Source organism: Labrenzia sp. 5N, assembly GCF_012395805.1.
GTDB classification, from domain to species: Bacteria; Pseudomonadota; Alphaproteobacteria; order Rhizobiales; family Stappiaceae; genus Roseibium; species Roseibium algicola.
Map to the genome: position 1 here is coordinate 1 of NZ_JAAZTM010000011.1, position 115,343 is coordinate 115,343.

Genomic DNA, 115,343 nt, shown 5'->3' on the forward strand with positions numbered 1-115,343 from the left:
GCCCGGTAGCTCGTCAGGCTCATAACCTGAAGGTCGCAGGTTCAAATCCTGCTCCCGCAACCAACAAATAACCCGGCCTCGCGCCGGGTTTTTTGTTGGTAACGGATACAGATTTTAAACTGACCAGCGCCCCCACAAAAAGCGCTATGCCCGACGCCCAAGGCCACAAAACGCTCAAAGCCACATACCGAAACAAACAAATAACCCCGGCAGATATCCTGACCGGGGTTTTTTGTTGGATCACGGCGGGGGCAGGGCGGAAGACCCACGCAGCGGGGTAGAAAACTCTCAAATCCGGCGACGAGCCCAAACAAAAAGCCTGTTCACACAGACACCAACCTGACGGACCACTGAAACAAGAGCCACGACCGGTTAACCCAAAGGCCTTCCAAAGATTTTAGGCCGTTTCCTCCATCGCCAGAAGGATGGTGGCCGGTTGGTTTGTTCTGTTTTCGAGAGCTCTTGGTTCATTTGGAGCCAGGACGCAGGAATCCAGTGGTCCAAGGGTCACCACTTCATTTCCATTGGTGATCGTGACCTGGCCGGAAATGACCACATAGATCTTTTCTTGTGGGGACGCCTTGAGAGACGTGTGGCCACCAGGAAGAAGATGGGACAGGCCTACCCACATAGAGTGCGTTGACGTTGCCTCCTTTCCCTGAAGACGAAGGCACGCCATCGCGTCGTGTTCCGGCGCCTCATATTGCTGCGCGCTGTCAATGCGGGTTACCTGCATGTGTGTTTCCTACTAAGGCTTGAGGATAACCCGCTCAGGCGTTGCCCGCAGAACTGAAGCGTAGGCCTTGGCGGCGTCGTCAAATCCGTAGACGGTTTCCGGATTGATCGGGAAGGGCTTCAGAACACCGGCCTCGAACTTCGGCTTTAGCACGTCGAAGATCTTCGCGCCGTACACACTGTCGAGCGCCAATGTATCGATACCGATGAACTTGTGACGCCCGCGGAAAAACGTGAAGATGTCGAAGTCTACCGCCCTGTCGAACGTGGAGATGAAGACCTGACGCCCCTGTTTTGCAAGCGCCTTGTTGGCCATTTCGAAATAGGGGCTTCCGACGGTGTTGAAGACGATATCAGCGCCCCGCCCCCCGGTCTTTTCGCGAACCAGTTCAGCGACGTCCTGAGAAGAGCTGTCGAACATTTCGATGGGTTGCGCACTATGGCCAAGAAATTCCATGGGCTTGTATTCGACACCGAACACTGTTGCACCAGCCATCGTCGCAAGCTGGATTGCAGCCTGCCCAACCTTGCCGTTGGCCCCACAAACCAGGACATTGTCCCATGGCTGGACGCCGCCAGCTTCCCGCAGACCTTCAAAGGCAGTTATGAAGGGAACGCCGATCGAACCGGCTTCTTCCATGGTAAAATTGACCGGTTTTTCGCGGACGGCGGCCTGTGGCAAGGCCATATACTTGGCGTGAGAACCGTTTTGAGTGATGCCGAGTTCTCCACCTCCTCCCCAGATTTCCTTGCCGATCAGATGTGCTGGTCCATCAACAACAATGCCTGCAAAATCGCGACCGGGAACTCTTGGCCAAACCGCATGCGGCATATGGCCGAGAGACGCCTTCACGTCTGAAGGATTTACACCAGCTGCCCTGATTTCAACCAGGACCTGACCCGGCCCGTGCTGAGGTATTGCCGGTTCGATCACGTCGATCAGAAGATTGTCCAGATCCGGCGACTTTTCCGTCACCCAAAGGGCCTTGCCGGTGACTGTCTTGCTTTGAACGTTCATGGCTCTTGTCCCCGTCCTTTTCACTTTGTTGCGGCGCGCTTACTGCTGGAGGCCAAGCATTTGCCTGGCTTCGCCTGCAGTGGCGATTTCGCCTCCCAGTTTCTCAATGAAGTCACGGGCTCTGGCTGTCAGTTCGCCATTGCCCTTTGTCCGTTTGCCCTTGCCGATATAGACGGTGTCCTCCATGCCAATGCGCACGTGGCCACCCAGCAGCCAGGCTTGCACCAGCATCGGAAAAGCCCATCGGCCGACACCGAAGCCGGTCCACACCGTGCCCGGCTGCAACATTCGGGAAGCCATGGACATGGCATCCGGAGTTGAAGGCAGGCCGTATTTCACGCCCGTTACAAGCGAACACATGGCGGGACCTTCGATATGTCCGGCCTTCAGAAAATCGTTGGCCATGACGATGTCGCCGGTGTCGAACAGTTCCAGTTCCGGTTTCACACCGCTGTCGCGGATGACTTCAGCCATCACGCGCACATTCCGAGGTGTGTTGATCACCACCTGCGCACCTGAGTTCATGGTATTGAAATCCAGTGTGCAGATGTCCGGACGGATCCTTGCGATATGTTCCACCCGTTTTTCAGGGGGCAGGATCGTCGTTCCCGGGCCGGCGACCGAAGGATCGTCATCGGAGGGGACGAAACGGCCGCCTGGACCTGTCGTCAGGTTGAGGATCAGATCAGTGTTCTTCTGCCGGATCAGCCTGACAACGTCTTCATACAGGCCGATCTCCATCGATGGCTTGGCCGTCTCCGGATCCCGCACGTGAATGTGGGCAATTGCGGCGCCGGCTTCGGCAGCCTCAAGGCATGCATCGGCAATCTCCTGAGGCGTTGCCGGCAGGTCAGGGTGCTGGTCGCGGGTGGTCAGGTTTCCTGTCACGGCGCAGGTGATGATGGTTTTGTGCACCATGGTTCAAAGCCCCCGCCCGGCATCGACAACGATGCGCGTGCCCGTGGAGTGGGTGAGGTAGGCAACGGACGCAAAGATCGCCTTGCCGACATCCTCGGCTTCGACAACCTTTTGCAATGGGGTCGCTGCACCTGCCTTTTCGACCTGTTCCCGTGTTCTGCCTGGAACAAAATCCGTCGCAACCATTCCTGGAGACACTGAGAGGATCCGGACTTCCGGTCCAAGTGCCAGGCCAAGCGTATGGGTCATCGAATCGAGTGCCGCCTTTGCGCCGCAGTAGGCGATGGAAGAACCGAAGCCCTTGAAGGCCGCGATCGAGGACACGTTGATGACGGCACCATCGCCGCTCGCCTTGAGCAGGGAGGCAAAGGCGCGAATGGACGCGAACACCCCCCGGAAATTGGAGGCGAAAACCTCATCGATGATGGTGTCCGTCAGTCCATCCAGATCCTTGTGAGCGACCGGCGTCGTGGTACCCGCCGAATTCACGAGAATGTCGACCCGCCCAAGTCTGCTCGCGATTTCCTCCTTGAAGGCCTCAATGCTTGGCGTGTCGATGACATCGACTTTCAGCGCAAGATGGCCGTCGCCTTCGAGTGCCGTGACGACTGCCTGCGCCTTGTCTTCGCTGGAGCGATATCCGACGACGACACGCGCGCCCGCCTCTGCGAACAGTTTGGCAGATGCCGCGCCTATTCCGCCGGAGCCGCCAATGACAACGGCGACTTTCCCTTTCAATGACTGGCTCAAGACACTTTCCCCTTGATCGGCGGTTCGGGGAAACGGGGTTCGCCTGGCTTCAGGATGAAGTCGTAGGTGCAGGTGTAGAAGGGGACGGCAACGTCGGGATACTCGGCTGAAGGTGTTTCCCGGAGTTCCAGATCACCCGCGATCTGTTCCTTCGCACCGAACACAACGTCGTTCACCATCGCTTCGTCCGTATCGGCGAAAATCTGGGTGATGAGTGTCTTGTGTTCAGGGGCGGACACTATGAAATGGACATGCGCCGGACGCATGGGTGTCCGTTTCTGTGCCCTCAACAGGTCTCCCGTAGTGGTGTGAACGGGGACCGGGTAACCGGCCGGTTTCACCGTGCGGATGAGGTAGTTGCCGTTTTCGTCCGAAATAAATTTGCCACGCAGATTGAAGTCGGCCTGGTCCTTGTCCTGGTTCTCGTAGAGTCCATCCGGGGATGCCTGCCAAACATCAAGCGTTGCCCCGGCAATGGGTTCACCATTCACGTCCAGTACACGGCCCTTCAGAACCAGCGGGTCTCCCGACGTGGTGGACCGTGCGATGGTGTCGCCAAACTCGCAGTCAGGTGCAGATCCCCGATAGAAGGGGCCAAGCAAGGCTGACATCGTCTCGCCCTGCATGCCGTCATTGTTGATGAGATCGATGAGTGTCGAGGCGCCGAGAACGTCGCAGATGAGAACCGCCTCGTTGTGAGCGTTGTCGGTCTGCTGGCCTATGGCATTGAGGATCTGCAGGCCTTTTTCATATTCGGCTTCGGTCGGGCGAACCTCCCGCAGGAAGGCATGCAGGTGTCGGACGAGAGAAGTGATGATTTCCTTGAAACGCGGATCCGTTGTCGCCTCCATGGCCGCCAGGACGGCAGGGGTGACATCCTCTTCCTTGCTGATCAGTCTTGTGGTCGTAACGTAGCTGTCCATGACGTTCCCTCAGGCGGACGCCGCTGTCGCATGTAAGGCCTGGTCGACCCTGGCTGCTTTCAGGTGCGGGTATTTTTCGGTGAGCAAGGAGCCATGGTAATAGGTGGCCCTGAAGGCGGGCTCCTTGCGAATGTTATCCAGCCATGCCGCGACCATGGGCTTGTCTGCCCAGGCATCGCCCAGGTTGATGTCGTCCATGCGCACAATGACCGGCATGATGGCGATATCGGCATAGGTGAGGGTCTGTCCCATGATCCAGGGGCCACCTCCTTCCAGAAGCCACTGGTTCATCCGGTCCACGCCCCTGTCCAGGCGTCCCAGCGCCTCGTCCATGTCAGCCTTCGGAAAACCGGTGCGGCCCATTTTCATGAGAAACTCACGGCGCAAGGGCTTGCTGTCGCAAAGCGCCTGAAATTCTTCTGCGCTCATGGCCTGAAAATGCGGCAGGAAGGCAAGATTATAGGATGGTACGCGGATCGCCGGTGTCGGCACTTCATCGATGAAGCGCAACATCGCCCGCATCCTTGCACTGTCATGAGGAGCAGACGGCCGCATCGGGGAGGTGTCCGGCAATATGTCTTCCAGATACTCCATGATGACGGCGCTGTCGGTCACGGGGACCCCGTCATGCACGAGGGTCGGAACTACGCCATTGGGGTTGATCGCCAGATAATCCGGCTTGAGCTGATCGCCACTGAAGAGGTCCAGCTTTCTTTCTTCAAATGCCTGTCCCTTTGCGTGAAGGGAGAAGCGCACACGCTGCGAGCAGGTGGATTGAGGCGCGTTGTAAAGTACGAAACCCATCGGTTGAGCCCTTTCTCTCAGTCCCAGTTCAGGAAGCGGGGCAGGCGGTGTTTCGCTGCCAGGGTTCCAACGATGCCAAGGGGAAAGAATATCAGCGCCAGCGCCATGATCAGGCCGGTTGCCAGGATGTTGAATTCCGAAGAGCCAAGAGTTGCGACGAAGATCTCGTTGAAGGCGACAATCAGGATTGCGCCGATGACCGGGCCCGCGATCGTGCCCTTGCCGCCGAGAATGCACATCAGAACCATGTTCACGCTGACAAGAATGATCAGGAAGATGTTCGGACGGATGTAGGTGAGATATTCACCCCAGATAGCGCCTGCCATGCCGACAAAGGCTGCCGAGATGGCGAAGGCGAGCGTCTTGTAGGTGCGAGTATCGATCCCTGCGCTCTCGGCCTTGATCTCGTCCTTCGAAATGGCGCGCAGCCCGAGCCCGAATTTCGAATGCTTGATCTTGTAGCTGATGAAGACGGTCAGCGCCGCCAGGACGACGAAGGCGTAATAATACGGCAGCTTGGCCCATTCCACACTGAGGTCGTTGGCAGGTAGGGCGACGCCATTGGCCCCACCGACAAAGTGCCAGTTGTCAAACAGGATGCGGGCAATCATCACCAGCGCCAGCGAGGAAATGATGAAGCTCGGGCCGCGCGTTTTGAGCGTGATACGACCGATCAGATAGCCGACAGCAGCGCAAACGAGGCCTGCCAGAGGTGCCGTCAAAAGCGTCGAAATGCCGAAGCGTGCCAGCAGCATTCCGGCAAAGTAGCCGCCAATGCAGAAGAAGACGTTGTGTCCCAGCGAGATGTAACCCGTGAAACCGCCAAGAATGTTCCAGCCAGATGCCATGACCGCATAGCAGGCCGTGAACAGGATGAGGTGGATCACATAGTTGAAGTTGCCGACAAATTGCAGTGCCGGAACCGCCAGCAAGAGGGCCAGAAGGACGATCGGAAACCAGGTGGCCCGTGTCCTGTCGGCGCGCCGTGCAAGCTTTTCGTTGTGCTCGGCCCGGGCCTGCAGAACGTTGGACGTCTCGTTGAAAGCAAGGGACATTATGCAAGCTCCGGTTTTTCACCGAACAGCCCCTGGGGCCGAACGAGAAGGATGAGAAACAGGGCGAGAAAGAAGGTCATGGTCGACCATGTCGCTCCGACATAGGTGCCGACGAAGGCGGCAATCACGCTCAACAGGAAGGATGCGACGACCGTGCCGAGCAGCGAGCCCATGCCGCCGAGAACCACCAGGGACATGAGGACCGCGATCCACTCCCAGTGTTTTGCCGGAAAGAACGAGAAGACGAAGGAGACAAGGCAGCCAGCAGCCCCGGCGAGACCAATGCCGATTGCGAAGCTGACAAGGGCAACGCGGTTGACATTCACCCCCAGCAGTTCAGCCGCTTCGCGGTTCTGGGTGGTTGCGCGGATGGCGTAGCCGAAACTGGAATACTTCAGGAAAAGCGCCAGCACGGAAATGATGATCAGCGACAGAATGCCCGCATAAAGCTGGCCGGTCGGAATGAAGACATCACCGATAAAGATCGCATCGGTCGCGTAATCCGGAGACGTCACACGCTGGGTGTTCGAGAAGAACCCTCCCAGTGCCCCTTCGACAACCATCGCGATTGCGAAGGTGAGCAGGACCGTCATTTCCGAATATTTGGCCGAGCGTGCTTCCCGTTCGAAAACCAGCTTGTAAAGCACCACACCTATGGCGGCCAGAATGACGATCGCCACGGGCAGCATCATCAAGGGGTCGATGCCGTACAGCCGGAAACCCCAGTAGGCGACGTAAGCGCCGGCGATGATCAGCACCGGATGCGCCAGGTTTACGATGCGCATGACACCGAATACGAGACTGAGCCCGGATCCCATGAGGGCGAACACACCACCAAGAGCAAGGCCCAGAATGAGAGTTTGAATAATATCAGCCATGGTTGCCCTCCTCAGGCTGCCTTCTTGCCGCCGAGATAAAGGTCCTGTATCCGCGGGTCGCGCAGGACGTCGTCCGCAGGACCGGAAAACAGGGTGCGTCCCAGATCCAGAACGACGCCCTGGTCGGAATTCTTCAATCCCATCAAGGCGTTCTGTTCAACAAGAAGGATCGTGATGCCTTCTGCGGCCATCATCTTCATGATTGAAAACATTTCCTGGACGATCTTTGGCGCCAGTCCGAGCGACGGTTCATCCAGCATGACAATGTCCGGCTTCAGGATCATGGTGCGGGCCATGGCCAGGGTCTGTTGCTGACCTCCAGACATCGTGCCTGCGTGCTGGTCGCGGCGCTCCTTCAGGATCGGGAAGAGCTCCTCGATCTCGTCGATGCGTTTTTCCAGACCGGATTTGTCGCTCATGGAAAAGCCGCCCATGCGCATGTTTTCCCGCACGGTCATTTTCGGGAACAGCGCGCGCTCCTGGGGAACGAAACAAATTCCCTTTCGAAGCACCTGGTCCGGGCGAAGGCCCTTCAGGCTTTCGCCCTTATAGAGAACGTCGCCGTTGCGCACCTTGAGCATGCCGCAGATGGCCTTCAGCAAGGTGGACTTGCCGGCGCCGTTCGGACCGATGATGCAGTGGACCTTGCCGGGTTCGACACGAAGCTCGGCTCCGTCCAGAATTGCCGGGCCGTCGCCGTAACCGGCGGTCACATTGGAAACGTGGAGAAGTTCGCTCATCACGCAGCCTCCTCCAGGACGCCACCAAGATAGGCGTCGAGAACAGCAGGATTTTCGCGGACTTCTTCGGGCTTGCCATCAGCAATGACCTTACCCTGTGCCATCACCACGATCTTGTGGGACAAGCGCATGATGAGGTCCATGTTGTGCTCCACGATGAGCACCGTCAGGCCCTGTTCGTTCAGCTTTTGTATGTGGCCGATGATTTCCTCAAGCAGCGTCGGATTAACCCCGCCAGCAGGTTCATCGAGCAGAATGATCTTGGGGTCGCTCATCAGGAGCGCTGCCAGATCCATCAGTTTCTTCTGGCCGTAGGACAGGTTGGAGCCGTCCTCGTAGGCGATCCGCGTAATGCCGAGGAAGTCGAGGATTTCCATCGCCTTTTCGACTTCTTCCGCACCAAGGGCGGGTTTGAAAAGATCCCGCCAGCCGCCGATCCTGGATTGGCAGATGACGTTTTCCAGAACCGTCATGTCCGCCAGGTTTCGGCTGATCTGGAACGTGCGGCTCAGGCCCATGCGGGTGATCTTGTGCGGCCGCAGATGTTCGATGCGTTGGCCCTCAAGAAGAACCTTGCCGGCCGAGGGTTCGGTTGTCCGGCTTATGCAGTTGAAGGCGGTGGTCTTGCCTGCGCCATTCGGGCCGATCAGGGCCGTGATGCTGCCTTTGGGAACGGTGAACGAACAGCCGTCGACTGCGCGGATCCCGCCAAAATGCTTGGACAGGTTATCTATTTCGAGCATGGGAACTCGCTTTGCGCTTGGAATGTCAGGAGAGCTACCCGGGCGCCACGCGCCCGGGACCGGTTCGATCCGTCAGAACGAACCCTTCGGGTAGGTGAGGGCGCTGACGCCTTCAAACTCGTCCGTCGGATAGACAAACTGCAGTTCGCCATCGTTCCACTGGGTCATCAGGAACGGCTTGTCTGCAGGCAGCCCCAGTTCATCCCAGTTGAACCGACCGAGGATCGTGCGAACCGGCTCGTCCCTGGTGCGTTCCGACAACCATTTGCCCATGGCTTCATTGTCGGTTGAACCGGCACCGAGAATTGCTTGCTCGATGCCTTGGCAGACAGCGAAGGGAATGGCAGCGTCCTCATCGGGAACCGCCCCGAATTTTTCCTGATAGGAGGCGACGAAGTCGCTGTTGGAAAACGGTTCGCCGGCCAGTGTCGACTGAAACGGCGCATCTTTGTGCCAGGAGGTGTGAACCAGGACGCCTTCTGCACTTGAACCGGTGCCTTCCAGGTATTCAGCCTGTGTTCCCTGGCTGAAATAGACGAGTTTCGGCTCCGCCCGGACTGTCTTGAGTGCGCGTGTCAGCTGGACCGCCTCTTCCGCGGAAGCTGTCAGTCCGATGATCAGTTCCGCTCCGGAGCGTTTCACCTGATTGGCAAGGTTGAGCCAGTCGCTGAAACCTTCTTCAGGCCAACGCTCGGAAAAGACGACTTCGATGTTGTTTTCAGCAAGGTATCCCGGTGCGAGGTCGCGCACGAGTGAACCGTCCGCCGGGTCCATGACCTTCTCGCCCATCAGACCGGACCAGACACCGTTTGCGAAGAAGTCGTCCGCGGATATCACGGCCGCAGTCTTGGGCGTTTCACCCTCGGGGATCAGGTCCTTGATGATGCCTGCGAGGGAAGCGCCGACATATTCGGCGGCATTCGGCTGGAAATAGAAGATGTTCTTGTGACCCTGCGTATAGATGCGCAGGGCGCCACCGGCCGGCAACGGGTGAACCATGTTGTTCTTTGCCAGAATGCTGGCGACAGGGAAGGACAGACGCGAGGAGAAGGTTCCGTACACCGCCTCCACGCCGTCGACATTGATGAAGCGTTCGTACTGGTTGATGGCGGTTGCCGGGTCGGATCTGTTATCGGAAACAAGCAGCTCGACCTGGCGACCCATGATGCCGCCGCGCTCGTTAATGAGATCGACACACAGTTCATAGCCTTGCTGGTGTTTTTGTCCGGCAATCGAAAAACCACCGGTCAAGGGCAGGCTGGCGCCGATCTTGAGCGGATCAGCCGCCTGAGCCATTCCGGTATAGCCAGATGCAAGCATGCTGGCAGACACAAGAGCTGCCACCGTCCAATTAATGCGTTTCATCTTTTTCCTCCCTGAAGATGAGATCAGATCCTTTTCGGTAGATCTGCGGTGGAGCCCTCCCAAGCCCTTGCACCATACCGTAGCCATTCGTCGTGCCCCTTGCTCACGTTCGAGATCGGGGCGGCATTCACATCACCTCATGCATTTCAGCAATCGAACGTAATCGTGCAATCGATTGCACAGATATTCGCAATAATATGCGCGACGAAAATCGTCACGCTCTGATCCGGATGTGCCGGACAGGAAAAGTCTGACTCCCTCCCAAATCATCGATAGCGCCCGAAACACGTGTCGTGTTTCAGAGCGTTGGGCCGACGCCTCTCCCAAGGCTGACAGTCCCAAATCGAAGCACAGATCTTTCGCTCGTCCAACCCGCTTTGGGTTTGCCCTCGCCACAATGAACGAACCGCACGTACCGGTGCGGTGCCCATTTCAGGCAAGTCGCAGAACGCGAAATCCAAATCTCTGCAATCGATTGCATAATCGGTAACACGATCACAAACGAGGTGTCAACAGTTTTATGCAATCGATTGCGAAGAGGGCTCCATCCGGCTATATGGAGGGTGGGAGGACGCAAAGATGAGCCGACGGCCGACACTGAAGGATATAGCCCGGGAAACAGGTGTTCATGTTTCCACGGTTTCCCGTGCGCTTGATCCGCAAAAGCGCAGTTCGCTGACCGAAGAAATTGTCGTGAAGATCCGCCAAGCGGCCGACAGGCTGGGGTATCGGCCCAACCGGATTGCCTTCAGCTTGCGCAAGCAGAAGTCGATGACGGTCGGGGTGATGATCCCGGATATCACCAACATGATTTTCCCGCCGATCGTTCGCGGCATCGAAAGTGTGATGGAGCCGCTGGGTTATGCTTCCATCATCGTCAACACTGATGGTGACAGTGACCGGGAGCGCCGATTAACGGAGACGCTTCAGGAGCGCGGCGTGGATGGCATAATCCATACGGCTGTGTTGCGCAGCGATCCCAATATCGTGGAAGCGGCGCGCCAGGGTCTTCCGGTTGTCACGCTGAACCGAAAGGTCGAAGAAGCCGAGATCCCATATGTGATCAACGACGAGGAAGCCGGAATCCGCATGATTTTTGATCATCTTCATGATCATGGTCACCGGCGAATTGCGCATCTTGCCGGACCTCGGGACTTGTCGACCGGGCTGCTGCGCCGTGAAGCGTTCTGCTCGGTTGCCCGGGACTACGGACTTTCAGCCGATGCACTTGTCATCGAGGAAGCCTGCCGTTTCGAGGAGGAGGAAGGCCGCCGTTGTGCGAAAGAGATATTGAGCCGGTCACCAGAGACAACCGCAATTCTGTGCGCCAATGACAGGCTGGCCCTCGGGGCCATGGATTATTGCGCCAGAAACGGGCATCCGTGCCCCGACAAGATTTCCATCACCGGCTTCAACGACATGCCGTTCCTGGATCTCATTCCGCCTGGCCTCACAACAGTGCGCATAGAACAGTTTGATGCAGGGGCCACCGCTGCCCGGCTGCTGGTTCAGATGATTGACGGCTGTGACGGCAAGGTTCCAAGGGAAACAGTTCTTCCGGTCAGCCTGAAATGCCGAAACAGCGTCCTTCGGATAGAAACCGACCATTAGAGAGCGCCTGACCTCTGCTGGCCGGGCGATTTTTGCGCAGCAGCCTCGAGTGCGCCGTCATCCGGCCCTGGGGTGAAGAACAGTCACCCCAAAAGACTACCGACCAGGCACATCGTTCCCCTGGGACGACACTCGTGACAACGCCTGTCAGCTTCAGTTTGGACGATCGGGGTGCCTTGATCGCGAGCCTGGTTTGCTTGAGCCCGCATTTCACTGTTGGCTCCTTCCATTTGGTGAGCCCGATCGACGAGTTCAGAATGTGGTCGGTGAGCCAGATCGTTGATGTTCTTTCGGTTCTTTCGCCTTCGTTGCCGGACCGTACAGCCGCGTAAACGTTCAGTGCCCGGCTAGTGGCACTCATTCATTCGTCTTTTCAGATACTTACGAAAGTGACCGATCCGGCAAGCTGATGGTTGCTGGGTCGTCCTGCTTCTTTCAAACGCTCGGTTCGAGCCGCGGTTGGGCAGCCGCAGCTTCTGCTCTCGGCGACAAGGCTTCCCAAAAACACTGTAGTCAAGCGTCCCTTGAACAAATTAGTTCATAATGTGATTGTGATTATTGGATTTGTTGAATATATATCCACAATATGAACTTTTTGAATTGGGTGTCTGAGCAGGGGGAGATGCATCAGTGTTAAAAGACAGGAGCCTTCTCTGCGAAAGCGTCCGTATTGGTGAAGGCAACTACGAAGCGGGTATTGAGGGCCTTACCGTCACGAACCCGGCGACCAGCGCGTGCCTCGGCAATGTTCCCAACCTTGGGGGCGCCGAGACAGAGTTGGCCATCAGACATGCCAGAGAGGCACAGGCCGATTGGGCCGCACAGCCTGCGAAGGCACGGGCCGAGGTGCTTCAGCGCTGGTTTGCGTTGATTGTCGAGAATGCTGACGATCTGGCGCGCATCATCACCCTGGAACAGGGCAAGCCTTTGAAAGAGGCGAAAGGGGAAGTCCTCTACGGTGCCTCCTATGTCGAATGGTTTGCCCAGGAAGCGCGCCGCATATACGGCGAGACGATACCTGCGACGTCCCGGGACAAGCGCCTCCTGGTGATCAGGCAGCCTGTTGGTGTGGTTGCGGCGATCACCCCCTGGAACTTTCCGAATGCGATGATCACAAGAAAGGTTGCACCGGCATTGGCTGCCGGGTGCGCAATCATCGTCAAGCCCGCCGAGCAAACGCCTTTTTCAGCCCTTGCGCTGGCGACGCTCGCCGAGCGTGCAGGTGTTCCGCCTGGTCTCTGCACGGTTATCACGGGGGACGCGCGCAGGATTGGCGCAGCGATGACCTCCAGTCCCTTCGTGCGCAAGCTGTCCTTTACCGGCTCAACGGACGTCGGCAAGTTGCTGATGCGGCAGTGCGCAGACACCGTCAAGAAGATCTCGCTGGAACTCGGCGGCAATGCGCCTTTCATCGTCTTCGATGATGCCGATGTGGAAGCCGCCGTCGAAGGGGCTGTGGCCGCCAAATTCCGCAACAGCGGCCAGACCTGCGTTTGCGCCAATCGCATCTATGTGCAGTCCGGTGTTCACGACGCATTCGTTGCCGCCCTGGTGAAGCGGATGCGGACCATCAAGGTCGGCGATGGGCAGGCTGGTGATACGGACCTTGGTCCGCTGATTGACGTTTCAGCCATAGACAAGGTCCAGGCGCATATCTCGGATGCCATTGCCAATGGTGCCAGGATTGAACTGGGTGGAACGCATCATTCCCTTGGTGGCACCTTCTTTCAGCCGACCGTTCTGACGGGTGTGCGCCATGAGATGCGCATCGCACGTGAAGAGACCTTCGGGCCTGTGGCGCCAGTCTTCCGTTTCGACACGGAAGAAGAAGTGATCGCGCTTGCCAACGACAGCGAATACGGGCTCGCAGCCTACTTCTTTACACGCGACCTCGCGCGCAGTTGGCGGGTCGGCGAGCGTCTCGAGTACGGCATGGTCGGCATAAACACGGGCCTGATCTCCACTGCCGAAGCACCGTTCGGCGGCATCAAGCAATCCGGCCTGGGACGGGAGGGATCCCGCCTCGGCCTGGATGAATACCTGGAAGCCAAATACCTGTGTGTTGGCGGAATCGATGAAGGAAATTGACATGACGGCATATGAGCCAGCCATTGCAGCGTTTCGGGCAGAAGGCGCCCTGCGTTATGGCGTCCTGACAGGCGATGATCTGGTGGACGTGACCGACAATCTGGAAGCCCGGTTCAGCAATCTTCTGGACGTTGTTGCCGCCGGCGCCCTGCCGGAACTGGTCAAGGCCGGCGAGGGGCGTCCGGTGAGCTATCGGGCGTCAGATGTCGCCTTCCAGATTCCGATCGCCGCACCCCAGAAGATCATCTGTGTCGGGGTGAACTACCCGGACAGGAACGCAGAGTACAAGGACGGCCAGGCACAACAGATGCGGCCGTCTCTTTTTCCGCGGTTTGCAAGCGGGTTCACCGGTCATGGCCAGCCACTGATCCGGCCACTGGAAAGCGATCAGCTTGATTATGAAGGCGAGATTGCGATCGTCATCGGAAAAGCCGGCCGTCGCATTCCGCGCGAGACGGCATTCGATCATATTGCCGCGATTACCCTTTGCAACGAGGGAACGATCCGCGACTGGACGCGCCATGCGAAATTCAACGTGACGCAGGGCAAGAACTGGGAAAGGACCGGCAGCATCGGCCCGGCTCTCGTCCCGCTGCATTCCCCGGCCCAATTGCAGGATGTTGCTCTTGTAACCCGCGTCAACGGTGAAGTTCGCCAGCAGGACCGGACGTCGAGAATGATTTTCGACTTCCCCTATATCGTCAATTACGTCTCGACATTTGCACAGCTGATGCCTGGCGACATTCTGGTCTGTGGCACTCCGACAGGTGCCGGCGCAAGGATGGAGCCCCCTTGCTGGTTGAAGCCGGGTGATATTGTGGAAGTCGAAGCCGAAGGCATCGGTATCCTGCGCAACGGCATCGAGGACGAAAAATGCTGAGTGCCGCGCAGGTGCAGTACGTGGCGGCCGAACTTCTGGAAGCGGAAGCGACCCGGCAACAGACTGGCCTTCTCAGTGTGCGTTACCCGGACATCTCGCTGGATGATGCCTATGCCATACAGGGGGCGCAACTTGCGACCAAACTGGCTGCCGGGCGGCGCATTCTGGGGTGGAAAATCGGCCTGACATCCAAGGTCATGCAGAACGCACTCGGTATCGATACGCCGGATTCGGGCGTGCTTTATGACGACATGCTGTTCCCTGATGGCGGGCAGGTGCCACGCGGCCGATTTATCGAACCGCGCGTGGAAGCCGAGATAGCGTTTGTGATGAAGGCGCCAATCGATGGCAACGTGTCCCGTGAAGATGTGATCGCGGCGACGGATTATGTCAGCCCCGCGCTTGAAATCCTGGACACCCGCATCTTGCGTGCTGATCCGGAGACGGGAACGCGCCGGCGCATCTTCGACACCGTGGCGGACAATGCCGCCAATGCGGGCGTGGTTCTGGGAGCCCAGCGGCATGACCCCGGCGACGTGGATCTTCGCTGGGTTGGGGCTATCGTCGAACAGGATGGTGAGGTCATGGCCACCGGTCTTGGTGCGGCTGTCTTGAACGACCCCGTGATGGGGCTCGTCTGGCTTGCCCGGCGGATGGCCAGCTACGGCCACCGCATCGAACCCGGCCAGATCGTCCTGACGGGATCGTTTATCGGCCCCATCGAATGTCCACCCGGCACGGCGATCCGGGCCGACTTCGGACCGTTCGGTGCGGTCTCCACCAGATTTGCGTGATCGTCATGACCTTAGCGAAAAACCTCTTCAAGGCGCGGCTTGCAAAGCCGGAGACCCAGATTGGCCTATGGATGGCGCTGGCACATCCCGGCGCCGCGGAAATTTGCGCAGGAGCCGGGTTCGACTGGCTCGTCATCGATGCCGAACACGGACCGAACGGGCTTGCCGAAATCATGGCGCAGCTGCGGGTTCTCTCCGGCAGCAGCCATCCGGTGGTTCGCGTCCGTGAGAATGACCGTGCCCTGATCAAGCAGATGCTGGATATCGGGGCGCAGACAATTCTGGTGCCGATGATCGAAACGGCAGCGGAGGCGCAGGAAGCCGTGGGCTCGGTCCGTTATCCGCCGGAGGGCGCGCGCGGTGTCGGCGCGGCCCTGGCAAGGGCGTCGGACTATGGTCGCATCACCGACTATCTGCACACGGCAAACAAGCAGGTGTGTCTGCTTGTGCAGGTCGAAAGCTGCAAGGGCATCGATGCGCTGGACGAGATACTGGCGGTAGAAGGTGTCGATGGCGTCTTCGTCGGGCCAGCGGATCTGGCCGCGGACATGGGCTATGTCGGCCAGCCCGAAGCGGCTCCTGTACAGGCGGTCGTGGTTGAGGCCCTTTCGCGGATCAGGGCCGCGGGAAAGCCTGCCGGTATCCTGACGTCCAATCGTGAACTTGCGAAACGTTATGCGCTCATGGGTGTCGAGTTTCTGGCCGTTGGGGCTGATGTTGGTGTCTTTGCCCGTGGTCTTGCGGAGTTGAGGCAGGCGTTTCCCTGATCATTTCCCGGTTACGGTCGGGGTGACCATATTATGAACAGGCAGGCCCGTTGCGCGAAAGCGCAGCGGGCCTTTGTTTTTGGCTGTTTTCTGCGGCCGAGGTGGCTCGAAATCATCGGGAAATAACTTATTGACTTTGAAAAAAGCCATAATATGATCTTTATCAAATAGAGAGTTCAAAAAATGATCATATTATGATCAGTCAAAAATGAGAGGTTCATAATGACGACACTTTCGGCAGGCGCACGGTTCCGGCAGGCCTTGAAGGAAGAAAATCCGCTTCAGGTCATGGGGTCGATCAACGCCTACACGGCGATGATGGCAGAGCGCGTGGGCTACAAGGCTCTTTATCTTGCCGGTGCAGGCGTCGCGAACGCATCCTACGGGCTTCCCGATCTCGGCATCACGAACCTGAGTGACGTGCTGACGGATCTCCGCCGCGTTACGGATGCAAGCAGTCTGCCGGTCCTGGTTGATGTCGATACCGGCTTCGGCGGTGCCTTCACCATCGCGCGCCTTGTGCGCGGCCTGATCAAGGACGGCGCCGGTGCCATGCACATGGAAGATCAGGTCCAGCTCAAGCGGTGCGGTCACCGTCCGGGCAAGGAGATCGTTTCCAAGCAGGAGATGGTTGACCGCGTCAAGGCAGCCGTGGATGCAAAGACCGACGATCAGTTCTTCATTGTTGCCCGCACGGATGCGCTGGCCATCGAGGGCCTGAACGGTGCGATCGACCGGGCCTGTGCCTACGTCGAGGCTGGAGCTGACATGATCTTCGCAGAAGCCTGCACGGAGTTGTCGCAGTACAAGGCTTTCGTCGATGCGCTCGACACGCCGTATCCGGTTCTCGCCAACATTACCGAGTTTTCCAAGACGCCGAACTTCACTCTGGACGAGCTGCGCAGCGTCGGTGTTTCAGCGGCGCTCTACCCCTTGTCTGCGAATCGCGCAATGAACGCGGCAGCCCTGAAGGTTTACAAGCACATTCGTGAGGTCGGATCGGCGACCGGTGTACTGGATATCATGCAGAAGCGCGAGGAACTCTACGACTTCCTGAACTACCACGACTACGAAAGGAAGATCGACGAGTTGTTCCAAAGTCGGAAATAATTGAGCAAAGGGAGGAAAGAATGCTCACCAAGAGAACTTTGTTGTCAATCGCAGCGGGCGCCTTGGCGCTCACAGTGGCGGCTCCGGTTATCGCGCAGGACGCGTTTCCGGAGAAGCCGGTCCGCCTGATTGTGCCGTATTCGCCTGGAGGGGGGACAGACACTACGGCCCGGATTGTTGCCGACAACATGAAGGAGTACCTGGGGCAGCCTGTCGTCGTCGAAAACCGTCCGGGTGCGTCCGGAACGGTCGGCACGCTTCTGGCGAAACAGGCAGAAGCTGACGGGTATACCATTCTGTTCGGTATCCAGGCGACGCTTGCGCTGAACCCGTCGCTTTTCAAGTCGGCGACCTACAACTCGAAAGAAGACTTCTCGGGGATCGCGGTGATCTCCGAGTCGCCCTATGTGGTCACGGTGCCGGGGGATTCCGAAATCTCCGACTATGAAGGCTTTGCCGCGGCCGCCACGGAAAACCTGACCATGGCAAACGGAGGCAGCGCGGCGCTTCTGGCGGCGCGCTTGCTGGCCCGGCAGGCAGATCTCAGCTTCACCAATATTCCCTATTCAGGTTCCGGAGATGCAATTTCCGATATCCTGGCCGGCCGTGTGAATGCGATGATCAGCAGTCCTGTTTCGGTCCTGCCGCATGTTGAGAGCGGTGCCCTGAAACCGATCCTCGTCACGAGCACGGACCGTTACGCCGCGCTGCCCGACACGCCGACGGCAGACGAACTCGGCTTCGACGGTTTCAACGTGGTTGGGTGGTACAGTGTCGTTGCTCCGGCTGGTGTCCCCCAGGAGCGTCTGGACGTTCTGAGCGATGCCTTCAACAAGACCATTGCCAATCCGGACGTGCAGGCGAAACTCGAAAGCATCGGTGTAACGCCGTCCCGGCGTGGCCTGAACTCTGCGGCGACGACAGAATTCATCGCCTCCGAGGTCGACCTGTGGGGCCAGGAAATCAAGGACGCCGGCATCGAGCCGAAGTGACCTTTCCCTGAACTTCCATTTCGCAACAATTGAACCTACCGGGCGAGCTTCGGCTCGCCCTTTCAAGGATGGAACCATGCCGCACGCCTGGATCGAATTTTCCGGTAATATTGCAGATCAGACCGAGGTCGAAACTTTTGGCCGCTGTGTCCACGCCGCCATGACGGAAGCCGGTATCTTCCCGATCGCGGGTATCCGCATCCGCATCACCCGCATTGACGATTGCCTGGTCGGTGACATGAACCCGGACAACGGGTTTGTCCACTTGTCACTTCGCATCGGTGAAGGCAGGGATGCGCAGACCAAACAGGAGGCGGCAGACTTGATCTTTGATCGGACTTCGTCGCATCTGAAGCCTCTCGCTGACCGTGCCCGGCTTGCATACGCAATGGAAATGCAAGAGATCCCGAGTGCTTACAGTTACAAGATGAACAACCTGCACAAACACTTGAAAGCCAGCTGACGGTTTTCTGGAGGATGGGATGAAGGCTCTCTTCAAGGCACAGGACGGGCTGCTGGTCGCGCTCGTAGGCGCAATTTTCCTCTACGCTTCCCGCGATCTCGACATGGGCGTGCCGCGCAACATGGGGCCGGGAATGTTCCCGGTCGTCTTGAGTGCCTTGACGATTGTCTTCGGATTGCTGATCGCGGTCGTCAACGTCGTTCGTGACGTCACCCTTCCAAGGCAATTCCCCTGGCTCGGCCTCTGCGGGGTCGTTGCCTCCATCGCACTCTACGCTCTGCTGATCGAACGGCTCGGCATCGCACTCACCACCTTGTGTGCGATTTCGGTGCTGGCGCTCGTCATTCCGCGCATGAAATGGCTGGAAACGGTGCTGCTCTCCATCGGCGTTTCTGCCTTCCTGTGGCTCACATTCGTTCTGGGCCTCGGCATGCCTCTCAGGCTTTTCCCCGGGTTCTGATCATGATGGATTTCCTCTCAGGGTTTACGGTCGCACTGCATCCGGTAAATCTCTTTTATTGTTTCGCAGGTGTTCTGCTGGGCAATATCGTCGGTGTTCTTCCAGGTATCGGCGCGATCGCGGCGATCTCGATCCTGCTGCCTGTCACCTTCTATCTGGAGCCGACGACCGCGGTCATCATGCTGGCCGGTGTCTATTACGGAGCCGAATATGGCGGCTCCATCGCATCGATCCTTCTCAATCTGCCGGGCACTGCTTCCAACGCGATCACAACGCTGGACGGTTACCCGATGGCGAAAAGAGGCGAGGCTGGTCTTGCCCTGCTGACAGCGCAGATCTCCTCGCTGAGTGGTGGCACTTTCGGCATTCTGGCCATGGTTTTCCTGTCACCGTTGATCGTGAAGTTCTCGCTCTCCTTCGGACCGGCGGAGTATTTCGCGACCTTGCTGCTGGGCCTCGTTGCCGGATCGGTTGCAGTGGGTGGATCAGCGCTCAAGGGCGTTGCGATGGTCTTCATCGGCATGCTGCTGGGCAGCATCGGCCTTGACCTCAACAGCGGCGTTGCCCGTTTCGACATGGGCTATGCAAACCTTCTCGACGGGCTGTCGATCGTCGCCGTTGCCATGGGCCTGTTCGGCATCCCGGAGGTCATCAACAAGCTGAGGGATGACCAGGGTGACAGGAAACCGATCGCCATTTCCGCCCGATCCATGTTTCTCGCTTTCGGCAAACTCAAGAGCATCAAGTTCTCGATCCTTCGCGGAGCCTCCGTTGGTGGCATCCTGGGGCCCTTGCCCGGTGCAGGGCCCACGATTTCCTCTTTCCTGGCCTATTCGCTGGAACGGTCCGTGGGCGGCAAGAAGGAAGAATTCGGCACTGGACGGATCAACGGGATCGCCGCGCCTGAGGCAGCCAACAACGCTGCCGCCCAGACGGCCTTCATTCCGACCATGACGCTCGGTATTCCCGGAACGCCGACGATGGCGATCATCCTGGGCGCCTTGATGATCCACGGCATCGCACCCGGACCACAGCTGGTGGTCGATCACCCGGACCTGTTCTGGGGTCTGGTCGCCAGCTTCTGGATCGGCAACGTGTTGCTGCTGGTGTTGAACGTACCGCTGATCGGTGTCTGGGCACGACTGGTTGCCGTGCCGAGACGGTTCCTGTTTCCCGTTATCATTGCACTGATCTGCACTGGCGTCTTCGGCGTGGCAAACTCCACCTTCGACGTCTGGGCCGTGTTGTTGATGGGGGTTATCGGGGCGATCCTGCGATTTTACGACTATTCCCCCGCACCGCTGCTCATCGGGTTCGTTCTGGGGCCGATGCTCGAGGAGCACCTGCGCCGCGCCTTGATGATTTCAGGAGGAGACTTCGGTTATCTTCTCGGATCCAGCACGGCCATCGCGATCCACTGCATCACGATCCTGATCATCGTGCTGCCGCTGCTCAACCTGCTCTGGTCGCGGATCAAGCGTCAAAACGAAAATCCCGTTGCCGATTAACAGCCTCGGTCAAGCGGAAGGCGCGGCCGGATCAGGCTCTACCTATCGGCCGCATCTTCGACAGCTTGGCGCTGATCTTCGCGACTTCCTCCCCCATGATGGCGAGTACCGATTGCAGGTGCTCGCCGGTCATGCGCGCCATGATGCTGGAAACGCTGATTGACGCAAAGGGTGTGCCGGCACTGTCGCGGATTGCCATGGCGACGGTCCTGACGCCAACGTCCGACACCCTGTCGATGTAGCCGGTCTCTCTTGCCAGTTCGACCATCTCACGGATTTTCGTGACGCCACCGGAGAACTCCTTGAGGTCGCCGGTGTTTCTGTCCAGGATCGCTTCGGCTTTTGCAGGCGGAAGGGCGGCAAGGACAGCCATGCCACCGGCGCCCAGCCCGATCGGGCGATGAACCCCGACGTCCAGAACAAACGCCTTCACGGGAAACGCGCCGCTTTCCCGGGCAATGCAGGTCATCTTGTCACCGACGACACGATTGAGGAAAACGGTGTCGCCCGTTACCTCGACCAGACGTTCGAGTTCCGGCTTGCAAACATCTTGCAGGTCATAGGCCGGGAAGACCAGCAGACCCAGTTCGTAAATTCTGGAGCCGAGGAAAAAGCGGCGGTTTTCCGCATCCTGGTCGACGAAGCCATGTTCGATAAGCGCCTGCAGCACTCGTCGGGCAGTCGGCCGGGTCAGGCCGGACTTTGCGAGTATGTCCGCGAAGGGAACACCGTCGGGATGCCCACCCGCGACAAGATCGAGCAACATCGCTGCGCGGTCGATGCTTTGTGTTCCTGCAGTCATCCTCGTAAGTCTCTATAATCGTATGTGTTTAATATCTAATTCGACCGAATGTCCTAGTAGAGTGGTATTGCATGAGGGCACACGGGTCCATTGAAATGAAGGGCATTCGGGAATTTATTGGCATGGCTAAAGGCCTCGTTTCCGGATCCGATGTTGCCACTGTGTCTCCAAGTCGGAATGGGGTGACCTAGAAGCCTTTTGAACGGCTGGAGAAGCGGGCTGAAGTCCTATCCGGACGCGGGTTCGCGGAGTGCTTCTCAGGTCAGTTGAGCTGCAATCCGGTCCAGAAGGTCTTGCGCACGTTTTTCGTAAGTCACGGCGTTTTGGGTTCGTGCAAACCTGATTGCACGGCGAAGTGCGGATAAAGCGTTTCGGGTTCGGCCGGTCTGCACCGAGAGCAAGGCCCACAGGCGATGGAGATCCGCTTCGTGCCAGCGTTCGCCGGTACGTCTGATGATCTTGAACGCCGATGCAAGTGCCTTCAGCCCTTCGGCCGGGCTACCACAGCGGCTGGTCGCTTCTGCGTAGAGTGACAGTCCGTAAGGACGGGTCAGCGTCACGTCCATTGCCGCCTGTGCGTTCAGACCTTCGTGAATTTGCTGAAGGCCGGAAGCGTTCCCAAGCTCTACCTGGGCCCACCCGGCCAGCAGGTCGCCATAGGGGCGCCAGAACGGAATTGCGGCTGCTTCGCAGGTTTCGATCAGGGCCGTCGCCCGTTCCAGCACACGCACCGGGTCTTCACGCTCACGAGCGATCAGCGCTCCTGCCCAAAGCATCTGCGCTCGACCGAAAGGCTGCTCCAATGTGTCCGTCAACGTCATGCCTTCGGCATAAAGGCGTTCGGCACGTTCGCTTTGGCCGAGCAACTGATGAACGCAAGCGGCATACTGGCGGCAGACGATGCCGGGGTCCTCGCCGAACAGAACCGATGCCTCTGCGCCGTGGTTCGTGTCGTAGGCGCTGCAAACAGCGTTGATATGAGGCAGGCAGGCGGAAAGATCACCACGGAAGAACCGTGTTTGCCCGACAGCATTGTGGGCCACCATTGCATAAAGCGCTGGTGCATCCTCTGCCAGGTCATCGAGACCCTTGGCAAGTTCGTCGGCGGCTGCAAGATCTGCCTTGGTCAGGTGGTGGTTCCAGAGCCCCGCAAGTGCGGGCACAATTGTCGTCGGGTCATTGGTTCGGCCTGCAAGTGTCGCGGCGCGTTCGTAAACGTCCCGAAGTTCGTCTGTGGTGAAGTGATCCCCGACAATAAGTGCCGCTCCCAGACCCAGTAGCGTGCGGCATTCCGCCGTGTGCGTTTCGGGGTCAGGCTCGCAGGCGGCGAAGGAGACAAGCGCCTGCCGGAATTGAGCGGCCGCATCGGTGACTGCGCCGCGTTCCAGCGCGGTCAGGCCCGCAAGCCCTCGATGGACGGCAGCACGTTTCCAATCGGCGGCACGCTCGAAATGATCGGCGAGTGTGGACGCGATTTCGCCAGTGCGGGATTTGAACGCGGTTTCAAGCCGGCTGCCGATGCGTTCGTGAAGTCCTTGCCGATTTGCGGCCGGAACAGCGTCGTAAAGAGCCTCCTGATAAAGCGCGTGCCGGAAGACGTAGCGTGTTGCCTGCGTCCCGTCCGGCCAGGCCATGATGCCCGCCCGTTGAATAAAGCGCCTGACGCTTGCAAGGCGGTCGAGAACCGCTTCGCCTTTTTCCACCTCGAGCCGTTCATCGCTCAACATGGCTGCGGAAAAGCGAATTCCGGCAACGCTGGCAATGTCGAGCAATTGCCGCTCGTATGGGTCCAGCCGGCCGATTTCGCCCGCGATGAATTTTCCGGCTCCGCGTGAGATTGCCGAAACGATTTCATTGACGTCCTGCTCGGGTGCCTGCTGATTCTCGGAACTCTCCAGGACCCCGTCCCGATGCCACTGGTCGATGATCGCATCGACCAGGATGGCATGCCCTTCCGTTCTTCGCCTCAACTCGCCGGCAAGGGAGGCAGGCAGTCTGTGGTCCGGAAAGCGTCGCTTGAGAAGGTCTGCCACGGCTGTTTCGTCGAGGCCGTCCAGCGTGATCGGGCTAAAGTCCTGAACACGTTGAAGGTAATGCAATGTCGTTTGGAGGTCTCCGGACTTGTCCAGTTCATCAAACCTATAGGTTCCAACCACAAGGGTTCTGGCAGGAACTCGGCGCTGAGCCCAGGAAAGAAGCCATGCCAGCGTGCTCTGATCGGCCCAGTGCAGGTCTTCCAGAATGATGACACCGGGCTGCTGCTGAGAGAGACGCTCCATGAGTGCGGTCAGCTCCCGCAACATTGAGTCCGGGTGCGTGTCCGTCAATCTTGTGGGCAGGGGAGCGGGCTCCCGGCCAGAACGAAGCTGAGGCAGCAGGTCCCGCCAGGACGGTGCGACATCCTCAAGAAGCCGCAAGACCCGTTTTCGTGAGGCACCTTCGGCAAGCTGTGTCACGATCTCGATCAGTGGGCCATAGGGTTCCCGGGCACCTGGATGGGGAATGCACTGCCCCCGGGCAGACCAGAAGCCTGCCGTGCGTGGCAGCGTGGCGGCGAACGTCTCCACCAGCCTTGATTTGCCCGATCCGGCTTCCCCGGCGACAAGGCTCACAATGCGCTTGCCAGCGCGCACTGCCGCTGCGCAGTCCGCAAGGGACTGCAGTTCCGCGGTTCGGCCTACGCAAAGAGGGGCCGTTCCAGTGGTTTCCGTGCCGGAGTTCAGAACCGTGATCTTGCCGACAAGGCGGTAGCCCTGCCTGCCGACCGTTTCGATGAACCCGGGTGTTTCGGCGCTGTCTCCCAGCAAGCGTCTAAGCTCGCGGATACACTGCTTTGGACCGGTCTCGCGTCCATGCTGCTGTCCCCAGATCAGGTGCCTCAGTTCTTGCTGGCTGACGATCTCTCCCTCGCGGGCGTCCAGCTCGACCAGCACGGCGAGAGTCTTGGGGCGCAAACGAACGACTTCCCCGTCACGCAGCAGTTCACCGCGAGAAACATCAAGTTCGACTTTTTGCACTGGGACGCAGATTCCGATGTTCCGGTGAGGCACGAGGACCGTGCCCCGATGAAGAATTACACTGATTGACGAACTACTTATACCATTTTTGCACCGTTGCCGACTTTGTTTGCCATCCTGATTTCCCTACCACCAGTCCTCATGGAGACGCGCCCCTGCGGCATGCCCCGCCGCAAGCGCGATCTCCCGTCTGCAACCGGAAAAGAGGACAGCCCAGTTTGACAAGATCGGTCACAACAGGCCCGGTGACAGCACGGGCCGTGCAATTGCTTGCGGTCCTGCTGGTGTCGGTATGCAGCGTTAACCCCGTCGCAGCGACCGTAACATGTGTTGAGGATTTTGACCGGGGTATGACCTCCGCTGCAAGGGACGCCAGGCCCGGCACGCCGCTCTCCGCAGCACTCTCGCAAAAGCTGGATGATGCGGTGCTGGCCGCGCTTCCACTTGCCGAAACGCCGGGCGTCATTGTTGGTGTCCAAACACCAGACGGCACATGGAAAAAAGGGTACGGCGTTGCCGACCCGGCAACCGGAACTCCGATGGAGCCGGGCATGCACACGCGCATCGGGTCCGTAACCAAGACCTTTACCGGAACAATGCTGTTGCAGCTTGCAGAAGCCGGACGGCTTTCTCTCGATGACACGATCGATGCCTATGTCGAGGGAATTCCCAACGGAGACAGGATCACGCTGCGCCAGCTTGCGGACATGACCAGCGGTGTGGCGAGCTACACCGCTTCCGAACGGTTCGTGGAGTTGTTTCTCGATCAACCCGGTGTCGCGTTTTCGCCCGAGGACCTTTTGACCTTTGCCGTCGAAAATTCCCCGCTCTTCGAACCGGGAACGCAATACGATTATTCCAACACGAACACGATCCTCCTTGGCATGGTCATTGAAAAGACCACCGGGCAGCCGTTCGAGACGTCATTGCGGAAGATGATCCTGGAGCCTCTCGGACTGGAAAAAACAGTCTGGCCGGGAAGCAGGACCGAACTGCCGGAGCCCTACGCCCAGGGCGTAACCCTTCAGGGCGTTGATGCAACGCCGGAAGCACCTCTTGTTGCCACACACTGGAACCCGGCTTCGCTCTGGACAGCGGGGGAGCTGATTTCCAACCTCGACGATCTGCTGGTCTATGGCCGAGCCCTTGGGTCCGGCCAAGGGCTTCTCGGCACCCAGATGCAGCAAGCGCGGCTGCGATCCTTCCGTCCGCCTGATGGGTACGGTCTGGCGCTTCGGTGCAACGGAGAGTGGGTTGGCCACACGGGCGAAGTGCCTGGATACACCACGGTCGTTTTCCATAGCCCGCGGACCGACACGACCCTTGTTGTCCAGGCGAACAGCGACATGCCTTCCGGTGACTGCGAGGAGGCAAAGGAGACGCGGAACGTCGACGAAGCCTCGGGTCTGTCCTGCTCGCTGCCTGCCATGCGCATTTTTAACGCCGTCGCTCCGTTACTCGGCGAAACGGCTCCCCAGAACACCGCTGAATAAGAACGGAGCCGTCCGTGACAAGACAGGTGCTGCCTCCCCCGGCAACGAAAACCCTGCGCGGTGCTGCCGCTGCTAATCCCAAATCTACCTTTCGGCTTCGGGCTGCTTCGGTTCTGGCCGTCTCTTTCGTGGCCGCGGTGTTTTCTCATTCTGCACCGGCTCAAACGCTTGATCAGGCCGTCGCCGGGCAAACCGTCATTATCGAACGGTTCACGCCGCCTACAAGGCCGGGCACGGTCGACATCACTGTGCAGGATCAGCGCAAGCGTGTTTCAGAACAAGATGCCGAGAGGGTACGCTTCACCCTCCGCTCGGTATCGATTGCCGGTGCACATTCGGTTTCGAACACCGATCTGTCGGCCATCTGGCAGGGCAAGATCGGCAAGGAGATGTCTCTTGCGGATCTCTATCGGATCGCGGAGGCGGTTGAGGCCGCCTATCTGAGAGCCGGCTATTTTTCGATGACCGTCGTTCCGGTGCAGGACTTTGCGTCCGGTGCGGTCTCGCTTCGGGTCTACGAAGGCTATGTTGAAACCGTCGAGATCACCAGTTCCATCCCGCGCATCAGGGAGCGCCTGGCGCCCTATATCAACCGCCTGACCTCCATGCGGCCCATTCGGATCAAGGAAGCGGAACGCGTCCTGCTGCTGATGAGCGATCTTGCCGGTCTGCAGATCGAGGGAACAATTGTGCGCCCGGAAACGCCCACAGGTGGCGGTACGCTGAAGCTCGCGGTTGATTTCAGCCGATACAGCGCCGGCGTCGGTCTCGACAACCTTGGAACAGATACGGTCGGTCCGCTGGAACTTTCCGGAAATGCCACGGTCAACGACATCTTCGGGTTGTTCGAAACGACAAGCCTGGTTGGCGTGACCGTTCCGGACGCGCCCGAGGAAATGGTGCTGCTGCAGGCGTCGCAGTCGGTTCCAATCGGGTTCAACGGGCTCTCCGCGGGCTACGACCTGACCTATGTGACCCAGAAACCCGGCGCAGACCTGAAAGAGCAGGACATCCACATCGAAACCGTTATCGGTTCGGCTCATCTCCAGTATCCGCTCATTCGCACCATCGACCAGAGCCTTTACGGCAAGGTGGAAATCAATCTTCGGAACGACCGGATCGACGTGATGGGCGCGCGGGCTGCCCGTGAGCAGGCGCGTTGGGCGACGGTGTCCCTCCGGTACGACCTTGATGCAGGCCCTGCCTCATTTTCCGCTGGAGCCGAACTGGGTCAGAGCCTGAACCACAAAGGTGAAATGGAAATTGACCCGGACGACTATCGCTTTGGCCGGTTCAACTTCGGTGTTTCATATGATCTGGCGTCCATCGCGCGGCTTCAGCTGCGCACGGCCAGTCAGTATTCGCCGACACCGCTGCCCGGTGCGGTCCGGTTCGCTCTCGGCGGCGATCCCTACGGCTGGGCGTTCGATGGCGGCAGCCTCTCCGGTGACAGTGGCTTTGCGTCGGCGTTTGAAGTCAGTCACGACATCGAAACCGGATGGTCTGCGCTTCCCGGTCTCACCCTGACGGCCTTTGCCGATTATGGCGTCGTCTGGAACGTGGATGAAGCCGCCGACTTTGCCCGCGACGAACTCGGTTCAGCCGGTGTCGGTGTCAGTGGCATGGTTGCCGACCGGGTGAATTTTCAGGTTCTCACCGCCACACCCTGGCATCGGCCGGAAAACGCCGAGGATCCGGGGACCCGGGTTTTCTTTAGGCTGGGGATGGCGCTTTGACAACACCGGAAAGTATCGCCCCGGCCGGACCGGCCGAAACCCATCTGCAAAGACCTGCACGCGCGAACAGCAAGACTGATTGAGAGGTTACACATGTCGTTCTTCCAGCTCACACGGCGCCGGTTCCTGGCGTCCGCGTCTCTCGCGGTTCTGGCAGCACCAGCCCTTGCCGAGGACCTGCCGCCATCCAGAACGGCGGGAACCGATGTTCCGCCTGGCCAGATCGACAAGGCGATCGCCGGGCTTGACGGGATCGTTGAAGACATCAAGGCGCGCAGCAAGGTGCCGGGCCTAGCGGTTGCCGTCGTAAACAAGGGAGAGACTGTCTACGCGAAAGGCTTCGGAAAGCGGGGCGGCGAGGGCGATCAACCGATTGACGCCGACACCGTTTTCCAGATGGCTTCCGTGTCCAAGTCGATCGGGGCAACAGTCGTCGCCCGGCAGGTCACGCGCGGCGTTGTTTCGTGGGACAGCAGGATGCGCGACCTGCTGCCATGGTTCAGCCTTGCCGATCCCGATATTTCCGAACGTTTGACAGTGGGGGATCTCTACAGCCACCGTTCCGGCCTGCCGGACCATGCCGGCGACGATCTGGAAGACATCGGCTTTGACAGGCAGACGATCCTCGAACGTTTGCGCCTGCAGCCTCTGCGCGCCTTCCGCACGAGCTACGCCTACACGAATTTCGGCCTGACTGCCGGCGCCGAGGCGGTTGCCGAAGCATCCGGGGCCGAATGGGCCGACCTTTCTGACGAGGCCCTGTTTCAGCCGCTTGGCATGACCAGGACCAGTGCGCGGTTCAATGATTTCATGGCACGGGAAAACCGCGCGGTGCCGCATGCCAGAAGCGGCGACGGTTTCGAGGCGCTGTACCAGCGGCAGCCGGACGCCCAGTCACCCGCCGGCGGGGTGAGTTCCTCCATCAACGACATGGCCAGATGGATGAAGATGGTTCTGGCCGATGGTGGGGAGCTTATTTCTCCCGAAGCCTTGCAGCCAGCAATCAGTCCGCAAAGCTTTTCCAGCCGTCCCCATACGCCTGACGAACGCGCGGGGTTCTACGGCTATGGTTTCAATGTTGGCACTGACCCGTCCGGCCGGGTAATCCTCAGCCATTCAGGTGCTTTCATCCTTGGTGCGTCGACCTATTTCCTGATGATCCCCTCGCTCGACATAGGGATTGTGGTCCTGTCGAATGCGGCTCCTGTCGGTGCCGTTGAATCCATCGGCGCATCCTTCTCCGACATGGTGCAGTTCGGGCGTGTGACCCGTGACTGGTTCTCCGGATATGAAGGCCTGTTCGCTTCCTTCTATACGCCTGCCGGCTTCACGGCCGGTGAACCTGCTCCTGCCGCTGCCGCACCTGCTCCTGCGGCTGGCTATTGCACGGGCCGTTACGGCCATCCCTACTTCGGCACGGTCGAGGTGCAAGAGGAGGATGGCGGGCTCGTCCTGCTTGCCGGTCCCCAGCCAATAAAGCTGCCGCTGCAGGCCTGGGACGGGTCGATGATGGTGTTTGACATTGCCAACGAAAATGCCGTGGCGGGTTCGCGCTCGACCGTGACTTTCTCAGGCGATGGCAAGGAAGCAAGCACCCTGGAAATCGAGCTCTTCGTGCTGAACGGGCCTGCGCGGTTCGAAAGGCTTGCGCAATAGAGTGAGCTGATTCTGCGACGCACATTCAAACCCCGCAGGGACATCCTGCGGGGTTTTTGCTTTCACACACCCTCAGCGCCTGATCCGCAGAGAGAATAAGCGGAAGACGTCGGTATACTTGAGAGCTCCGGTGCTGAGGCTGCTTCCTGTCTGGGCAATTGGTCGCGCGATTTCAGATAGTTGCAATTGCACGTGCGTCTCCGGAAGACATTGCATACTGGAATATGCAATGCTCCGGGCCGGAGGATGGACCATGACAAAAGAACGGATGAAACTGCCGGGGAGGGGCTATGAAGAGCGGTGTTTCCAAACGTCCTGAAGAGGCAGATTCACAGCCGGAGTTCGGTCCCTGGCTGCCGCAGGCGTCGATCCTGATCGTCGACGACGAGCCCGGCATGCGCAATTTTCTGGTCCGCACGCTCGAGCCTTATTGCAAACGCATCGAGCAGGCCGCCGACACGCTCGAGGCCTCGGCGCTTCTCGATACCCACCACTATGACGTGGTGATCCTCGACAATATCATGCCAGGCAAATCCGGTGTGGAATGGCTTGGTGAACAGCGGCGGATCGGGTTTTTCGCCGATGCGATCCTGATGACAGCCTATGCGGATCTGGAAACCGCGATCCAGGCCTTGCGGGCAGGTGCGGTCGATTTCATCCTCAAGCCCTTCCGGTCCAACCAGCTGCTGAACGCGGTTGCCAGATGTCTCGACCGGGTCACGCTGCTGCGGGAAAACCAGCTGTTGCGCCACCAGTTGCAGGCAACATCCGACCATCTTCTTCTGCGTGACAAACTGATCGGACATTCGCGCCAGATCGGCGAGATCCGCGAAACGATCTCCCGCGTCGCGCCGCTGCCGACATCCGTTCTGATCACGGGGGAATCCGGGACCGGAAAAGAAGTTGCTGCCAGGTCGCTTCACGATCTTTCCGATCGGGCGGACAAGCCCTTCGTTCCGGTCAATTGCGCCGCCATTCCAGGAGACATGATCGAAGCTGAATTGTTCGGGCATCTCAAAGGCGCTTTCACCGGCGCCGGGTCCAGCCGCGACGGCCTGTTCATGCACGCGCATGGCGGTACGCTGTTTCTGGACGAGATCGGCGAACTGCCAATGGCACTACAGAGCAAGTTGCTGCGGGCAATCGAAGACCGGAAAATTCGGCCGGTCGGGTCCGAGCGTGAAGTGCCTGTCGATCTGAGGTTCGTGTTCGCGACCAACGCAAATCTGGAGCAGGCCGTGGAGGAGGGCCGGTTCCGGGCGGACCTCTACTACCGGGTCAACGTGCTTCAGCTCGAAATGCCGCCGCTGCGCGAGCGTGGTGACGACATCCGTGAACTTGCGTCGCTGTTCATGCAGAAGCTGTCCGTTCAGCTTGGAATGCCGCCGGTACCTTTTACGGATGAAGTGGTCTCCGGACTGCTGGCTTATGAATGGCCGGGCAATGTTCGCGAACTGCGCAACACGATCGAACGAACCTTGATCCTTGGCCGCTTTCCGGCGGAGTTCCACAGTACGCAGAGCCTGTTGCTGCCCGGCGGAGAAACGCTGCAGGACATGGAGAAGCGTCATATCCTGATGGTGCTCGAGGAAGCCGGTGGAAACCGTGCCGAAGCGGCGCGGCGGCTCGGCATTTCGCGCAAGACCATCGACAGGAAGCTGATGGACTGGAATGGCTGAGGAGAGACGACGCCGGAAATCGGGAAGCCGCCTGTCCGTCAGAGTCAGGCTTCTGGCCATCGCCCTGTTGCCGACACTTGTGGTTCTGCCACTCTTTCTCGGCTGGGCGATGGTGCGCTGGAACGCGAAGTTCGATTCCCTGTTGATCACCAAGGTCAATGGCGACCTGACCATTGCCCATCAGTACTTTTCGAGAATCCTGGAAAATTCGGGTGAAAAGATCGATGCGCTGGGCCAGTCGGCCTCCTTTCGCGACGTTGCAGACAGTGGTGATGCTGCACTTCTGGCAGGGCTTCTGGAGCGGCGGCGTGAGGAGCTGGGTCTCGATTTTCTGTATGTCGTGCGCAGGGACAGGACAGTTGAGGCGGCCTCTCCGCCAAGTGCCGTTCCGCCGGTCTCCAAGGACTGGCCGGTCATCGAACAGGCCTTTGCAGGATCTGCCGCCACAAGCGTGGATATCTTCGAAGCCGGTGATCTGACGGCGATTTCTCCGGCACTAGCAGATCGGGCCCGGCTGGATCTCGTCCCGACACCCAATGCGGTGCCGACCGAAAGGGCCGCGGAAACACGCGGCATGGTGGTTCACTCCGCAAGCCCGGTCACCGTGCCGGGTGCGCCCGTGGCAGCTCTGGTCGGTGGCATCCTGCTCAACCAGAACCTCGTCTTCATCGACACGATAAACGATCTCGTCTACCGCGAGGCGAGCCTTCCCGAAGGCAGCCAGGGCACCGCGACGCTGTTTCTGGAAGATGTCCGCGTCAGCACCAATGTCCGTCTGTTCGAAGACAAGCGCGCGCTTGGGACGAGGGTGTCCGCCGCCGTTCGCCAGAAAGTGCTGGGCGAGGGTCAGGTCTGGCTGGACAGCGCCTTCGTCGTCAACGACTGGTACATCTCGGCCTATGAACCGATCGCCGACAGTTTCGGCGAGCGGGTGGGCATGCTTTATGTCGGCTTTCTGGAGACGCCATTCCGGGAAGCCAAGCTGGCGACACTGGTCGCGCTGCTGCTGGGCTTTCTTGTCGTGACCGCTGGCAGCGTGCCGCTGTTCCTGAGGTGGGCTCGCGGTGTCTTCAAGCCACTGGAAAAGATGACGGACACCATTGCCAGCATCGAAAAGGGAGACCTTGGCGCCCGCACGCGGTCCGAAGGCAGCGGTGACGAGATTGCGCGTGTCGCCCAGCATCTCGATCATCTGCTCGATCTGGTTCAGGAAAGCGACCGGCAGCTCAGGTCCTGGAACGAGGAGCTGAACACCCGCGTCGAGGAACGCACGCGCGACCTCAAGATGGCGAACAGGCAGCTGGAAGACACCACCAAGCAACTGATCATGTCGGAGAAGCTCGCCGCCATCGGCGAGATCACCGCCGGTGTTGCCCACGAGATCAACAATCCGATTGCAGTGATCCAGGGCAATCTGGAAGTGCTGCGCATGCTGCTCGGTGATCATGCAAAGGTTGCCAGTACGGAAATCCGCCTGATCGACGAGCAGGTGGACCGGATCAACCAGATCGTCATGAAGCTGCTGCAGTTCGCCAAGCCGGACGAATATGCAGGCTATGCCGATCGGCACGCGCCGGACGAGGTGATTTCTGACTGTCTTCCGCTGGTCCGCCATCTCCTGCGCAAGACCGATATCGAGGTTGTTCGCGAGGCCACTGCCTCCCGTCTGGTGCTGATGAACCGGACGGAACTGCAGCAGGTGCTGATCAACCTCATCGTCAATGCCATCCATGCCATGCCCGGCGGCGGCACGCTGACGATGAAAACCTGGGATATGAATAAGGAAGATGTCGCCGGAGTGTCGATCGAGATTTCGGACACCGGTGTCGGCATGAGCGAGGATGTTATCGCGCGAATATTCGACCCCTTCTATACGACGAAAAGCCGGCAGGGCACCGGATTGGGGCTTTCGATTACCCAGACGCTGGTCAGCCGTCAGGGCGGCGATATCAAGGTGGAAAGCATCGAAGGGGCCGGGACCGTTTTCACAATCTGGTTGCCTGAAGGCACTTGACGTTGCGGGTGGGCTGCCCCTGAGTTGCTCCCGGCCTCTAGGCCGTTTGGGCGGTCAAGGGCTTCCGGACAGATTGTCCCAAACGGCTAGAAAACAACTTTTGAATGTGGACAAAATGTCCACTCGTCTTTCTTCCTGAAAATCTAACTGTCTGAAATTCAACAGAAAAGAAACTGGCCCCGAACTTGCCATCAGTAAGGAGCTGCCGGAAGGCGCGGGACGGTGCAACCGTTCCTGCGTTGCGGACCTGAAGCGGGAGGCTTCGACAGGTCCGCGTCTGCCGGGAGCGGGGCATCCGGCTTTGTCTTGCCGGACCGGGGGAGACATGACAGGCCGGCCGCAAAGGGACCGGCACCTTCCCGGAGGAATGCCCGACAACCGTGCATGGGAGGAAAATAAGTGCATGTTTGATCGGTTGAAAAAGGAACATATCGTCGCAGAGGACGGATTTAACCGCTGGAAGGTTCCGCCAGCATCCATCGCCATCCATCTTTGTATCGGCTCCGTCTACGCCTGGAGCATCTTCAACCCGCCTCTGATCAAACAGTTCGGGGTGGTTGCCGCAGCGCCGGAAGACTGGAGCCTGTCTTCGGTCGTCTGGATCTTTTCCGTTGCCATCGTGTTTCTCGGGCTTGCGGCCGCCTTTGGTGGCAAGTGGCTTGAGGAAGTCGGCCCTCGCATGGTCGGCGTCGTTGCCGCCTTCTGCTGGGGCGGCGGTTTCATCATCGGCGGCTTCGGCATCATGACGCACCAGCTCTGGCTGCTTTACCTCGGTTACGGCGTGATCGGCGGCTGCGGTCTGGGGCTTGGGTACGTATCACCCGTTTCCACCTTGATCCGGTGGTTCCCGGACCGGCGCGGCATGGCCACCGGCATGGCCATCATGGGCTTTGGCGGTGGAGCGATGATCGCAACGCCGATCAAGGAATATCTGCTCGGTCTGTTCTACAAGGCGCCGGAATACCTGGGGCCTGAAGGATCTGTTGCCCTGATCACCGAAGGCGGCAAGCGCCTTGCGGAAGTCAACGGCCAGATGGTGGAAGTGGTTATCGCAGGCGCCAAGCAGGTGGCAGCAGCGCCCGTTGCGCTTCAGGAGGGGATCTATGTGGTCGGTACCGGTAACACCGGGGCTGCAGGGACCTTCTTCACGCTTGGCATCGTCTATCTGGTCGTGATGATCATCGCGGCCTTCTCCTACCGGGTTCCGCGCGAAGGCTGGCGTCCGGCCGGCTGGACACCGCCAACTGCCGATGCTGCGTCCCGCAAGATGATCACCCACAACAACGTTCACATCGATCAGGCGCTCAAGACACCGCAGTTCTATCTGCTGTGGATCGTGCTCTGCTTCAACGTGACGGCGGGTATCGGCGTGATCGGCGTTGCCAAGACCATGATGACGGAAATCTTCGGCACCACGTTGCCGCTGATCGTGAATTCGGCCTTTGCGGCAACCTATGTGTTCATGATCTCGGTCTTCAACATGGTCGGGCGGTTCTTCTGGGCTTCCACTTCGGACTTCATCGGCCGCAAGAACACCTACCACTGCTTCTTCGTGCTCGGGATCATTCTTTACCTGTCGATTCCGTTTGCAGCAGAGCAGGTGAGCGTCAATCCGGCCGTCACCTGGCTCGTGATGTTCTATGCAGCCACCATGATCATCTTCACGATGTATGGCGGCGGCTTTGCGACCATCCCGGCGTATCTCGCTGATATCTTCGGCACGAAATATGTCGGTGGTATCCATGGGCGTCTGCTGACGGCGTGGAGTACGGCAGGCGTTCTGGGGCCGCTGGCGATCACCCAGCTGCGGAACATGTCCCTGAACAATGCGATCACGGATCTTGCCGCCAAGGTGGACCCGAGTGCCTTTGCCGAGAAATTCGGTGCGGGTGTCGATCAGCTCGACCAGCTGGTGGCCGCAAAGACGGTGACTGTTGCCCGGCTGATGGAAATCGCTCCGGCCGGCACGGTGGATCCCACACCGAGCCTCTACAACACCACCATGTATGCCATGGCAGGCTTGCTCGTGATCGCGTTGATCGCGAACTCGCTGGTGAAGCCGGTGCACGACAAGCATCACATGGAAGCCGGCGCCGACGGGACCAGCCCGGTTCCGGAAGGTGCGGAGCCGGCGAAGGCCTGATCAAGGCTTCTGCCATCACGATCAACCGGCCCGGAAGCATCCGCTTCCGGGCCTTTTTTGTGTTCATATGCATCACAAAGCTGAGGGACTGGGGGTCGGATTTCGGCCCCGTCAGGGGCGTTCCGTCAGTTTCCCAGCACGTTCATGGTGAGCGTTTTCAAGTGGTCAGATGCAATGCCTTCCACGAAAAGATGTTTTCTCTCAATGGCTTGTGTTCTCTCTCGGGTCTTTACTCGGCATGTCTTATTTGAGGTGTTGGTTGAAATAAATTTCAGAAAAAGAAATAAATACCAAAACAGTTTGACGGCTTTCGGGGGCTGCCCTTATCCATGGTCTCGCTGGGATAAAAACCAGAGTTTGAAATTTCTTGCAGTGAGCTGGTCTCTTTGACAGGCTGACCTGCAAGACCGGGAGGAGCAGCGTCAGGCTCCCTGCGTTGAGAGGAACGCAGACTGGATGTCCTGACAATCTGAAATCGATCACCCATCGGGCATTCGACCGTTCGCGGTTGGCAGCCCGTTGGTCCAGGGAGGAAACCATGGGCACTTCTATCTTCAAGGGAATTCTCGCGTCGACCATGCTGTCGGCTGCAGTTCTGACCGCAGCTCCGGCCGCGGCAGACGGTTTGAAATGCGAGCCGGGCGAAACCTACATCATGAACGTGATGGTTTCCGGCCATCCCTACTGGGTGCCGGTCTATCAGGGCTTCAAGCAGGCTGCGTCCGCATTTGGCTGCGAGACGATCTTCTCCGGCACGCCGGACTATGACATCACCAAGCAGATCGCTTCTTTCGAGCAGGACATGGTCAAGCAGCCGGCTGGCGTCTTGCTGCACCCGATGCAGTCCGATCCGTTTATCGAGCCGATCGATCGGGCGGTCGACAACGGCACGCAGGTCGTGACCTTCGCGGCGGATTCTCCGAAGTCCAAGCGCAGTGCCTATATCACCTCCGACAACCTTGCCGAAGCCAAGTTTGCCGCCGAAGAAATCGTCAAGCAGGTTGGTGACAGCGCGGAATATGCGGTTCTTGAAAACCCGGGTCAGTCGAACCACGATCTGCGCGTGACCGCGCTGCTCGACTACATGGGAGAGCACTACCCGAACATGAAACTGGTCGGCCGCCAGGCGACCAACCAGGACAGCAATGCCGCCTACCGGGCAACGGCCTCAATCCTTCAGGCCAACCCGAACCTTGCCGCTCTCTGGATCCCGGAAGCGGGCTCTGCGGAAGGAGCTGTCGCAGCGGTGCTGGAAGCGGAAGCGAAAGTGCTGATCATGCATGCCGATGTGACGCCAACCACTCTTGAGCACATCAAGGCCGGCAACATCCACATGGCGCTGAATCCGAACCAGGGCATGCAGGGGTTCATGGGCTTCATGGCCGTGTTCCTCGCCGCACATTCCGACGTGTTCGATCCGTTCAACGACTACAAGGTTTCCGGCTACAACCCGGTTCAGATCCCTTACGTCGACAACGGCTTTGCCGTGATCACCAAGGAAAACGCCGACAGCTTCGACCTCAACGCCTACATGGAAGGCCGCGACCCGAGCTGATGAACAAACCGGGGCTCCTTTGGAGCCCCGTGTGATACGGCGGGCTGCCTGCAATCAATGCAGCAGATCAGGCAGCCCGTTCTTTCTCCGGAATTGCGAGCAAATCGGCCCTGTCATGACTGACGATGTGATCCTCAAGATCTCCAACCTCTCGAAATCCTTCGGGCCGGTTCAGGCGCTCAAGGGGGTAAGTTTCGAATTGCGCAAGGGCGAGATCCATGCGCTTGCCGGGGAAAACGGCGCCGGCAAATCGACGCTGATGAATATCATCGACGGCATCCTGCAGCCGGACAGCGGAGAAATCCGCTTCGATGGCGAACCGGTGGTCATTTCATCTCCAGCGATGGCGCAGAAGCTCGGCATCGGCTTCGTTCACCAGGAGATTGCGCTGTGTCCCGATGTGACGGTTGCCGAAAACATTTTCATGGCGACGACCAATGTCAGCCGTTCGTTCCTGATGAATTATCGTGCACTTGAAAAGAAAGCGGCTGAAGTGCTCGGCCAGCTTGGTGACATCGAGCCGACGACACTCGTGCGGGATCTGTCGATTTCCCACCAGCAGCTCGTCGAGATCGCCAAAGCCCTGACACTCGATTGCCGGGTGCTGATCCTGGATGAGCCGACGGCGGCGCTGACAGAGAAAGAAGCGCAGATCCTCTTCAAGATCATGCGCCGTCTTGCCGACAAGGGCATCTCGATCATCTACATCTCCCATCGCATGGTCGAGATCTTCGACAACTGCGATCGGGTCTCCGTTTTCCGGGACGGCACCTACATCACGACCCGCAATGTTGCGGAGATCCAGCCCGATGACGTGGTCAATGCCATGGTCGGCCGGGTTATCGACGAGCTTTACCCGCGCAAGCAGTCCGAAAGCGAAGAGACGGACGATATCATTCTGGACGTTCAGAACCTGAGTGAACGCACGCGTTTCAAGGATGTCTCGTTCCAGCTCCGCAAGGGCGAGATCCTCGGGATTGCCGGGCTGATCGGTGCTGGGCGCAGCGAGATCGTGAAGGGCATCTGCCGGCTTGAAGGCGACGTGACCGGGGAGGTTTCGCTCAATGGCCGCAAGCTGTCGCTGAAGACCTATCGGGACAGCATCTCCGAGGGCATCGTCTATTTGTCCGAAGACCGCAAGGGTGACGGCATCTTTTTGGATATGTCCATTGCCGCCAATGTCTCCGCCCTGAAACCGGAACAGGTCGCGAATTCCTTTGGTCTGATTGCCGGAAGCCGGGAGGTTGCGCAGGCAGACACGCTTGGCAAGCGTCTCAATCTCAAATGTGGCTCGCTGTCGGACCCGGTGTCATCGCTTTCCGGAGGCAACCAGCAGAAGGTTGCGATCGCGAAAATGCTGTCGGTCAATCCGAAGCTGATCTTCCTGGATGAGCCGACGCGTGGTGTCGATGTCGGCGCAAAGGCCGAGATCCATCGCATCCTGCGCAATCTCGCCAGCAGCGGGGTCGGAATTTTGGTGATCTCGTCGGAGCTGCCGGAACTGATCGGCGTTTGTGACCGTGTGCTGGTCGTCCGGGAGGGACAGATCAGCGGCGAAGTCACGGGCGATCAGATGACCGAAGAAAACATAATGCACCTGGCGTCCGTGGGCGCCCAGGCAACCATAAACTAATCGTGGGGGAAACCATGGAAGACGCCGTCTCCCTGACAGACGCGCCGAACGGCAAACCGGCAGACGTATCGATGATCCGCAAACTGTTGCGCATGCGTGAAACGGGACTGATCGCGATCATCCTAGTGTTGTTCATCGTGATGTCCTTCGCCTCGCCCTACTTCCTGACCTGGGTGAACATGCGCGCCATGGTCATGGCCTTTGCGGTGGAAGGCATCGTGGTGGTCGGCATGACCATCCTGCTGATTTCCGGCGGGATCGATCTTTCGGTTGGCTCGGTGACAGCGCTGGCCATGGTGATTGCCGGCTGGCTGTTCCTGAACGGGGTCGACCCCTGGGTCGCGTCGGCGATTTCGATTGCCGCCTGCACGGCCATCGGGGCGTTCATGGGGTTCTTTGTCACCCGCGTCGGCCTTCATCATTTCATCGTGTCGCTGGCAATCATGGTGATCGCCCGGGGGGCGTGTCTTCTGGGCACGGGCGGGCGTCCGCTCGGTCTGTTCACGCTGCCGCCCGAGTTCAAGTTCATCGGTCAGGGGTCCATTGGACCGATCCCGGTCGTGATCCTGATCTTCCTTGTGGTGGTGATCGGCTTCGACTTCCTGCTGCGCCGCACGACCATGTTCCGCAAGGTGTTCTATACCGGCAGCAACGAGAAGGCCGCCGCCTATTCCGGCATCCGTACCAAGCGCGTGGTGTTCTTCACGACCACCCTTTGCTCGGCTCTGTGTGGTGTGGCCGGCATCATCTACATGGCCCGCTTCGGTTCTGCCCAGCCGACCTTCGGCATCGGCATGGAACTGAACGTGATTGCGGCGGCCGTTATCGGCGGGGCGAGCCTCAAGGGTGGTTCGGGTACCATTTTCGGAGCGATCCTGGGGGCGGTGCTGCTGTCGGTTGTTTCCAGCTCGCTCGCGCTTCTGGATGTCTCGGTCTATTGGCAGGACATCATCCGCGGCTCGATCCTGCTGGCGGCGGTCTCCATAGACCACTATCTCGTCAAGAAACGCGCCTGACCCGGCTCCAGCGAAGAGGCAACCAGATGGCGGACAAGAAAAACGATATCGAGCTGATGCGCCAGATGCACACGGTTCTCGTGCTGCATTTCCTGGAAGGCAAGAAACAGTCGGAAATCGCCGAACTGCTCAACCTGTCGACGTCCAAGGTGAACCGTCTGATCACCCAGGGCCGCAAGATGGGCATGATCAAGATCGATATCGAGAACCCGTTCCAGCGGTTGACTGATCTGGAAAACCTGCTGGAACAATCGACGCCCCTTTCAAAAGCGCTGGTTACATCGTCCGTCGAAGGCAGCCCCAACACGACGCTGAAGCAGGTCGGGCTTGCCGCTGCCAACCATCTGGTGGAGACCATCCGTGATGGCGACATCATCGCCATCACGGGTGGCAAGGCCGTCGGGGCGGTGGTGCAGAACATCGAGACCGACCGGAAGTTTGACGTCACCGTGGTGCCGCTCACTGGAGGGGTGCAGGGCAAGTACCACACGGATGTCAATCATCAGGCCAACCTGATGGCCGAGAAGCTGGGCGGCAAGGCACTGCAGCTTCATGCGCCGCTCTTTGCCGAAAGCCGGGAGCAGCGCGACATGCTGATGGAAGTCGGCTCCATTCGCGAGGTCCTGGACCTGGCACGGCAGGCAACGATCGCTCTGGTCGGCATCGGATCCATCGCGACGCCCGGGTCGAGCTACTACGACCTGCATCCGATGCCTGAATCGGACCGCAAGATGTTGGTTGGTAGCGGTGTCAGCGCCGAATTCCTGGCCTACCTGATGCGCCAGGACGGGACGGTTGCCGACTACGCCCTCAATTCGCGGCTGGTCGCACTGGCGCCTGAAGAGCTGCGGCGCTTCAAGCGGGTCATCGGGGTGACCTCGGGCGATGAAAAGATCTGGCCGATCCGGGCCGTCCTCAACGGAAACTATCTGAATTCACTCATCTTGGACGAGGACACCGCGGGAGCGGTCCTTGCAACCATGGAAGGCAAACAGAATGTTGCATGAAATGCTGACACGCGAGATCGGACGCTCAAGCATTGAGGCGTCGGCTATCGGGCTCGGCACCTGGGCCATTGGCGGCTGGATGTGGGGCGGCACGGATGAAGCCAAGTCGATTTCCGCAATTCAGGCTTCCATCGATGAAGGCATCAGCCTGATCGACACTGCTCCGGCGTATGGCCAGGGGCTGTCGGAGGAGATTGTCGGCAAGGCGATTGCAGGCCGCCGCGAAAAGGTGGTGCTGGCAACCAAATGCGGTCTCGTCTGGCACACCCAGAAGGGCAATCACTTCTTTGATTATGACGGCAAGCCGGTGCACCGGTATCTCGGCAAGGATGCGATCGTCCATGAGGTGGAGCAGAGCCTGAAGCGGCTCGGGACCGATTACATCGATCACTACATCACCCATTGGCAGGATCCGACCACGCGGATTGCGGAAACCATGGAGGCGCTGGAAACCCTGAAGACCCAGGGCAAGATCCGCTCCATCGGTGCCAGCAACACGACTGCCGACGATGTGAAGGCCTATGTGGCTGCAGGGCAGCTGGACGCGATCCAGGAAGAATATTCGATGATCAAGCGGGACATCGAGGACACCCTGGTGCCACTCTGCCTCAAGGAAAAGGTTTCAGTGCTGAGCTATTCGTCGCTGGCGCTAGGTCTTCTGACGGGCAAGATCGGTCCTGACAGAACCTTCGAAGGTGATGATCAGCGCAAGGACAATCCGCGCTTCTCGGTCGAAAACCGCCGCAAGGTTGCCAAGCTTATGGATGCCATCGCGCCGATAGCGGAGGCCCATGGTGCCACCAAGGCCCAGGTGGTGATCGCCTGGACGCTGCAGCAGCCGGGCATCACCTTCTCCTTGTGCGGAGCCCGTGATCCGGAGCAGGCGCGGGAGAATGCCAAGGCGGGGCGCCTCAGGTTGACCAGTGAAGAAATCGGGCTCATCGGCGATGCTGCCGCGACCCATCTGACCGAACTCGCCGCTTAAGAGACTTCGAAATTGAGATTGGAAAGGGCACCGGGCATCCGTCCGGTGAACGGGGAAGGCATGTCCGAACAACGGCAAGGAAAATGGGACCGTATCGCGCGTGACGGCGCGTTCGACGCCGTTGTCGTCGGCGGCGGTATCAACGGGATCGGGGTCTACCGGGATCTGGCGCTGCAGGGTGTCAGGGTGCTGCTGGTGGAACGGAACGACTTTTGTTCGGGGTGCAGTTCTGCCTTGTCGCGCATGATCCATGGAGGATTGCGCTATCTGGAAAACGGCGAGTTCGACCTGGTGCGCGAATCCCTGCGCGAACGCGACGCGCTGCTGGTCAATGCGCCTCATCTGGTCCATCCGCTGCCGACCGTCATTCCCATCGGCTCTCTCTTTTCCGGGCTCTTGAACAGCGCGGCAAGTTTCTTCGGCTTTTCAGGTCAGCCCTCCAGCCGGGGAGCGGTTCCGATCAAGCTCGGGCTGACGCTTTATGACTGGGTGACACGCAAACGCCGGTTGTTGCCGAAACACCGTTTCCGCGGGGCGAAGGCGACCCGGAATACCTGGCCTGGACTGACCGGTGCCATCCGGTGTTCGGCCACTTATCACGATGCCTGGATCAGCCACCCGGAGCGGCTTGGTCTGGAACTGGTCAGGGAAGCGGAAGAGGTGGCTCCGGACTGTGTCGCCCTCAACTATGCCTGTCTTGAGCCGGCCGGGAGCGGTTTTGTTGTGCGAGATCAGGTGAGCGGCCGAACGGAAGAGATCTCGGCGAAGATCCTCGTCAATGCCACAGGCGCCTGGCTGGATGATGCCATTGATGAGCTTGCCGGCAATTCCAGCCACGAACGCCTGGTGTCGGGTACAAAGGGATCGCATCTCATTCTCGACAATCCGGCGCTGGAGAAGGCGCTTGGCGGCCATATGGTCTATTTCGAGAATTCGGATGGCCGGGTCTGCATCGTCTTTCCGTTCTTCGGCAAGGTTCTGGCCGGGTCGACGGATATCCGCGTCAAGACAGCCGAACGTGTGCGCTGTGAGCCGGAAGAAGAAGCCTACATTCTGGGCTCGCTCCGGCTGGTCTTTCCGGAGATCGACTTCAATGCGGATGATGTCGTTTTCAGTTACAGCGGCATTCGGCCGTTGCCGAAGAGCGATCATGATTTTACAGGCCGGATTTCCAGGGGCCATTTTACGACCCGTATCGAAGGACCCGTTCCGCAGATCTGCATGATCGGCGGCAAGTGGACAACGTTCCGTGCCTTTGCCGAACAGGCGACGGACGAAGTGCTCAGCGAACTTGGCCGGACCAGGCATGTCGGCACCCTGTCGCGCCCGATCGGCGGCGGAAAGGATTTTCCTGATGCTGCCGTGATCCTGGAGCGCGACCTGATCTCGAACCATGGCATTGGTCCCGCGCGCGCCGCGCACCTGGTGGCGACCTATGGCACCACGGCGACGGAGCTGCTGGCCTTTTGTCAGGGCAGGCCGGACGACGAGGCACTTTCGCCGCAGACAGAAATCACAGCGGCGGAGATCGCGTTCCTCGCCTCCCGCGAAAGCGTGGTGACCCTTGCCGACATCGTGTTGCGCCGGACGACACTCGCCATCCAAGGACTGATCAGTGAAGAGCTGCTCGACAAGCTGGCGGCCGTCGCCGGTGAAGAACTCGGCTGGTCCGACGCAGAGCGCGGGCTTCAGCGCGACCGGCTGATCGAAGACCTTTCCACCTATTACGGCGTTTCGTTTGAAGATCGCCGGAACCAAGACACAAGCAGGAGCAGAATATGCGTTTGAGCCCCAAAGCCCGGATGAACCGGATGTTCACCCACGGCGGCTGCCTGGATGTTGCCGTTGATCATGGCGTGTGCAACGAACCGAGCTTCATGGTTGGCCTGGAAGACATGGCCGGGGTTGTCGACACCCTGGTCAAGGCCGGGCCTGATGCGATCCAGATGGCCTATGGCCAGGCGGATCTGTTGCAGTCGCGTCCGGAGAAGGACAAGCCGGCGCTGGTGATGCGCATCGACATGGGCAACCCCTACAATGACCAGCGCCACCGGGTGATGTGGTCGCTGCTGCAGAATGCCGACGAGCCGATCATCGGGGCTCTGGAAATGGATGCGGCTTGTGTCGTGGTGAACCTGTTCATGTTGCCGGACGAGCCGGAGCTGTTTCGCCAATGCGTGGAGAATATCTCCAGGGTGCGCGCTGCCTGCCACAAGTACGGCATGCCGTTGATGATCGAGCCGCTGGTAATGCTGCCGAACGACATCCGGGGTGGCTATCAGGTCGACGGCGATGCAAACAAGATCGTGACACTGGTTCGGCTGGCTAGCGAGATGGGAGCTGACATCATCAAGGCGGACCCGACCGATAACGCGGAAGATTTCCACCGGGTGGTCGAAGCGGCGCGTGTTCCGGTTCTGGTGCGTGGTGGCGGCAAGGAAGACCTGAAGACCGTGCTCAGGAAATCCGCTGCACTGATGCGCCAGGGTGCCAAGGGCATGGTCTATGGCCGCAACATCTATCAGCACGACAACCCGAAAGCGGTGGTTGCGGCACTCATGGCAATGATCCACAACGGTGCCGACGGTGACGAAGCATGGGACATCTATAACCGTGGCTGACGACAGGACTTATCTGCTGGGGCTTGATGCCGGCAACACGGTGATCAAGGCTGTCCTGTTCGATCTGGCGGGCCGCCAGGTGGCGATGAGCGCACTGGACGGTCAATCGTTTTCACCTGCTCCCGGACATGTTGAACGCGATCTCGGAGAGTTGTGGCGCAATGCGCAAACGGTTATCCGCGAGTGCCTTGACAAAGCCGGTGTCGAGCCTTCGCAGGTCGCGGCAATTGGTTGTGCCGGGCACGGCAACGGTCTTTACCTGCTGGACAAGGACCATGAGCCACTGCTCGGCATCCAGTCGCTGGATACGCGCGCCGCGGATCATGCAGGCAAGCTGCGTGAGGCGCATGGTGACAGGCTGCACGCCCTGAGCCTGCAGGAGCCCTGGCCGTCCCAGACCCCGACGCTGCTTGCCTGGATCAAGGGCAACCGGCCGGATCTTTATGCCCGGACCGGAACCGTGCTCCTGTGCAAGGACTTCATCACCTTCAAGCTGACCGGAGAACGCGTCAGCGAGATCTCCGACATGTCGGGGTGCGGTTTGCTGAGGTTACCGGACAATCTCTACGACAGGGAGCTGCTGGAACTTTATGGTCTCGGCGAGGCGGAGCCGATGCTGCCGCATCTGGTCGAACCGGCGGATGTGGCCGGGCATGTCACGGCAGAAGCCGCGGCTGCGACCGGACTGAAGGAAGGGACGCCGGTTGTCGGCGGCTATTTTGACGTGATCGCCAGTGCGCTCGGGTCGGGCGTTGTCCATTCCGGCGAAGCCTCGATCATTGCAGGCACCTGGAGCATCAATCAGGTCTTTTCGGAGGCCCCGATCGTCGACAAGGCAATGTTCATGGCCTCGGGTTTTGCCCCCGGCCGGTTCGTCAATATCGAATCGAGCGCAACATCGGCTGCAAACCTGGAATGGTATGTGCGAGAGCTGGTGGAGCGCGGGAAACATCACGACGATCCGTTCGGCTATTGCAACGCGAGGATCGCGGAGGTCGCGCCCGCCGCGGACGACCCGTTCTTTCACCCGTTCCTTTACGGCTCGCGGCTTGGGGCGGACTTCCGCGCCGGGTTCTATGGTCTCGCCGGCTGGCATTCGGAAGGGCACCTGCTGCGGGCCTTGTTCGAAGGGGTTCTCTTTGAACATCGCCGCCATATCGAGGTGCTCGGGAGAACCGGTGTCACCTTCGACCGGGCAGTGCTCTCCGGAGGCGGGTCACGCAGCCCGGTCTGGCCGCAGATGTTCGCCGATTGTCTGGGAGTTCCGATCACCGTTGCGGAAGCCCGTGAGACGGGTGCGCTGGGCGCGGCGATTGGAGGTGGTGTTGGTGTCGGTCTCTTCCCCGATTACGAGACGGCTGTTGCAGCCATGACGAGGGCGCAGAAGGAATACCTGCCGGTGGCTACGATGAAATCGCACTACGACCGGCGCTACCGGACCTATTGCAAGCTGACAGATGCTCTTCGGTCCTTCTGGGCCGATATGCATGTCAGGGACGAATAGTCCTCTTGGAGGAATTGCCGAAACGTCAGGATCTTCTAGTGTGAGGGAAACAGCCGTGCGAACTCGCATCGGCGAGCGCCCACATATGTCTTTTTTCGAGTTTGCGAAGAAACAGAAAACCTGATCAGGATGAGGGTGTTAAAGGGTCTCATCGGTGCCGGCGGAAGATTGCCTGGTCCGGCGTGATGCAGATCATCGAAGTTTGGACCGCAGCAGGAAAGACTGCGGACAGGAAATGGGCAGGAAACGGGAAACGACATGAGCGGTCCGACTTCACTCGATGGAACCTACGATTATGTGATCGTCGGGGCCGGAACGGCCGGCTGTGTTCTGGCAAACCGGCTGACCGAGGATCCTTCGGTCAAGGTGCTGATTCTGGAAGCAGGCGGTTCGGACAATTATCACTGGGTGCATATCCCGGTCGGATATCTCTTTTGCATCGGCAATCCGCGCACCGACTGGATGATGAAGACAGCCAGCGAGCCGGGCCTCAACGGACGCAGCCTGGTCTATCCGCGTGGCAAGGTTCTGGGCGGCTGCACGTCCGTCAACGGCATGATCTACATGCGCGGCCAGGCGGCGGATTACGACCATTGGCGTCAGCTTGGCAACGTCGGCTGGTCCTGGGATGATGTGCTGCCCTATTTCCTGAAGTCGGAAGACCATCATGCCGGAAAGTCAGGTTTGCATGGCGGTGGCGGTGAGTGGAAAGTCTCCAAGCAGCGCCTGAAATGGGAAATCCTCGAAGCCGTTCAGAAAGGCGCACGGGAGTTCGGTGTCGAACCGCGTGCGGATTTCAATGACGGCAGCAACGAAGGCAGCGGTTTTTTCGAGGTCAACCAGAATGGCGGCGTTCGCTGGAACACGGCGAAAGGTTTCCTTCGCCCGGCACTGAAACGGCCGAACCTGCGCTTGATCACCCATGCCGAAACCAGGTCGATCCTGTTGGAAGGCAAGCGTGCAGCCGGTGTTACCTTCACCGTGAAGGGGCAGGAAAGGACCGCGCGGGCGGAGCGCGAGGTTCTGCTGGCTGCGGGGGCGATCAATTCACCCAAGATCCTGGAGCTTTCCGGCATCGGCAATGGCGCGGTGCTGTCGCAGCACGGCATCGAGGTGAAGCATGAACGTGCTGGCGTTGGCGAGAACCTGCAGGATCACCTTCAGATCCGAACGGTCTACAAGGTCAAGAACGCCAAGACCCTGAACACCATGGCCAACAGTCTTTTCGGAAAAGCCTCGATTGCGCTTCAATACGGGTTGATGCGATCCGGGCCCATGTCGATGGCACCCAGCCAGTTCGGCATGTTCACCAAGTCAGATCCGTCGCTTGAAACGCCGGATCTCGAATATCACGTCCAGCCTCTCTCGACCGACAAGCTCGGCGACCCGCTGCATCCGTTCCCGGCAATCACGGTTTCGGTGTGCAACCTTCGTCCGGAAAGCGTTGGTGCGTCACATATTCAGAGTGGTGATAGTGGGCAGCAACCCGACATAAAGCTGAATTACCTGTCGGCGGAAAAGGACAAGCTCATTGCCCTCAAATCCGTACGTCAGGCGCGAGAGATCATGACGGCCAAGGCCTTGCAGGCCTACCAGCCGGAGGAAATCCTGCCGGGGCCTCAGGTCGACAGCGACGAGGACCTTCTGAAAAAGGTCGGCGATATCGCCACCACGATCTTCCACCCGGTCGGAACCTGCCGGATGGGTCCGGACGAACAGTCGGTTGTCGATCCTCAGCTGAAAGTTCGCGGTCTCGATGGCCTTCGGGTTATCGATGCCTCGATCATGCCGAAGATCGTTTCCGGCAACACGGCTTCGCCCGTGGTGATGATCGCGGAAAAGGCGGCGGACATGATCCGGATGGAGCAACGGGGCTGAGCTTTTTTGGGTTGGAATAAATCGACGGCGGCCCTTATGAGCCTCTCTGAACATTGCCCACCCACTGCCTCATCCTGAGGAAGCGTGTCAGCGCTGTCTCGAAGGATGGGCGGCATATTCTGGGCAAGCGGCCCATCCTTCGAGACGGACCTGACGGTCCTCCTCAGGATGAGGGGGAAGTTGGTTGGGCTGAACTGAGTCGAGCTAACTTAAGCTGAGCAGACCTGAATTGAGCTGCTTGCAAGGTGTCCGGCAAACCTCTGAAATTTCACACCTAATCCGCCGCCTTCACCCGATACGGAACGATACCGCGTTGGCCTGAATCGATGAAAGGTTCCTTGTCGACGGCCGGGAAGGCGCGCTGGTCGCAATTGTCCCTCGGGCAGATGCGGCAGTTGACGCCAATGGGCTCGGGCGAGGAGATCTCATCGACTGCAAGTCCGTCGGCATAGACCACCGCATCGGCATATTGCACCTCGCAGCCGATACCAAGCGCGTAGCGGCGCTCGCCGCTGCGGTAGTCCGGCTGGTGTTTGGTGATGCTGGTCGCCACGCAAAGATAGCGTACTCCGTCAGGCATCTGGGCGACCTGCGAGGTGAACTTGTTTGAGTTCTGTTCAAAGGCCTGATGGACGTTCCAGCGCGGGCAGGAGCCGCCGAAGCGGGCGAACTGGAACCGGGTTGCGCTGTGGCGTTTGACGACGTTGCCGGCCCGGTCGATCTTAACGAAGTAGAACGGCAGACCTTTGGCGCCGGGGCGCTGCAGGGTCGACAGACGGTGGCAGACGGTCTCGATACTGGCGTCCAACCGGTTGGACAGAAGCTGGATGTCGTGCCGGGTTTCCGCAGCGGTTTTCAGGAAGTCGTCATAGGCCAGGATCAAGGCGCCCGCGAAATAGTTCCGCAAGGCCAACCGCGCGATGCTTTCCGCCGACTTGGTCTTGAACCTTGCCTTGGTGACCTCTTCCGAAATGAGGTCTCGTACACACAGTTCGGCGACGACTGACCCAAGCAGGAAGCTCTTGGTCGATTGCGGAATGGCACTGTAGAGCGCGATGGTGCGGGCGAAATCGTCCTGACGGATCAACGTGCCTCGATAGTCCGGAAATTCCGTGACTGATATACCGAAGCGTTCCTGAAGCCAGGTGGTCAGGGCGGTGAACTTCGAAGGGGCTTTCGAAAGTCCGATCTCCAGCGAGAGCTTCTCTGCGGCCCGGTCGATGCTGTCGACGTAATTGTCCATGTAGTGGAAATAGTCGCGGACCTCTTCATAAGCGGATTTCCGAGGTCCGGGACCGCTTTCCGGACTGCCGCCGAGCTGGACCAGATCGTCCTCGTTCGCTTCCCGGTCGTGATAGGTCCGCAGCGCGCCGTAAAGATCCATGATCGCCTTGGTGACGCCTGGTGCCCGAGTGACCAGCTCATGCACTTCCTGCCGGCCGACGGAGGCTGTCAGAAACTGGGTGTCGGCGAAAATTTCCTGAAGATCCTGCACCACCCGGTCGAGGTCGTTCTGCTCGAAAGCCGACAGATCGACGCCAAAGATCCTGTTAATCGTTAGCAACACCGAGGCGGTGACCGGGCGGTTGTTGTTTTCGATCTGGTTCACATAGGCGGTGGACAGGCCGATTTTCTTTGCAAACTCCACCTGGGAAAGGCCGAAATCCGAGCGGATTTGCCTCAACGTGTGGCCGGAATAGAGTTTTTTGCTCACGCTTGGCATCCTTCAGGATCAAATTGCAAAACTTTAACATTATGCAGTATGCATTTTAACATTTTACAATAGCCGGATAATCATGAAAAGTCCTGCCACCACGGAGGAATACAAACCCAAGGAACATAGTGATGACCGCTCATTTCGCCTTGCCGACAAGTTCCGCAGTCAATGGTAGCGCCGGCCCGTTCGCCGCAGGCATCCGTTGGCCGATCAACCTCACCGACCTGGTGACGCCGCGCCAGCTGGAAATCATGGTGAAGCTGTGCGAAGGCAAGGTGAACAAGCAGATTGCCTATGAGCTGGACGTGTCGATTGCGACCGTCAAAGCGCATATCCGCAATGCGATCACTCGTCTCGGGGCGAAAAATCGCACCAATGCGGTTGCCATCGTCGCTGCCAACAGCGCGATTTTCCAGAACGCAGCCGCCTGATCTGGTGACAGACCAGCCTTCCGGACATCCAGCCAGAAACTTGTGGGTGTCCGGAGGTGGGTCAAACTGAAATACCGGTGCAGCCAGCTCGACTTTGTTTGATCAGGCGTGCGTCTGACAGATTGTGCAAGCCCCATCGACCGCGGCATAACGCGAGAAAATAACCGCGAACCGCAGCCAGTCTGACGGCGAGACCGCCGTCAGTCGCTCGCATTTCGTCGAAAACCTGCTCCCCGACACCACTGAACTTACGAGCCGGACGTTTCCGGCAAACTATCAGGCTGTCCGCTTGATCATGGATGTGCGGATGCTTTCCACCTCCGCGGCGAGGAAGTCGCAAAAGTCCTTGGCGACAATGGAAATCGGCCGGTGGGTCGGTGTGAGGATCGACAGGCTGTTCTGAATGCGCGGCCGGAACGGACGAAAGACGATCATGGGCGGGCCCATGCCGAGCCGACCTTTTTCCTGCGCGTTGTAGGCCGTGATCATGTCGCACATCAGGGCGCAGAGGCCTGCTTCGACGAAGCGGAGCCCAAGCCAGGCCGTCTGAAGTTCGAAGCGCTGGTTGAAACGAACTCCGGCATCGCGAAAACGGGCGAGTGTCTGCCGGTGGCTGCGATGTTCTGAATGAAGCAGCGCCAGCGGATATCCATCCAGTTCAGTCGGGGTAATGACTTCCTTCGAGGCCAGGGGATCGGTCGCGGGGATCGCGCACATGCATTCCAGGTCGAAGTCGATCTGGTCGAAGGAATTTCGGGCTCTCGGTGTTTCTGCAAATCCGATATCGAATTGCTGCGCGGCGATCAGTTCCTCGATTTCGGCTGACGTTCTGCTGGCCAGGGCAACCTTGACGCTTGGCTTGTCGGCAATGAACTTCGACAGGCTGTTGGGCAGGAAATCGGCCGTCGCTTCCGGTATGCCTGCGACCCGCAGTTGGCCGTGTTCCCGGTTGGCGAGACCGCGCAGGGTGCGCTTGGAAATTTCCAGCCGCTTGAGAATGGCTTCCGCTTCTTCCAGGAAGAATTCCGCTTCCGGTGTCGGAACCAGTCGGCCTTGCTCGCGAACGAACAGTTTCAATTCCAGTTCGGTTTCAAGACCCGCGATTGTGGAGCTGACTGCAGGTTGCGTCCGGCCAAGCGTACGCGCGGCTTCAGAAATCGAGCCACTTCGCATGACCTCTCGAAAGGTCGCCAGTTGCCGAATAGAAAGATTCATGGTTCTGCGAGAACCGCCCTCTCAAATCTCCACCTTTATTAATGTGTCGCCTAAACAGGTGCAGGTCAACACATGCAGAGAATTGTTGTGTATTCTTGTGGGTTTAGCTGAATAAACGCAAATAATACCTGCTTCGATTCCGTAATATTGCTATATTACGAAATCGAATGCTTCCCTTTGCGTAAGCTCAAGCCGTCCCGACAAGCTCGGGACGATTTCCGGCTGGTCTCAAGGTGCCGGTGACCAGAGCCTTGCAAGATCGAAGTTGTTGACGTCCTCAAGCAGCTCGATAAAGCCGCGTGCTGCGTGATCGAGCGATTGCCGACCCTTTTCAGCCGTGGCCAGCGAGGCGTTGCCGAGCGCGCCCGTTTCGTTTAGATCCTGCGCCTTCCATCCGTATTGGGCTTTGCCGTGGCCACGCAGATGCTTGAATTCCTGCAGGTAGGTTTGCTGTTCCGACGGAAAATCGGTGGCAAGCTCCATGCGGACAAGATCAGGACGCAGATGTAACATCAGTGATGTTTCGATGTCGCCGCCATGTATGCCGTAGGTGAATTCCGCGTCGGCATACAGCCCGTCGGGCTGACCGAACCGCAGCCAGTTGGTGGCGGTGACGAACATGTCGTGTTTCACGCGCAGCTCCCGCGCCACGATATCCAGAACAGGAACGTTGCCGCCGTGGGAGTTGATCAGCACAAGTTTGCGAATTCCGGCACGAGCGACGCTTTCGCCCAGCTCTAGCCAGGCGCGTGTGACCGTGTCCCAGGCTAGGGTCAATGTGCCGGGTGAAGAGATGTGTTCGTCCGATTTGCCGACGGCCTGTACGGGTAGGAAAGTGACAGGCAGACCAGTGGGCAGAAGCTCGAGTACCCGCTTGACCTGACCTTCTGCAATCGTCGTGTCCGTCGACAGTGGCAAATGCGGGCCGTGCTGTTCGATGGCCGCAACGGGAAGAACCGCGATCCAGTCTTCAACTCCTTGCGACTGAAAGTCGAGGGTTGTCATGTCTTGCCAATAAGGCTTGGGCAGCATGGATCCGTTCCGCTTTGAAGATACGTCACTTTCTCCTTTGCATAGCGTGTCCGGGCAGGCAAGAGGCGGTAGCAGAACGGCCATTGAGCGAGTGGGTCTTCACGAACTTATGATGCTGGATTCTTAACCGGTGTTTAGAATTTGCTGACGCCTTTTTGGGACAATTCGCGCCATGATCGGCGCAATCCTGTCAAATACGCCGGCAACGATCCTAAGAGGAAGCGGTGTCGCGGCCGAACGCGATCCTGGTTCTGGGGAAAATACCCAGGGCCGGGACCAGGCTTCTGCGCGTGCAAGCCAGGCAAGTGCCCAGGCAATCTCTGCCCGTGCCGGCAATACGCCGACCTTGACCGCACAAGCCGTGATCGCCCTGCAGGAAGTCGACGGTTCTGCCGATGCGCCAGGTAGATCCCGCCAGGCAACTGCACCCGGAACTCCCGAGAGCGAAGAGACCGAGACCGGAACGCCCGCAAATTCGGCGCCTGCTGGCGACAGTGCTGATGCTGAGGCCGAAGCCGCCAGCGGTGGAGCTGGTCAGGCGCAGGATGATGCTGCAAAGGACGAAGATACTGATGGCGACGGCCTTGACCAGGCCGAGGAAAAGCAGGTCGACAAATTGAAACAGCGTGACCAGGAAGTCCGTGCCCATGAGCAGGCACATGCCCGTGTTGGCGGTGCTTATGCCGGGGCGCCCAGCTACACCTTTCAGCAGGGACCGGACGGCAAGCGGTATGCCATAGGGGGCGAGGTCCAGATCGATACCTCCAAGGAACGCACACCGGAAGCCACGATCCGCAAGATGCAGGTTGTCATTCGCGCTGCGACCGCACCTGCCGATCCGTCTTCTCAGGATCTGAAGGTGGCGCAGCAGGCAAGGGCCCAGATTTCCGAAGCGCAGGCAGAAGTCCGGCAGAAGAAGTCGGAAGAACTGTCCGGGGATGATGACGACGGGAATGTCAATTCCGCCTCCGGTCCCGATCTTGAGACTGTCGGTGCGGACAGCACGACTGGCCGGAACAATTCTGGCGGCTCGGATAGTGCCGAGACTGTTGGCGGAACGAGCGGGGACAGGGCCCGGGCGGAAACCGCTGCAGCCATTTCCGCCTATCAGTCCGCAGTGGAGCGGACCAATGAAATCCAGTCCCGTCTGTCCGGGCTGGCCACTTGAGCCAGCAATCCTGGTCCTGCACAGAATCGAGACCTGGCTGCAGGCATTTTTTCCTATCGCGGAAGCTGGTTTAAGGCGCTGCTTATTTCACCCGGAATGATGCTTGTCAGGCTGGCACTTGCGTGACAGAAAGACGGCTCCCTTTCGGGCGCTCGCCCTCCCAGAAAATGTTAGCTCCATGTCAGTTTCAATTCAGCGCCAAGCCATTGCCGCGCGTCGTGTCGTTTCGGCGATCTTCTTCATGTGCGGAACCAGTATCGGTACGTGGGCATCGCGAATTCCCAATATCAAGTCTGCAACCGGGCTCGATGAAAGCGGCTTCGGCATTCTTCTGCTTGTCATGGCTTGCGGTGCGTTTGTCGCCTTTCCCATTACCGGAATGCTGATCGACCGCCTGGGCGCGGCCCCCATGACAAAGTTGCTGGCGGTCGCCAACATCATCAGTTTCGTTCTGATCGGTCTTTCGCCCAACGTGGCCTTGCTGACAGCGGCATTGTTCCTGGCAGGGCTGAGCATTGGTGCGCTGGATATTTCCATGAACGGCTGGGGTGCTGAAGTGGAAAAGGCGCTGGAGCGTCCGATCATGTCCTCCTATCACGGGCTGTACAGCCTGGGTGCGGGTGTTGCTGCCCTGGCCGGCGGGCTTGCGATCATGGCGGATCTCAGCGTGCTGTCGCATTTTGTCCTGTGGGGCATCGTCGCGGCGCCATTCCTTGTCTGGTATTGGCGCCAATCCTGGCCGCAGACCAAGACGGAAAACGAAGATGGCAGCAAGGCACCGCTTTTCGCTCTGCCCAAGGGGGCTCTGGTGCTGGTCGGGCTGATGGCGCTGGTGGCAGCGCTGGGCGAAGGCGCAGTTACGGACTGGGCCGCGCTCTATCAGATCGAGGATCTTGGCATTGCCGAGTCGATCGCGCCCGCCGCTTTCACGATTTTCTCTATCGCCATGGTGATCATGCGCCTGTCCGGTGACAAGGTGATCGCCCGCTTCGGGCCGGTGCCGACAGCACGGGTCAGCGGTATCGTCGCGCTGCTCGGGTGCATCCTGCTGGTCTCCGGCGCAGGTCTGTGGTCTGTGTGGGCCGGCTGTTTCGTGATGGGCCTTGGATATGCGGTGCTGTTTCCGCTTGCCATGTCGCGGGCAGCCAGTGATCCGCACATGTCGAAAGGGGCTGCCCTTGCGGCCGTTGCGACACTTGGCTATGGAGCTTTTCTGTTCGGTCCGCCGCTTCTGGGCTTTGTTGGCGACTATCTCTCGCTGAGAGCGTCGTTCATCACCGTTGCGGTGCTGACGGTTGCCATTCCGCTGCTTGCAGGGGCGCTCAAGGTCAAGGACTGACGGGCACTGTGGAGACGGTTCACATAACGGGAACGCTGGAAGCGATCACATGACGTCACACAAGAAGGCCCCCGTCGTCGTATCCCTGAACGGTATCGGCAAGGTTTTCGAAAACGGCACAACCGCGCTCGACGATTTCTCCCTGGATGTGCGTGAGGGCGAATTCGTGTCCCTGCTTGGGCCATCCGGGTGCGGCAAGTCGAGTGCGCTCAGGATCATCGCCGGATTGTCCGATCCCAGCACGGGCACCGTTTCCTGGCCGGCGGAGCGAAGCGGGCAGGAGGAACATGAGCTCGGGTTCGTGTTCCAGGAGCCGACCCTGATGCCGTGGGCAACGGTTTTTGCCAATGTCTGGTTGCCACTGCGGTTAAAAGGCGTATCTCGCCAGGCTGCCCGGGACAGGGTGATGGAAGCACTTGCGACCGTCGGACTGGCCGACTTTGCCGAAGACTTTCCCCGTCAGTTATCCGGCGGCATGAAGATGCGGGTCTCGATTGCCCGGGCGCTTGTCACCCGGCCAAAAGTTCTTCTGATGGACGAACCCTTTGCCGCGCTCGATGAAATCACCCGGTTCAAGCTTAACAACGACCTGCTGCACCTGCAGAAGACCTTCGGCTGGACCGTGCTTTTCGTGACGCATTCGGTATTCGAATCCGTCTATCTCTCCAGTCGCATCGTGGTGATGGCCGCGCGGCCAGGCCGGGTGATACGCGAGATGGAAATCGACGCACCTTACCCGCGAGAAGACAGTTTCCGGACCTCCGCCGAATACAGTCAATATTGCCGTGAGGTTTCCGATGCGCTGCATGGTGCACTGGAGCCGGCTGACGCGCTTTGAAAGGCGTCGGATGTCCGTTAGTGGTCTGTATCACCGTTCGACAGAGGCACTTCAGCGGTCGGTGCATCAAAAGTTAGCTGGATAACAGGCGCCAAGTCTGCGCAGTCTCAGTAAAATCGACTTTTCCCGGGCGAGTGTCATTTGACGGTTAAATACTCCCGCTAGGGTTCCGCCGCATCATTGATGAACGTGATTCGAGTTGATTGGAAGACGGGGTTGCTGCGATGGCTTTTAATTACAAGAAAAGCATAACGTTTCGACTGGTTCAGGCGGCGAAGGCGCAGCGGGCCCGGTCCGGGGCGCATCTCATGCGAATCGGGCTGCACCCCGGCCAGGAACTGGTGCTGAAGGTTCTGGCAGATACGGACGGGCGCACAATGAGCCAGCTGGCTCTCGCGCTTGGTGTGCAGCCGCCCACCGTCACCAAGATGGTGACCCGGCTTTCCAGTCAGGGATATGTTCGCCGCCAGGTTTCCGACACGGACGGCCGTCTTGCCCGCGTTTATCTGACCGATGTCGGCCGTGAACTGGTGCTGTCGGTGGACAAGGCCTGGAAGCGTCTGGAACGGGAAGCCATGTCCGGTCTGGAGGACAAGGACCGCAAGAAACTGCGGAAGCTGCTGCGGCAGGTCGAGAAGAACCTGTCGATTTCCGTCGACGACGACCCGGAACACGAGGCCGATTTCGACACAGACGGCGATGAAGTCGCGGAAGCCGAAGCCAAGGAAATAGACAAGGCCAAGACGAAGGAACTTTCAGTGGCCTGATCCGCGTCTGGCTGCCGAATCTCCCGTCAGCCGCCAGATGGCACCATGTGCAGGGCGGCCGGGAAAGATTACAAATCCGTCATTTGAAAAGGGGCGTTGTGCTTCTTACCTCCGTCGCAGCCAGACTGGCACATACGGAGGATGCACACATGCAACTGAGGTATCGGACGATAAACGAGGACCGCGGTGCCCGCCGGGCAGCAGAGCTGCGAGACCGGTTCCGGCACGTGTCGGATGCTTCCATCAACCACCCGCAATTCGGTTTGAGACACGGTGCGCAAGCCCGCACCTGGAGCGAGGTCAAATCTCGTCAGTCTCAATTTCAGGAGCTCATGGCCTGGAGTGTGCTGGCGGTGGTGATGGTCTTCATCGGATTGATGATGCTCTAGACATCGCTGCCATCCTGGCTGAAACCGACCGGTGACGCTTCGGAGAAAGCGGCACCGGCACGAGATGAACACGCGGCGAACGGCTGGACCGTTCGCCGCTTTTTTGTGTCTACCGGCTATGGCCCATCTGGGGGATGCAGGGCTCTGCTCTCCGGCGCTAGAGCATTCGCGTTTCACAAACGGTTGATCCGGCTTATGAAGATTGTCGAGGACGTCGCAAGCAACCGCTGTGGTCAACAGCAACTGGGGGAATGTCATGAGTGTCGCGGTGACTGGCGGGAGAAAGAATTGGCTCGGGCAATCCACAGCCGTCAGGCGCGGCAAAGCTGCCCGGCTCTCTGCGACGCTGGATCACGGCAAAACCCTCCGGCCTTTCCTGGCATTCATTGTCCTCCTTGCCGGAACAAGTTCAGCGGCAACCGCGCAGACGCCTGATCCCGAACCGAAATTGCCCGCGGGTCTTGAAGCCGAGATTGCGTCTTGCAAGGCGGATCCAGCGAACCGGATCGGCGGCGCCGCGATTGGCGAGTGCCTGGAGGACCGGGCAGCGGAACGGCGGGCGGAACTGGACCGCAGACGCGAAAAACTCGCTGAACGGCTCTGCAATCCGGCGCATACGAAACAGCTGTTTGAAGGTGGAAAAACCTGGGAGGCGCTGCGCCAGAGCGAATGCGGATTGCTTGGCAAGCTCCCGGGAAATACCGCGTCCTATATCAACATGGCGTCCTGCGAGATGACGCTGGCACTTCAGCAAAGCGAGGCGCTGGCTTTACTGGAGGATTTTGCCAATCCGTGGTGCCCTTCCTACGAACTGGTCGAAGACGCAAGCCGGAAGGGCGAGCCGGTGCCAGGGGAAGCGGTCGAGATTGTGGGCAGCTCCCTGTCGTGGACATTCGAGCCCACGCCAGACGCCCGGATCGTCGTGTCGGACAGTGTGTCCGGAGAGGTCGTTCCACTCGATATCTCTGGCTGCTCGTTTTGTTCGGGTGATGCGGACAATTGCGAGCAGGACGGTATCTACACCATGCGCGAAGACCCGGAACGTCCGCTTTTTGTCGCGGTTTGCCACAAGGGTGCACATTCCCAGCGTCTGACCCTGTTCGACCCGGTTGTCCGGGGCGCTGAACCCGTCGTCGAGAGTACGGGCGAATATTTCATCGAATGGCAGATTCAAAAGGGACGGCTGGAGTACCTGCCGGACGGGGCAGGGGACGCAGTCTGGCCCGAATACGACTGACCAATCGCTGTCGGCTGGACTGCGTTCATTTGAATGCAGTTTCCAGTTCCTCCAGCAAGGCCTTGATCCGCCGCACCCCTGACCGGCCTTTTGGATAAACAGCCTGTAGCCCGGCGGGGGGCAGCTCGAATTCCCGCAGCAATGGCACGAGTTTGCCCGCTGCCAGGTCTTCAGCAACATCCCACTGGGACTTGCGGGCAATCCCGAACCCGGCGAGACACCAGTCGCGCACCAGCCCGCCGTCATTTGCCGTGCGCCGTCCACTGACCGGGCAGCGCACTATCTTGCCGTCGATCAGGAACTGCCAGGAATTGTCGGGCTCGGAGCCAAAACGCATCAGCAGGCAATCATGCCGGGCAAGGTCCCGGGGATGGTGCGGACGGCCATGGCGTTCCACGTAGGACGGAGCGGCACAGACAATCCGGGCGTTGGCCGCAAGCTTGCGGACGATAAGTGTTGAATCCTTCAACTCGCCATACCGGATCGCAACGTCGTACCCCTGCGAGGCAACGTCCACGAAACCGTCACTCAGGTGAAGATCGATCGTCACGTCCGGATGAGCTTCCAGAAACCGATTCAGCACAGCCCGAAGGCGTGTTCTGCCGAGGTCAAGCGGTGCCGACAGGCGAATGGGTCCGGCCAGTCTTTCCGCGCCTAACCGGATACGGACATCCAACTCTTCCGCCTCGGCAAGCAGGCGGCGGGCGCCGTCCAGCAGCAAACGTCCTTCCTCGGTCAGACTGAGGGCGCGCGTGCTCCGTGTCAGCAACCTGACGCCGTAATGAGCCTCAAGCGCTGCCAGCCGCTCGGACGTCGTAGCGGGGGAATAGCCCATCTCCCTGCCCGCGGAGGCAATGCCTCCCGTTTCCGCAATGCGCACGAACAGCGCGAGATTGTCCATCATTATTCGAAAATTCCGAATTTAGGTTTCGGAATTGTCTCAATTACCTGGCCTTGCCGCAAGCATTAGGTTCGTGGGCAACAAAGGCAGTCCGATGATTGCTGCCGGAAAGGAAACGGGATGCTGCTCGATCATATCACCATCAGAACCCACGATCTCGTGACGACACGTGCCTTCTTCCTTCAGGTCTTCGACGATCTGGAGGAGCGTCCGCGTCCTCGCCGCATCCGCCAAATTCCGGGGCACTGGCTCTACTACGGCAATGAACCTCTCATTCATCTGATCGGAATTCCTCCACACGCCGAAGAGGATCGGCAGGCCGACGGCTGGGACCACATCGGTTTCCGCCTCGAAGGTTACGAGGCCTTCCGGGCAAAGCTGGAACGGCTCAGCATTGCCTATTCCCCCATGGAGCTGTCGGAACTGGGCGAGCGTCGTCTGTTCTTTCGCACGCCCACCGGTCAGCTGATTGAAACCGTCTTCCGGGAAACCGACCAAAGGAGTGCGTGAGATGGCATTTACCCAGGAAACAAGAACCGTGGTCATTGGCGGCACATCCGGCATCGGAAGTGCCGTGGCCGATGCGCTGGCACGCCGGCCGGGAGAGGTCTTGCGCGCAGGGCGCTCCAATGGTCTGGACGTTGAAGACCCGAAAGAGGTTGCTGTCTATTTCGCCGCGATCGGTCCGGTTGACCATGTGGTTTTCACGGCCGGCAGCCAGGCACCGGGTGGACCCGTGTCCGGTCTTGATCTCGAGGCAGCCAAAACCGCTTTCGACACGAAATTCTGGGGTGCGGTCGCGGTGGCGCAAGCCGCGGCCAAGCATGTTCGACCGGGCGGTACCATAACATTCACCAGCGGTTTTCTGGCGCGGCGAACGGTTCCAGGAACCTTTGTGAAAACCGCAATGAATGCAGCGCTGGAGGCAGGTGCCAAGGTGCTGGCGAAGGAGCTTGCTCCCGTCCGGGTCAACGTCGTCAGCCCGGGCCTTACCGATACATCCGCTTACGCCGCAATGGATCCGGCCGCCCGGACAGCCATGCTGAACAAGGCTGCAGAGACCCTCCCTGCCGGGCGGTTCGCAAGACCGGCGGATGTGGCGGCAGCCTATCTCCTTCTGATCGACAACTCTTCCATGACCGGTGCCGTGATCGATGTTGACGGCGGCGCCCTGATCAACTGACGTTTGTGAAAGGACTTTCCATGACCAGCCTGTTCGACCGATATGACCTCGGTCCCCTTGCCCTGCCGTCACGTATCGTGATGGCTCCAATGACGCGCTCGCGCAGTACGCAGCCGGGCAACGTGCCCAATGACATGATGGCGGACTATTACGCCCAACGGGCAAGCGCCGGGATGATTGTCAGCGAGGCCACGCAGATCTCATCACAGGGCCAGGGTTACAGCTTCACTCCCGGCATCCATTCGGCGGAACAGGTCGATGGCTGGCGCAAGGTGACGGACGCCGTTCACCAAAAAGGCGGACGCATGGTATTGCAGCTCTGGCATGTCGGCCGCATGAGCCATGCCCAATTCCAGGGTGGAGGTCAGCCGGTTGCTCCCTCGGCCATCGCCCCGGGTGCGTCCATCTGGGCGGTTGATCCGGAGACCGGGCAGGGTGGCATGATCGAATGTCCCGTTCCGCGAGCACTCACGGCTGAAGAGATTTCTGCCATCGTCGAGGACTACCGGACAGCTGCAGCCAACGCCAGGGCAGCCGGGTTTGACGGTGTCGAGATCCATGCCGCCAATGGGTATCTGATCGACGAATTCCTGCGATCGACCTCCAATCGGCGGACGGATGCTTTTGGCGGCAGTCAGGAAAACCGCATCCGGTTTGCGCGGGAAGTGGCCGAAGCCGTTTCAAAAGTCATGGGGGCGGAGCGGACCGGCATTCGCTTTTCACCCTTCATCACCCAGCGCGGCATGGACGATCCGGCCGCACCTCAGACGATCCTGAAGCTCGTCGGGGAACTGGACAAGATCGGTCTTGCCTATGTTCATCTTGCCGAGGCCGATTGGGACGACGCGCCTGAAACGCCCGAAAGCTTCCGGGCAGCCTTGCGAGAGGCCTACTCCGGTACCGTCATTGTTGCCGGCGGCTATACCAAGGTGAAGGCAGACCGGATCCTTGCAGATGGATATGCGGACCTCGTTGCCTTCGGTCGTCCTTTCATCGCGAACCCGGACTTTCCGCGCCGCCTGGCGGACGCAGTGCCGCTTGCCGATTTCGATGGGTCGACGCTCTTCGGTGGTGATGCCGCAGGTTACACAAGCTATCCGGTGGCAGCATGACCACACCAATGAGCAAGGCAGAGATTGCAATGGCGACCGACAGGGTCGGGACGCATCTGGTGTCGGAAGAAAACGGCGTGAAAGTCTGGCATCTCCGACTGGCGCCGGGCGAGACACTGCCTGCCCACCGGCACGAGCGGCCGTATTTCTGGACCGTCCTGACCGATGGCAAGGCCGTCTCACGTCAGGCGGATGGCCGCATTCTGGACGTGACCTACAGGGCGGGTGATACCCGGCATATGTCGGATCTGTCGCCGGATACGGTCTTCGTGCACGATCTCACCAACACGGGCGAAGCAGAACTTGTTTTCGTGACCGTCGAATTCGTTCGGTAAACGGGTTTCGGCAGACAGGACAAACGGAATGGACGATACCTGTTGCTTTGCTGCTGGCACAGGATTGTCCTTTTCGGCGTCTGCAGCCGCATCATGCGGCGTATACTTGTGCGTTTATTTTCAGCTTGAATGACGCTATAATTGTGCCCTTGGGTTCTGAAGCCTGGGAGAACGTGCGGTTGGCCGTATTTTGACCGACAAGACGCATGTTCTCATCCGACCGTCGGCGGTTGACTGGCGTGCCGGCTTGAAGAGACAGGCTCCATTGTTTTAACGATTCTCGATACGGTGTTGGTCATGCCGGTAACCAGTGCAGAGCTGAAGCAGCATCTGGAGCAGAACGAAGCGGCTGTCGACAGGGTGTTGCGCCGGGTTCAGGGGTTCACGGATTCCCTGATGACGCTGGATGCCTTGCGCAGCACGGCGGGCATCACCGGGCAGCCTCTTGAAGAACTGCTTGCTGATTTTCTGAACGAGGAAAATCTCGGCTGGGAGTTCATGTTCCACCTCACCCAACCAATCGAGCCGATCAACGCCGCCAATTTCGATCTCGAGGATCTCGGTGATTTCGCGCACAAGATGCTGGGCTTCAAGCTGTATGTTTTCGACGAAATAGGGTTTTGCGGGATCGCGACACTCGTGTCTCACCGGCTCGCGCTGACCGCCTGGCACGTGACAGTCAAGGACAAGCGGAAGGAGCGCCGGTCCGGCCTCACGGTTCGCACGCAAGAAGGGAGCAAATCGCTGCGCGTGCTTGGTGTGCGTTTCGAGATGCCTTGCCATGACGATCAATGGGATGTCGGTCTGCAGGACGGGGATATCCTGCGTGCCAACCCGGATGTCGCCTTGCTCGCCATCGAGCAACCGATGACAACGTATTACGAATTGCCGGCGAAACCTCCGGCGTGGATCACCGGGCGGAGAAAGCTTTGCCTGAGCCACAGACAGGACGACAACGGCAGGGACGTCACCTTCGTTACCGGTCGTGCGACGATCGATGATCCGCCTCGTATCCAACTGGAATGGGAGGACGGTGTCACCAGACCCGGGTCGTCAGGCGGGTCGGTTTTCGACACGGATCTTGCATTCGCCGGCTTCCATCAGGGGCAGCTGAACGGCGTTTCCGAGATCGTTCCTTACGCCACCTTCGCCGGCATAGACGAATTTACCCAGGCAATTGCGGAGGACCGGGCACCGCCTTACATCTATTCGCTGACAGGGCGTGTCGATGGTCATCTGATTATTGGGCGGCAGCGCTATTGTCATGCCATCCATGACGTTGTGCGGGGAGCCGCCCGTCACTTGCGCGGGATCTGGATCAAGCGGATGGAGATCGACCAGACGACGGGACTGGAATTTTCCTACGATCTCTTGTGTCAGGTTCTGGCGCAGAACGGTCAAGCGGCGCAGGTCTTCAGGGTTGAACTGTCTCTGGGAATGGAAGACCTGCTGGAAACGCTGAACGAGAGATTGCACGGCGGAACGCCGCTGCTGGCACGGCCGGGGGCTGCGGACGACGAAACCAGTGAAGGGGCAAGCGACAAGGATCGCACCAGGCAACTGGTGGACCTCCTGGCCAAGACGACCGGCGCAACCGCGGAAAGGCCGAGCTGGATCTATTTCGACAATCCGCGCGGAGGCTTGCGCAAGGCGGCACAACAGCAACTGGAACTGCTTCTGGCAATGATCCTGAGCGATACGCGTCTTCGATTTGTCATGGCCGGGGGCGAGACCTACAGCGTTCCGGGGCCAAAGGCGGAAAATGCCAGTGCGCTGACCGGGCCGGGAGTGATGGTGGATTACATCGGCCAGTTCGACCGCGAGGATGTCCGTCATACGCTTGAGGCGATCAATCGATCGCTGGGGCTTGGCCTGCCGACGCATGTGGTCGATTTCGTTGTGATGCAGGCCCTTCACGGCGTGCAAGCCCAGGGAACGGTCTATCGCAGTGCGGAAGTGAAAACCGTGTCGGAGAATCTGCAAAGGTCTCTCGCACCGTTGCTTCCGGCGGAAGGAGCATCATCGCCATGAGCAAGGACGGTGACCAGCTCGCGGAAGGCCTGAAGGCGGCCATGCGGTTTGCCGCAACGCGCAAAACCTTCACGCCGCGTGATGCGGTGGAGGCAGCTTCCAAGGTCTTGCAGGACAAGCTGACGCCACTGACGATTGCCCGGCTGCTGACGGAGCTCAACAAGGTCGTCCTGGAAATTTCCTCCGAGCCGGTCTGGTCTCTTCGCAACGGGCCGCGCCATGGTGTGCTCAAGACCATCGAAACTCCGGAGGAAGACACACCTGTTGCCAGAGCCCTGCGTGGTGACGAACCGTTCTCGCAGGAGACCATCGAACGACTGATTGCCGAAACACCGGATCTGCCCGAGCAGGATCAGCTCAAACGGATCGAAGAGATATCCGATGACCTCGACAGGGCCGGACCGAGTGCGCCTGCCTATCCGTTGCTGGTGCGCCTGCGCGGTGTCATGAACCGCGTGGATGCAGCAAGGCGGGCAAATGCCATGCTGAGCCGAGAGTTTTTTGGCCGGGAGACGGAACTGGCCCGCTTGCTCGACTGGTGCGCGCGGCCTCAGGAAAAAACATCTGTCAGCGCCTTGTTCATCACCGGCCTGCCGGGCATCGGCAAATCCTTTCTGATTGACCGGGCAATGGCGGAACACAGGTCTGTTCAAAAGGCGCCAATCGTTCTGCGCCTGGACTTCGACCGGCGCGGGCTGAACCTGGAAGATCCCGACAAGCTGGTGCATGAGCTCTCCCGCCAGCTGGGCGATATCCTGACGGACGAAGCCCCCAGACTGCGCGACCTGAGGCTCAAGTATTCCGGCAATGCGGAAACGACCGGCACGACGGTGAGCAGTACCCTTTTGCCGACCGAGCTGGTCGATGCCATGGGCGCTGCGGTGCGGTCGCATGGCGGGCAGGTGGTCCTGGTGCTGGATACGCTTGAAGTGTTGCGCGGTCATGGCGAAACCCGGCCCATTCTGCTGTTCGAGGTTCTGGACAATCTGGTACGGGCCGGGCTGTCGCCGATCTCGATCATTGCGGCCGGGCGGGGAGATGCGCTCGATTCCGTTCGTAAACGCATCGAGGGACCGCCTCTGGAGCTGGAAGGCCTGAGCGAGACGGAATCCCGCAATCTTCTGGACAAGTTGGGGGCTCCCCCGGATTTGCATGACAGGATCTTCGAACTTTCGCGTGGCAACCCGCTGATGCTGCGGCTTTCAGCCAAGGTAACGCAGGCGGAGGACTTCGATCCGGGTGAACTGGAATACGGCGAAGCAGGCAGCATCACGGAAGCCTATCTTTACCGGGCTATCCTTTCGCGCATTGACGACCCGCTGCTGGCGAAGCTGGCACATCCTGGTCTTGTCCTGCGCCGGATCAGCGCCGAGGCAATCCAGTTCGTTCTGGCGCCGGCGCTCGGGCTCGGTGAGGATATCGATGAAGCTGCGTCCAGGCGACTTTGGCAGGAACTGAGCAACCACCATTGGCTGGTGGCTGTTGACGGTCAGGACTGGCTGAAACACCGCGGCGACCTGCGGCGGGAAATCCTGCCCATGCTCTACGTCGAAAAGCCGGAGCTGGCCGCAAGAATAGACCGGGCGGCGGCAAACTGGTTTGCCGGGTTTGACCGTGAGACCGCGCTCTATCATGCCTTCCAGGCGACGCGGGCCGGAGACCCGATGCCCGAATTCACCGCAGCCGACGTTGCGGGCCTCAGCGAAGATGAACTGGACGAGCTTCCACTTCCGGCGACGAATGCCATCCTGCAAGAGCGCGGCGAGCGCTCGCGCCGGGCGCGCTATACCAGCAGCGAGCAGGGAACATCCGAACCGTTTCCGACTTCGAAAGCGGAGGAGGTCGAGCCGGAACTGGTCCGCGAACTCGAACTGACCCTTCGGCGGGGCGATGTGTTCGAGGCCGATCATATCTTCACCCTCAACAACGCCTTTCCGCGAAATCCGTCACCTTCCCGTCCCGAAGCTGCTGCCACGCTTGCCTATTTCTGGCTCTCCGGCCAGTGGGCGCGGGCCATGTCCCTTTGGCGGAAGCTGCCGAAATCCTTGCTCGAACGATTGAGCCGGGAAGACCCGGGCCTCTACGGTCTGGTTCTGCTGGAAATCGAGGCGGAAGCGGATTTCGACGGACTTGTCGCCCGGTTGCGTGGTGATGAAAAACTGGCGGCAACAGCCTGGCAGGCGCGTTCCGAGGGTTCCAGGATTGCCCTGAAAGGGGCGCTGGAATTCGCTCTCATGGCCAGCCAGGAAGGGCGGCCGGAGTATGTGGAGATCCTGGATCCGGTTGCCATGTCCGTCTTCAGGTTCGGCGAGAGGGTTTCGGAGTACCCGGCAGATGCAATCCGGCAGGGTGCCAACCGCGCCGAGCGGTTTGCGATCATGACCGGACAACAGCATCCCGACACGGATCAGCACACCATTGCCCGAATGAACCCTGCAATCGCGCCCTTAAGCGTTCTTGCACGCATTCAGCACAGTCCGCGCATGGCGCAATATCTGCGCGGCTTTTACGAGGGGTTGCATGAAACGCTGGAGATGCTGGGAACGCCTGATCTCTTCGACAGTTTCGAACGCTATTCCAGCGACATCGAGATCGAAGGACCGGAAATTCTGGGGGCACTGGGCCTTACCTGCGACTGGGTAGGAGCATTTGCAGTGTTCAATGCTGTTCCGGATGCGCCGACGGTTGCGCGGGCGGCCGAACGCTGGCGTCGCTTCAGTGGCGGTATCTGGTCCTACCCGGGTACGCCGCCGTCTTACTGGGGCAACGGCGAGAGCGATGTCTTGCTGATGGCGCGGGTCAACAGTCTGCTTTCCCGGAAGGATCCGCCGGCAACCGCTCGGGCGCTGTTGCGGCGATTGGCCTATGCGGCCGACTATCCCGACACGGAAGAAGGGGCCCGGCGTGCCCGGAGTGTTTTCGAGCGGCGACTGATGCGGCCTCTGGCAATGGCGATGACCGCGGGCTCTGCCCAGGACATTGCAGCTGCCCTTGCACCCAGGCTCATGGGGCCAGCCCTGACAGCGGCGTTGGCCGTGATCGGGGCTGATGCTGCGAAAAGAAACGAACCGGTCGACGTGTCGACATTGTTCTAGTCGCGTGCGTTTGCAGGTTCGTCAAACACGAAAGAAAGGAGAGAACCGGGCACTGTTCAGGTTCCGTGTTTCCGGCGAGGCCGCAAGCCTCGTCGAAGCCCGAACCTATGGGGAATACCGGACAATAATACAGACATTGATATTGGAGGAATTTCCATGAACACGCGAGCACTATTGGAAAGTCAGGGACGGCTCGAAGCATTGAAATCGGGCGGACGGCTTGAGGCTGCGAAACGCGCCATCGAGGCAGGACACCCCTTTGTCGAGCAACTTGGACTGGACATACCGGATACGCTTGATGCGCTGGATATGTCCCTCGGCCAGCTTGAAGCCGCCGGCACGCCGTTGACGCAACTGGAAGCCATCGTGCGACTGGTTACCCGGCCGCCGATGGTCGTTGAAAACGGCGCGGTCTCGCTGATCCCGCTGCCGGATGAGTTTGGTGCCGACATAGACATCAAGATCAAGCGGAACGAACACTGGATCGGCTCGGTCGGGCGGGTTGAATTCATCAACCACTCGATGACCTGGGGCGGAACCGCCTGGGTGGTCGGCGAAGAAGCCGATGGCCGGCATCTTCTGGTCGTGACCAACCGGCACGTGGCCAAGATTGTCGCACGCAGAAACGCCAGGGGAGAGGGCGTCTTCATGCGCTCACCCTTCACGATGGTCCGTTACGGTGCGCGCGTGGATTTCAACGAAGAGGTTGGCGCGTTGCCGTCAGACGAGCGCCCGGCCGAGATCCTTCGCTTCACCTATCTTGCAGATGATGCCAGCGCCGACGTCGCGATCGGGCGGATTGAAAAACCTGCCAGCTTCGCCGTGGCGCCCTTGCCTCTGGTGGATACGGACGCGGAAACGGACGAGATCGTCGCGGTGATCGGCTATCCGGCCTTCGACAGCCGAAACGATCGCACCGAAATGGAGAAGTATTTCAAGGGCCTCTACGATGTGAAGCGGTTTGCCCCGGGCAAGATGATGCCGGTTGCGCCGGGAACCGTGCTCAGCCACGACTGCACCACGCTCGGTGGAAACTCCGGCTCGCCGATCCTGAGCCTTGATCGCAACAAGGTGGTGGGGTTGCACTTCGCCGGAGCCTATGGAATTGCCAACAGCGCTGTCAGGGCGAGCACGCTACGGGACCTTCTGTCAGGCAACCGGCCCACGCAGGTCCTGGTCGAGGCTAGCCTTGAACAGGAGGTGGCCGACGGTTTCCACGATCCGAACCATTTTACCGGCCGGAACGGCTACGATCCCAACTTCCTGTCGAAAAAGGTCGACTTTCCGAAGTTGCCGGACGGCATGTTCAATCTGGCCAGCCCGACGGATGCGCTCGCCGGCCGTCCGCATGAGCTGCGCTATACCCACTTCGGGCTTCTCTATGATGTCGATCGCAGAAGCCCCGTGGTCACTGTCGTCAACATCGACGGCGAAAAGGCAATCAAGATCAAACGCAAGAAACCGGACAAGTGGTTTTTCGATCGGCGCATTCCGGTGGAAGCGCAGCTCGGCAAGGGCGACTTCCCGGGAGATCTGGACCGGGGGCACATGGTCCGGCGCGAGGACCCGAACTGGGGTGATGACCGCCCGGTGGCGCAACTGGCAAACGACGATACGTTCCACTACACGAACGCCTCGCCGCAGCATTCCTCCCTCAACCAGAACCGGTCCACCTGGCAAGGTCTGGAAAACCATATCCTCGACAGCACAAAGACCCATGCCTTCCGGGCAACGGTCTTTACCGGCCCCCTTTTCGACGACGACGAGGATCCGTTCCTCGATGGGGTCGGCATCAATCTGCCCCTGCAGTACTGGAAAGTGGTGGTGATGGATGCCTTGCAGGACGACGGCAGTCTTCGCCTGCACGCGACCGCCTATCTGTTAAGCCAGGGACAGGCCATTCAGAAATACCTGCAGGACCGCCGCGAGTCGGAAGCTGTCGAAGGGTTCGCCTTTGGTGAGTACAAGACGTTCCAGGTGTCGGTTGCCTTTCTGGAAGACCTGTCGGGCTTCGATTTCGGACCGTTGAGGGATGCAGACCCGCTGGCGGCGCTTGCAGACGAGCTTGAGCTGCCCGACAGCCGACCGCAGTTTGTCGAGATCACGGGAGCAGATTCTCTGGTCCTGTGAGGAAATGTGAGCCTGCTGTGCGCGTGAGATGACCAATCGGTCCGAGCATCCGTCTCGGCAGGTCCCTGCCGTTGCTCCGGTCTTTGCCTTTATCGGCAGGGCCGGAGTGGCAGGTGTTTGATATCGACGACTTGAGTTGCGCTAGACCAGGAACGGGTAGCCACCCTCCAGTTTCAGAAGGGCGATCTTTGTTTCCGTACCGCCCGAGCCGGAATATCCGCCAAGGCCGTTTGCCGACAGGATCCGGTGGCAGGGGATGATGATCGGTATCGGGTTGGCGCCGCAGGCCTGGCCGATCGGCTGTCCGTATGTGTCCAGTTCCCTGGCAAGGTCGCCATAGGTGCGGGTTCCGCCATAGGGGATTGCGAGCATCGCCTTGAACACCGCCTGGTGCAGCTCGCCGCCTTTCGGGGCGAGCGGCAGGTCGAAGGTTTTCAGATCACCCGCAAGATAGGCCTGTACCTGGCGTGCCGCTTCCTTGAGCAACGGTGTTTCTTCTTTGCCAGAGGGCCCGTTCCAGTGTAATTGGGTGATTGCGCCGTCAACTTCCGTAATGGAAAGGCGTCCCAGCCATGTTTCAATTTCTGCAACCGGCATAACCGCCCCCGCTTGTCTTTTAAGGTTAGGTAGTGGGTTGGTGCAATTATCTCAACCGGACCGTTCCTGCCGGGACATGTCCGCTACTCTCTTTTTCATCTGCGGATGATCGTTTGAAAAGGGCCGCCGCCGATGGCGCATGACAGTCAGCACCGTTCGACCGGCAATGCCGCCGCTGCCACGGCGCCGCTCGCCGGGATCGGTCTCATCGTGCTGGCTTGCCTCAGTTTTTCCGTTCTGGATGCAACGGCCAAATACATGTCGGCCAGCCTGCCGACGCTGCAGATCGTCTGGATGCGGTTCGTCAGTCATGTGATCCTGTCCCTGGTCCTGTTCCAGGTCTGGAAGAAACCTTCGCTCCTGAAGACGAACCGGCCGGTCCTGCAGATCGTGCGGTCGTTCTGTCTGCTCGGCACCACCATTTTCAACTTTCTGGCAGTTCGTTACCTGCAGCTGGCCGAAACCATGTCGATCATGTTCGCCGCGCCATTCGTCATCACGGCGCTTGCCGGGCCGCTGCTTGGGGAATGGGCCGGATTACGCCGCTGGATTGCGATCATTGTCGGCTTCATCGGGGTTCTGGTGGTCACCCGGCCAGGACTTGGCGGTATGCACTGGGCGGCGATCTATTCGGTTGCGGCCATGTCCTTTTACGCGGTCTATGCGCTGCTGACACGCCAGCTCACGGCAACAGACAGCTCTGCCGGAATGCTGATCATTTCAGGTATTGTCGCAGCCATTGCCATGGCGCCGGCTGGTATCTCGGTCTGGGTCACGCCTCCGGACCTGTGGACATGGGTTCTGCTGTTCGCGACCGGCGCTTTTGGTGCGGGTGGGCATTTCCTGTTCATCATGGCGCACAGGATCGCGCCTGCACCGGTGCTGGCGCCCTTCATCTATACGCAGATTGTCTGGATGATCGCGCTTGGCTTCCTGATCTTCGACGACGTGCCCACGTACACGACCATCCTCGGAGCGGCCATCGTCGTCGCGTCCGGCCTCTACATCCTCTACCGGGAACGCGTGAAGGGGATCTGATCAAGGCTGCATCTGCCTGTACGCTGGCCTTAGGCGGTTGACGGGATTGGATAGTTCCCGTCTTAATACCCGCCGGGGTTAAAACAACCGCCGGTCAGGAAGGATCGCCAGCCTTTAAGGGAGGTGTGGGATGGAGCTGAACCGCCGCAGGTTCTTGACAGGGGCAGCAGCCACGGCAGGCTCATTGGCCTTGCCGCAGATGGCGCACGCCAATGCAGCTGCAAACGCTTATTTCAGTGGCTACCAGGAAGATAGCGGGTTTCAATACAGAAGAACCAACTTCAAGAAGATCGATCCCGTCTGGCATCGGCAGATGGTGAAGTATTTCAGTGACGAGCCACCCGGCACCGTGGTGGTCGATACCAACAATCACTTCCTGTACTGGGTATGGGAAAACAACACCGCGCTTCGTTATGGCGTTGGCGTCGGGCGTGAAGGCTTCCAGTGGTTCGGACGCGCCCGGATTGACCGCAAGGCCCTTTGGCCGCGGTGGGTGCCGCCACCGGAGATGCTGAAGCGGCAGCCGGATCTTCCAAGAATGGTCGAAGGCGGAGCTGCCAACAATCCACTCGGGCCACGGGCCTTGTATCTCTATCGGGATGGAAGCGACCTCGGGTACCGGCTGCACGGCACGCTGGAGCCCTGGAGCATCGGCCATGATGTGTCGAGTGGCTGCGTGCGCATGTTCCCGGAAGACATTGTCGACCTTTACCAGCGCTGCCCGAAGGGAACCGGCGTTCTGGTGCTGGAGCATCTTGGAGAGAAAGCGGGCTGAGCCCGTTCATCCGGAGCAATTTGCAATCGACCGGCGGAGCTGCAGTCGAAGGGGCTGAGGGCTGCCGGGCGAGGGGGAAACTGAAAGAGGATTTGGGGGCTTTCCTTGGAAAATACATTTGGCCGGATCGGCCGGGGCGCAGTTTTTGCGCTCATGATCGGATTTGGAGTCGCCGGCTGCAACAGCGCCGGTGGATTGTCGTCACCCGATGTGACCAACGCACCGGCCGCCGGTTTCGGAAATATTTCGTCGGGTTCGGAAGAGGAATTCATCATCAATGTCGGTCGCCGGGTCTATTTCGACCAGGGCTCGGCTGTGGTTACCGATGAGGCCCGCATCACAATCGAAAATCAGGCCAAGTGGCTGAAGTCGAACAAGAAGTGGCTGGTCAAGATCCAGGGGCACGCCGACGACCCGGGCAGCGAGGCTGCGCAGAAGACATTGTCGACCCAACGGGCGAACGCGGTCATGGCCGAACTGGTCAAGCTGGGGGTCAATCCCAAGCGCATGTGGGTGAAGGGGTATGGCGTGGAGCGTCCGGTAACGGATTGCGACAAGGTCACCTGTCAGTCTCAGAACCGCAGGGTTGTCGTCAATCTACGTGAGGAATTCGACGATTCCGCTCCCGCTGGACGGCGCTGATCTTTGTGAGGGGCTTCGATCCCAAACTTCGGAAAAACAGAAAAACCTGTTTACCCAGAGGGGAGAGGGCTATAACGGTCTCTCCCAACGCCGCTGCGGTTATTGAGAAATAGGAATGTCTGAAGACAACGGTTCCCCTCCCTCCCAGCCGGAATTTCCGCAAAAGCCTGGTAAAAGGCTCACTCTCGGGCACATTGCCGACCAGCTCGGTATTTCCACGGCAACCGTGTCGCTGGCGCTTCGGGACAGTCCGCTTGTTGCCGAGGAAACCAGGGCGAAGGTCAAGCAGACCGCGGAGGAGATCGGATATATCTACAACCGGTCGGCGGCTTCTCTCAGAACCGCCCGCAGCCAGATTGTGGGCGTTGCCGTTCATGACATCCTGAACCCTTACTTCGCCGAAGTCTTTTCTGCGCTCGAGGATGTTCTGGAAGAGCAGGGGCAGATGATCTTCATCTGTAACCACCGTGACGACGTCAAACGCCAGCGTGCGTTCGTCAACACGCTGTTGCAGCACCGCGCGGACGGATTGATCCTGTGTCCTTCGGTCGGAACTTCGGCCGAAGAGATCAACAGGCTGGTGGACCAGGGGATACCCGTGACGCTGGTGGCGCGCGAGGTTCCGGGGGTCTGGGCACCGTGCGTACGCGGTGACGATCTTGCCGGCACCTATCAGATCACCAAGCACCTGATCAAACAGGGGCACAAGGACATCGCCATGGTTGGCGGTCGCCGTGGCAGCTCGACCGGCCGCTACCGCAATGCGGGCTGGCGCAAGGCGCTGGAAGAAGCGGGGATCGATCCCGCAAGCCAGCTTGACCTGCCGGAGCTGATGACCCAGGCCGACGGCCGGGCCGCAGTGCCGAAGATCCTGGAAGCCGAACATCGCCCCACAGCCATCGTCGGCTTCAACGATCTCGTCGCCCTTGGAATGATGACCACGTTCCGGCGAGCGGGGATCGAGCCGGGGCCGGACATGGCGATTACCGGTTACGACGATATCGACGGCGCCGATGCGCGTACACCCGCGCTGACGACGGTGTCAGCCCAGCCGGACAAGATCGGACGGTTGGCAGCACTGACCCTGCTGCGCCAGATCGCGGGTGACCGCGTGCCCAATACGCCCATCGTGATCGAACCCGATGTGCGGATCCGTGAAAGCTCGCCGCCTCCCGGCGTGCGACTGGCCCCCAAGCTGGCCGACTAGACAAGTCGGCTGGCGGTCGCAGCCTGCTTTTAAGAGGCCGTCAGATCATCCTGTCGACCCTCGCCTCGCGCGGGTCTGGAACAATCCAAAAAATTTCGAGGCGGCGGTTCCCTGAAACCGGCTCGCGCTTCGCCTGTCCGCGATGACTGCAACGTGGCTCGTCATGTTCGGATGCAAAAACGGGCGGCCAGAGCCGCCCGTTCCAGGTGTTCCTGCTGTTTCAGGTCAGCGCGGCTCGTCCGCCAGACCCTTGAAGATGGCGTAGCAGGCCAGCAACAGCACGATCGTGAAGGGGAATCCGGTCGAGACCGCCATTGCCTGCAGGGCTCCCAGGCCCCCGCCAAGCAGAAGCGCGATGGCGACCAGACCTTCGAAGGTGCACCAGAACACGCGCTGCGGCACCGGCGCATCGACCTTGCCACCTGCCGTGATCGTGTCGATCACCAGAGAGCCGGAGTCCGAGGAGGTGACGAAGAACACGATGACCAGAATGATGGCGATGAACGAGGTGATCGATGCCATCGGCAGATCGGCAAGCATGCCGAACAGCGACAGTTCAGGGCTGTAGCTCGCGATCACGTATTCATGCACTTGGCTGTCGTTGCTGGCCAGGACCTGTTCGATGGCGGTGCCGCCGAACGCTGTCATCCAGATTACGGACACGATGGTCGGAATGATCAGGACGCAGACGATGAACTCCCGAACAGTGCGGCCACGGCTGACGCGTGCAATGAACATGCCGACAAACGGCGACCAGGAAATCCACCAGGCCCAGTAGAACGATGTCCACCCCTGGCGGAAGCTGTCGTCCTCGCGGCCGAACGGCATCGACAGCGGCACGATTTCCCTGCCGTAGGCAATAATGTTGGCGAAGAAGTCGGAGACCAGCGTTGCGGTCGGACCAGCGGCAATCACGAACACAAGCAGCAGAGCCGCAATCAGCATGTTGATTTCCGACAGAACCTTCACGCCGCCGTCGAGACCACGCAGAACCGAGACCAGCGCAACGCCGGTGATGCCGATGATCAACACGACCTGTGCCGTGGTGCTGACAGGAATGCCGAAGACGAAATCGAGACCCGCATTTGCCTGCTGGGCGCCAAAGCCAAGTGAGGTCGCGAGACCGAACAGGGTCGCGAACACGGCCAGGATATCGATGACATGGCCCGGCCAGCCCCAGGTGCGCTCACCGAAAATCGGGTAGAACACCGAGCGCATGGTCAGCGGCAGGCCCTTGTTGAAGGAGAAGATCGCAAGAGCGAGTGCAACCACGGCGTAGATCGCCCAGGGGTGCAGGCCCCAGTGGAAGATGGTTGCGGCCATGCCCATGGCCTTCGCGGCCGCGACATTTTCCGGAATGATATTGCCGTCGGCGTCGAAGGGCTTTGGCACACCGATCGGCTCGGAAAAGGCCATGTGATAGACCGGTTCCAGAACGCCGAAGAACATCAGGCCAATGCCCATGCCGGCGGCGAACAGCATGGCGAACCAGCCGAAGTAGGTATAGTCGGGTTCGGCGTCCTTGCCGCCGATGCGGACGTTGCCGAGGGGAGTGACGATCAGCGCCAGGCAGACGAGGACGAAGACGTTGCCGGAGATGATGAAGAACCAGTCGAGGTTCGATGTCAGCCACTTGCGCAGATGATCGAACATCGGGCCGACTTCGGTCTGAAAGGCAAGGGTCAGAAAGACGAAGGCAACGATGGTCAGGCCAGAGACCAGGAAAACCGGATTGTGGATGTCGAGGCTGAAAGGGCCGACAGAAGTTTCGATGTTGTCCTGGCCAATCTCGTATTCGGTGTCGATGAGATTGGCGGCGCCTTCCGGATCCGGAATGCCTTGATTGTCGCTCATGGGAGCGCTCCTTTTGTTCGGGAAACGGGTTATCTCACGAGGAAGACGGAAACATCTGCATGGCTCGCGACGCGTCCACCGTTCGACGGCCAGAAGTGATCCGGCACGTGCGGGATGTGCGTTGCCATGACCACGAGGTCCGCACCGGTATCGTGAACAGCCTTCAGAATCGCGTTTTCCAGGTCGACAGCCGGATCGTGAGAGAAAACGGCATGACCGGAAGCGGTGATTCCGTGTTTCTGCCCTTCTGCGGCAGCGTAGGCAGCCAGCTTTTCCCGAAACTCGTCCGGAGTGTGGGCAAGGGCGCTTGGGGTGTTTGAAGTTACCGCCGCAAATACCACGGGAATACTATTGGTTTTTGCTATATAAGCACCCGTTGCGATGGCTTTTTCAAGTTTATCCGCATGACTGAGGTCAATCGGAACTAGTATTTTTGTGAACAAATGTCCCTCCAAGATCTGTTCAGGCAAGAATATACAAGATTCAAGCCGTAGAGGTCCTTGCGCGGAGGGTCCGCTTCAGTATTGCATTCTAGTGTAATGTCGTCTTGTCCCGCTCCGCTACGATTACACTACTGTTGCATATACGGAGGGCGGCGTCAAAAGAACGGCAAGAATACGTCCCGATGCGACATATTGGCGCGTTGGGTTTGAATTAGCGCGCAATTTTGCGCGGGAAGCCGGGAAAACGCTACGGCATCGCGTGTCGAACGTGGCCGCGAGCAGGCCAGACGGTCTAGGCCGGTCAGAGGGCCGGAGCGTGTTCCGGATTCGAACTCTTGTGGGCAACGCATTTGTTGCGGCCCGTCGCCTTTGCCTCATAAAGCGCCGTGTCGGCCTTTTGCATGAGGGTCGAAAATTCCAGATCTTCGCGAGCGACGGTGGCAAGGCCCATGCTGCAGGTGACCGTCTGTTTGACGATGTCGAGCTGGCATTCCTCGATAATCTTCACCCGCAGGCGTTCACACACCAGCATGGCATCTTCGATTTCGGCGTTGTGCAGGATCATGCAGAACTCTTCGCCGCCGACCCGGCCGAAGATGTCGACGGCACGCAGGGCGCTGCTGACGGTATCGGAAAATTTTTTCAAAACCTCGTCGCCGGTGGCATGGCCGTACAGATCGTTGATCTGCTTGAACTTGTCGATATCCATCATCACAGCCGTGAAGGGGCGTTTTGTGCGGCGGAAGCGTTGCACTTCTGTATTGGCCCGTTCCAGGAAAGCGCGGCGGTTCAGGATCTGGGTCAGGTCGTCGATGCTGGCGACCCGCTCCAGGTTGATCTTGGCGTTCATCAGGGCCTGGTGATCGCGCTGGCGGGCGATCTCGTGTCCGACCCAGTCCGCGAACTGACGCACGATCTGAAGATCCGAAGGGGAAAATGCCCTTTTGCGCACGTCCGGGGCGGTGAAGTTGATTGTCCCATGAACTTCACCATCCACGAGAATCGGGGCGCCGATATACGTCTCCAATTTGAAGATCTCGTGGCAGGGATGCCTGGCGAACTCCGAGCTCGCGGCATTTGCGGTCGCGATCGGCTCTTCGGACTTCAGCGTCAACAGACAATAGGTGTCCTGCAACGGGAACGTAGTGCCCGGAACGAGTTCTCCTTCCGGGCTCTGGGCGTGTGTGATCGTGTAGTGGTCGTCAATCACGTGACTGATAATGCCGAAGGGAACCTCGAAATGTTCGGTCCCCAGACGCAGGATTTCGGCAATCTTGTCTTCGTGGCCTAGCTCGCGGGTCGAGGTGATGGCGTAAAGCTCGGCCAGCGTACGTTCCGTTTTCTTCCGGTCGGTTATATCGGAAATCAGAACCACGATAGCTTCAACGGCACCGTCATCGCCGAAGCGCGGGTTACAGCTCATCAGGCATTCGCGCAAAATGCCGTCGGGAAAATGGAAGCTGACTTCCGATGAAACCTTCTCACCGCTCATCGCTTCCTCGAAGATCGTGCGAACGGCTTCGCGTTCCTTCCAGGGCAAGCGGTCACGAAGCCGGGTGCCGATGAGAGTTTCCGGTTTTTCGTTGAACCAGTCACACGCGGTCTTGTTGATGAAGACGCATCTGCCCTCCAGATCGACCTCGGTGACGCTGGCGACAATGTTGTCGGCCATGAGCGAAAGGTTCTTGTAAGCGTTTTCCGCCTTGGCCTGAGCGTGTTTGAGTTCCGTGATGTCGAACCGGATGCCGGCGATGCCGCCGGCGCGGGTGCGGGTTTCCGAAATGCGCAGCCAGCGGCCGTCACTGAGGTTTTGCTCCAGGATCGAGCCATCGCCGGCCTGATGCCGTTCGAGGCGCTCCGCCAACCATTCGTCGTCCGTCTTGCCGCCCGTCTCGTATTGTTTGCGGTTCAGGCCGAACCGCAGGATGTCCTCGAAACGATTGCCGGGGAACATGGCCGGTGCCGAATGGGCATAGATCTCGCGATAATTGTCGTTGCAGATAACCAGCCGGTCATCCTTGTCGTAGAGTGCGAAGCCTTCCGAAATCGCGTCCAGGGCATCTTCAAGCGTCAAGGCGATGTCGCTCAGTTTGCTTTCCAGCGCCTTTCGTTCCGCCTGATCCCGCGCGATAAACAGGATGCCGGTCAATGTGTGATCTGTATCGAACAGCGGTGCGCTGACAACCTCTACGGATACGGTCGACCCGTCTTCGAGCGCCAGATCTATTGAATAGGCCTTGCGGTTCCGGTGATCCGTTGGCGATTGGTAGAGTTCCGCCATCTGGGCAAACTGGTTCGGATCGGCGAAGAACCGTTTCGTTGTCGTGCCGACGACCTTTTCGCGATCCACCTTCAGCAGGTTGGACATAGCCTGGTTTATGAAAACGATGGTGCGTTCGGGGTTGGTCACGAGGACACATTCGTTCAAATCGCCGAACGTCTGTTCAAGATCCAAAGTGATGTTCTTGGTCATTTCCGTCCCCATTGTCCGACCTTTGTGCGGGTCGCGGTGTCATTCAAGACAATAAAAGTTTAATAAAAGGGATACGTAACGGAAGACTCCTTGAAGAAAATACGCATGTTAACCTTGGTCAGGTCTAGCGATCGGTATTTATGCCAAGTGCTCAGTTCTTGCGGTTTTCGTTCAGGAATTTTTCTATCCGTCCCAGCGCATCGCGTATGTTGTCCGTGGAATTCGCGTAAGACAATCTGATGTAGCCTTCGCCCAATACACCAAAATCAGGGCCCCCGATGGTCGCAACGCCGGTCTCTTCCAAGAGGGCGGATGCAAGTGCCTTTGCCTTCCAGCCGGTCTGCTTGATATTCGGAAAGGCGTAAAAGGCACCAAGCGGAACGCGGCAGGAAATGCCTTCGATGGCGTTCAGGCCGTCAACGGTCACCTTTCGCCGGCCGTCGAATTCCCGAACCATGTCCGCCACTGCGGTTTGCGGTCCGGTAAGCGCTGCAAGAGCGCCGAACTGGGCGGGGGCGTTGACACAGGACCACGCGTTGACCGCGAGCTTGCGCGCCTTGTCGATCAGGCCTTCAGGCCAGAGGGAAAAACCCATCCGCCAGCCGGTCATGGCATAGGTCTTCGACCAGCCGTCGAGCAGGATGAGCCTGTCGCGCAGCGACGGGAACCCCAGCAGGGAGACGTGTTCCATGCCGTCATAGGTCATCTGCGAATAGATTTCGTCGGACATGACGGCTACATCAGGAAAGCGTTCCAACCCGGCGACGAGCTTTTCAATTTCATCGCGGGGGGTGACGCCGCCGGTGGGGTTCGCCGGCGAATTCAGGATGAGCAGACGGGTCTTGTCGGTGATCAGCGACAGCGTCTCTTCGGCAGAAAAGGCAAAGTCGTTTTCCTCGCGGATCGGAACCGGCACGGGCCGGGCGCCGGTAAACTCGATCATCGAGCGGTAGATCGGGAAGCCCGGATCGGGATAGAGAATTTCACTTCCCGGTTCGCCGAACATCAAGATGGCCATGAACATGGTGACCTTGCCACCGGGAACGATCAGAATGTTGCCCGGGTCAGTCTCCACTCCGTGACGTTTCAGAAGGTCGGCGGAGACTGCTTCGCGCAACGGGGCAATGCCGGTTGCGGGCGTGTAACCGTGCTGACCGTCGCGCAGGGCCTTGATGGCCGCTTCAACGATGTGATCCGGCGTTTTGAAGTCCGGCTGACCGATGCCCAGGTTGATGATATCGCGGCCTTGTGCGGCAAGTTCCGTTGCCCGTGCCAGCACGGCGAATGCGTTTTCCTCGCCAATCCGGTCAAATCCGCCAATCGTGTGCAGCATTTTGGTCTCCATGCCTTTGCGCGCTTCCTCGAGCCGACGTTAATGCGGTGGACAAGGATTTGAAAAGGCTGAAGAACGGTCAAAGCGTTCGGGCGAGTGTCCACAGGTATGCCGGGAAAAGGGAAATTTCCGTACCGCCCTCCCAATACGGCGGTGAAATGCTTATATTCGCGCCCAAGCGGCCCGCCGACCGGCGGGCGACCCTTTATCTTCTGCCAGGAAAGCGCGCAATGACTGCGACCCAGGACAGCCAGGCACAGATCCCCGTTACCGTTTTGACGGGGTATCTGGGTGCCGGCAAGACCACACTTCTCAACCGGATCCTGACCGAAAACCACGGTCAGCGTTATGCGGTCATCGTCAACGAGTTCGGCGAAGTCGGTATCGATAACGACCTGCTCGTGGAATCCGACGAAGAAATCTTCGAAATGAACAACGGCTGCATCTGCTGCACCGTGCGCGGTGACCTGATCCGCACTGTGCAGAACCTGATGAAGCGCAAGAATGCCTTTGACGCGATCATCGTCGAAACCACCGGTGTTGCCGATCCGGCTCCGGTCGCACAGACCTTCTTCATGGATGACGATGTGCGTGCCGCCGCGAAACTCGACGCGGTTGTGGCCGTTGTCGATGCCCGCCACGTGCTGCAGCGTCTGGAAGACACCGAAGAGGCCGAAGACCAGATCGCCTTTGCCGACGTCATCCTGATCAACAAGACCGATCTCGTCTCGGGCGAAGAGCTTGCCACCGTCGAGGCGCGTATCCGTTCGATCAATCCGTATGCCGTGCTCCACCGGAGCGAGCGTTGCGGTATCGAGATCGCCAAGGTGCTGGATCGGGGTGCGTTCGATCTCGACAGGATCCTGTCACTCGATCCGCATTTCCTCGAGCATGGTCATCATGCCGACGAATGCGGTCCGGACTGCGACCATGACCACCATCATCACGGCCACGACCATCATCATGACCATGGACACGATCATGGACATGGGCATCACCATCATCACCACGATGAGGATCCCCATTCGGTCAAGAGCATTTCCCTGAAGGCAGGCGACCTTGATCCCAACATGTTCTTTCCCTGGATCAACCAGGTCACGCAGGTTCAAGGCCCAAACATTCTGCGCCTGAAGGGCATCATTGCCTTCAAAGGGGATCCGCAGCGCTATGTCATCCAGGGGGTGCACATGATCGTGGAAGGCGATCATCAGCGCGACTGGAAAGAGGATGAGCCGCGAGAAAGCCGCCTGGTCTTTATCGGACGCGATCTCAACTGGGATGTCCTGAGAGACAGTTTCCAGGCCTGCGCCGCGCAATAAGGAAGAAGAGACTTGCCGACAGTTGCTCCCGTGGAGGTGGACGGCTTCGTCGTTCGCGCCGGCTATCTGAAAGAAACGGCCTTTTTTGCATCCGGAGAAGGCGACATCGTCCTGTCCGGGCAGGGTGAAACGAAACTGAAACCGCACAAGGCCGGGCTTCTGGCTGCCGAGCCGACAATCGACGGCAAGGGGCTGATCACATCGGGTGACGACGGCTGCATCTTCCTGAGTGCGGCGGACGGATCGAGCGAATGCGTTGCCGAACGGCCGCGCAAGTGGATCGACCTGATCGCTGCCGGACCGTCCGGTGCGCTTGCCTTTGCCAGCGGCCGCACCGCCTGGGTGCGGTTCGCGGACGGGCGAGAAAAGGAATTCGCGCATGAACGGGCCGTCGGCGGTCTTGCCTTCGCGCCCAAGGGCATGCGGCTGGCAGTCGGACGCTACGATGGGGCGACGCTCTGGTGGGCCGGCACGGACGGCGCACCGGTCGAGCTTAGCTGGAATGGCGCGCATCTGGGCGTGAGCTTTTCGCCCGACGGCAAGTATGTTGTTACCGCCATGCAGGAAAACGCATTGCACGGCTGGCGCCTGTCGGACAGCCAGGACATGCGCATGACCGGCTACCCGGCCAAGGTCAAATCGTTCAGCTGGTCGGTCAAGGGGCGATATCTGGCGACCTCGGGTGCCAATGCCGCGATCCTCTGGCCGTTCTTCGGCAAAACCGGGCCGATGGGGCAGACACCACTGCAGTTGGGCACAAGGGGTGACAACCTGGTCAGCGCCGTTGCCTGCCACCCGAAGGAGGATGTCGTTGCTGTCGGCTATCAGGACGGCATGATCCTGATGTGCCGGTTCGAGGACAATGCCGAGGTACTGCTGCGGCGCTCGGGCCTGGGGCCGGTGTCTACAATGGCCTGGGATGCCGATGGAGTTCGGCTGGTCTTCGGAACGGAAACCGCGGAAGCCGGGATCATCAGTCTGCAGGACTGACGGGCCGTAACCTGGAAAGGGAGATCCTGACACGCGATGGCACGTATCATGATGCTGATTGTCATGTTGCTGAGTGGAACCGCGACGTCCCAGTTGCCGGAGTTCACACAGCAATATCGCCAGCGACTTGGTGGGGCCATCGACGCTCTGGAGGAAATTCTGGCCGATTTCAATCGTGACGCCGCTCGTTACGGGCTGACGTCGGCAGAAGCCATAGCGCGTCAGAAATCTTCGGAAGATCCCTTTATCAGAGCGCGGGGCGACAGCATGCTGAACGCCGAAATCCGCTTGAGCAGGCTGAAACTGCAGCGGGAAGAGCTTGAAACGGCCGGGCCGCTGGACCGCATGATCATCTTTGCGCGCGGCTTCGACCCAACCCTGGCGCAGGCAACGGCCGAAGACTACGAGCCCGCCGTTCCGGTAACGCCGGCCGGCTTTGCCAGTGCAGGTGTCGGTGCGCTTGGCGGGCTCCTTGTCATGCGCCTGCTGATCGGCGCAGCGCGCCTTGGGCGCCGCACCAGACCTGCCCGGCACTAAACGCCCCGCCAGGCCGGCCTTTGGCGAAGCCTTTGACCGGCCGCCGGAAAATACGCTAAGCAGGGTTTCTGGAATGGCCCCAACGGGAAGGATGCCGGATGGACGCAATCACGCGGATGCGCTGCTTCATTCAAGTTGTCGATTCAAACGGATTTTCCGCAGCGGCCCGTGAAATGGGGCGTTCCAAGGCGCTGGTCTCGAAATATGTCGGCGAGCTGGAAGACGAACTGGGTGTGCGTCTGTTGAACAGGACCACCCGGCAGGTGTCACTCACCGAAGTCGGCGAAGCCTATTACAAGGAAGCCGCCGAAATCCTGCAGCGTATCGATGACCTGCAAGCCTCGGTTCAGTCCTCGCACCAGGAAGTCCGTGGGCGTTTGCGTGTTTCGGCTCCCCGTTCGATGGGCGACGACCTGCTGAACCAGGCCATGATGCATTTTCTGGTGAAGTATCCGGAAATCAATCTGGATCTCAGGCTGGAAGACCGCTTCGTCGATCTCGTGGAAGAAGGTTTCGATCTTGCGGTCCGGGTCACCCAACTGGAAGATTCCAGCCTGATCGCCCGCAAGATTGCTCCCTTTCGCACCGTGGTGTGTGCCACGCCTGAAGCGATCGAGACCTACGGGGCGCCGAATGTGCCCGCCGATCTTTCCACACGGCCTTGCATCATCGATACGAACTACCGCTTCAAGCAGAACTGGGCCTTCTACACGAATGGAGAGCGGTCGTCGGTGGCAGTGAAAGGCCCGCTGGAAGTCAACAGCGCTGCCGCGGCGCGCGAAGCGGCATTATGTAACCTTGGTTTCCTTCGTACGCCGCTGTTTTTTGTGTCCAAAGATATCCGCGACGGCAAACTGGTTACGCTACTGGAGGCCTATGAGGAGCCGATGCGCGGTATTCATGCAGTTTATCCGCACCGCCGGCACTTGAGCGCAAAGGTGCGCGCCTTTGTTGATTTTCTGGTCGAATGGTATTCGTCAGGTCAAAACGACTGCTGATTTTTTTTAGCTGGTTCAGCTATTTCCCATTCCTTTGAGAATACGTTGTCGGATTTTATTTTCCGGTTCGTTTTTCTTAGTTAAATGAATGTAATCTGTAAATTTCTATCTATGGTTATTTAAGGGAAATTACTTACAATAAGTTTCGGTGAAGGTTTTCCTTGAAAAGCCGATGTATAAATCCCAAGGTTTACTCATGGAAAACGCGCAGGAACATATTGCCGCTCGCCTGGAAGAGGTTTTCTGGAGCCGGGGTTTTGCCGAACCGAGCGTTCCCGAGCTCAGGGCCGGTGCAGGTGTCAGCATGCGCACGCTTTACCGTCATTTTCCCTCGCGCGAGGCGATGGTACTGGGCGCCCTTGAATACCGGCATAGGCGCTACCTCTCCTATGTTCGCGAAGGTGTGACGTCGCCCGGGCTTGAGGCCGCCGTTCAGCTTTTTGACAAGCTGGGAGGCTGGATGCGCATGACGGCGGGCAAGGAGTGTCTGTTTCGCCAGGCGCTTGCAGCAAATCCCGGCAGCACCGAAATAGCGGCGATGGTGAAGCGCCACAAAGGCGAGCTTCTGCGTTTCTTCGGCGAATTGAGCGGGCAGGAAAGCTTCGCCTCGCGTCTTTACCTCCTGCATGAAGGTGTCACCGCCTGTTATGCGGAAATGGGGGAAAGAGCCGTTGAGGACGCGAAGAACCTCGTGAGGCAGATGTTCAAGGCAGCCAACGAAAGCCAGCTTTCCTGACCTGAGCATTAAATCAGGCGCACTGTTGCAGTGCTTACTTCTGCCGACCGTATGCAGGCTCGACAACCGGAAACAGGCAAAGCAAAAAACGGCGGCTCAAGGCCGCCGTTTCCGTTTGTCGTGAAAGTTTTAATCAGGCCGATTTCGCTTTTGCCAGACGCTCTTCCGCCATTGTGTCGGCCACGCGTTCCGGGGTGCTGCCTTCGCGGGCGGCCCGCTCGAAAATCGTTGCCAGCGTTTCGCCGATGGCGATCGTCTTTTCACGCACCAGCTTGTCGCCGCTGTCCGCTGTTGCCAGGGCAATGGAGATCACGCCGCCGGCATTGATCGCGTAGTCGGGAGCGTAGAGGATGCCGCGTTTCTTCAGGGCCTCGCCGTCCGCAGGCGTCTGCAGCTGGTTGTTGGCGGCCCCTGCAACGATCTTCGCCTGGATTTGCGGAACGGTGCGGGCATTGAGGCCTGCGCCGAGCGCGCAGGGAACGAAGATATCCGCCTCCACCATGTGAGCTTCGGCCGGATCAACCGCTGTGGCTCCGAACGCATCGATGGCACGCAGCACAGCCGGTGCATGAATGTCGGAAACAATGAGCCTTGCACCGGCTTCGTAAAGCTGGCGGGCAACGTCATGTCCCACGTGGCCCAGCCCCTGCACGGAGACAGTCTTTCCGGAAAGGTCGCTGCTGCCATAGACAAATTTTGCGGACGCCTTGATACCTTCGAAGACACCGAGAGCCGTATAGGGCGACGGGTCGCCGAGGCCGGTTGCCTTGGTGCCGCGCACATGGGCGGTCTGGCGGGCAACGGCTTCCATGTCGTCTGGCGACACGCCGACGTCTTCTGCGGTGATGTAGGTGCCGGACAGGCGCTCCACATGGCGGCCGAATGCCTCCATCAGGGCTTCGGACTTGTCCTTGCGGGGGTCGGCAATGATGACGGCCTTGCCGCCGCCGAGATCAAGGCCTGCCAGAGAGTTCTTGTACGTCATGCCGCGGGACAGGCGCAGGGCATCCGTCAGCGCATCCGCCGGGTTCTCGTAGGGCCAGACGCGGCAGCCGCCAAGTGCCGGGCCGAGCGTGGTGTCGTGGACGGCAATGATTGCCTTCAGGCCGGTAGCCTTGTCCTGGACGAAAACGATGTCTTCGTGATCGCCCATCTCCGGATGATCGAAAACGGCACTGTGGTGAACTGATTTATGCAAGGCGTTCATGGCTGGCTCGGTGCAGTGGTTATTGTTGTGAATATTTTAGGCTGCATCCCGGGAATATTGTCTTTTTTCTCCTAATTTTGGTCGTCGGATGAGTTGAAACATTCCTTATTTGATTTCTAAGGGCGAAAATTGTTCCTTGGGCGTTTTGCGCCGCGAAATTGTCGCGGTCATCTTCCTGCCGTCTTCTCTGGTCAAACAACGCACTGCGTGTCATGTAAACATATTACATCTGATCAGTGGGTGATCCCGTTGCGCTTGCTTTCCACCTTTCGAGCCAAGGTTCTTCCTGCGGCCTCTCGCCGTTTCCTGTTGGGTCTGGGTTTTCTGTTGGCTGCTCTTGCCGGAGCCAGTGCGCACCCGCATGTCTTTGTCGAGGCACGAAGCAAGCTGGTTTTCGACGATGCCGGACAGGCGATTGCGCTTCAGCACGTGTTTCGTTTCGATGATGCGTTTTCCGCTTTCGCCATCCAGGGTTTCGACAAGGATGGCGACGGTCACTATTCCCGTGAAGAGCTGAGTGAACTGGCGAAGGTCAACGTGGAGAGCATGGCCGATTACGGCTATTTCACGTTCGGTGACAACAGCCGGGTCGAATTCGATTTCGATGACCCGACGGATTACTGGCTGGAAGTGGTCAAGGTTCCCCTCAAGGACTACTGGGTGATGAAGCCCGAGGACTTCGAGGCCATGGAGGAAGATGTCCGCATGAATGGCGGCTCCATGCCGGAGGATGTGAACCTGCTGGAACTGCATTTCACGTTGCCGTTCAAACAACCCAGCGATACCGAGAGCCTGATCACGCTCGACGTTTACGATCCGACCTATTACGTCGATTTCCGCTTTGGTGCGGGGGACGATGCGCTGGGAACGGAAAACGCACCGGGCACTTGCCGTGTGAGCCGCAAGGAACCGCCGCCGCTGGATGATGCCGAAGCCTATGCGCTTGCACAGATCGGTGCAGACCAGCGTGACCTGCCGCCCGAGCTTCAGTCCGCTGCCGCCTCGCAGGTCAATCAGATGCTGGTTGCCTGCGGTGATGCAATGGCCGCCGCGAGTTCATCGTCCGGAACTTCGGAAGCCGCAACGCCCGAAACCACGTCTGCTTCCACGTCCACGGACACTGCTGCCAGCTCGCCCGCCGATGCTGCCGCAGCAATTACGGCTGCACTCGATACGGCGAAGGCTTCAGAAGAAGCGGTTGCCGCGCCGAAGGCGGGTTTCCTCGATACGGTTTTCGGGACAATTGCAGTCAAGCAGAAGGAATTCTACCAGGCGCTGGTCGCCAGTCTCAGGGCCTTCCGCAACAATCCGCATGCGGCCTGGCTGCTGATGGGGCTTTCCTTCGCGTATGGCATCTTCCATGCCGCAGGGCCTGGGCATGGCAAGGCCATCATCACGTCCTATGTGGTTGCCAACAACGAGACCCTTCGCAAGGGTATTTATCTCTCCTTTGCCTCGGCGTTCGCACAGGCGGTGACCGCGATCCTTCTGGTTGGAGGTCTGGCCGTCGTTTTCAATCTCACCAGCATCGCGATACAGGATACGGCGCGGTGGTTCGAGATCGGATCCTATGTGCTGATCACCGGTCTGGGCGGCTGGCTGTTGTGGCAGAAAGCCCTTCGTCCACTGGCCATGAATGTGGCGTCCCGTCTGTCAGGCTCGCAACTCGCGCTCGCGGGCGCTTCGGCGGCCAGTCATCACGGTCATGGCCACAGTCACGATGGCCACCACCATCATCATGGTCACGATCATCACCACCATGACCATCATCATCACGAGATCGGTGCAGATGGCGTGTGCGCCACATGTGGTCATGCCCATGCCCCGACGCCGGACATGCTTCAGGGCAAGATCACCCTTGCCCGGGCCGTGTCGATCATTTTTGCAGTTGGTCTTCGGCCCTGTACCGGTGCGCTGGTGGTGCTGGTCTTTGCTCTTTCGCAAGGCATGATCGCAGCCGGCATCGCTTCCACCCTGGCGATGGCGGTTGGCACCGGCATAACGGTCTCGCTGCTTGCGGGCATGGCAGTCGGGGCCAAGGAACTTGCCGTGCGGCTTTTCGGCGAAGGCAGTCCGATGGCGGTGAAGGTTCACCGGACGATCGAAATCGTCGGGGCAGCCATCGTCTTCCTGCTGGGGCTCACGCTGCTGATCGCAACGCTCGGCTGGGGCTGATTACAAACCCAGGCGCTTGACGCGATAGGCCCGGACGGCATCACCGAAAGCGGCAAACAGCTTTTTCGAGGGACCGTCCGTCGACACCCAGTATTCCGGGTGCCACTGTGTCGCGAGGACGTAGCCGGCACTATCCTTGACGGAGGCCGCTTCGATGGTCCCGTCTTCAGCTTCCGCTTCCGTGATCATGCCATTGCCCAGCCTGCCGACAGCCTGGCGGTGGAGCGAATTCACCTCGAAAGGCTCGCTGCCGACAACCGTGGCCAGACAGCTGCCTTCGGCGACTTCCACCGGATGGGCAATCCGGAACCGTTCGTCCTGCTGTTCTGATGTCGGCGCGCGGTGATCGGCGCGACCTTCAAGGGACTGGATCTCGGTCAGCAGCGTACCGCCAAGGGCAACATTCAATTCCTGCATGCCGCGGCAGATGGCAAAGACGGGAATGCCGCGTTCGACGGCGCGCTTGAGCAGAGGCAGTGTCGTGGAATCGCGGGACGGATCGTATGGACCGTTCTCTTCCGTCGGCACTTCGCCATAAAGTTCCGGATTGACGTTGGACCGGGAGCCGGTCGCCAAAACGCCGTCGACCTGGTCCAGAGCCGCATCCAGATCCAGATCAGCCCCCAGGGACGGCAGGATCATCGGGATGGCATCGGAGCCTTTCAGCACGGCCTGCAGATAGGTTGAGGTCGCGGCGTGCCAGTTGTAGCCCTCGATGGTTTTCACATCGGCGGTTACCAGGACAAGTGGTTTGGTCATTTCATGCCTGTCAGATGGGAGACCCATGTCTCCGGAAGTGTTTGGCCAGGGTGTGGACCCAAACAGATTTAGCCGAGCCGGATCAGTCCAGCAATCCCAGATCCTGCGCGACCTTGTAGAGCTGAGCGGCATTCTTGTTGCCGACCTTTTCCCGCAGGTTCAGGCGGTGGGATTCGACAGTGCGTACGCTGATGCCCAGTTCCTTGGCGACTTCCTTGTTGGGCTGGCCTTTGGCAATGGCTGTCAGCACCTGGCGCTCCCGATCGGTCAGCCCGTATGGGTCTTCCACCGGTGCGGATGTGCCGGCACCAACCAGCGTCGGGCCGACCGCGGAGGAGAAATAGTATCCCCCATTGGCAACACTGGTGATCGCAGTAATCATCTCGGCTGCGGAGATATCCTTCAGGATGTAGCCGCGGGCACCTGCCTGGACGACGCCGCGCACATACTCCGGGTTGTCGTAGACCGACAGGATCAGTACAGCGATTTCAGGCAGCGTCTTGCGCATCTGTGTCGCCGCCTCCAGCCCGTTCATGACCGGCATGGAGACATCCATCAGGAGAACGTCTGGACGCAGGTCACGGGCGAGAGCCAAGGCATCGCGGCCGTTTGTCGCTTCACCGACCACTTCCAGGTCGGCCACCTTTTGCAGCCGGGCCCGGATACCGTCCCGAACCAGCTCATGGTCGTCTGCCAGAAGAACGCGGATGGGCCTGGTAAATGACCGGGGTGAAGGTGAATGCACTGTCATCTTTGCATCATGCCGCTTTTGCCGCCGCATTGTCGAGCGGCATCTGGACTTTAATACGGGTTCCGCCGGAAGCACGTCTGCTCAGGGTTAACCGGCCGCCGTAGGTTTCGATCCGCTCGCGCATGTTGCGGAAGCCAAGGCCGCCGGATTTCGGCAGCGGGCGGGGGAGGCCGACGCCGTTGTCTTCCACCGAGAGAACAAGCTGCTGCATGCCGACCTTGAGGGAAATCGCGACTTCGCTGGCGTGGGAATGGCGCGCTACATTGGTCATGCATTCCTGAACCACACGGTAGAGGGCGGTCTTGGCACCTTCCGACAAGCGGGCGTGGCATTGCTCCGCCTGAACGTTGACGGTGATGCCCGACTGGTTCTGGAACTCCTTGCCGAGACTGCCGAGCGCCGCCGCAAGGCCCATGTCGTCAAGGACACTGGGTCTGAGATCTCGCGATATCCGCCGGACCTCGGCAATGGTTCCATCCAGTGTCTTGAGGCATTTGGCTGCCTGCACCTGAAGATCCGGATCCCGGTTGGCCTCGCTATGGATCATTTCGACGCCATAGCGCACGGACACCAGAAGTTGGGAAATACTGTCGTGCAGTTCGGTGGAAACGCGTTTGCGCTCCTGTTCCTGCACCTGGAAGATCCTGTTGGTCAGTTCCTTCAGCTTGGTGTCCGCAAAGCGCTGTTCGGAGAACCGCACACCGGCGATGAGGAAACCCGCAATGACGATGGCCGCAAGCGTAATCATGAAGGTGACGAACAGTGTCTGGCGGATGGAGCGGGCAAAGTCGGTGCGGATCGCGGTGACCTCGCGGGCGATGTCATCGGTGTAAAGGCCGGTGCCAAGCATCCAGCCCCACTTGTCGAGCAGGATTGCGTAGCCGAGCTTTTCCTCGACCGTGCCTGTCGAGGGCTTGTGCCAGACATACTGGTGGAAGCCGCCGCCGTTCTGGGCCGCCTCGATCAGGTTGCGGATGACGTAGTCGCCGTTGTCATCCTGGAGCTGCCACCAGTTTCCCCCCACCAGGTGCGGCAGCTTGGGATGGACCAGGTTGGTACCGTCGAGCGTGTAAACGAAGAAATAGCCGTCGTAGTCGAAGGTCAGATGCTGCAGGATCATCTTGACCTTTTGCTGCGCCACTTCGCGACCTCCCGGTTCTTCCTTGTAGATCTGCTCGATCGAGGTGAGAGCAAGACTGACGTAGTTCCGGATTTCCTGGCGCTTGGAGGACAGGATGCGCTGTTCCACTGCCTGAGTCTGCGTGTTGATCAGTTCCCGAGACTGATAGTACGTGGCCGCACCGATGAGTACGGAGACGGCGATCAATGGCAGGATCGTGATGAGCAGCAATTTGGTCTTGAAGGTCACGAATTTTGCTCTCTTGTTGCGCGAACATGCGGCAAACGATTATCTCTCTTGCGTGGTTCTCGGTAGTATTACTGAGAAGCTGCGCAGAACCACGAATAGCGCTTCAGACACTCGGTCAACTAGACATACCTCGAGATCGGTGCAAGTGTGTACCCGGTCCGAAATCGGGTCCGATTAGGGAGGAAACTAATGGATCGTCGTTCGTTTATCAAAAAGGCTGGTATTGGTGCCGGCGGTGTTGCCGCTGGATCCTTGCTGGCTGCTCCGGCAATTGCGCAGGGCACCAAGGAAATGGTCATCGTGTCCACATGGCCGCGCGACTTTCCGGGTCTCGGTATTCCGGCACAGCGCCTCGCAGCCCGTATTGCAGAGCTGACCGCAGGCCGCCTCAACGTTCAGTATTTCGCCGCTGGCGAACGCGTTGGTGCCTTTGACTCCTTCGACGAAGTCGCTTCCGGTAACGCGCAGGCCTATATCGGCGCCGATTACTACTGGAAAGGCAAGCATCCGGGCTGGGCAGCATTCACTGCCGTGCCGTTCGGTCTGACCCAGGCTGAAATGGACGCCTGGATCAAGTACGGCAGCGGCCAGGAACTGTGGGATGAGCTGGCTGGTGAATTCGGCCTGAAGAACTTCGCCATGGGCAACACCGGTGTCCAGATGGGCGGCTGGTTCAACAAGGAAATCGAAACCGCTGACGACCTGAAGGGTCTGAAGATGCGTATTCCGGGTCAGGGCGGCGACGTCATGGCGAAACTCGGCGCGTCTCCGGTCTCCCTGCCGGGCGGCCAGATCTACGAAAACCTTGTTTCCGGCGCGATCGATGCAACCGAGTGGGTTGGTCCGTTCAACGACTACTTCATGAAGTTCTACGAAGCTGCCAAGTACTACTACTACCCGGGCATGCACGAGCCGGGCGCCATGCTTGCTCTGGGCATGAACAAGGCATTCTGGGATGGCCTCGACAAGGTCGATCAGCAGATCATCGTTGCAGCGTGTGCGGAAGAAAACTCCAACACGATGGCTGAAACCAACGCCAACAACGGTAAGTACCTGACCCGCCTGATCAACGAGCACGGCGTTGAGCTGCGTGAATTCTCCGACGAGATCTACGACAGCTTCGGTGAAGCCGCTCAGGAAGTTCTGGAAGAAGCGATGGATCATTCCCCGCTGTCCAAGAAGATCTTCGAGAGCGTCATCAACGCACGTCAGGAAATCGGCAGCTACATGGCGATCGCCGACATTGCCTACAGCAACAAGCGTAACCGTTACCTCGGCATTCCGAAGTAATCGGTTGAGCAAATAAAAGGGGCGGGAGAAATCCCGTCCCTTCTTCTTAGACAAAGATAAAAAGGCACAGCCACGATGACGGCCTTGGACAATGTTCAAGACGGCTCGCCTGTTATGAATTCCGGTGGTAAAGCCTCGCCGGAGAGCGCCCGCTTCTTCCGCCTGTGCGGCTGGATCGTATTGGCGATCATGACGGCGTTTCTGCTCAACAACTACCTGACCTATTGGCAAGACCTACCAGGCATTGCGCCCATCTTCGGCGGCGCGGCCAATGGATCCATGCCGATTCTCTGGTCCTGGTTGCAATTGGCGCTCTATGCGGCGTTTGTCCTGTTGGCCTTCGGCTATGTGCGGACGAACGGAAACACGCTGCGTGAAGACAGCGTCCGGATCACCAACATCAACGCCTATCTCATCAGGGCCTGCTTCTTCGCGGTGCTGATCGTCGGGTTGGTCGACAGCGCGATCTCGTTCCTGCGCATCGAGGGCTTTCTGCCCGATGTCGTCGGACAGGCGCTTGCCGACGATCTCGGCAAATCGCAGTTCCGGGGCCCTTATGTGCACATGCCGCTGATCGCGCTTTCATTCGTGATCGCAGCCTTCACCCGCACGCTCGGCTTCACCTGGCTTGCGCTTCTGGTGGTTGCCGCCGAACTGATGATCGTGATCGGCCGTTTCGTCTTCTCCTACGAGCAGGCCTTCCTCGCCGATCTCGTGCGGTTCTGGTACGCGGCGCTGTTCCTGTTCGCCAGTGCCTACACGCTGCTTGAAGAAGGGCATGTTCGGGTCGACATCTTCTATGCGGGCCTGTCCTCGAGAGCCAAGGGCATCGTCAACGCGGTCGGTTCCGTTGTGCTCGGCATCAGCCTTTGTACCGTCATCCTGGTCATCGGCATGGGCGGCAAGCAGAACATCATCAACAGCCCGATCCTGACCTATGAGACCACGCAGGCCGGCTTCGGTCTTTACGTGAAATATCTCATGGCGGGTTTCCTGGGCGTGTTCGCCGTTTCCATGATGATCCAGTTCGTGGCCTATTTCCTGGACGCGGTTGCCGATATTCGCGGCGAACCGGGTGGCCGGGATCATGACAGCCACACTGTTCAATAGAGCCTGACGAGACCGCTTGATATGGAACTTTTCTTCCTTCTTCTCCTGGTCGTCCTGATGGCGATTGCGCTTGGGTCGGGTTTCCCCGTCGCCTTCGCGCTCCCCGGATCGGCCATCCTGACCATCGGCATCGCTGCCGGATCGGGCTATCTGTTTGCCGGCGACCCCGGCGCGTATTTCTCTCACGGTGGCCCAAGCCAGTGGCTCAGCGCGGGGGTGACGAACTTCCGTGGCATCTACTGGGAGGCCGAGCGAGATACGCTCATTGCCATTCCGCTGTTCGTCTTCATGGGCATCATGCTTCAACGATCCAAGATCGCTGAAGACCTGCTGGTGACGATGGCACGGCTGTTCGGCCCGGTGCCGGGTGGTCTCGGTATCTCCGTGGTGTTCGTGGGGGCTCTTCTGGCAGCCACCACGGGCATCGTCGGCGCAACCGTTGTCGCCATGGGCCTGATCTCGCTGCCGGCCATGCTGCGCAACAAGTATTCGGTGCCGCTGGCAACGGGAACGATTGCCGCTTCCGGGACACTGGGACAGATCATTCCGCCGTCGATCGTTCTGATCATTCTGGCCGACCAGCTTGCCAGCGCGGTCGATCAGGCCGGTTCGCTGCGCCAGACACTTTACAAGGCGAGCACCGGCGAGCTGTCGATGCCGTCGGACTACTCTGTCGTGTCGACCAGTGCCGGCGAAATGTTCCTGGGTGCCTTCCTGCCGGGTCTTGTCCTGGTTGGCCTCTACATGCTGTTCATTCTGGGTTTCGCGCTGTTGAATCCGAAGTCGGCACCGGCAGTCCATGAAGAAGGCACCTTCACGCGTGCGTTCGCAGGCAAGGTGGTCCTGACCCTGGTGCCGCCGCTGGCCCTGATCTTCCTGGTGCTTGGTTCGATCATTGCCGGTGTCGCTACCGTGAACCAGGCTGGCGCCATCGGTGCCGTCGGTGCGATGGTCATGGCCGGTTATCGCCTTCGTGACGGCAAGCGCGGAGCCTACAGCCCGGCGATCCTGGCTATTCTGGCCTTGCTGGGGCTGGCCGTGGTTGTCAGTTTCTTCGGCTCGGTCAACATCAAGCTGATCCAGACCAGCGACGATGTTCTCGCCCTGGTGCTGGCTATCATCGCTGTTTCGCTGCTGCTGATCGCGATCCTTTGGTCCGGTTGGCGTACGCTGAAGTTCGAAGACACCATGCGCGGAGTGATGGTGGAAACCGCCAAGACCACCGCACTTGTGTTCATCATTCTTCTCGGCGCTGCCATGCTGACCTCTGCCTTCCGTGCCTTCGGCGGGGAAGAGCTGGTCAAGAACTTCCTGCAAGGCCTGCCGGGCGGGTTCTGGGCTCAGTTCCTGATCGTGATGCTCGTGATCTTCATCCTCGGCTTCTTCCTCGATTTCATCGAGATCGCCGTCGTGGTGGTGCCGATCGTTGCACCGATCCTGCTTGCCGATCCTGAAGCAAACGTCACCGCCGTGTGGCTTGGCGTGATGATCGGTCTCAACATCCAGACCTCGTTCCTGACACCGCCCTTCGGCTTCGCGCTGTTCTATCTGCGCGGCGTTGCACCGGCCGTGGTCAAGACGCTGGACATGTACAAGGGCGTGGTTGCGTTCATCTGCCTGCAGTTGCTGGCACTCGGCATCGTCGGGCTCTATCCGCAGCTTGTGAACTATCTGCCGAATCGCTCGTCGCTGCTGTCCGAGACAGCTCCTCCGCCAAAGAACCCGCGTCTGCAGTACTGCATGGAGACCCTCATCTACGAGGACTTCCAGAAGAACGGCGACAAGATCCTGTCGGCAATCCAGTCGGTCGAATCCATCGACATGAGCTATCTGCCGGAAGATCTGCGCGATGATGTCATGGACGGTCTGGAAAAGGCGAAGGAAGCCATGCCGCAGATGGAGGCGATCCATCAGGCTGAAGCTGAAGTAGCAGCAGCGGCAGGGGCCTACAAGCCGGTGCACACACAGGTTCGCGCCATCGAACGCGATGCCCGCCGTCTTGATGACCGGATTGCCGACCTTCAGGTCATCGTTGACCGGTCGGGAGAAACCGGCATCTACACGGCTGCACAAGGTGAACGTGCTCAGGCTCGCATCGACGAGCTGAAAGCCCGGCATGAAGCCCTGATGGCTCAGATCCCGTCCGATTGGCAGGATACCTATACAACCTTCGCCAAGATCCAGAAGGCAGAGGATGTGGCCCGGATGACCTATCGTCGGACTGTCGATCAGGCTTACGAGCCGATCGCAGAGCTGAAGGCGATCCTCAACGGTGCTGATCTTGTTGCAAGCTTCAAACCGGAACTCGAAGCCCTGAAGGCCGAAGTGCCGACGCTTGAGCCGGAAGCGGCCGAAGAAGCGATTTCGGCCATGCGTTCACGGGTTGGAGATGCGGAAGGCACGAGCGATATCCGTGATGGCCTGAACGAAGCCCGCAAGATCATGCGCAGCCGTCAGCCGAACGCGGAAGAAGCTGTTGCTGAAATCGACAAGTCGATTGCCGCTCTGGATGCGGATCTTGCCTGGCGCCGCAAAGGGGCCGAGGAAATCCTGCCGCAGCTGGAAACCTTCGATGACACCGTGGCAGCCAATATCGGTGTGAGAGCCCAGAACCGTTTGCCGACGGATATGGCTCTGGATGTTGCCGGATGTCTGTCCGGGCATCGGGATATTTCCCTGAGCTTCTGATCTTCAGAAGCTTTCCAAGATGCAAAAAGGGCTGTCCCGGTGGGCAGCCCTTTTTAATTGTCTGATTGGCCTTGCGGAAGTCAGGCGAAGCGCTGCCAGGCGGACGTGAAAATACCGGCGGCTTCGGGCGCTTCAATAATTCGGCCATGACACATGACGATCCGTTTCACGGGCCAGCTGCCAACGGCTTCCTGAAAGGGGGCGATGCCGGATTTGTCGCGGATCGCGTAGCGGTGATAGAAGGCCACTCCCGGCACGCCGTAGCAACCGATTGCCCTGAAGAACAGTTTTTCTGTGAAATTGTGTTCCGGTTGATAGTTATAGAGCAGGTCAGCCGTTACCAGCGTGCCCGAACGCCGGTGAAAGAGAACCGTTTCGTTCAAGTCGTGCCCGCTCAGTGTCGCATGCTCGATTTCTCCAACAGCCACGACTGTTTTGTCAGTGACAATTTCCGAGTTCGCGATCTTGCCGATCTTCCGTTCAAGCCCTTTGGGAACAAGTACACGGGCATTGGGAAAATGGTCCTGTGCGGCGCGCAAATACATGTGATGGAAAAGGTTCGGCGCAAAGAGCACCGCGATCTCGCCCAGGTTGCGGAGGGCGTTCCTGACATCCTTGTCCAGTTCCACCGGAGAGTGGAGCACCAGTCCGGCGGCGGTTTCCAGAACGGTCATGCGAAGGCTGCCCTTGCAGCCGAGCCTGGTAAAGGTGGTATCGAGCGTCCAGAGCCCTTCGTCGAGTTTTCGGAGTTCCTGTGCGGAGTTGCTCATGACCACTTCACATCACAGGCCAGCATGTAGCCGGAACCGTAGATGGTGCGAATGTGGGCGGGCTCGTTCTTGCGGTTGAGCTTCTTGCGGATGCGCGAAATGCGCACGTCGATGGACCTGTCGAGGCTCTCGTCACGGCCGCCATGTTCAAGCAGGTAGTCTCGCGACAGCACGCGCTTGGGAGCTCTCAGCAGAGCTTCCAGCAACGTGGCCTCTCCGGTGGACAGAAATGTTTCCTCGCCTTCCGGAGAGGTCAGGCAGTGGGAGGCGGGCTGGTAGGTCCAGCCTTCGAACCGGGCGCAGTCGACGCTGGCCTTCACCGGTGCCTGGTCGGACGAGCGACGCAGAATGGAGCGGATGCGCGCAACCACTTCGCGCGGGTCAAACGGTTTGACCACGTAATCATCCGCGCCAAGTTCCAGCCCCATGACACGGTCGGTGGAATGTCCGCGTGCTGACAGAACGATGATCGGCACTGATGACCGGCGTCTGATCTCGTTGATGAGCGCCATGCCCTCCATATCAGGCAGGCCGAGATCAACGATGCAGGCATCCGGTGTTTCCAGGCCGAGCGCGATCAGCATCTGTGAGGCCGTGGAAAAGACCTTGCCTTCCATCTCGAACTGGAGAAGGGCATCCAGCAGCAAGTTGCCGATTTCCGGTTCGTCGTCGACGATGAAAACCGTGCGTTTGGTTGCCTGGAGGGAGCGTGTCTGCAAGGCGCGTTCCTGTGTCCTAGATCAAGGGTTACTGATTTCGATCCGTCTGTGGGATCGTGTGAGCGGAAAAGCCTGGCAACTGAGACCGGCAAGTTGGATAGGAGCTCGGGACCAGAACTGATGGGTCAATCGCAATTCTCTTTGCATAACCTTCAGGCCGGATCTGGTGTGGGGCTGAGAATCTTTTGCAGGGTGTCTGCAAGTTGAGCATCTGCGAAGGGTTTCGCCAAGACCGGAAATTCACAGGCGCATTCCTGTCCTGCAAGGTCGGACCAGTCGGCGTAACCTGACATCAGTGCAATGCCCAGATCTTGACGCTTCTGCTGGATCTCGCGCGCGAGCGCCAGCCCATTGATCTGCCCCGGCATGATGATGTCACTCAGCACTCCCCGCAATTCGGGAAGGTCCAGCGCCAGGCTTCGGGCGTCTTCCGCGTTTTCGGCTCTCAGCACCGCGTATCCGAGGTTCTGCAACTGGTCCGTCACTGTGTTGGCAACATCCGGGTCATCCTCCACCAGAAGCAGAAGTTCACCCTGACCCGGTTTCAAGGGGAGCGTTTCGCCCTCGTCCGTGTCCCGGCCAGTGGTTGGCGTGATACGCTTATAGGGCAGATAAAGGGTCAGATAGGTGCCGACGCCCAGGGCGCTGGAGATGTGGATCGCGCCGCCTGACTGGCGAATGAAACCATAGACCATGGACAGGCCGAGCCCGCTGCCCGTGCCGAAGTTCTTGGTGGTGAAAAAGGGTTCGAAGACACGCAGTTGCGTGTCCGGATCCATGCCGCCGCCAGTGTCGCCTACGGTAATACGCGCAAACCTGCCGGATGGAATGCCCAGGTCTTCGGCTTCGCGGGTGTCCAACTCGCATGCATCCAAAGTGATGGTCAGCGTGCCGCCTTCCGGCATCGCATCGCGTGCGTTGAAGGCCAGGTTGATCAGCGCTGTTTCCATCTGCGTCGGGTCGATGCAGGCGCCGATTTCCTTGTCCTGAGCGGTAGTCGTCACGTCGACCGAAGGCGGCAGGGAACCTTCCAGCAACCGGCCGGCACTGGCGATGACCTTGGCAAGCGACACATTCTGGGGATCGATCGCCTTGCCACGGCTGAAGGCAAGCAGGCGCTGGATCAGATCCGAGCCGCGCTTGGTCGCTTCGAGCATCGGTGACAGCTTGCTGTCGAGGGTTTCCCGGTCGAGCGGCGTTTCCATACGCCCGAGAGACAGAAGATTGCCCATCAGGATCGCAAGCAGGTTGTTGAAGTCGTGGGCGAGCCCGCCGGTGAGTTTGCCGACGGCATCCATGCGCTGGGACTGCACAAGCGCTGCTTCTGCCTGCTTCTGGTCCGTGGCATCGAGCGAAAGCACAAAAATGCCCAGGGTCCTGCCGTCCTTGGTCATGTCCGGAATGAGGGTCGAGCGCATGTAGGCGGTACTGCCGTCCGAACGATTGCGCTGATATTCGTAGCTGACGGCATTGCCTTCAAAGGAGCGGTTGATATGAGGCTCCAGCTCCTTGAACAGCTCCTCGCCAACCACTTCCGGTGCCGGCCGTCCCGCGATCGAGGCAACCGAGTGGCCGAACCAGTCGGCGTAGCGGCGGTTGGCGAAGCGGAAGACGGGGCCGGGAGACAGATAGGCAATCAGGGCCGGGATGTTGTCCGTCACCAGACGGAGCCAGTCTTCCGACTGCTGCAGTGCCCGCGTGCGCTCTTCCACCGTTCGTTCCAGCTTTTCCTGCCGGCGGCGATCCTCGGTGACGTCGGAATAGGTTGTGACGAAGCCTCCCTTCGGCAGGGGGGTGCCTGAAACGGCGATCACCTGGCCATTTGGACGGATGCGTTCGAAATAATGCGGTTCGAACAGCTTGGCCCGTTCCAGTCGGCGCTGGATCTTGCCTTCGATATCGCCGGGGCCATATTCGCCGCGTTCGGCGTTGACGCGCAGGAACGCTTCCAGATGTGTGCCACGACGAGCCAGTTCCTGAGGAAAATCAAGCATTTCCCAAAGGCCACGATTCCACGCGACAAGTCTGAGATCGGCGTCGAAGGCCGAAAAGCCCTGATTGATGTGGTCAAGCGCGGCCTGCATCAGATCGAGCTGCGTCTTGAGCTGTTGTGTCTCCTCCATGGGGTGAGAGTAAGCCCGAAAAGCAGGTTTGACCATTCATCCGAGAAGAGAATGGCAGTCCTTGCTGACAAGACCCGGCGGGGGGCACGTGCAGGCCGAAAAACTTCGCCTTTCATGATATGCTGGCCAAGTATTTTTGACTTTGTTTTTCCTGCGATGGAGGGATCCATGCAATTAAAGAAACTTGATCCGAGGCTGCGCCGGTATGCGGCCGAGGCAGAACTGAAATCATTTGACGACAAAACCGCCCTCGACACCTTTCCGTCCGCTCCCGCGTCCCTGGAGAGCACTTCGGCTGTGTCGCCGCCGCTTGGGGAGGTCCGGCGCGTTCTGGTCGAACTGCAGGCGAATCAACCGCCCGCGGCCTTTGCTGACTTTCATTGGGTACATGTGGCCGGGAAGATCTATTCCGTCTCGCTTCCGATGAACAGGCTGGTGGAGCTGCATGCGCATCCGTCGGTGGAAACTGTCGAAGCCGGGCGGCGCTGGTTTCCGATGCTCGAAACCTCCCTTGCCGAAACCAGGGCGAACACGGTCCATCAGGGCAGTACCGGTGTCCCGGGCCGCACAGGGGCCGGTGTTCTGGTGGGCATCATCGATTACGGAATGGATTTCACGCTCGACGATTTCCGCAAGGCGGACGGCACCACAAGGCTGGCCTTTCTCTGGGACCAGCGCCTCGACGCCCGTCCGGGCGAGAGCGCGCCGGATGATTTCGCCTATGGCGTGGAGTATGGGGCCGACCAGATTGACCAGGCGCTGAATGCGTCTGATCCGTTCAGTGTTGTCCGGCACAAGCCGGATGCGGCTTCGCACGGCACACATGTTGCGGGAATCGCGGCAGGCAATGGCAGATCGCACGATTCCGACTTCGCGCAAGGAGCGCATCTTGGAGCAGCGCCCGAAGCCACGCTGATTTTTGTTCAGCCGGATACGCGCGACGGGTCCGGCACATTTACCGATTCCAGCCACGTGGTCGATGCAGTTGCCTACATCATGAACAAGGCGGATGCGCTTGACATGCCCTGTGTCATCAACATGAGCCTCGGGCAGAATGGCGGTAGCCATGATGGGGAGAGCCTTGTCGAAAGGGCGATCGACCGTCTGCTGGAGCCTCTGGGGCGGGCGTTCGTGAGTGCGGCGGGAAATGAACATGTCTGGCATGGGCATGCCGCCGGAATCATCAAGACGGGCGAAAGCCGGGAACTGCGCTGGAAAACGGGTGGTGGCATGCCTTTGCCCGATGGCACCATCACCCAGACCGGAACGGACAGGACGTCGAGCGAGCTGGAGATCTGGTATTCGAGTGTCGACAGGTTTGCCGTGACACTGACTGCACCGGATGGAACACAGTACGGGCCGGTCACCCCTGGTAAATCCCTGCTTCAGGACGAGGTCTTTATCGATTCGGAGCGCTTTTCGAGCTTGAACGGACAAGCGCGGATCTACATGCAACTGGAAGCGCCATTCGGGCTCGGGATGCTGAGGTCCGGTGTCTGGACCTTGAAACTGGAGGCACTGGAAGGAGAAAACGGCCGGTTCGACGCCTGGATCGAGCGTGATCTGCGTGACCGGGACAACAATTATGCCGATCAGTCTTTCTTCCAGGGAGGCGATTTCGACCCTGTCCGCACGCTCGGCACTCCGGCAACAACACGCAGGGCAATTGCGGTTGCCAATTACAGCCACTATTCACTTTCGCCGGCGGCTTCCTCCAGCCGCGGGCCCACACGCGACAATCGGAACAAGCCAGAGGTTGCCGCGCCTGGAACAAATATTGTTGCGTCCTGCGCGCAAGGCGGGCGGAACAACGGCAACGGCGGGGTCCACCCGATGCGTGTGCTGAAATCCGGCACCAGCATGGCTGCCCCGCATGTTGCCGGTATCGTTGCCCTGCTGTTTCAGGAAGCGCGCTCCTTGTCGGCGCCCCAGATCGCAAACATCCTGATGGCGACGTCGGACAATCCGGACGGCATACCGGGGTTCGATGTTGCCTGGGGCTTTGGCCGGGTGAACGCGGCGCGTGCCCTGCGGCTGCTGCGCGATCCCGATCAGCCGGGGCGCACCGATGCGGTGATTTGAGCCTTCTGATGTGAAAAACAGGATGCGGCGTCGTTAGCGCCGCATCGCACCGCCGACCTGGATATAGGTTACAGCGGTATCCTCAGCGAGCGAGTTGAGGTTTTCTGCAGTGACGAGCAACGTCATCAGGTGGCTTTGAGGGCTCCAGGACAACAATTCAGGGGCGCCCGCGCTGGTAGTGCGCAAAGCCAGATCGTCCGGGGTCTTGCCCGGTGCAAGTTCGACCATCGCCTTCATTTGCGCGGAGGGATCGTTTCTCATGATCGCCTTGCGCGCCTGCGGGCTGAGTTTCATCTGCCTGAAGTCCATACCTGGAATATAGCACTGCGCTGCCGGTCTTCAAAACCGGGTCAGCGTTTCCGATGCCCCAGTTTTGCGGCCTTGGCCATCTCGGCCCGTTTTTGCGCGTAGTTCGGTGCAACCATCGGGTAATCCGCGCTCAGGCCCCATTTGCGACGATACTCGGCGGGGGTCAGGTTGAACTTCGTCTTCAGGTGGCGTGTCAGAAACTTGAATTTCTTGCCGTCCTCGAGACAGACGATGAACTCCGGAGTGACCGAGTGCTTTATTGGCACAGCCGGCACGAGGGGAGCCCTGAATACGGTCGGGGTGTTGTTGGTCGCGGTTTCCAGGGCAACGTGGACATCCAGAATCAACTCGATCAGATCCTGCTGCGGGACCGGGTTGTTCGTCACATAGTTGGAAACAATTCCCGCGGTGAGCGCCATCAGGTTCGGCGAATCGAAGCTCTCGCCTTCTTCTGGTTCAGCCATGGGAGTTCCTTTTCCGAAATTGGGGACTGGAGAGGGCCGTGGGCGGGGCGGTGCCGGGCGCGCAGGCAAACCGTGCCAAATAGATTTGTTTTACGACTTCGCTTTTCAAGTAGCGATCACGTTTTTATCAAATAAAAAAATGTATGAGGAAATTTCGCCGATTTGGGAAACCGGAGAGTTTTCCATTGGCGCAATCTCAACTGTAGTTCTCAAGAAATACTGGACTAAAAATTCTGGTTGTTCCAAAAACCGCTGAAATCTGCAGGAAAAATAGACAAAATCGAAAATGCTATTTCTTCTCTATAGAAAAACTTGCTTTTCAAAACTGTAAACTGAACAGTGTAGTCATGAAATTCGCATCTGCAGCAAAAGCAAATGTAAGAAAAACAGCATAAATAAACACAAAGTATTTAAAGTAGTGCAAGGGCGGGGGATATGGGGATGCGGTTTCGGGAGTTCAAGGGCAAAAATGAAAAAGTGAAAAATTGTAAAAAATGTTGGATTATCAGTGTGTTGCAAAAATATGACTCCAAATGCCAATGTGCGCCAGAGAAAAATTCTGGCTTGAATTCCGGCGTCGGAACTGGCTTTTTGATGCGGAGACGGCCAACGGGGTGCAAGTAAACGCTTGTTGTTGGTAGTCTAAAGGTTAGTTTGAAGGGGTCGCGTTAAAGTATTCGAATCCGTTCCTTCAGCCTTCCGACTGAATTTGAAACTGGAGTAATGTAATGAAACTCAAGAGTTTGATGCTCGGCGCGGCCGCAGCTGCTGCTGCAACCACCGCCCAGGCGGCTGACCTTCCGGTCGCTCCGGAGCCGGTCGACTATGTTCGCGTTTGTGACGCATACGGCGCGCGCTTCTACTACATCCCGGGCACAGAAACCTGCCTCCGCGTTGGCGGCCGTGTTCGTACCCAGGTTGTCGTCAACAACGTTCTGGAAGACGGTGCCTTCAGTGACCGTGATTCCGACGGCTACTCCTGGCTGTCTCGCGGCTACCTGTACCTGGACGCTCGCACGGCTACCGAATTCGGTACCCTGCGCACCTACGTGTCCATCTACTCCACCGTGACCAACGGCGAAAACAGCACCACGCTGGAAAACGCCTACATCCAGTGGGGCGGTCTGACAGCTGGTCGTCTGACCTCGAACTTCGACATCTTCACCGGTCAGGCCTTTGTCGGTGTCGTGGATCGTGACTGGTCCGACGTAACGTCCAACCAGATTGCCTACACCGCTGCTTTCGGCAACGGCTTCTCCGCGACCATCGCTCTGGAAGACCGTTCCGATCGTGAATATGGTGATTACGGCGGGACCCGTGCTCCGGACTTCGTTGCCGCTCTCGGCGTTTCCCAGGGCTGGGGTTCTGCACAGCTGTCCGGTGCTCTGCACCAGGTTTACCCGGATGCAGCTGCCAACCGCACCAACAATGGTGGTGAAGACTCCCTGGGTTGGGCAGTCGGTGGTGGTGCTGCCATCAACCTGCCGATGCTCAACTCCGGTTCGAACATCTTCTTCCAGGGCTTCTACGCTGATGGCGCACTGTCCTACATCACCACGTATGACGGCGTAGCCGACTACAACGGCGACGACACCTCCACCGGTTACTCGCTGTCTGCTGGTGCCTACATCCAGGCAACTTCCACGATCGGCCTCGCGCTTGACGGTTCCTATGCCGACATCGATGCCGCAACTGGCCTGAACGACGTAACCCGTTACGCAATCGACGGTTCGGTTCAGTGGGAGCCGGTCTCCGGCTTCGTCATGGGTGCAGACGTTGGTTATGCAAACACCGACATCGACACCCAGGGTGACCAGGACGAACTCCTCTTCGGTGTTCGTATGCAGCGCACCTTCTAATCTTACGGTTAGACTCTGACTGACTAAAAATGACCTCCAGTCAGTCAATCGGCCCGGCAGACTCCAAACTGCCGGGCCTCCCCCGTTTTAGGGCACCCGCAGTCGCCAAGAGGAAAAGCGCCGTGTCTGCTGTGCTGTGGTTTCCGCGGCAACACCGAGCCGGTGCGACTGAAAATTCTTTGCCTCTCCAATTGAAAAGACGTGCGACGCCAGAATGTTCTCGGCTAACATTCGCGGTATGCCAAAGTCTGAATACAAAAAGAAAAATCCGACGGTTCAGGACGTCGCCCGCGCTGCCAATGTGTCGACGGCAACTGTCAGCCGCGTGTTGACGACACCCGACAGGGTATCCGCGGAAACCCGGCGCCGCGTGTCGGAAGCGGTCGAAAAGACCGGCTACGTCCTCAATCATGCCGCGCGCAATCTTCGCCGCCGGGACACGGGAACGATCGTTGCGCTCGTTCCGGACATCGGCAATTCCCACTTTTCGAACATTCTCCAGGGCATTGAAACGGTCTGCGCGGAAAGACAGCTGAAAGTGCTGATTGCCGACACGCGCAAGCCGTCCATGTCGCATTCGAGCCTGAGTGACTATTTCAGCAAGAACAATTGCGACGGGATCGTTATCCTGGACGGGCATTTCTCGATTTCCCGAATCAGATCTTCCAATCCCAAGTCCCCGCCCATCGTGCTGGCCGGCGAATGGAGCGACGATCCGGCGGTGCCAATTGCCGTTGTCGACAATCTGATGGGGGCGGATCTGGCAGTGTCGCACCTCCTCGAACTGAAGCACTCGAATATCGGCCACGTAACGGGCCTCCTGTCGCACAAGCCGGGACGGGACCGGCTCGACGGATTCCGGGCCACGTTGGGCGGTGCGGGTCTCGATCCGGCCAGTGCCTGGATCTTCGAGGGGGACTACACGCTGGAAGCCGGCGTCAGGGCCGCAAAGGCATGGCTGGACCTGCCGAACCGTCCGACCGCCGTCTTTTGTGCCAGCGACCGGTCCGCCTTCGGCTTCATTTCATTCCTGAGCGAAGCCGGCATCCGTGTGCCGCAAGATGTTTCGGTTGTGGGGTTTGACGACATCGACATTGCCGGCCATTTCGTGCCGCCACTGACAACAATCCACCAGCCTCGCCGGGCAGTTGGCGAGCAGGCTGCGAAACTGTTGCTCAACCTGCTGGGTGGTGCAAAGCCGGACAACGGCAGCGTTCAACTGGAGCCCTGGCTGGTGGTTCGCAAGAGTGCAGTTGAGCTGGTCTAGGCATCAGCCATTCGCACATGCAGCGCAAATGAAACAATTCGACACGATTGAAACATATTGCTGAAAATCCGCCGTCCTAGCCTGATTTTCAACGGGTTGGGACAGCGTCCTTCTTCGCCTTTAACAATTTACCGGTTGAAGGTTCGGTCGGCACGGCGTTTCATAGCCCCACAGGAAACGACCCTGGAAAACCGGGGCGCCTTCTAAAGGGAAGAAACATCTATGGTAGGGTCGGCCAGCGCTACATCGCGCGGGGAGGACACCTTTCCGAAGATTCTCATGCGCAACGCGCAAGTCTTCGGAGACCGGACGGCGTTCCGGGAAAAGGATTTCGGGATCTGGCAAAGCTGGACCTGGTCCGAGGTGTGTGAAGAAATCCGCGCATTCTCCATCGGATTGAAATCTCTGGGCCTGAAGGCTGGAGACAAGATCGCCATCGTCGGTGCGAACCGTCCAAGGCTCTACTGGGCGATGGTTGCCGCCCAGGCACTCGGGGCCGTTCCGGTGCCCGTCTATTCGGACAGTGTCGCCGAGGAAATGGCCTTCGTGCTCGGCCATGCCGAAGTCACCTTCGCGGTGGTCGAGGATCAGGAGCAGGTCGACAAGCTCCTGTCGATGGCGGACGAGGTAAAGTCGCTCACCGAGATCATCTATGATGAAGTGCGCGGCCTGCGCGACTACGATCATACCCACCTGCATGGCTATTCCTCGGTACAGGAAAAGGGACGCGAGCTGCTAGCGGCAACGCCGTCCCTGGCAGCCGAGTGGGAAGCCGGATTCCGTGACGCCAAGGGCTCAGACATTGCGGTGATGCTGTACACTTCAGGCACCACCGGGAGACCGAAGGGCGTGATGCTGTCCTTCGACAATCTCGTCATTTCGGCGCGCAACGGTAACAAGTTCGATCATCTGGACGAGACCGAAGAAGTGCTCGCCTACCTGCCGATGGCCTGGATCGGCGACCACGTGTTCTCCCTGGCGCAGGCTTTCACGGCGGCCTACTGCGTCAACTGTCCGGAAAGCATGGACACGATCGACGTGGACCGGCTTGAAATCGCGCCGACCTATTTCTTCGCACCGCCGCGTGTTTTCGAGAACATGCTGACCCGCATCATGGTGCGCATGGAAGATGCGGGTAAAACCAAGCGTGCGATCTTCGACTATTTCATGGAAGTCGCCCGCAAGGTGGGCGAGAAGATCCTGAATGGCGAAACGGTCGGCCTGAAGGACCGGATGCTTTACGCCCTCGGCGAGTTCTGCGTCTACGGACCTCTCAAGAACCGCATGGGTCTCACCCGCATGAAAGTCGGCTACACGGCCGGCGAAGCCATCGGGCCGGAGATCTTCCGCTTTTTCCGCTCGCTCGGCCTCAACCTCAAGCAGCTCTACGGCCAGACCGAGGCCAGCGTCTACATAACGCTGCAGCCGGACGGCGAGATCTACGGCGATACGGTCGGCAAACCTGCTCCCGATGTCGAGCTCAAGATCGCCGACAGCGGTGAAGTGATGTATCGCTCGCCGGGTGTCTTCGTCGGCTATTTCAAGAATGACGAGGCTACTGCCAGCACCAAGACGCCGGACGGCTGGGTGCATACGGGTGATGCCGGCATCATTGCCGAGAACGGCCACCTGAAGATCATCGACCGCGCCAAGGATGTGGGCAAGCTCAACGACGGGGCACTGTTCGCGCCGAAATACATCGAGAACAAACTGAAGTTCTTCCCGAACATCAAGGAGGCGGTCGCCTTCGGTCATGAGAAGGACATGGTGGGGGTTTTCATCAACATCGATCTGACGGCGGTCGGCTCCTGGGCGGAACGCAACAACGTCAACTATGCCTCCTACCAGGAACTTGCCGCGCATCCGGATGTCTACGGCATGATCGAAAGCCATGTCGATCAGGTGAACCGGGACCTTGCCCGTGAACCGATGATGGCGGGTGCGCAGATCAAGCGGTTCCTGATCCTTCACAAGGAACTGGACGCGGATGATGGTGAGCTCACTCGCACGCAGAAGGTTCGCCGGAGCTTCATCGCCGAACGCTATGGTCCACTGATCGACGCGCTTTACGACGGATCCACCTCCAAACATGTGCGTACGGAAGTAACCTTTGAAGACGGCCGCAAGGGCGCAATCGAAGCCACCGTCGAGATCCGCGACATGTCCACCCATGACGCCGGAGCGGGCGTACAGGAGGCCGCCGAATGAACGCGATCGTTTCCGACAAGACACTGTCGCCGAATGGCGCGCAGGAACCGGCAGGGCGCGAGGTGCTGCTGCGGGTCGATAACGTGTCGCTGTCCTTCGGCGGCGTAAAGGCGATCACCGACATTTCGTTCGACATCCAGAAGGGCGAGATCCGCGCGATCATCGGTCCGAACGGGGCCGGCAAGACGTCGATGCTCAACGTCATCAACGGATTTTATCATCCGCAGGAAGGCACGATCACCTGGCAGGGTCAGGTGCGCCGCAAGATGAAGCCTTACGAGGCTGCCAGCCAGGGGATTGCCCGGACCTTCCAGAACGTGGCGCTTTTCAAGGGCATGACCACGCTGGACAACATCATGTCCGGCAGAACTCTGAAGATGCACAAGAACTTCTTCTGGCAACTTCTGTGGCGCGGCCCCGCGGAGCGCGAGGAAATCGAACATCGGCGCAAGGTCGAGGACATCATCGATTTCCTTGAAATTCAGGCAATCCGCAAGACACCTGTCGGGCGCTTGCCTTACGGGCTGCAAAAGCGGGTCGAGCTTGGCCGCGCGCTGGCGATGGAGCCGGACCTGTTGCTGCTCGATGAGCCGATGGCCGGTATGAACCTTGAAGAAAAAGAAGACATGAGCCGGTTCATCATCGACGTGAATCAGGAATTCGGCACGACGATCGCCCTGATCGAACATGACATGGGTGTCGTCATGGATCTCTCCGACCGGGTGGTCGTGCTCGACTACGGCAAGAAGATCGCCGACGGGCCACCGGAGGAAGTGCAGGCCAGCCAGGCCGTTATCGACGCTTATCTCGGTGTGAGCCACTAGGAGGGACGAACCATGCTCTACGACATTTTTATCGATCCCTTCGTACAGATGTACCAGATGCCGGATTTCTTCCTGCAGGTCCTGTGGGAAGGTTTCGTCGCCGGAATTCTGTATGCGCTGATCGCGCTGGGTTTCGTGCTGATCTTCAAGGCCTCCGGCGTGTTCAACTTCGCCCAGGGCATCATGGTGGTGTTCGCCGGCCTGACGCTGGTGGGCCTCAACGAAAACGGCGTGCCCGCCTATCTGGCACTGATCCTGACCATCGGCGTGATGGGGGTTCTGGCATACGGAGTGGAACGGGTGGTCATGAGACCCCTGGTCAACCAGCCCGAAATCATCCTGCTGATGGCGACCATCGGCCTGACGTATTTCCTCGTCGGCTTCGGTGAATTCGTCTTCGGCGGCGAGCCCAAGCAGATGATTACCGAGCAACTGGGGCTTCCAACCGGCTCGACCGCGTTCGAATTCGGTGACCGGGGTCTCGTGATCCTGCAGCATATCGATATTGCCGCAGCCGTGATCGCGGTGGTGATGGTGACGGCGCTCGGCATCTTCTTCAACAAGACGCGGATCGGCCGGGCCTTGCGGGCCGTTGCTGACGACCACCAGGCCGCCCTTTCCGTCGGCATCTCTCTCAACCAGATCTGGGCGATCGTCTGGTTCGCGGCAGGCCTCGTGGCCCTGGCGACCGGCATCATGTGGGGCGCGCGGTCCGACGTGTCCTTCGCGCTGGAAATCGTAGCGTTCAAGGCGTTGCCGGTGCTGATCCTCGGCGGCTTCACGTCGATCCCGGGTGCCATTGTCGGCGGCCTGATCATCGGCTTCGGCGAGAAGATCGGCGAACTGTACTGGGGTGGTCTTGTCGGGGGCGGGATTGAATCCTGGCTCGCCTATATCATCGCCCTGATCTTCCTTCTGTTCCGGCCACAAGGCCTCTTCGGCGAACGTATCATCGAGCGGATCTAGGGATATCTGACCCATGTTTTATCGCGAAGCTGGCCAATTCAAGACGAGCTACAAGGCGGATCAGGCGCTGTTCCCGATCCTCCAGGACCGCGTCGGCCTGGCCGTCATTCTGATCACGGCATTTGCAGTCATTCCGGCCCTTGCCAACGACTTCTTCCTGACCTCCATCATGATCCCGTTCCTGGTGTTTTCGCTGGCGGCGATCGGGCTGAACATCCTGACCGGGTTCTGCGGACAGTTGTCCCTGGGAACCGGTGCGTTCATGGGGGTCGGTGCCTATGCCGCCTACAAGCTGACGTCGATCTTTCCCGATGCCAATGTCATCGTGATGGTTCTGGTATCCGGCGTGTTCTCGGCTGCCATCGGTGCGGTCTTTGGACTGCCGAGCCTGCGCATCAAGGGGCTTTACCTGGCGGTGACGACGCTCGCTGCGCAGTTCTTCCTGGAATGGTGCTTCATCCGTATTCCGTGGCTCTACAACTACAACGCCTCCGGCGCGATCGAAGTGCCGCGCCGCGAAGTTTTCGGCATCATCGCCACGGGGGCGGAAGCAACGCCGCTGGCACGCTACTTCATCGTTCTCGGTATCACGGTGCTGATCGCCTTCCTGATGGCGAACGTCCTGCGCGGCCGGATCGGCAGGTCCTGGATGATGATCCGCGACATGGACATTGCGGCTGAACTCATAGGCGTTCGCCCGCTGCAGACCAAGCTGATGGCCTTTGCCGTGTCGTCCTACATCTGCGGCGTGGCCGGTGCGATGATGGTGTTCTTCTGGCTGAATGCCGCCGAGCCGTCGTCCTACTCCATCCGGTTGTCCTTCCAGGTGCTGTTCATGGTGATCCTGGGCGGCCTGGGTAGCCTCGGCGGAGCCTTCATGGGAGCCGCCTTCATCTGGATCCTGCCTGTTGTTCTGAAATTCGTACCCGGCCTCCTCGGCATCGATCTGGCCGCGGAGACCGTGGAGCACGCGACCTTCATGATCGTTGGCGCTCTCATCATTTTCTTCCTGATCGTCGAACCGCACGGCTTTGCGCGGCTCTGGCAGATCGCGAAGCAGAAGCTCAGGGTCTGGCCGTTCCCTTACTAGGGGCTGCCAGCCTTTTCGCCCGCCATCCGGACATGGACCGATCCGGTGAGGAATGGCGCAACCGGTCCGGCGGTATTCATTTCGATGCCGCGTGGGAGGAGAATATGAAAAGCATTAAGCAATTTGCGCTGGGAACCGCTGTTGCGCTCGGGGTCGGTCTCTCCGGCGCCATGACGACCGCGGTCCAGGCACAAGATACCAACTATGTGCCGCTCCTGACTTACCGGACCGGGCCTTACGCGGGCTCCGGCATCCATATCGCCAACGGCATGCATGATTACCTGCAGATGCTGAACGAGCGCGATGGCGGCATCGGTGGCGTCAAGCTGGCGCTGGAAGAGTGTGAAACCGGTTACAACGCCCAGAAAGGCGTCGAGTGCTACGAAGCCACCAAGGGCAAGGGCGCGCTGGTCTACAACCCGTATTCCACCGGTATCACGCTTCAGCTGATCCCCAAGGCCGGTGTCGACAAGATCCCGGTTCTTTCGATGGGCTACGGCCTGTCGGCTGCCGCTGTCGGTTCCACGTTCCCGTGGATCTTCAACGTGCCGGACACCTACTGGGACGGCGCTTCCGTGGTCATCAAGTACATCGGTGAGCAGGAAGGCGGTCTTGAAAACCTCAAGGGCAAGAAGATCGGTTACATCTTCCTTGACGCCGGTTACGGCCGCGAACCCCTGCCGCTTTTGGAACAGCTGGCCGAAAAATACGGCTTTGAGCTGCTGCAGTACCCGGTTCCGGGTGCGGAAATGCAGAACCAGTCTTCACAGTGGCTCAACGTACGCCGCGACCGTCCGGACTACATGATCATGTGGGGCTGGGGCGCGATGAACCCGACCGCCGTCAAGGAAGCCGTCAAGATCCGCTTCCCGATGGACAAGTTCATCGGTGTGTGGTGGTCCGCAGGTGATGACGATGCTGCCGCCGGCGGTGAAGGTGCCAAGGGCTACAAGGCACTGAACTTCTCCGGTGTCGGCGCCGACTTCCCAGCTCTCGATGACATCAAGAAACACGTCATCGATACAGGCAAGTCCTCCACCGATGCGGAGACGATCGGCAGCACGCTCTATAACCGTGGCGTCCTGAACTCGGTCATCATCGCGGAAGGCATTCGCAGCGCCCAGCAACTGACCGGCAAGACTGTCATCACGGGCGAAGACATGCGTCTTGGTCTCGAGGCTCTCAACCTGGACGAGGCTCGTCTGGCTGAGCTCGGTCTGAAGGGCTTTGCCCATCCGATGAAAGTGACCTGCGATGACCACGCCGGCAGCCATCCGGTGTTCATCCAGGAGTGGGACGGCAAGAAGTGGCGTCAGGCTTCTGACTGGATCGAGCCGATGACCGATGTGGTCCGTCCGCTGCTGGAAGCAGCCGCTGCGGAATACGCAGAAAAGAATGCGCCGTGGCCGGCGCGCACCGAACCCTGCCCGAACTGATAGGCAGTCCGCTCCGCCGCGCCGCATAAACGTGCGGCGGAGCAACCAGGGAGAAGAGGGAATGGCATTGCTGGATGTAGAACAGCCTGGTTCGCAGGGCGCTCGGGATGCTGCCGGGACAATCCTGTCGGTCAACAATATCGAGGTCATTTATGACCACGTGATCCTGGTGCTGAAGGGCGTGTCGCTGACGATTCCCAAAGGCGGGATCGTGGCGCTGCTCGGCGCGAATGGAGCGGGCAAGACGACCACGCTGAAAGCGATTTCGAACCTGCTTGGTGCCGAACGTGGCGAAGTGACAAAGGGCAAGATCCTTTTCGATGGCGAAGAAGTCCAGGCGCTGTCGCCAAACGATCTGGTTCGCCGGGGATGCATCCAGGTGATGGAAGGCCGGCATTGTTTCGGTCACCTGTCCATCGAGGAAAACCTGCTCACGGGCGCCTACACCCGCAAGGACGGGTACAGCGCCGTGAAGGCGGACCTGGAGATGGTCTACAATTATTTTCCGCGTCTGCGCGAGCGGCGTGGCAGTCAGGCGGGTTACACTTCCGGCGGCGAACAGCAGATGTGCGCTATCGGCCGTGCCCTGATGAGCCGGCCGAAGATGATTCTGCTGGATGAACCGAGCATGGGGCTGGCGCCTCAGCTTGTGGAAGAAATCTTCGAGATCGTCCGCCAGCTCAACCAAAAGGAAGGCGTGTCCTTCCTGCTTGCCGAACAGAACACCAACGTGGCGCTGAAATACGCGACCTACGGCTACATTCTGGAATCCGGCCGCATTGTGCTCGACGGCGACGCCAAGGCGTTGCGCGAGAACGAGGACGTCAAGGAATTCTATCTGGGCGTTGGCGGCGAGGGCCGTCGGTCGTTCCGGAATGTCAAACATTATAAGCGAAGGAAGCGCTGGCTGGCCTGACGGGGTTTCAGACACAGGGCCGAAACAGGCGGAGACGACCATGAGCGACATTCAGTTTGACGCGCGCGAGCGGCAAGACGCCGCTCAGCGCGAACGGGATCTTTTTGCCCGATTGCCGGATCTTCTGGTCCATGCGACAGGCAAATCCTCCGGGTGGGCCGCACATCTGGACGGATGCGATATTGCTGGCGTTACTGACCGGACAGCGCTTGCGGGACTGCCGGTTCTGCGCAAGTCGGACCTTCTGGAAAAGCAGCGGGCACAGCCGCCCTTCGGCGGATTTCTGGCAGGTGAGCTTTCCGGTGCTGCAAGGGTTTTCATGTCGCCAGGACCTATCTGGGAACCGCAGGCGCCCGGGCTCGATCCCTGGAACGGTGCGCGAAGTCTGTTCGCAGCCGGTTTCCGCAAGGGCGATGTGGTTCTCAATGCGTTTTCCTATCACCTGACACCGGGCGGCTTCATTCTGGATCAAGGTGCCATTGCACTTGGATGCACGGTGTTTCCCGCCGGCGTTGGCAATACGGACAGTCAGGTCGAAGCGATCGAGGTGCTCAAACCGTCCGGTTTCGTCGGCACGCCGGACTATCTGAAGATCCTCCTCGATCGTGGCCGGGACCAGGGCCGGGATGTCTCCTCCATCAAGAAGGCCCTGGTCTCGGGTGGTGCATTGTTTCCATCCCTGCGCGAGGAATACGAGGCAGGCGGAATTCGTGTCGGACAGTGCTACGCGACAGCGGACCTCGGCGTCATCGCCTATGAAAGCGAGGCAAGGGAGGGCATGGTCGTCAACGAGGACTACATCGTGGAGATCGTGCGCCCGGGCACGGGCGAGCCGGTGGCAGATGGTGAGGTCGGCGAACTGGTGGTCACCAACTTCAACAGCCTTTATCCGCTGATCCGCTTCGCAACCGGCGATCTGTCCAAGATCATTCCCGGACAGTCGCCCTGCGGACGCACCAACATGCGGCTTGCCGGCTGGATGGGACGGGCAGATCAGCGCACCAAGGTCAAAGGCATGTTCGTCGACCCGGCGCAGATCGCGCAGATCGTTGCCGCGCATCCCGAAATCAGCAAGGCCCGCCTTGCCGTCAGCCGCATTGGCGAGGCCGATGCCATGACACTGACCGTGGAAACCGACGCCTCCGGCAACGGCTTGCCGGAACGGGTTGCTGAAACACTGCGTGAAGTGACCCATCTGAAAGGGGACGTCCTGACCGTTGCTCCGGGTGGTTTGCCGAATGACGGCAAGGTGATTGCGGATGAACGGGAGTACGGCTGAGGCTCGAAGCAACGCGCAGGCATGCCTCCGGAGTTAATGCCAGTTTCAGTCTCATCCTGAAGAAGCGCGCAACCGCTATTTCGAAGAATGGGCTGCATACTCCGGAGCAGGTTGCCCATCCGACGGGACGAAGCTGGCGGCTCTCCTCAGGTTGAGGTCTTTTGTTGTTGCACTTCCGCCTGAAATTCGGTGATCTGCCTGCTCAAATCTGCGTATGACAAATGCCGCATTGGCCTCGGCATGTGCTTGGCCTATGTATGGCGTCAGACAGACAGATCGTTTTAGGACCAATCCCGCAGATGACCGTTCAACCGACCGCGCCGATCGCAGCCGACCAGGAAGCCGCATTCAGAAAACTCGACCTGCCGAAGGACCATCCTTCGGTCAAGAGCGGCAAGGTGGGCGTGCTTCTGGTCAATCTGGGCACACCGGACGGCACAGACTATTGGCCGATGCGTCGGTATCTGCGCGAATTCCTGTCCGACAAGCGCGTTATCGAGTGGCCCCGGGCAATTTGGTATCCGATCCTTTACGGCATCGTGTTGATGACCCGGCCGGGAAAGTCCGGCAAGGCCTACGAGGAGATCTGGAACAAGGAAAAGGACGAGTCGCCTCTGCGCACGATCACGCGCAGCCAGTCGGACAAACTGTCCGAGATGCTGGGCGATGCGGACGGCAAGCTGAAGATCGACTGGGCGATGCGCTATGGTCAGCCGTCGATCCCGGACAGGTTGAAGGCGCTCAAGGACGAGGGCTGCGACCGGATCCTGATCTTCCCGCTTTATCCGCAGTATTCGGCAACCACCACGGCGACCGTCAATGACGTTGTCTGCAAGACGCTGTTGAAGATGCGCTGGCAACCGGCGATCCGGACCGTGCCGCCCTATCACGACGACCCAGTCTATGTGACTGCCCTCGCAAAATCAGTTGAGCGGCATCTGGACAGTCTCGATTTCAAGCCGGACGTGGTGCTGACCTCGTACCACGGCATTCCGCAATCCTATTTCAAACGCGGCGACCCCTATCATTGCCACTGCATGAAGACGACCCGTCTCATGCGAGAGGTCCTGGGCTGGGACGCCGAGAAACTGCGCGTGACCTTCCAGTCCCGGTTCGGTCCGGAAGAATGGTTGCAGCCCTACACGGACAAGACCGTCGAACAGCTGGCCAAGGACGGCGTGAAAAACGTTGCGGTGATGAACCCGGGTTTCGTTGCAGACTGTCTCGAGACGCTTGAGGAAATTGCCGGCGAGGCCGGGGAGATCTTCGAAGAGAGCGGCGGCGAGAATTTCAGCCATATCCCCTGTCTGAACGACAGCGATCTTGGCATGGACGTGCTGTCCCATATCGTACGGCGGGAACTTGGCGGCTGGATCTGACCAGCCGCAAATCCACAGGCGTTTAACCTTGCCGGTGGAAAATACTCGTAAAATTTCGCGATACTGCCCATAAGTCACGGCACTGTTTCACGAGCGCCTTAAGTGTTTGTGCGAACAGGGCTAGCGGACGTGTGTCCGTATAGGCTCAACGCCGCGAATACGCTGGAAACGCTCTGGTATTCGGCGCATAGTGACGGTGCTATTTTAGAAAATTACGGGAGACGTATATGCCAATCGCGGGATTTGACATTTTCCTGATCGGCCTTGTCGTGCTGGTCATTCTGGTCTTTTTCGCCGGCGTAAAGACGGTGCCGCAAGGCTACAATTATACGGTCGAACGTTTTGGCAAGTACCGGAAGACGCTAACGCCGGGTCTGAACTTCATCATCCCGTTCATCGACAGGATCGGCCACAAGCTCAACATGATGGAGCAGGTGCTGGACGTTCCGACGCAGGAAGTGATCACCCGCGACAATGCGACGGTGAGCGCGGACGGCGTGACCTTCTACCAGGTGCTCGATGCTGCCCGTGCTGCCTACGAAGTGCTTGGTCTTCAGAACGCCATATTGAACCTGACCATGACCAACATCCGCTCGGTGATGGGGTCGATGGATCTCGACAACCTTCTGTCCAACCGTGATGAAATCAATGCCCAGATCCTGCGCGTCGTTGATGCGGCTGCAGAGCCATGGGGCATCAAGATCACCCGTATAGAGATAAAGGACATCAATCCGCCGCGCGATCTGGTGGATGCCATGGCCCGCCAGATGAAGGCGGAACGCGAGAAGCGTGCCTATATCCTTGAGGCCGAAGGCAAGCGCCAATCGGAAATCCTGAAAGCGGAAGGTCAGAAACAGTCGCTTATCCTGGAAGCGGAAGGCCGCCGCGAATCCGCGTTCCGCGATGCGGAAGCCCGCGAACGCGAGGCGGAAGCGGAAGCCAAGGCAACGCAGCTCGTCAGTGCGGCTATCGCCTCCGGTGACGTTCAGGCCATCAACTATTTCGTTGCCAACAAATATGTCGAAGCGTTCAAGGAACTGGCAACCTCGCGCAATCAGAAGACGCTCATCCTCCCGATGGAAGCGACCTCGCTGCTGGGG

General features: G+C 59.3%; 95 protein-coding genes (1 of these 95 running past the window's edge). 64 read left to right on the forward strand and 31 right to left on the reverse strand.

Translation table 11 applies throughout. The annotated features are described in order from the left end of the window. Positions 1-397 precede the first annotated feature (397 nt). The 11 genes from HEP89_RS11215 to HEP89_RS11265 all read right to left on the reverse strand — a co-directional run bounded on the left by HEP89_RS11215 (position 398) and on the right by HEP89_RS11265 (position 9,929). Positions 398-736 (reverse strand): cupin domain-containing protein, encoded by a 339-nt coding sequence (locus tag HEP89_RS11215; protein WP_168692058.1) that lies wholly within the window; start codon positions 734-736, stop codon positions 398-400. A gap of 12 nt (positions 737-748) precedes the next feature. Then, positions 749-1,753 (reverse strand): zinc-binding alcohol dehydrogenase family protein, encoded by a 1,005-nt coding sequence (locus HEP89_RS11220; protein WP_168692059.1) that lies wholly within the window; start codon positions 1,751-1,753, stop codon positions 749-751. Positions 1,754-1,792: 39 nt separating this feature from the next. After that, positions 1,793-2,671, reverse strand: coding sequence for a 3-keto-5-aminohexanoate cleavage protein (locus tag HEP89_RS11225; protein ID WP_055661116.1), 879 nt, complete (start codon positions 2,669-2,671; stop codon positions 1,793-1,795). Between the two features lie 3 nt (positions 2,672-2,674). Next, positions 2,675-3,421, reverse strand: a complete 747-nt coding sequence (locus tag HEP89_RS11230; protein WP_023003766.1) for an SDR family oxidoreductase — start codon at positions 3,419-3,421, stop codon at positions 2,675-2,677. Continuing rightward, a complete protein-coding gene (locus tag HEP89_RS11235) occupies positions 3,418-4,344 on the reverse strand; it encodes a dioxygenase (protein WP_168692060.1) in 927 nt (308 codons plus the stop codon). The genes HEP89_RS11230 and HEP89_RS11235 overlap by 4 nt, the downstream gene beginning before the upstream one ends. A gap of 9 nt (positions 4,345-4,353) precedes the next feature. Then, the gene (locus tag HEP89_RS11240) at positions 4,354-5,148 is read right to left on the reverse strand and encodes a glutathione S-transferase family protein (protein ID WP_168692061.1); all 795 of its coding nucleotides are present in this window, start codon (positions 5,146-5,148) and stop codon (positions 4,354-4,356) included. 17 nt (positions 5,149-5,165) lie between these two features. Beyond that, positions 5,166-6,203, reverse strand: a complete 1,038-nt coding sequence (locus HEP89_RS11245) for a branched-chain amino acid ABC transporter permease (protein ID WP_062486895.1) — start codon at positions 6,201-6,203, stop codon at positions 5,166-5,168. Then, positions 6,203-7,081, reverse strand: a complete 879-nt coding sequence (locus HEP89_RS11250) for a branched-chain amino acid ABC transporter permease (protein ID WP_023003762.1) — start codon at positions 7,079-7,081, stop codon at positions 6,203-6,205. Before HEP89_RS11250 ends, HEP89_RS11245 begins: the two co-directional genes overlap by 1 nt. 11 nt (positions 7,082-7,092) lie before the next feature. Beyond that, a complete protein-coding gene (locus HEP89_RS11255) occupies positions 7,093-7,821 on the reverse strand; it encodes an ABC transporter ATP-binding protein (RefSeq protein ID WP_055661121.1) in 729 nt (242 codons plus the stop codon). Then, a complete protein-coding gene (locus HEP89_RS11260) occupies positions 7,821-8,564 on the reverse strand; it encodes an ABC transporter ATP-binding protein (protein ID WP_023003760.1) in 744 nt (247 codons plus the stop codon). Before HEP89_RS11260 ends, HEP89_RS11255 begins: the two co-directional genes overlap by 1 nt. 72 nt (positions 8,565-8,636) lie before the next feature. Next, positions 8,637-9,929: an amino acid ABC transporter substrate-binding protein gene (locus tag HEP89_RS11265; RefSeq protein ID WP_023003759.1), complete on the reverse strand. Its 1,293-nt coding sequence runs from the start codon at positions 9,927-9,929 to the stop codon at positions 8,637-8,639. A 579-nt stretch (positions 9,930-10,508) separates the two neighbouring features. Here HEP89_RS11265 and HEP89_RS11270 point away from each other — a divergent pair. The 10 genes from HEP89_RS11270 to HEP89_RS11315 all read left to right on the forward strand — a co-directional run bounded on the left by HEP89_RS11270 (position 10,509) and on the right by HEP89_RS11315 (position 20,602). Continuing rightward, the gene (locus HEP89_RS11270) at positions 10,509-11,540 is read left to right on the forward strand and encodes a LacI family DNA-binding transcriptional regulator (protein ID WP_023003758.1); all 1,032 of its coding nucleotides are present in this window, start codon (positions 10,509-10,511) and stop codon (positions 11,538-11,540) included. 630 nt (positions 11,541-12,170) lie between these two features. Next, entirely contained in the window at positions 12,171-13,628 is a 1,458-nt protein-coding gene (locus HEP89_RS11275) for an NAD-dependent succinate-semialdehyde dehydrogenase (protein ID WP_168692062.1), read from the forward strand. Position 13,629: 1 nt separating this feature from the next. Next, a complete protein-coding gene (locus HEP89_RS11280; protein ID WP_168692063.1) occupies positions 13,630-14,508 on the forward strand; it encodes a fumarylacetoacetate hydrolase family protein in 879 nt (292 codons plus the stop codon). Further along, positions 14,502-15,302, forward strand: a complete 801-nt coding sequence (gene hpaH, locus HEP89_RS11285; RefSeq protein WP_168692064.1) for a 2-oxo-hept-4-ene-1,7-dioate hydratase — start codon at positions 14,502-14,504, stop codon at positions 15,300-15,302. Before HEP89_RS11280 ends, hpaH begins: the two co-directional genes overlap by 7 nt. Before the next feature lie 5 nt (positions 15,303-15,307). Then, complete coding sequence (locus tag HEP89_RS11290) at positions 15,308-16,069, forward strand: HpcH/HpaI aldolase/citrate lyase family protein (protein WP_168692065.1); 762 nt, start codon at positions 15,308-15,310, stop codon at positions 16,067-16,069. 222 nt (positions 16,070-16,291) lie between these two features. Beyond that, a complete protein-coding gene (prpB, locus tag HEP89_RS11295) occupies positions 16,292-17,179 on the forward strand; it encodes a methylisocitrate lyase (RefSeq protein ID WP_023003744.1) in 888 nt (295 codons plus the stop codon). 20 nt (positions 17,180-17,199) lie between these two features. Next, the gene (locus HEP89_RS11300) at positions 17,200-18,171 is read left to right on the forward strand and encodes a tripartite tricarboxylate transporter substrate binding protein (RefSeq protein WP_082809658.1); all 972 of its coding nucleotides are present in this window, start codon (positions 17,200-17,202) and stop codon (positions 18,169-18,171) included. 76 nt (positions 18,172-18,247) lie between these two features. After that, complete coding sequence (locus HEP89_RS11305; RefSeq protein ID WP_168692066.1) at positions 18,248-18,634, forward strand: 5-carboxymethyl-2-hydroxymuconate Delta-isomerase; 387 nt, start codon at positions 18,248-18,250, stop codon at positions 18,632-18,634. Positions 18,635-18,653: 19 nt separating this feature from the next. Then, complete coding sequence (locus HEP89_RS11310) at positions 18,654-19,094, forward strand: tripartite tricarboxylate transporter TctB family protein (protein ID WP_075284051.1); 441 nt, start codon at positions 18,654-18,656, stop codon at positions 19,092-19,094. Between the two features lie 2 nt (positions 19,095-19,096). Further along, positions 19,097-20,602: a tripartite tricarboxylate transporter permease gene (locus HEP89_RS11315; protein WP_168692067.1), complete on the forward strand. Its 1,506-nt coding sequence runs from the start codon at positions 19,097-19,099 to the stop codon at positions 20,600-20,602. Positions 20,603-20,633: 31 nt separating this feature from the next. Here the strand turns inward: HEP89_RS11315 and HEP89_RS11320 are convergent, their stop codons facing one another. Together HEP89_RS11320 and HEP89_RS11325 are read right to left on the reverse strand one after the other, a co-directional pair. Next, positions 20,634-21,404 carry an IclR family transcriptional regulator gene (locus tag HEP89_RS11320; protein ID WP_023003734.1) on the reverse strand — a complete coding sequence of 257 codons (771 nt, stop codon included), beginning with the start codon at positions 21,402-21,404 and terminating at the stop codon, positions 20,634-20,636. Positions 21,405-21,661: 257 nt separating this feature from the next. Then, entirely contained in the window at positions 21,662-24,421 is a 2,760-nt protein-coding gene (locus tag HEP89_RS11325) for an AAA family ATPase (RefSeq protein WP_168692068.1), read from the reverse strand. 350 nt (positions 24,422-24,771) lie between these two features. Here HEP89_RS11325 and HEP89_RS11330 point away from each other — a divergent pair, with 350 nt between their 5' ends. The 15 genes from HEP89_RS11330 (at position 24,772) to HEP89_RS11400 (ending at position 47,341) form a co-directional block, all read left to right on the forward strand. Further along, positions 24,772-25,914 carry a serine hydrolase domain-containing protein gene (locus HEP89_RS11330; RefSeq protein WP_168692069.1) on the forward strand — a complete coding sequence of 381 codons (1,143 nt, stop codon included), beginning with the start codon at positions 24,772-24,774 and terminating at the stop codon, positions 25,912-25,914. Positions 25,915-25,928: 14 nt separating this feature from the next. Then, positions 25,929-27,650, forward strand: a complete 1,722-nt coding sequence (locus tag HEP89_RS11335; protein WP_168692070.1) for a ShlB/FhaC/HecB family hemolysin secretion/activation protein — start codon at positions 25,929-25,931, stop codon at positions 27,648-27,650. A gap of 93 nt (positions 27,651-27,743) precedes the next feature. Then, positions 27,744-29,306, forward strand: a complete 1,563-nt coding sequence (locus HEP89_RS11340; protein ID WP_168692071.1) for a serine hydrolase — start codon at positions 27,744-27,746, stop codon at positions 29,304-29,306. A gap of 290 nt (positions 29,307-29,596) precedes the next feature. After that, positions 29,597-30,985 carry a sigma-54 dependent transcriptional regulator gene (locus HEP89_RS11345; protein WP_077291695.1) on the forward strand — a complete coding sequence of 463 codons (1,389 nt, stop codon included), beginning with the start codon at positions 29,597-29,599 and terminating at the stop codon, positions 30,983-30,985. Then, positions 30,978-32,999, forward strand: a complete 2,022-nt coding sequence (locus HEP89_RS11350; protein WP_062486916.1) for a HAMP domain-containing sensor histidine kinase — start codon at positions 30,978-30,980, stop codon at positions 32,997-32,999. The genes HEP89_RS11345 and HEP89_RS11350 overlap by 8 nt, the downstream gene beginning before the upstream one ends. Positions 33,000-33,402: 403 nt before the next feature. Beyond that, on the forward strand, positions 33,403-35,142 hold the full coding sequence (locus HEP89_RS11355) for an OFA family MFS transporter (protein WP_062491339.1): 1,740 nt from the start codon (positions 33,403-33,405) through the stop codon (positions 35,140-35,142). A 538-nt stretch (positions 35,143-35,680) separates the two neighbouring features. Then, positions 35,681-36,697: a substrate-binding domain-containing protein gene (locus HEP89_RS11360; RefSeq protein ID WP_023003716.1), complete on the forward strand. Its 1,017-nt coding sequence runs from the start codon at positions 35,681-35,683 to the stop codon at positions 36,695-36,697. 115 nt (positions 36,698-36,812) lie between these two features. Next, positions 36,813-38,330 (forward strand): sugar ABC transporter ATP-binding protein, encoded by a 1,518-nt coding sequence (locus HEP89_RS11365; protein WP_062486918.1) that lies wholly within the window; start codon positions 36,813-36,815, stop codon positions 38,328-38,330. Between the two features lie 71 nt (positions 38,331-38,401). Next, positions 38,402-39,346 (forward strand): ABC transporter permease, encoded by a 945-nt coding sequence (locus HEP89_RS11370; protein ID WP_051990117.1) that lies wholly within the window; start codon positions 38,402-38,404, stop codon positions 39,344-39,346. Between the two features lie 26 nt (positions 39,347-39,372). Then, positions 39,373-40,353, forward strand: a complete 981-nt coding sequence (locus tag HEP89_RS11375) for a sugar-binding transcriptional regulator (RefSeq protein WP_168692072.1) — start codon at positions 39,373-39,375, stop codon at positions 40,351-40,353. Continuing rightward, complete coding sequence (locus HEP89_RS11380; RefSeq protein WP_168692073.1) at positions 40,343-41,338, forward strand: aldo/keto reductase; 996 nt, start codon at positions 40,343-40,345, stop codon at positions 41,336-41,338. Before HEP89_RS11375 ends, HEP89_RS11380 begins: the two co-directional genes overlap by 11 nt. 60 nt (positions 41,339-41,398) lie before the next feature. Continuing rightward, the gene (locus HEP89_RS11385; RefSeq protein ID WP_168692142.1) at positions 41,399-43,126 is read left to right on the forward strand and encodes a glycerol-3-phosphate dehydrogenase/oxidase; all 1,728 of its coding nucleotides are present in this window, start codon (positions 41,399-41,401) and stop codon (positions 43,124-43,126) included. Next, on the forward strand, positions 43,117-43,959 hold the full coding sequence (locus HEP89_RS11390; protein WP_168692075.1) for a class I fructose-bisphosphate aldolase: 843 nt from the start codon (positions 43,117-43,119) through the stop codon (positions 43,957-43,959). The genes HEP89_RS11385 and HEP89_RS11390 overlap by 10 nt, the downstream gene beginning before the upstream one ends. Next, positions 43,952-45,463, forward strand: a complete 1,512-nt coding sequence (locus HEP89_RS11395) for an FGGY-family carbohydrate kinase (RefSeq protein ID WP_197923204.1) — start codon at positions 43,952-43,954, stop codon at positions 45,461-45,463. Before HEP89_RS11390 ends, HEP89_RS11395 begins: the two co-directional genes overlap by 8 nt. A 258-nt stretch (positions 45,464-45,721) precedes the next feature. Further along, positions 45,722-47,341 (forward strand): GMC family oxidoreductase N-terminal domain-containing protein, encoded by a 1,620-nt coding sequence (locus HEP89_RS11400; RefSeq protein WP_168692077.1) that lies wholly within the window; start codon positions 45,722-45,724, stop codon positions 47,339-47,341. Between the two features lie 274 nt (positions 47,342-47,615). Here HEP89_RS11400 and HEP89_RS11405 read toward each other — a convergent pair whose 3' ends face one another. Beyond that, the gene (locus HEP89_RS11405; protein WP_023003698.1) at positions 47,616-49,055 is read right to left on the reverse strand and encodes a helix-turn-helix transcriptional regulator; all 1,440 of its coding nucleotides are present in this window, start codon (positions 49,053-49,055) and stop codon (positions 47,616-47,618) included. Positions 49,056-49,186: 131 nt separating this feature from the next. Here HEP89_RS11405 and HEP89_RS11410 point away from each other — a divergent pair, with 131 nt between their 5' ends. Further along, complete coding sequence (locus tag HEP89_RS11410; RefSeq protein WP_077291702.1) at positions 49,187-49,489, forward strand: LuxR C-terminal-related transcriptional regulator; 303 nt, start codon at positions 49,187-49,189, stop codon at positions 49,487-49,489. A 276-nt stretch (positions 49,490-49,765) separates the two neighbouring features. Here HEP89_RS11410 and HEP89_RS11415 read toward each other — a convergent pair whose 3' ends face one another. Both HEP89_RS11415 and HEP89_RS11420 read right to left on the reverse strand, forming a co-directional pair. Then, complete coding sequence (locus HEP89_RS11415; RefSeq protein WP_031270575.1) at positions 49,766-50,704, reverse strand: LysR substrate-binding domain-containing protein; 939 nt, start codon at positions 50,702-50,704, stop codon at positions 49,766-49,768. Positions 50,705-50,932: 228 nt separating this feature from the next. Next, a complete protein-coding gene (locus HEP89_RS11420) occupies positions 50,933-51,736 on the reverse strand; it encodes a creatininase family protein (RefSeq protein ID WP_077291703.1) in 804 nt (267 codons plus the stop codon). Positions 51,737-51,908: 172 nt separating this feature from the next. Between HEP89_RS11420 and HEP89_RS11425 the strand changes: the two genes are divergently transcribed. From HEP89_RS11425 to HEP89_RS11450, 6 genes are all read left to right on the forward strand, one after another. Further along, on the forward strand, positions 51,909-52,904 hold the full coding sequence (locus HEP89_RS11425; protein ID WP_077291704.1) for a putative metalloprotease CJM1_0395 family protein: 996 nt from the start codon (positions 51,909-51,911) through the stop codon (positions 52,902-52,904). A gap of 178 nt (positions 52,905-53,082) precedes the next feature. After that, positions 53,083-54,243, forward strand: coding sequence for an MFS transporter (locus HEP89_RS11430; protein ID WP_077291705.1), 1,161 nt, complete (start codon positions 53,083-53,085; stop codon positions 54,241-54,243). 49 nt (positions 54,244-54,292) lie between these two features. Then, positions 54,293-55,081 carry an ABC transporter ATP-binding protein gene (locus tag HEP89_RS11435; RefSeq protein WP_062486936.1) on the forward strand — a complete coding sequence of 263 codons (789 nt, stop codon included), beginning with the start codon at positions 54,293-54,295 and terminating at the stop codon, positions 55,079-55,081. A 224-nt stretch (positions 55,082-55,305) separates the two neighbouring features. Next, positions 55,306-55,848, forward strand: coding sequence for a MarR family transcriptional regulator (locus tag HEP89_RS11440; RefSeq protein ID WP_077291706.1), 543 nt, complete (start codon positions 55,306-55,308; stop codon positions 55,846-55,848). Positions 55,849-55,997: 149 nt separating this feature from the next. Continuing rightward, entirely contained in the window at positions 55,998-56,237 is a 240-nt protein-coding gene (locus tag HEP89_RS11445; RefSeq protein ID WP_077291707.1) for a hypothetical protein, read from the forward strand. 256 nt (positions 56,238-56,493) lie between these two features. After that, the gene (locus HEP89_RS11450; protein ID WP_168692078.1) at positions 56,494-57,474 is read left to right on the forward strand and encodes a DUF1311 domain-containing protein; all 981 of its coding nucleotides are present in this window, start codon (positions 56,494-56,496) and stop codon (positions 57,472-57,474) included. Between the two features lie 25 nt (positions 57,475-57,499). Here HEP89_RS11450 and HEP89_RS11455 read toward each other — a convergent pair whose 3' ends face one another. Then, positions 57,500-58,378 carry a LysR family transcriptional regulator gene (locus tag HEP89_RS11455; RefSeq protein WP_208997637.1) on the reverse strand — a complete coding sequence of 293 codons (879 nt, stop codon included), beginning with the start codon at positions 58,376-58,378 and terminating at the stop codon, positions 57,500-57,502. A gap of 117 nt (positions 58,379-58,495) precedes the next feature. On the opposite strand from HEP89_RS11455, the gene HEP89_RS11460 reads away from it, so the two are divergent. The 7 genes from HEP89_RS11460 to HEP89_RS11490 all read left to right on the forward strand — a co-directional run bounded on the left by HEP89_RS11460 (position 58,496) and on the right by HEP89_RS11490 (position 68,261). Beyond that, positions 58,496-58,885, forward strand: coding sequence for a glyoxalase (locus HEP89_RS11460; protein ID WP_077291710.1), 390 nt, complete (start codon positions 58,496-58,498; stop codon positions 58,883-58,885). Position 58,886: 1 nt separating this feature from the next. Next, complete coding sequence (locus tag HEP89_RS11465; protein WP_077291711.1) at positions 58,887-59,558, forward strand: SDR family oxidoreductase; 672 nt, start codon at positions 58,887-58,889, stop codon at positions 59,556-59,558. Between the two features lie 20 nt (positions 59,559-59,578). Further along, positions 59,579-60,670, forward strand: coding sequence for an alkene reductase (locus HEP89_RS11470; RefSeq protein ID WP_168692079.1), 1,092 nt, complete (start codon positions 59,579-59,581; stop codon positions 60,668-60,670). After that, on the forward strand, positions 60,667-61,005 hold the full coding sequence (locus tag HEP89_RS11475; protein ID WP_168692080.1) for a cupin domain-containing protein: 339 nt from the start codon (positions 60,667-60,669) through the stop codon (positions 61,003-61,005). Before HEP89_RS11470 ends, HEP89_RS11475 begins: the two co-directional genes overlap by 4 nt. Positions 61,006-61,302: 297 nt before the next feature. Then, the gene (locus HEP89_RS11480; RefSeq protein ID WP_168692081.1) at positions 61,303-63,036 is read left to right on the forward strand and encodes a trypsin-like peptidase domain-containing protein; all 1,734 of its coding nucleotides are present in this window, start codon (positions 61,303-61,305) and stop codon (positions 63,034-63,036) included. Next, positions 63,033-66,131 (forward strand): ATP-binding protein, encoded by a 3,099-nt coding sequence (locus tag HEP89_RS11485; protein ID WP_168692082.1) that lies wholly within the window; start codon positions 63,033-63,035, stop codon positions 66,129-66,131. The genes HEP89_RS11480 and HEP89_RS11485 overlap by 4 nt, the downstream gene beginning before the upstream one ends. A gap of 156 nt (positions 66,132-66,287) precedes the next feature. Then, positions 66,288-68,261, forward strand: coding sequence for a DNA/RNA non-specific endonuclease (locus HEP89_RS11490; RefSeq protein WP_168692084.1), 1,974 nt, complete (start codon positions 66,288-66,290; stop codon positions 68,259-68,261). Between the two features lie 141 nt (positions 68,262-68,402). Here HEP89_RS11490 and HEP89_RS11495 read toward each other — a convergent pair whose 3' ends face one another. Beyond that, positions 68,403-68,858: a methylated-DNA--[protein]-cysteine S-methyltransferase gene (locus HEP89_RS11495; RefSeq protein WP_023003661.1), complete on the reverse strand. Its 456-nt coding sequence runs from the start codon at positions 68,856-68,858 to the stop codon at positions 68,403-68,405. A gap of 132 nt (positions 68,859-68,990) precedes the next feature. On the opposite strand from HEP89_RS11495, the gene HEP89_RS11500 reads away from it, so the two are divergent. The 4 genes from HEP89_RS11500 (at position 68,991) to HEP89_RS11515 (ending at position 72,520) form a co-directional block, all read left to right on the forward strand. Then, positions 68,991-69,896, forward strand: a complete 906-nt coding sequence (locus tag HEP89_RS11500; RefSeq protein ID WP_023003659.1) for a DMT family transporter — start codon at positions 68,991-68,993, stop codon at positions 69,894-69,896. A gap of 130 nt (positions 69,897-70,026) precedes the next feature. Continuing rightward, positions 70,027-70,671, forward strand: a complete 645-nt coding sequence (locus HEP89_RS11505; protein ID WP_062486959.1) for a L,D-transpeptidase family protein — start codon at positions 70,027-70,029, stop codon at positions 70,669-70,671. Positions 70,672-70,776: 105 nt separating this feature from the next. Continuing rightward, on the forward strand, positions 70,777-71,313 hold the full coding sequence (locus tag HEP89_RS11510; RefSeq protein WP_023003655.1) for an OmpA family protein: 537 nt from the start codon (positions 70,777-70,779) through the stop codon (positions 71,311-71,313). Positions 71,314-71,428: 115 nt separating this feature from the next. After that, the gene (locus HEP89_RS11515) at positions 71,429-72,520 is read left to right on the forward strand and encodes a LacI family DNA-binding transcriptional regulator (RefSeq protein WP_055661151.1); all 1,092 of its coding nucleotides are present in this window, start codon (positions 71,429-71,431) and stop codon (positions 72,518-72,520) included. Positions 72,521-72,745: 225 nt separating this feature from the next. Here the strand turns inward: HEP89_RS11515 and HEP89_RS11520 are convergent, their stop codons facing one another. The 4 genes from HEP89_RS11520 to HEP89_RS11535 all read right to left on the reverse strand — a co-directional run bounded on the left by HEP89_RS11520 (position 72,746) and on the right by HEP89_RS11535 (position 78,623). Continuing rightward, positions 72,746-74,374, reverse strand: a complete 1,629-nt coding sequence (locus tag HEP89_RS11520; protein WP_077291717.1) for a BCCT family transporter — start codon at positions 74,372-74,374, stop codon at positions 72,746-72,748. A gap of 29 nt (positions 74,375-74,403) precedes the next feature. After that, the gene (locus HEP89_RS11525) at positions 74,404-74,844 is read right to left on the reverse strand and encodes a universal stress protein (protein ID WP_208993452.1); all 441 of its coding nucleotides are present in this window, start codon (positions 74,842-74,844) and stop codon (positions 74,404-74,406) included. A gap of 274 nt (positions 74,845-75,118) precedes the next feature. Next, positions 75,119-77,290, reverse strand: coding sequence for a diguanylate cyclase (locus HEP89_RS11530; RefSeq protein WP_168692085.1), 2,172 nt, complete (start codon positions 77,288-77,290; stop codon positions 75,119-75,121). 151 nt (positions 77,291-77,441) lie between these two features. After that, entirely contained in the window at positions 77,442-78,623 is a 1,182-nt protein-coding gene (locus tag HEP89_RS11535) for a pyridoxal phosphate-dependent aminotransferase (protein ID WP_077293365.1), read from the reverse strand. Between the two features lie 230 nt (positions 78,624-78,853). On the opposite strand from HEP89_RS11535, the gene HEP89_RS11540 reads away from it, so the two are divergent. From HEP89_RS11540 to HEP89_RS11560, 5 genes are all read left to right on the forward strand, one after another. After that, positions 78,854-79,942: a GTP-binding protein gene (locus tag HEP89_RS11540; RefSeq protein WP_031270558.1), complete on the forward strand. Its 1,089-nt coding sequence runs from the start codon at positions 78,854-78,856 to the stop codon at positions 79,940-79,942. A gap of 12 nt (positions 79,943-79,954) precedes the next feature. Further along, positions 79,955-80,932, forward strand: a complete 978-nt coding sequence (locus tag HEP89_RS11545; protein WP_168692087.1) for a WD40 repeat domain-containing protein — start codon at positions 79,955-79,957, stop codon at positions 80,930-80,932. 36 nt (positions 80,933-80,968) lie between these two features. Continuing rightward, positions 80,969-81,469, forward strand: coding sequence for a DUF2937 family protein (locus HEP89_RS11550; RefSeq protein ID WP_023003636.1), 501 nt, complete (start codon positions 80,969-80,971; stop codon positions 81,467-81,469). A 98-nt stretch (positions 81,470-81,567) separates the two neighbouring features. After that, positions 81,568-82,467, forward strand: coding sequence for a LysR family transcriptional regulator (locus HEP89_RS11555; protein ID WP_023003634.1), 900 nt, complete (start codon positions 81,568-81,570; stop codon positions 82,465-82,467). 196 nt (positions 82,468-82,663) lie between these two features. After that, positions 82,664-83,203: a TetR/AcrR family transcriptional regulator gene (locus HEP89_RS11560; RefSeq protein ID WP_023003632.1), complete on the forward strand. Its 540-nt coding sequence runs from the start codon at positions 82,664-82,666 to the stop codon at positions 83,201-83,203. A 133-nt stretch (positions 83,204-83,336) separates the two neighbouring features. On the opposite strand, the gene HEP89_RS11565 is transcribed toward HEP89_RS11560, so the two are convergent. Then, positions 83,337-84,410 (reverse strand): Glu/Leu/Phe/Val dehydrogenase, encoded by a 1,074-nt coding sequence (locus HEP89_RS11565; RefSeq protein WP_168692088.1) that lies wholly within the window; start codon positions 84,408-84,410, stop codon positions 83,337-83,339. Positions 84,411-84,650: 240 nt separating this feature from the next. On the opposite strand from HEP89_RS11565, the gene HEP89_RS11570 reads away from it, so the two are divergent. Beyond that, complete coding sequence (locus tag HEP89_RS11570) at positions 84,651-86,585, forward strand: DUF1007 family protein (RefSeq protein ID WP_286201047.1); 1,935 nt, start codon at positions 84,651-84,653, stop codon at positions 86,583-86,585. Here the strand turns inward: HEP89_RS11570 and HEP89_RS11575 are convergent, their stop codons facing one another. The 3 genes from HEP89_RS11575 to HEP89_RS11585 form a co-directional block, all read right to left on the reverse strand. Continuing rightward, positions 86,586-87,344, reverse strand: a complete 759-nt coding sequence (locus tag HEP89_RS11575) for a gamma-glutamyl-gamma-aminobutyrate hydrolase family protein (protein WP_168692090.1) — start codon at positions 87,342-87,344, stop codon at positions 86,586-86,588. 82 nt (positions 87,345-87,426) lie between these two features. Next, positions 87,427-88,095: a response regulator transcription factor gene (locus HEP89_RS11580; RefSeq protein ID WP_031270556.1), complete on the reverse strand. Its 669-nt coding sequence runs from the start codon at positions 88,093-88,095 to the stop codon at positions 87,427-87,429. Between the two features lie 7 nt (positions 88,096-88,102). Further along, entirely contained in the window at positions 88,103-89,464 is a 1,362-nt protein-coding gene (locus HEP89_RS11585) for a cache domain-containing protein (protein ID WP_168692091.1), read from the reverse strand. Between the two features lie 189 nt (positions 89,465-89,653). Between HEP89_RS11585 and HEP89_RS11590 the strand changes: the two genes are divergently transcribed. From HEP89_RS11590 to HEP89_RS11600, 3 genes are all read left to right on the forward strand, one after another. Then, a complete protein-coding gene (locus HEP89_RS11590) occupies positions 89,654-90,754 on the forward strand; it encodes a TRAP transporter substrate-binding protein (RefSeq protein ID WP_168692092.1) in 1,101 nt (366 codons plus the stop codon). Between the two features lie 75 nt (positions 90,755-90,829). Then, positions 90,830-91,864, forward strand: a complete 1,035-nt coding sequence (locus tag HEP89_RS11595; RefSeq protein WP_023003617.1) for a TRAP transporter small permease subunit — start codon at positions 90,830-90,832, stop codon at positions 91,862-91,864. A 21-nt stretch (positions 91,865-91,885) separates the two neighbouring features. Then, complete coding sequence (locus tag HEP89_RS11600; RefSeq protein ID WP_168692093.1) at positions 91,886-94,552, forward strand: TRAP transporter large permease subunit; 2,667 nt, start codon at positions 91,886-91,888, stop codon at positions 94,550-94,552. 80 nt (positions 94,553-94,632) lie between these two features. Here the strand turns inward: HEP89_RS11600 and HEP89_RS11605 are convergent, their stop codons facing one another. The 3 genes from HEP89_RS11605 to HEP89_RS11615 form a co-directional block, all read right to left on the reverse strand. Continuing rightward, positions 94,633-95,322 (reverse strand): hypothetical protein, encoded by a 690-nt coding sequence (locus HEP89_RS11605; protein ID WP_168692094.1) that lies wholly within the window; start codon positions 95,320-95,322, stop codon positions 94,633-94,635. Continuing rightward, positions 95,319-96,041 (reverse strand): response regulator transcription factor, encoded by a 723-nt coding sequence (locus HEP89_RS11610; RefSeq protein WP_023003610.1) that lies wholly within the window; start codon positions 96,039-96,041, stop codon positions 95,319-95,321. The genes HEP89_RS11605 and HEP89_RS11610 overlap by 4 nt, the downstream gene beginning before the upstream one ends. Positions 96,042-96,193: 152 nt before the next feature. Continuing rightward, the gene (locus HEP89_RS11615) at positions 96,194-98,164 is read right to left on the reverse strand and encodes a PAS-domain containing protein (RefSeq protein ID WP_168692095.1); all 1,971 of its coding nucleotides are present in this window, start codon (positions 98,162-98,164) and stop codon (positions 96,194-96,196) included. A 168-nt stretch (positions 98,165-98,332) separates the two neighbouring features. Here HEP89_RS11615 and HEP89_RS11620 point away from each other — a divergent pair, with 168 nt between their 5' ends. After that, positions 98,333-100,246, forward strand: coding sequence for a S8 family peptidase (locus tag HEP89_RS11620; RefSeq protein ID WP_209014614.1), 1,914 nt, complete (start codon positions 98,333-98,335; stop codon positions 100,244-100,246). 33 nt (positions 100,247-100,279) lie between these two features. Here HEP89_RS11620 and HEP89_RS11625 read toward each other — a convergent pair whose 3' ends face one another. Then, positions 100,280-100,540, reverse strand: coding sequence for a hypothetical protein (locus HEP89_RS11625; protein WP_168692097.1), 261 nt, complete (start codon positions 100,538-100,540; stop codon positions 100,280-100,282). Between the two features lie 56 nt (positions 100,541-100,596). Then, positions 100,597-101,019 (reverse strand): MucR family transcriptional regulator, encoded by a 423-nt coding sequence (locus HEP89_RS11630; protein WP_023003602.1) that lies wholly within the window; start codon positions 101,017-101,019, stop codon positions 100,597-100,599. A gap of 728 nt (positions 101,020-101,747) precedes the next feature. Here HEP89_RS11630 and HEP89_RS11635 point away from each other — a divergent pair. The 11 genes from HEP89_RS11635 to HEP89_RS11685 all read left to right on the forward strand — a co-directional run. Next, the gene (locus HEP89_RS11635) at positions 101,748-102,878 is read left to right on the forward strand and encodes a porin (RefSeq protein ID WP_023003600.1); all 1,131 of its coding nucleotides are present in this window, start codon (positions 101,748-101,750) and stop codon (positions 102,876-102,878) included. Between the two features lie 238 nt (positions 102,879-103,116). Further along, positions 103,117-104,145 (forward strand): LacI family DNA-binding transcriptional regulator, encoded by a 1,029-nt coding sequence (locus HEP89_RS11640; RefSeq protein WP_023003596.1) that lies wholly within the window; start codon positions 103,117-103,119, stop codon positions 104,143-104,145. Positions 104,146-104,367: 222 nt separating this feature from the next. Continuing rightward, positions 104,368-106,353: an AMP-binding protein gene (locus HEP89_RS11645; protein ID WP_055661165.1), complete on the forward strand. Its 1,986-nt coding sequence runs from the start codon at positions 104,368-104,370 to the stop codon at positions 106,351-106,353. Beyond that, complete coding sequence (locus HEP89_RS11650; protein ID WP_168692098.1) at positions 106,350-107,177, forward strand: ABC transporter ATP-binding protein; 828 nt, start codon at positions 106,350-106,352, stop codon at positions 107,175-107,177. Before HEP89_RS11645 ends, HEP89_RS11650 begins: the two co-directional genes overlap by 4 nt. Positions 107,178-107,189: 12 nt before the next feature. After that, positions 107,190-108,143, forward strand: coding sequence for a branched-chain amino acid ABC transporter permease (locus HEP89_RS11655; RefSeq protein WP_023003590.1), 954 nt, complete (start codon positions 107,190-107,192; stop codon positions 108,141-108,143). Between the two features lie 13 nt (positions 108,144-108,156). Then, positions 108,157-109,233 (forward strand): branched-chain amino acid ABC transporter permease, encoded by a 1,077-nt coding sequence (locus HEP89_RS11660; RefSeq protein ID WP_023003588.1) that lies wholly within the window; start codon positions 108,157-108,159, stop codon positions 109,231-109,233. A gap of 104 nt (positions 109,234-109,337) precedes the next feature. Beyond that, positions 109,338-110,669, forward strand: a complete 1,332-nt coding sequence (locus HEP89_RS11665) for an ABC transporter substrate-binding protein (protein WP_031270547.1) — start codon at positions 109,338-109,340, stop codon at positions 110,667-110,669. A gap of 61 nt (positions 110,670-110,730) precedes the next feature. Beyond that, positions 110,731-111,585: an ABC transporter ATP-binding protein gene (locus tag HEP89_RS11670; protein ID WP_023003584.1), complete on the forward strand. Its 855-nt coding sequence runs from the start codon at positions 110,731-110,733 to the stop codon at positions 111,583-111,585. Positions 111,586-111,625: 40 nt separating this feature from the next. After that, on the forward strand, positions 111,626-112,864 hold the full coding sequence (locus HEP89_RS11675; RefSeq protein ID WP_077291732.1) for an AMP-binding protein: 1,239 nt from the start codon (positions 111,626-111,628) through the stop codon (positions 112,862-112,864). Between the two features lie 299 nt (positions 112,865-113,163). After that, positions 113,164-114,243, forward strand: a complete 1,080-nt coding sequence (gene hemH, locus HEP89_RS11680) for a ferrochelatase (protein ID WP_023003580.1) — start codon at positions 113,164-113,166, stop codon at positions 114,241-114,243. 227 nt (positions 114,244-114,470) lie between these two features. After that, on the forward strand, positions 114,471-115,343 hold the 5' portion of the coding sequence (locus HEP89_RS11685; RefSeq protein ID WP_168692099.1) for an SPFH domain-containing protein. It continues 117 nt past the right edge of the window; only the first 873 of its 990 coding nucleotides appear in the window; the start codon lies at positions 114,471-114,473; its stop codon lies off the right edge, out of view.

Bases quoted from the DNA above. Each gene is read 5' to 3' on its own strand.
- HEP89_RS11400 (WP_168692077.1), top strand. From the start codon at position 45,722: ATGAGCGGTCCGACTTCACTCGATGGAACCTACGATTATGTGATCGTC.
- HEP89_RS11660 (WP_023003588.1), top strand. From the start codon at position 108,157: ATGTTTTATCGCGAAGCTGGCCAATTCAAGACGAGCTACAAGGCGGAT.
- HEP89_RS11355 (WP_062491339.1), top strand. From the start codon at position 33,403: ATGTTTGATCGGTTGAAAAAGGAACATATCGTCGCAGAGGACGGATTT.
- HEP89_RS11225 (WP_055661116.1), bottom strand. From the start codon at position 2,671: ATGGTGCACAAAACCATCATCACCTGCGCCGTGACAGGAAACCTGACC.
- HEP89_RS11565 (WP_168692088.1), bottom strand. From the start codon at position 84,410: ATGAACGCCTTGCATAAATCAGTTCACCACAGTGCCGTTTTCGATCAT.
- HEP89_RS11520 (WP_077291717.1), bottom strand. From the start codon at position 74,374: ATGAGCGACAATCAAGGCATTCCGGATCCGGAAGGCGCCGCCAATCTC.
- HEP89_RS11490 (WP_168692084.1), top strand. From the start codon at position 66,288: ATGAACACGCGAGCACTATTGGAAAGTCAGGGACGGCTCGAAGCATTG.
- HEP89_RS11340 (WP_168692071.1), top strand. From the start codon at position 27,744: ATGTCGTTCTTCCAGCTCACACGGCGCCGGTTCCTGGCGTCCGCGTCT.
- HEP89_RS11580 (WP_031270556.1), bottom strand. From the start codon at position 88,095: ATGACAGTGCATTCACCTTCACCCCGGTCATTTACCAGGCCCATCCGC.
- HEP89_RS11455 (WP_208997637.1), bottom strand. From the start codon at position 58,378: ATGATGGACAATCTCGCGCTGTTCGTGCGCATTGCGGAAACGGGAGGC.
- HEP89_RS11600 (WP_168692093.1), top strand. From the start codon at position 91,886: ATGGAACTTTTCTTCCTTCTTCTCCTGGTCGTCCTGATGGCGATTGCG.
- hpaH (WP_168692064.1), top strand. From the start codon at position 14,502: ATGCTGAGTGCCGCGCAGGTGCAGTACGTGGCGGCCGAACTTCTGGAA.
- HEP89_RS11590 (WP_168692092.1), top strand. From the start codon at position 89,654: ATGGATCGTCGTTCGTTTATCAAAAAGGCTGGTATTGGTGCCGGCGGT.
- HEP89_RS11280 (WP_168692063.1), top strand. From the start codon at position 13,630: ATGACGGCATATGAGCCAGCCATTGCAGCGTTTCGGGCAGAAGGCGCC.
- HEP89_RS11460 (WP_077291710.1), top strand. From the start codon at position 58,496: ATGCTGCTCGATCATATCACCATCAGAACCCACGATCTCGTGACGACA.
- HEP89_RS11215 (WP_168692058.1), bottom strand. From the start codon at position 736: ATGCAGGTAACCCGCATTGACAGCGCGCAGCAATATGAGGCGCCGGAA.
- HEP89_RS11550 (WP_023003636.1), top strand. From the start codon at position 80,969: ATGGCACGTATCATGATGCTGATTGTCATGTTGCTGAGTGGAACCGCG.
- HEP89_RS11310 (WP_075284051.1), top strand. From the start codon at position 18,654: ATGAAGGCTCTCTTCAAGGCACAGGACGGGCTGCTGGTCGCGCTCGTA.
- HEP89_RS11640 (WP_023003596.1), top strand. From the start codon at position 103,117: ATGCCAAAGTCTGAATACAAAAAGAAAAATCCGACGGTTCAGGACGTC.
- HEP89_RS11300 (WP_082809658.1), top strand. From the start codon at position 17,200: ATGCTCACCAAGAGAACTTTGTTGTCAATCGCAGCGGGCGCCTTGGCG.
- HEP89_RS11320 (WP_023003734.1), bottom strand. From the start codon at position 21,404: ATGACTGCAGGAACACAAAGCATCGACCGCGCAGCGATGTTGCTCGAT.
- HEP89_RS11560 (WP_023003632.1), top strand. From the start codon at position 82,664: ATGGAAAACGCGCAGGAACATATTGCCGCTCGCCTGGAAGAGGTTTTC.
- HEP89_RS11650 (WP_168692098.1), top strand. From the start codon at position 106,350: ATGAACGCGATCGTTTCCGACAAGACACTGTCGCCGAATGGCGCGCAG.
- HEP89_RS11505 (WP_062486959.1), top strand. From the start codon at position 70,027: ATGGAGCTGAACCGCCGCAGGTTCTTGACAGGGGCAGCAGCCACGGCA.
- HEP89_RS11440 (WP_077291706.1), top strand. From the start codon at position 55,306: ATGGCTTTTAATTACAAGAAAAGCATAACGTTTCGACTGGTTCAGGCG.
- HEP89_RS11595 (WP_023003617.1), top strand. From the start codon at position 90,830: ATGACGGCCTTGGACAATGTTCAAGACGGCTCGCCTGTTATGAATTCC.
- HEP89_RS11250 (WP_023003762.1), bottom strand. From the start codon at position 7,081: ATGGCTGATATTATTCAAACTCTCATTCTGGGCCTTGCTCTTGGTGGT.
- HEP89_RS11500 (WP_023003659.1), top strand. From the start codon at position 68,991: ATGGCGCATGACAGTCAGCACCGTTCGACCGGCAATGCCGCCGCTGCC.
- HEP89_RS11485 (WP_168692082.1), top strand. From the start codon at position 63,033: ATGAGCAAGGACGGTGACCAGCTCGCGGAAGGCCTGAAGGCGGCCATG.
- HEP89_RS11540 (WP_031270558.1), top strand. From the start codon at position 78,854: ATGACTGCGACCCAGGACAGCCAGGCACAGATCCCCGTTACCGTTTTG.
- HEP89_RS11290 (WP_168692065.1), top strand. From the start codon at position 15,308: ATGACCTTAGCGAAAAACCTCTTCAAGGCGCGGCTTGCAAAGCCGGAG.
- HEP89_RS11630 (WP_023003602.1), bottom strand. From the start codon at position 101,019: ATGGCTGAACCAGAAGAAGGCGAGAGCTTCGATTCGCCGAACCTGATG.
- HEP89_RS11530 (WP_168692085.1), bottom strand. From the start codon at position 77,290: ATGACCAAGAACATCACTTTGGATCTTGAACAGACGTTCGGCGATTTG.
- HEP89_RS11465 (WP_077291711.1), top strand. From the start codon at position 58,887: ATGGCATTTACCCAGGAAACAAGAACCGTGGTCATTGGCGGCACATCC.
- HEP89_RS11475 (WP_168692080.1), top strand. From the start codon at position 60,667: ATGACCACACCAATGAGCAAGGCAGAGATTGCAATGGCGACCGACAGG.
- HEP89_RS11360 (WP_023003716.1), top strand. From the start codon at position 35,681: ATGGGCACTTCTATCTTCAAGGGAATTCTCGCGTCGACCATGCTGTCG.
- HEP89_RS11350 (WP_062486916.1), top strand. From the start codon at position 30,978: ATGGCTGAGGAGAGACGACGCCGGAAATCGGGAAGCCGCCTGTCCGTC.
- HEP89_RS11515 (WP_055661151.1), top strand. From the start codon at position 71,429: ATGTCTGAAGACAACGGTTCCCCTCCCTCCCAGCCGGAATTTCCGCAA.
- HEP89_RS11260 (WP_023003760.1), bottom strand. From the start codon at position 8,564: ATGCTCGAAATAGATAACCTGTCCAAGCATTTTGGCGGGATCCGCGCA.
- HEP89_RS11370 (WP_051990117.1), top strand. From the start codon at position 38,402: ATGATCCGCAAACTGTTGCGCATGCGTGAAACGGGACTGATCGCGATC.
- HEP89_RS11415 (WP_031270575.1), bottom strand. From the start codon at position 50,704: ATGAATCTTTCTATTCGGCAACTGGCGACCTTTCGAGAGGTCATGCGA.
- HEP89_RS11220 (WP_168692059.1), bottom strand. From the start codon at position 1,753: ATGAACGTTCAAAGCAAGACAGTCACCGGCAAGGCCCTTTGGGTGACG.
- HEP89_RS11410 (WP_077291702.1), top strand. From the start codon at position 49,187: ATGACCGCTCATTTCGCCTTGCCGACAAGTTCCGCAGTCAATGGTAGC.
- HEP89_RS11480 (WP_168692081.1), top strand. From the start codon at position 61,303: ATGCCGGTAACCAGTGCAGAGCTGAAGCAGCATCTGGAGCAGAACGAA.
- HEP89_RS11625 (WP_168692097.1), bottom strand. From the start codon at position 100,540: ATGAAACTCAGCCCGCAGGCGCGCAAGGCGATCATGAGAAACGATCCC.
- HEP89_RS11670 (WP_023003584.1), top strand. From the start codon at position 110,731: ATGGCATTGCTGGATGTAGAACAGCCTGGTTCGCAGGGCGCTCGGGAT.
- HEP89_RS11365 (WP_062486918.1), top strand. From the start codon at position 36,813: ATGACTGACGATGTGATCCTCAAGATCTCCAACCTCTCGAAATCCTTC.
- HEP89_RS11635 (WP_023003600.1), top strand. From the start codon at position 101,748: ATGAAACTCAAGAGTTTGATGCTCGGCGCGGCCGCAGCTGCTGCTGCA.
- HEP89_RS11235 (WP_168692060.1), bottom strand. From the start codon at position 4,344: ATGGACAGCTACGTTACGACCACAAGACTGATCAGCAAGGAAGAGGAT.
- HEP89_RS11375 (WP_168692072.1), top strand. From the start codon at position 39,373: ATGGCGGACAAGAAAAACGATATCGAGCTGATGCGCCAGATGCACACG.
- HEP89_RS11240 (WP_168692061.1), bottom strand. From the start codon at position 5,148: ATGGGTTTCGTACTTTACAACGCGCCTCAATCCACCTGCTCGCAGCGT.
- HEP89_RS11495 (WP_023003661.1), bottom strand. From the start codon at position 68,858: ATGCCGGTTGCAGAAATTGAAACATGGCTGGGACGCCTTTCCATTACG.
- HEP89_RS11270 (WP_023003758.1), top strand. From the start codon at position 10,509: ATGAGCCGACGGCCGACACTGAAGGATATAGCCCGGGAAACAGGTGTT.
- prpB (WP_023003744.1), top strand. From the start codon at position 16,292: ATGACGACACTTTCGGCAGGCGCACGGTTCCGGCAGGCCTTGAAGGAA.
- HEP89_RS11450 (WP_168692078.1), top strand. From the start codon at position 56,494: ATGAGTGTCGCGGTGACTGGCGGGAGAAAGAATTGGCTCGGGCAATCC.
- HEP89_RS11620 (WP_209014614.1), top strand. From the start codon at position 98,333: ATGCAATTAAAGAAACTTGATCCGAGGCTGCGCCGGTATGCGGCCGAG.
- HEP89_RS11435 (WP_062486936.1), top strand. From the start codon at position 54,293: ATGACGTCACACAAGAAGGCCCCCGTCGTCGTATCCCTGAACGGTATC.
- HEP89_RS11245 (WP_062486895.1), bottom strand. From the start codon at position 6,203: ATGTCCCTTGCTTTCAACGAGACGTCCAACGTTCTGCAGGCCCGGGCC.
- HEP89_RS11445 (WP_077291707.1), top strand. From the start codon at position 55,998: ATGCAACTGAGGTATCGGACGATAAACGAGGACCGCGGTGCCCGCCGG.
- HEP89_RS11380 (WP_168692073.1), top strand. From the start codon at position 40,343: ATGTTGCATGAAATGCTGACACGCGAGATCGGACGCTCAAGCATTGAG.
- HEP89_RS11645 (WP_055661165.1), top strand. From the start codon at position 104,368: ATGGTAGGGTCGGCCAGCGCTACATCGCGCGGGGAGGACACCTTTCCG.
- HEP89_RS11315 (WP_168692067.1), top strand. From the start codon at position 19,097: ATGATGGATTTCCTCTCAGGGTTTACGGTCGCACTGCATCCGGTAAAT.
- HEP89_RS11555 (WP_023003634.1), top strand. From the start codon at position 81,568: ATGGACGCAATCACGCGGATGCGCTGCTTCATTCAAGTTGTCGATTCA.
- HEP89_RS11255 (WP_055661121.1), bottom strand. From the start codon at position 7,821: ATGAGCGAACTTCTCCACGTTTCCAATGTGACCGCCGGTTACGGCGAC.
- HEP89_RS11345 (WP_077291695.1), top strand. From the start codon at position 29,597: ATGAAGAGCGGTGTTTCCAAACGTCCTGAAGAGGCAGATTCACAGCCG.
- HEP89_RS11605 (WP_168692094.1), bottom strand. From the start codon at position 95,322: ATGAGCAACTCCGCACAGGAACTCCGAAAACTCGACGAAGGGCTCTGG.
- HEP89_RS11420 (WP_077291703.1), bottom strand. From the start codon at position 51,736: ATGCTGCCCAAGCCTTATTGGCAAGACATGACAACCCTCGACTTTCAG.
- hemH (WP_023003580.1), top strand. From the start codon at position 113,164: ATGACCGTTCAACCGACCGCGCCGATCGCAGCCGACCAGGAAGCCGCA.
- HEP89_RS11535 (WP_077293365.1), bottom strand. From the start codon at position 78,623: ATGCTGCACACGATTGGCGGATTTGACCGGATTGGCGAGGAAAACGCA.
- HEP89_RS11265 (WP_023003759.1), bottom strand. From the start codon at position 9,929: ATGAAACGCATTAATTGGACGGTGGCAGCTCTTGTGTCTGCCAGCATG.
- HEP89_RS11430 (WP_077291705.1), top strand. From the start codon at position 53,083: ATGTCAGTTTCAATTCAGCGCCAAGCCATTGCCGCGCGTCGTGTCGTT.
- HEP89_RS11390 (WP_168692075.1), top strand. From the start codon at position 43,117: ATGCGTTTGAGCCCCAAAGCCCGGATGAACCGGATGTTCACCCACGGC.
- HEP89_RS11665 (WP_031270547.1), top strand. From the start codon at position 109,338: ATGAAAAGCATTAAGCAATTTGCGCTGGGAACCGCTGTTGCGCTCGGG.
- HEP89_RS11385 (WP_168692142.1), top strand. From the start codon at position 41,399: ATGTCCGAACAACGGCAAGGAAAATGGGACCGTATCGCGCGTGACGGC.
- HEP89_RS11425 (WP_077291704.1), top strand. From the start codon at position 51,909: ATGATCGGCGCAATCCTGTCAAATACGCCGGCAACGATCCTAAGAGGA.
- HEP89_RS11330 (WP_168692069.1), top strand. From the start codon at position 24,772: ATGACCTCCGCTGCAAGGGACGCCAGGCCCGGCACGCCGCTCTCCGCA.
- HEP89_RS11675 (WP_077291732.1), top strand. From the start codon at position 111,626: ATGAGCGACATTCAGTTTGACGCGCGCGAGCGGCAAGACGCCGCTCAG.
- HEP89_RS11305 (WP_168692066.1), top strand. From the start codon at position 18,248: ATGCCGCACGCCTGGATCGAATTTTCCGGTAATATTGCAGATCAGACC.
- HEP89_RS11575 (WP_168692090.1), bottom strand. From the start codon at position 87,344: ATGACCAAACCACTTGTCCTGGTAACCGCCGATGTGAAAACCATCGAG.
- HEP89_RS11470 (WP_168692079.1), top strand. From the start codon at position 59,579: ATGACCAGCCTGTTCGACCGATATGACCTCGGTCCCCTTGCCCTGCCG.
- HEP89_RS11655 (WP_023003590.1), top strand. From the start codon at position 107,190: ATGCTCTACGACATTTTTATCGATCCCTTCGTACAGATGTACCAGATG.
- HEP89_RS11615 (WP_168692095.1), bottom strand. From the start codon at position 98,164: ATGGAGGAGACACAACAGCTCAAGACGCAGCTCGATCTGATGCAGGCC.